The following is a 115,343-nucleotide window of genomic DNA, read 5'->3' as shown; positions in this document are numbered from 1 at the left end:
CCAGGGTGGCGCCGTCGGTGTCCTGTCCGATCGGGACGCGCAGGCGGTCGCGCTCCAGGCGCCCCGCCCAGGCGCGGTCGAGGTCGACCTCCCGCACGTCCGGGAGGCCGAGCAGCTCGACGAGCTCCAGCTGCGCCCGCGTGGTGCCGCCGTCGGTGGCGGCGACCGGCCCGGCGTAGAGGGGCAGCAACCGGCGTGCGGTGGCCTCCGCCTCGACCACCGAGACGGTGTCCGGGGTGAACACGCGCGTGTCGGACTGGAGGTCGATGGCCTCGGCCCGGTCGGCGGGCGCCGAAGGGTCACCGGGAAGCGCGAGCCGGAGCACGTCCGCGTCCTCCAGGGCGCCCCAGCGGGTCGGCAGCTCGATGACGGTCACCCCGGCGACGCCGTCGCCGCCCACGAGCGGATCGCCCGCCGGCACCCGTGCGCCGTCGACGACGAGGATGACGTGCGGAGCGGCCTTCGCCCCCGGCGAGAACCGCGGGCGCTCTCGCAGTTCGGCGGGCAGCATCCGGGCGAGCTCCTCGATCGAGGAAGAGATCGCGCGCGCCGGGCCGAGCCGGTCCTCCACGCGCACGGACTGCACGTGCGGGAGCCACTTGGCCCACTCCCACTGCGAGAGCTGGCCGTCGCCCGCGAGCACCGCGATGCGCACGTCGTCCGGCGACTGCATCGTGGCGATCCCGAGCAGGATCGAGCGGGCGAGGGACCGGACGGCGTTCTCGTCGCCACCGGTGATCTCCACCCGCGAGTAGTCGGTGAGCGGCACGGCCAGCGGCAGGCGCGGCTGCACCTCGTGCGTCAGCATGAAGCGGTGCGCGGCGGAGGCCGCGACCGGGTCGAGCTGCGCGAGCGGCGGCAGCTCGGGGGCCTCGAGCGTCACGCACAGCGGCTGGTCCGAGACGCCGATGCGGGCGAGCAGGAAGTCCTCGTCGGAGGAGATCCGCTCCCACACGCGCGTGCGGTCCTCGGTGATGAACGGGAGCGCCGACGGCGCCGGGTTCACCCAGTTGCCGTACCGGCGCTGCTGACGGGCCGCCGTGCGCACGGTGTCGCGCAGCTCGGAGAGGTACGCCAGGTACTCCCGCCGGCTCCCGAGCACCTGCGACGTGCGCTGCGATCGCTGCCGCCAGCCGTTCACGGCCACGAAGCCGAGCGACGAGAGCAGGAACATGCCGCCGGTGATGAAGCCGGTCGGGCCGGCGTTGGAGATCGTGACCATGACGATCGCGCCGATGCTGCCGAGCATGGGCAGCAGCGACGTGATGAGGCCGCCGCTCTCGCTCGGGACGAGCTCCGGCGGCGCCTGCACGACGATCTTGCCGCCGGGGACGCGCGGGGGTGCGAGCCGGGGACCAGCGCTCATGACGCACCTCCGAGAAGTCTGCTGATGGTGAAGACGCGGTTGCCCAGCTGCACGCGGACGCCGTCTTCGACGAGGGTCCGGACGCCGGGCTCGAGGCGCCGGGAGGCCCCGGTCTCGTCGAGGAGCTCGGTGCCGTTGGTCGAGCCACCGTCCGTGATCCACGTGCCCGAGAACGAATGCTCGAGGCGCGCGTGCGTCTTCGACACGGTGTGCTCGGGGTCGCGGACCACGACGAGCCGGTCGCCGGGCTCGCTTCCTGCGGGAGCGCGACCGAGGTTGACCGCGACGGGCACCGGAAGCTGCTCGCGCTGTCCCGTGTCGAAGATCAGGAGGAGCTCGCCGCCGGTCTCGCCGCCGACGACACCTCCCGCTGCTTCGACGGGAACGGGTCCGGGAGCGCCGGGGGTGCCGGTCCCCGTTCCCGTCCCGGTGCCCGTGTCGGAGGATCGGCCGGTGTCGCCGACGACCCCGCGAACGTCGCGGGACGGGATGACCTGGGGCGGGGCGAGGACCGGTGCGGAGGGCGCCGCGGGGGCGGCCGACGGCGCGGGAGCGATGGCGGGTGCGGCTCCGGGCAGCACCGTCACCTGCTCGGAGAGGTCGAAGGAGACACCGCCCGGCAGCGGGGGCGCGACGATCGACGGCGCCGCCGGGGCTGCGGTTTCCGTCGCCACGCGCCGCGGAACGGCGACCACGACCGTGCCTGCGGCGCGGTCCGCCCAGGAGCGGCGCCTCGCGCCGCGGTCCCACGCCGACGAGGCTTCGACGACCCACGCGCCGACTCCCAGGACGAGCGAGCCCGCGCCGGTGAGGAAGGAGCGCACGAAGGCGCGACCGAGCCCCGGCGAGAAGGGCGCGTCGCTGCGCGAGACGCGCAGGCGCAGGAGGGCGTTCCCGAGGCCGAGGCCGGTGCGCGCCTGCAGGACGAGCAGCCCGACGGCCAGCTCGACGACGGCGAGGGCGGTCAGGACGGCGGAACGCGTCAGAATCGCGACGGCGACGCCGACGACGGCGACCGCGACGACGTCGATCGTGAAGGCCGCGAGGCGCGCGCCGACGGCGGCCGGGTTCCCGGCGAACTCCGGGCCGAGCGGGGAGGCGTCACGAGCGACGGCGCGAGTCGCCCCGGGCAGCGCGCCGACGGCAGGCGCGCCTCCGGTGACGGGCGTGCCTCCCGTGGCGGGCGCAGCGGGGCGGCGATCCTGCGGGACGCCGCACGACGGGCAGCGGGCCGTCCCGTCGGGCAGCGTCTGCCCGCAGTTCCAGCACGAGACAGCGCTCATCACGCCATCACCCCTCTCATCAGGTCGATGACGCCGGCGGCGACGAGGCCGGCCGGGAGCGCGAAGACCACGCACAGCGCCTCGACGCGGTCGGCGAGGCGGGACCAGAACAGCGAGCTCGCTCCGCGGCCGACGGCGACGAGCACGGCCGAGGTCGCGATCCCGATCACAAGCAGCCCGGCGGCGGCGACACTGAGACCGAGGGCACCGGAGGCCAGGATCGCCGCCACGACGACGGAGAGCACGACCACGGCCGCGGCGGCGCGGGGCACCCAGCGCAGCAGCCGCACCGACGACCGTCGGGCGCCGAGGAGGAGAGCGAGGGAGGCGGTCGCTGAGAGGACGAGCTGGCCCCAGAACCGCAACGGGTCGGCCTGCTGGAGCGGGACCAATGCCAGGGGGGCGGAGATCGCCGCGATCCCGGCGATCATGACCGTCGCCGTCCGCAGCCGCGCCGTCGACTGGCCCGCGATGCGCCGCGCACCCGTCAGCGTGACGGGCTCCCCCGGCTCGGGCACGCGCTCGCGCACGGCCCAGCGGGTCGACTGGTAGCGCTGGTAGTCGATGAACATCCCGGGCGGCACGTCGAGGAGCATCGTCGGGAGGGCGCGCAGCGCGACCGGCGCGGCGCCGAGCGTGATCGCCGCAGCGCCCTGCGCGGGCATCCCGAGGAGCAGGGCGAGTGCCCAGATCGCCCCGAGGATGAGGAGCACGACGGCGGCGGCGCCCGCGGAGTCCCGCACCTGCTCGGAGGAGGCCACGAGGGCGATGACGGCGGCGAGCACCGCAGCGGCGGCGAGGCCGGTGAGAACGACGAGGGGGATGCTGTGGGCGGACGACGGGATGGCCGCCGCTCCCGCCGCGAAGGCGAGGGCGAGCGGTCCCAGGGCTGCGGCCGGCGTGGCTGCCGCGGTCGCTGCCGGGTCTGCCTCACCGTCGCGCGTGCGCACCGACCAGGCGATCCCGACGATCAGCGCGGCGAGTCCGAGCCCGAGCGCGCCGCCGATCCGGAGGTCGGCCGGGAGGGCGTCCGTGCCCCCGAGCACGAGCGCGCTGAGGAGCACGCCGACGGCTCCGAGGATCCACCACGCGACGGTCTCGGTGGTGAGCGCTGCACCGGATGCTGTGGCGTTGCGTTTGCTCGGCTGCGGGCGGTCGCGGAGGTCGATGACCGACAGGAGGGCGCCGTCGTCGAGCCGCCACGCGGGTTGGTCGATCGCGACCTCGCGTCCCGTGCGCTCCACGAGGACCTGCTGTCCGGCCTGCAGGCGGAGGCCGATCCCGTCGAGAGCCGTCTCGAGCAGCGTGCCCGCGGGGACGACGATCTCGTGCACGCGTGCACCGTCGACGATCGCGAGGCGACGCCGCTCGGTCACGCCCGTCGGCACGGTTCAGTCGAGATCGTGTTCACGCCCGCATCCTTCAGCACCTGGTGAGTCGACGTCCGCGGCTCAGCCGCGGCCGCCGGGACCGGCCGACGCCGACCGGGGTCCGCGCTCCTGGTCCTCGTCGATCTTGGGCGCGATGGGACCGCCGAGTCCGCGGCCCTGCCGCTTCTCGTCCGATCGGCCGGCGCCGCCGGCTCCGCCCATCATGCCCGCGCCGGCGCCGCCGCGCGCGGCGGCGCCTTCGCCTGCTGCTCCCGCGGCACCCGAACCCGACCCGGATCCGAGCAGTCCGCCGGTTCCCGCGCGTCCTGCGCCCGCGAGCGAGCCGGAGCGCGCCGCAGCGGACTCCGCCGCGCCGCTCAGACCGCCGAGCTTGCCGCCGGCACCACCGGCGCCGAGCGAGCCCACCTTGGCGTTGAGGCCAGAGCCGAGCATCGATCCACCGCGCGCGGCGACGAGCTTCGCACCGCCGAGGGCGAGCGCTCCGCCCGCACCCGCGGCCAGACCCGGGGTCGAGCCGAAACCGCCGCCGTTGCCGCCGCCGAGCCCGCCGTTGCTGCCGCCCGAACCCCACCCGGGCGTCGTCGAACCGCCCGAGATCGGGCCGTCCGGCGTGATGGAACCGTCGATGCCGGTACCGGGCGTCACGCCCGTGCCGGTGTGGCCGCCGCCGATCGTGCCGCCGGTGTGCGGGAGGCTGATGACGCCGCCCGTGTCGACCTGCGAGAGCGGCTCGATGTGTGCGCCGGGGTATCCGCCGAAGGAGCCGCCGGCGGGGAGCCTGCCGCCCCCGGGGGTGCCGCCGCCCGTGCCGCCGGGCGTCGAGGAGCTAGGACCGGATGGGGCTGATTCGGGGAGGCGGCCGCCGGTAGCGGTCTCGGATCCGGTGGACAACTCGTACGCGTCCATCGCATCGCTCACCTTCTGCACCGCCGCTCGGGCGGTCGACTCGCGGTTGGCTGCCATGAAGTTGTTGACGGCAGCGACAGCACCCGGGCCCGCGACGATCGACAGCGGGCCGAGAAAGAAGGTGGCACCGGTTACCGCGGACTGCAGGATATTCGCCTGCGTGCTGTTGAGCCCAGCCGGAGCATCTTTGTCGAGTCGGTCCAGCTCGTTGTTGGCGAGGTTGCGCCGGGTTGCGTTGGCGGAGTCGACTTGCGTCTGAATGGATGCCACGCTCTGGGACAGAGCATCCGCCCTCGAAGCAACCGACCCGAGCGCGGCGGTGGCGGCTTCGCCCGCCGTCCCGTTCAACCCGACATCATCCTTAGCCGTGGTCGTTATGCGGTTGAGGGCTTCCAGCTGAGATACGAGCTGGTCTGCGTTCGGCAGGCTCACGTCCGCTTTTGCGGACGCCAGCTTAGCCAGTCGGGTCTCCCACGGCCCCATGTTCATGCGTTTCCCCCATTCCCGCGCGGAGCTCTCCGGCGCGATAGTACGACGATCAGAACGGCGACGATAGCGAGGACCACCACGACCGCTATTCCGATTCCGATGAAGAGTCCGACCGGCGCGGCGTCAGAGCCGCCCCCACCTGATGCTCCCGATCCCGAGGCGTTCGATGGTTCGGGGCTCGAGGTCGACGCCCCGGCGATCTGCTCGGAAGTCGGCTTGCCGTAGGACTTGTCGACGAGCGGGTTCGTGTCCGGGTACGTCGTCGGGTCCACCGCGAGCAGATGAGTGAGTGAGGCGGGGCCGTAGCCGTAGCCAGCGGTCGTATCGCGAATGAGCCCGTGATCGTCCGGCGTCGTGTTGTGGATCAGCGACTGGATCAGCTGGTTGCCCGTCGCCTGCGGGTACTTCTGCTTCGCCGCGGCCAGCATCCCGGCGACGAGTGGTGTCGCCTCTGAGGAGCCCTGGGCACGATACGAGTCGTCCCAGCTGGCCGACTGCTCATCGCCGACGGTCGCGATCCCGACACCCGCGGCAACGACGGTCACCTCCGGGTTGATCGTCACGACTCCGTCGTACGCCTGGATCTTCCCGTCCTGGTCGACGGCGTTGACCGCGACGACTCCGTTCGCCCGCGATGGCAGGCCCGTGATCTCGTCGTTCCTGTTCGGAACGGAGGCGAGGACGATGATGCCCTTGGAAGCGGCGTCGGCGAGGATCGCCATGTCCGGCTCCGACATGAGGTCGAATCCCACAGACGTGGTGATGATGTCACTTCCTGAGTCGATCGCCGCTTGAAGCGCGCGCCCGATGCTGCTCGCGTTCTTCGCGCTGGCGCCGCACGTGCTCGATCCATACCCTTCGAAGGTCACGGACGCGTCAGGAGCGATGCCGCGCACAGCGCCGCCCCCGGTCCCGTTGCCGATCAAGAGGGCGGTGATCGTCGTGCCGTGCACCGATCCCTCGTCTGCCTTTGCACTCGTCGGCGAACCACCGCAGTAAGCGGTCGGATCGACCTTCAGGTTCGCTCCCGAGAACACCGGCAGGTCCGGGTTGATCTGCTCGTCGATCACTGTGATCTTCACGCCCTTGCCGGTCCAGCCCGCGGCGTGGGCCTGGCCGACGTTGTAGTAGTCGTACCACCAGTTGCCGTCGGTCGTGTCGGCCGTCGCGGAGACTGCGGGAACCGTCGCCAAAGCCAGGGCGAGCGCGCCCGCGAACATGCCCCGGAGGGCTCCCCTCGACTTCATCGCACCCCATCCTGCAACCGTCGCGCGCACCGCGCATCCGTGCGGTCACTGCCTTTCGGGGCCCGCAGCGTCAGCGCCGGCGGCATGCCCCGAGACCCCACCCACAAGTATCACGGATCGCGCTCGCGTCGCCAATCTCGCCGCACAAGAACACCCGTGGGCGAACCATCAGCGCGGAACCCGGCCGGAATAGGGTGCGGACACGGTGGTGAGAGCGTCGCGGTCGTCGGTATTGTCCGGCAGAGGCCGCGTGCTCCTCAGTCGAGGAAGAGCGCGCGGAGGCGGCGCGTGGTCAGGATGAGGCCGAGGACGACCATCACGGCGAAGTAGAGGACGTGCCACAGCATCCCGACGTCGACGGCGCCGGTCGTGAGGCCGCGGACGAGCTCGACCCCGTGCCAGAGCGGGAGGCAGCGGATGACCCACTGGATCGCCTCCGGGTAGACGGTGATCGGATAGAAGGTCGCCGACAGCAGGAACATCGGCAGCAGGACGAAGTTGATCCAGTCCATCTGCTGGAAAGTCTTCATGTAGCTGGTGACGCCCATCCCGAAGCTGGCGAAGCCGAAGGCGATGAGGAGGACGGCCGGGAGCGCGAGCAGCGCCCACCACGACAGGTTGAGGCCGAGCACCTGCATGACGAGCATGAAGCCGAGCGCATAGAGGGCGCCGCGGGCGAGCGCGAGCAGGATCTCGCCGAGCGCGACGTCGAGCGGCCCGAGGGAGGTGGAGAGCATCCCCTCGTACAGCTTGGCGAAGTGCATCTTGAAGAAGACGTTCCAGGTGGAGTCGTACACCGCGCCGTTCATGGCGGCGGTCGCCAGGAGGGCCGGGGCGATGAACGCGGCGTACGAGACCGGCTGCCCGGTCGAGGTGTGCACGTCGCCGACGAGCTTGCCGAGGCCGATGCCGAGCGAGAGGAGGTAGAAGATCGGCTCGAAGAAGCCGGACACGATGACGAGCCAGTTCGTGCTGCGGGTCGCGCGCCAGCCGCGCTGCATCACCGCGGTCGCGTTGCCCGCGTAGAGCGCGCGCAACGGACGCGAACGGGAGACGCTCGCCGTCATACGGTCGTCGGTCGCGGTCACTTGTTCAGCCTCCGCCCGGTGATGCGGCGCGCCCACAGCCAGAACACGATGGCGAGGGCGGCCAGGTAGACGACGTGCACGATCGTGAGCCAGAGCGGCTCGGGCGACCCGTAGGCGAAGACGCGGGAGAGCTCGGTCGCGTGCCAGAGCGGCGAGATCCAGCCGATCCACTGGAGGTACTCGGGCATGTTGGTCAGCGGGAAGAAGGTGCCGGAGAAGAGCGTCATCGGAAGCAGCACGAAGCGCATCAGCATCGCGATCTGCCCGGTGTCCTGCTCGAGGGTCGCGACGTAGGCCATGACCGGGGCGCCGAAGGCGAGGCCTGCGAGCGTCGCCACGAAGACCGTCACCCAGCCCCACGGGCCCGGGACGGCGCCGAAGAGCAGCATGAACGCGTAGTAGACGATGCTCGTGCCGAGGAGCCGCGCGATCACGGAGATGACGATGCCGTCGATGATCTGTCCGGGGGCGATGGGCGCGGCGTTCATTCCGAAGAAGGTGGGATTCCATTTGAAGCCGAGCATCACCGGGTAGGTGAACTCCTCGCTCGCGACGGTCACTGCCGCCGTGCAGAGCAGCGCGGGCGCGACGAACGCGAGGTAGCTGACGCCGTCGATGGCGTCCGGACCGGTGTTGGCGCTGATCAGGCTCCCGAGGCCGACGCCCATCGCGAAGAGGTACAGGAGCGGATTGCCGAAGCCGGTGACGAGCAGCGTCTGCAAGTACGACCGCATGACCCGGAAGCGGTGCTCGGCCACGTACCAGGCGCCGAACCGCCGCGGACGCACGGCCGCGGCGAGCGCCGCCCGCGCGTCTCCGGACGTGTCGAGGCCGGTCTCGGCGCTCATTCGATCAGGCTCCGGCCGGTGAGCCGCAGGAACACGTCCTCGAGGCTCGACCGGCGCACGAGGCTCGTGAGGGGGCGGAGGCCGCGCTCGGTGATCCGCGCCAGTTCGGCCTCGCCGTCGTCGCTGTAGACGAGGATGCGGTCGGGCAGCACCTCCACCCGCTCCCCCACGCCGCCGAGCTGCCCGGCGACCTCGGCGTTGCGCTCCGAGCCGAAGCGCAACTCCAGCACCTCCCGGGTCGAGTACTCGCGGATCAGGGAGGCCGGCGACCCCTCGGCCATGATGCGGCCCTTGTCCACGACGACCAGCCGGTCGCAGAGCTGCTCGGCCTCGTCCATGTAGTGCGTCGTGAGCACGAGGGTCGTGCCCTGCTCCTTCAACCGGAAGAGGCGGTCCCAGAGGATGTGCCGCGCCTGCGGATCGAGGCCGGTCGTCGGCTCGTCGAGCAGCAGGATGCGCGGGTCGTTGATGAGCGCCCGCGCGATCGTCAGCCTCCGCTTCATGCCGCCGGACAGGTCGTCGACCTTGGCCTTCGCCTTGTCCTCCAGCTGGGCGAACTCGAGGAGCTCGTCGGCGCGACGGCGCACGCGGGCGGAGGGCAGGCCGAAGTAGCGGCCGTAGACGATGAGGTTGTCGCGCACGCGCAATTCGGCGTCGAGGTTGTCGGCCTGCGGCACGACGCCGAGCTGCGAGCGGATCTCGGGGCCGTAGCGGTCGGGGTCGAGGCCCAGGATGCTGAGGTCACCGCCCGTCCGGGTCGAGACCGCGCCCACCATCCGCATCGTCGTCGACTTGCCCGCGCCGTTGGGGCCGAGCAGCCCGAACGACTCCCCCGCCTCCACCTGGAAGCTGATGCCGTCGACCGCCGCGAAGTCCTTGTACGTCTTGACGAGGTCGGTGGCGGTGATGACGGGCGTCGGCATAGTTCAGCACTGTAGCCCCGGGTGCCGACATCCCGGCGCCCCGATGTGTCAATGCAGGTTGACGGCGGCGTGGGCGTCAACTATGGTTGACCGCATGGACAGCAGCACCCTCCGCACCCTCGCCGGCGACGCCGGGTCCGACGACCCGATCGTCGCCCTGCGCGCCATCTCCCGGATGCACCGCGAACTCGACCAGATCGAGGCGGTCGCCGTGCGCCGCGCGCGCAACGCCAACGCCACCTGGCAGCTCATCGCCCTGGCCCTCGGTGTCAGCAAACAGGCAGTCCACAAGAAGTACGGTCGGATGTAGACCGCCACCCGCCTGCCCTCCCCTCGTCGCAACCGAAGCACCCCGAACGGAAGACCATGACCACCGAGCAGCCCACCGCGTCCCCCCGACGCCGCTCCCCCTTCTCCCGGCGCCCCGACGACGCCGGCCCCCGCGCCCGTTTCAGCCAGCTCCTCCCCTACCTGCTCGAGCACAAGAAGGTGCTCGCCTTCGTCGTCGTGCTGAGCGTGCTCGGCGCAGCGGCCAGCCTGGCCCAGCCGCTGCTCGTCAGCCAGGTGATCGACATCGTCGGCAAGGGCGAGGCCCTCGGCGGCATCGTGTGGGGCCTGGTCGCGCTCGTGGTGGTCTCGGGCCTGATCTCCGGCTACCAGCACTACCTCCTCCAGCGCACCGGCGAAGGCGTCGTGCTCTCCTCCCGGCGCAAGCTCGTCGGTCGGATGCTGCGCCTGCCGATCAGCGAGTTCGACACCCGCCGCACCGGCGACCTCGTCTCCCGCGTCGGCTCCGACACCACGTTGCTGCGCGCCGTCCTGACGCAGGGACTGGTGGAGGCGATCGGCGGGGCGCTCACCTTCGTCGGCGCGCTCATCGCGATGCTGATCATCGACCCGGTGCTCCTCGGGCTCACGGTGCTCGTGGTCGCGGTGTCGATCGTGGTCGTCACCCTGCTCTCCGGCCGCATCCGCGTCGCCAGCCAGAAGGCGCAGAACAAGGTCGGTGACCTGGCAGCCGCGGTGGAGCGGGCGATCAGCTCGGTGCGGACCATCCGCGCGGCCAACGCGACGGACCGGGAGATCGCCGCCGTCGACGAGAACGCCACCGGCGCCTACAAAATGGGCATCCAGGTCGCGAAGATCTCGGCGCTCGTGGTGCCCGTCGCGGGTATCGCCATGCAGGTGTCGTTCCTGGTCGTGCTCGGCGTCGGCGGGTTCCGCGTCGCCAGCGGTGCGATCACGGTCGCGAACCTGGTGGCGTTCATCCTCTTCCTCTTCATGATGATCCTGCCGCTCGGCCAGGCGTTCGGCGCCATCGCCGCCGTCAACTCCGCCCTCGGCGCGCTGGGACGCATCCAGGAGATCCTCGACCTGCCGACCGAGGACCAGCGCGACCGCGAGATCGCGCCGCTGGCCTGGACCGTCGGCGCCGCGAACGAAGGACTTGCTCCAGAGGCCCCGGCCATCGAGTTCGCCGAGGTGCACTTCGCGTATCCCGAGCACGACGAACCGGCGACGGGTGACGCCGTGTCGTCGTCCACCTCTGCTCCGAAGTCGGTCGAGCGTGTCGCCGTGGAGGCGTTCGGCGGCGTGGACGTCGTCGCCGAGGCCGAGGTCGCCGCGGGCGCCGGGGCCGATGGCGAGTCGGCCGCCCCGCACGGCGGAGTGCTGCACGGCGTCAGCTTCACCGTGCCGCGCGGCAAGCGCACCGCGCTCGTCGGCCCGTCCGGTGCCGGCAAGTCGACCATCCTGGCGCTGATCGAGCGCTTCTACGACGTCGACGCGGGCGAGGTGCGCTTCGGCGGTCTCGACGTGCGGAGCTTGGAGCGCACGCCGCTGCGCGAGCAGATCGGCTACGTGGAGCAGGACGCCCCGGTGCTCGCCGGCTCCCTGCGTGACAACCTCACCCTGTCGGCGCCGTACGCGACGGACCAGGCCTGCATCGACGTGCTGCACGCGGTCAACCTCACCGAGGTGCTCGAGCGCAGCGAGCTCGGACTGGCGGCCCCGGTCGGCGAGGACGGCATCATGCTCTCGGGTGGCGAGCGCCAGCGCCTCGCGATCGCCCGGGCCCTGCTCGCGGCCCCGCCCGTGCTGCTGCTCGACGAGTCGACCTCCAGCCTCGACGGCCGCAACGAGCAGCTGATGCGGGAGGCCATCGACGCCGTCGCGGAGGACCGTACGCTGCTCGTGATCGCGCACCGGCTCTCCACCGTCGTCGACTCCGACCAGATCGTGGTGCTCGACCACGGCCGGGTCGTCGGCGTCGGCACGCACTCCGAGCTGGTCGCGAGCACGCCGCTCTACCGCGACCTCGCCAAGCACCAGCTCCTCGTCTGACCTGACCGCGTCTCCCGGCCGCAGCCGCCGAGTACGCAGGAAGTCGCACGAGAACCGCCGAGTACGCAGAGAATTCGCGTACTCGGCGGGTTCGGTGGCGGGGGCGCCGCGGGGCTAGGCGCGCAGGTGGTAGCGCAGGGAGGCGAGCTCGGCGTGCAGCGCGGCCGGGACGCGGCTGCCGAAGCGGTCGAAGAACTCCTCGGTGAGGTCGCACTCGGCCAGCCAGCTGTCGCGGTCGACCTCGAACAGCGCGGCGACATCCTTCGCCGGGAGGTCGAGCCCCTCGAGGTCGAGCTCGTCGATGAGCGGGAGGCGGCCGATGGGCGCCTCCACGGCCCCAGCGCTGCCCTCGACACGGCGGGCGATCCACTCGATCACGCGGGCATTCTCACTGAACCCGGGCCAGAGGAAGCCGCCGTCGTCGCCCTTGCGGAACCAGTTGACCTGGAACACGGCCGGCGCGTCGGCGCCGAGCTTCTCGCCGATCTCGAGCCAGTGACCCCAGTAGTCGGCCATGTTGTAGCCGCAGAAGGGGAGCATCGCGAACGGGTCGCGGCGCAGCTCGCCGACCGTGCCCTCCGCGGCGGCGGTCTGCTCGGACGAGATCGTCGCTCCGGTGAAGACGCCGTGCGTCCAGTCGCGGGCCTGCGCCACGAGCGGCACGTTGGTCGCGCGGCGGCCGCCGAAGAGGATGGCGTCGATCGGCACGCCGTCGAAGGCGTCCCAGTCGTCCGCGATCGCCGGGCACTGGGCGGCGGAGACCGTGAAGCGCGAGTTCGGGTGCGCCGCGGGGCGTCCGGACTCGGGCGTCCACTCGTTGCCCTCCCAGTCGATCAGGTGCGCGGGCGGCTCCTCGGTCAGGCCCTCCCACCACACGTCGCCGTCGTCGCGGAGCGCCACGTTCGTGAAGATCGTGTTGCCCCACAGCGTCTCGACCGCGGTCGCGTTGGTGAGCTCGCCGGTGCCGGGCGCGACGCCGAAGAAGCCCGCCTCGGGGTTGATGGCGCGGAGGCGGCCGTCGGGACCCTGGCGCAGCCAGGCGATGTCGTCGCCGACGGTCTCGACCGTCCAGCCCGGGATGCTCGGCTTGAGCATGGCGAGGTTCGTCTTGCCGCACGCGGACGGGAAGGCCGCGGCGAAGTGGAACGCGCGCCCCTCGGGAGAGGTGACCTTGACGATGAGCATGTGCTCGGCGAGCCAGCCCTCGTCGCGCGCCATGACCGAGGCGATCCGCAGCGCGAAGCACTTCTTGGCCAGGATGGCGTTGCCGCCGTAGCCGGAACCGTACGACCAGACCTCGCGCGTCTCGGGGAACTGCACGATGTACTTGGTCTCGTTGCACGGCCAGGCGACGTCGTCGTGCCGGTGACCGGCCTCGTCGATGAGCGGGGCGCCGACACTGTGCACGGTCGGCACCCAGGGCTGCCCGGCCGCGATCAGGTCGAGGACGGTGTTCGTGACGCGGGTCATCATCCCCATGCTGACCGCGACGTAGGCCGAGTCGGTGAGCTGGATGCCGACCTGCGAGATCGGGCCGCCGACCGGACCCATCGAGAACGGGACGACGTACATCGTGCGGCCGCGCATACTGCCGGCGAAGACCTCGCGCAGCTCCGCGCGCATCCCCTCGGGCTCGCGCCAGTTGTTCGTCGGGCCCGCGTCGGCCTCGTCGACGGAGCAGATGAACGTGCGGTCCTCGACGCGGGCGACGTCACCGGGGTCGGTGCGCGCGAGGAAGCTGTTCGGGCGCCACTCCGGGTTCAGCCGGATGAGCTTGCCCTCGGCGACGAGCTGCTTGGTGAGGCGGTCGGCCTCGCCCAGCGAGCCGTCGCACCACACGATGTCGTCGGGCTGCGTGAGCGCTGCGATGTCGGCCACCCAGGCGTGCAGGGCGGCGAGTCCGGCGGAGGCATACGCGGCGTCCTCGCGGATGTCGTCGCGGTCCGCGTCGGTGCGGCCGGTCTCGGTCAGCGGAAGCTCGGCGATGGTCATTCCCGTCGTCCTCTCGGTTGGAAAGAAGTGCTGTAGATCCAGCTTCAGCGACCTTCTGCGGTTCGGACGAGCCTGAAGGGTGGAAAGAATCGCGATTCTTTCGCTATCGTGAACGCATGGAGCCGTTCACCGCCGAATCGGGCGCCGACATCGCCACACTCGGCCACCGCATCCGCCACTTCCGCACCATCCGCGGGCTCACACTCGACGAGCTGGGGGCGGAGGTCGGCGTCGCGCCGAGCCAGCTCTCCCTCATCGAGAACGGCAAGCGCGAGCCGCGCGTCACCCTTCTGGTCACGCTCGCGAGCGCCCTGGGCGTCCAGCTCGCCGATCTGCTGTCGGCCGAGCCGCCGGACGAGCGCGCCGCCCTCGAGATCGAGCTCGCACGCGCGCAGCGCGGCACCCTCTACGGCTCGCTCGGGCTGCCCGCGGTGAAGCCGACGAAGGGCACGCCGACCGAGACGCTGGAGGCCCTGGTCGGCCTGCACCGCGAGCTCTCGCGCCGCGCGTCCGAGGCGATCGCCACCCCGGAGGAGGCGCGCCGGGCCAACACCGAGCTCCGGGAACGGATGCGCGCCCAAAACAACTACATCCCCGCCATCGAGGAGCTCGCCGAGGAGCGCGTGCGCGCCTCCGGGCACACCCGCGGCGCCCTCACGCACCGCGAGGTGAGCGTGATGGCGGAGCAGCTGGGCTTCGAGCTGATCTATGCCAGTGACCTCCCCCGCTCCACCCGCTCCATCACCGATCTGGAGAACGGCCGCATCTACCTGCCGCCGGCCTCCATCCCGGGCGGTCACGGGCTGCGGTCGATGGCGCTGCAGGCGATGGCGCACCGCCTCCTCGGCCACGAGCGGCCCGACAGCTACGCGGACTTCCTGCGGCAGCGGCTCGAGATCAACTACTTCGCCGCCTGCTGCCTCATGCCGCGGGATGCCGCTGTCGCGTTCCTCGCGGAGGCCAAGAAGGAGAAGGATCTGGCCGTCGAGGACTTCCGCGACGCGTTCGGCGTCACCCACGAGGCCGCGGCCCTGCGCCTGACGAACCTCGCCACGGCCCACCTCGACATGACCCTGCACTTCCTGCGCGTCGGCGACGATGGCGCCCTCTACAAGGGCTACGAGAACGACGGCCTCCCGTTGCCGACCGACGTCACCGGCTCCATCGAGGGTCAGGTCGTCTGCCGCAAGTGGGGCGCGCGCGGGGCGTTCACGCACACCAACCGGACCACCGAGCTCTACCAGTACACCGACACCCCGGTCGGGACCTACTGGTGCGCGACCCAGGTCGGCTCGACCGCCGAGGGCGGCTACTCGATCAGCGTCGGTGCGCCCTTCGACCAGGCCAAGTGGTTCCGCGGCCGCGAGACGACCGTGCGGGCCGAATCCCGCTGTCCCGACGAGTCCTGCTGCAAGCGGGCGCCGTCCGAGCTGTCCGGCCGCTGGTCGGGCAAGGCGTGGCCCAGCGCCCGGCTGCACGCGCACATCCTGTCGCCCCTGCCGTCGGGCTCGTTCCCCGGAGTCGACGACTCGGACGTGTACCGGTTCCTGCAGCAGCACTCCGGGGCGTAGCGCCGGCGGCCGCGACTGCGGTGCCCCGGTACGTTTGCGCGCCGGCGAGCGGGTGCAGTCGTACCGCGGGGCCGCAGTCGCGCGGCGGCGCGGCGGCAAGCCCGCCGCGGGTTACTTCGGCTGCATGCGGATCGCGCCGTCGAGGCGGATGGTCTCGCCGTTGAGCATGGCGTTCTCGACGATGTGGCGCACGAGCGCGGCGTACTCGGCGGGCTTGCCGAGACGGGAGGGGTGCGGGACCTGGGCGGCGAGGGAGTCCTGGGCGGCCTGGGGCAGGCCCGCCATCATCGGCGTCTCGAAGATGCCCGGGGCGATGGTGACGACGCGCACGAGGCTGCGGGCGAGCTCCCGGGCGATCGGGAGGGTCATGGCCGCGACCCCGCCCTTGGAAGCCGCGTAGGCGGGCTGGCCGATCTGCCCGTCGAACGCGGCGACGGAGGCCGTGTTGACGATGACGCCGCGCTCGGGGCCGAACTCGCCCTCGAGCGGCTCGGTGGTCACCATGGCCGCGGCGGCGAGGCGCGTGACGTTGAAGGTGCCGATCAGGTTCACGCGCACGACGCGCTCGAAGTCCTCCAGCGGGAGGACGCCGTCGCGGCCCAGCATGCGGGCGGCGGTCGCGATGCCGGCGCAGTTGACGACGATGCGGAGCGGGGCGAGCTCCGAGGCCGCGTCGACGGCCGCCTGCACCTGGTCCCCGTCGGTGACGTCGCCGGGGACGAACCGCGCGGTCGGGCCGAGGGCGGTCGCGGCCTTCTCGCCCTGCGAGCTGGGGAGGTCGAGCAGCACGACGCGAGCTCCCGCATCGGTGAGCGCGCGCGCCGTGGCGTTGCCGAGGCCGCTCGCGCCTCCGGTGACGAGGGCCGAGCATCCGTCGATCAGCATGGTTCTCCTTCCGGTGCGCGCCTCAGCGCAGCACCTCGATCAGGGTCGCGTTGGCGGTCCCTCCGCCCTCGCACATGGTCTGCAGGCCGTACCGGCCGCCCGTCGCCTCCAGCTCGTTGAGCAGGGTCCCGAGCAGGCGCGTTCCGGAGGAGCCGAGGGCGTGCCCGAGGGCGATGGCGCCGCCGCGGGGGTTGAGCCGGGCGGGGTCGGCGTCGAACTCGCGCTGCCAGAACAGCGGCACGGAGGCGAACGCCTCGTTGACCTCGTAGGCGTCGATCTCGTCGAAGCGCACGCCGCTGCGGTCGAGCAGTTTGCGGGTGGCGGGCAGGATGCCCGTCAGCATGAAGAGCGGGTCGCTGCCGGCGATGGCGAACGAGTGGAACCGGGCGCGCGGGCGCAGGCCGAGCCGGGCCGCGGCCTCCTGGGACATGATCAGCGCGGCGGAGGCGCCGTCGGTGAGCGGGGAGGAGTTGCCCGGCGTGATCCGCCAGTCGAGCTGGGGGAAGCGCGCGGCGAGCTCCTCCGTGCGGAACGCCGGCGAGAGGCCCGCGAGCTTCTCGGCGGTCGTGCCGGGCCGGATGGTCTCGTCGGCCACGACGCTGCCGCTGTCGGGCGTGGGGACGGGGACGAGCTCGCCCTGGAACGCCCCGCTCGCCGCGGCCTCCGCCGCACGCTGGTGCGAGGTCGCCGCGAACGCGTCCAGCTCGGCCCGGGAGATGTCCCAGCGCTCGGCGATCAGCTCGGCCGAGACGCCCTGCCCGACGAGCCCCTCCGGATAGCGGGCGTGCATCAGCGCGCCGCCCCGGGAGGCGTTGCCGACGTTCGAGCCGAGCGGCGCCCGGCTCATCGACTCCACGCCGCACGCGATGACCACGTCGTAGGCGCCGGAGATCACGCCCTGGGCGGCGAAGGCCGCGGCCTGCTGGCTCGACCCGCACTGCCGGTCGATCGTGACCGCGGGCACGCTCTCGGGGAATCCCGCGCTCAGCACCGCCGTGCGCGTGATGTTCGCGGCCTGCTCGCCCGACTGCGTGACACAGCCGCCGATGACGTCGTCCACGATCTCGGGGTCGATCCCCGTGCGGGCGACGAGCTCCATCAGCACACCGGCGAGGAGGTCGGCGGGATGGATGTCCGACAGCTCCCCGTCCGGCTTGCCGCGGCCGGACGGGGTGCGGACGACGTCGACGATGACGGCTTCGCTGCGCGGCATGTCAGGCTCCGAACGGGTCCGGGGTGAGCGTGTACTTCGTGCTCAGGTACTCGTGGATGCCCTCGAGCCCGCCCTCGCGGCCAAGGCCCGACTGCTTCACGCCACCGAACGGCGCGGCCGCGTTGGAGAGGACGCCGACGTTCAGGCCCATCATCCCGGTCTGCAAACGCTCGATCATGCGCTGCCCGCGCGCGAGGTCCTTCGTGAACACGTAGGAGACGAGCCCGAACTCCGTGTCGTTCGCCATGCGCACGGCGTCGTCCTCGGTCGAGAACCGCACGATCGAGAGCACCGGGCCGAAGATCTCCTGGCGCAGGATGTCACTGCCCGCCTGCACGTCGGTGACGACCGTGGGCTGGTAGAACGTGCCCTGCCCCTCCACCCGCGAGCCGCCGGTGAGGACGGAGGCGCCCCGGGCGACGGCGTCCGCGACGAGCGCCGCCGCCTTGTCGACGGCGTCGGAGTCGATCAGCGGGCCGATCGTCACGCCCTCCTCGGTGCCCCGGCCGACGCGCATCCCGTTCACGCGCTCCGTGACGCGGCGGGCGAACTCGTCGGCGACGTCCTCGTGCACGATGAACCGGTTGGCGGCGGTGCACGCCTCGCCGATGTTGCGGAACTTGGCCAGCATCGCGCCGTCGACGGCCTTGTCGAGGTCGGCGTCCTCGAAGACGACGAACGGGGCGTTGCCGCCCAGCTCCATCGACGTGCGGAGGACGTTCTCCGACGCCTGCTTGAGCAGAGACCGGCCGACCTCGGTCGAGCCGGTGAACGACAGCTTGCGCAGGCGCGGGTCGGCGATGATCGGCCCCGAGACCTTGCCGGAGGTGGAGGTCGTGATCACGTTCAGCACGCCGGCCGGCAGGCCCGCATCCTCCAGCAACCGGGCGAAGTACAGGGTGGTGAGGGGCGTCAGCGCAGCCGGCTTGACGACCACGGTGCAACCCGCCGCGAGGGCCGGCGCGATCTTGCGGGTCGCCATGGCGAGCGGGAAGTTCCACGGTGTGATCAGGAAGCAGGGTCCGACGGGGTGCTGCGAGACGATCATCCGCCCCGTCCCCTCGGGGTTGGTGCCGTAGCGGCCGGCGATGCGCACGGCCTCCTCCGAGAACCAGCGGAGGAACTCGCCGCCGTACGTGACCTCGCCGCTCGCCTCGGCCAGGGGCTTGCCCATCTCGAGCGTCATCAGCAGGGCGAACTCGTCGCGGCGCTCCTGCAGCAGGTCGAACGCCCGGCGCAGGATCTCGCCGCGTGCGCGGGGCGGAGTGGCGGCCCAGTCGTCCGCCGCGGCGACGGCGGCGTCGAGAGCGCGTGCACCGTCCTCCGGGGACGCATCGGCGATCGTCTTGATCAGGTCGCCGGTCGCGGGGTCGTAGACCGACAGGGTGCCGGCCGAGCCGGAGGTCCACTCCCCTCCGATGAACAGTCCGTCGGGGACCCGGTCGAGCAGGGCCTTCTCATCCATAGCGTCGTTCCTCTCCGTTGTCGTCCGTCGCCGCCGACTGCACGAGCGGCACCGATCGGTGGTCGATCGTGGTGGCCAGCGCGATGACGGTGGATGTGCGGGTGATGCCGGGGCCGCCGACGATGCGGTCGATCACCCGCTGCAGGTCGGCGTTGGAGCGGGCGACCGCGCGGATCAGGAGGTCGCCGGACCCCGTGATCGTGTGCACTTCGAGCACCTCCGGGATGCTGCTCAGGTGGTCGACGACGGTCACGCGCCAGTCGCCCTGCGCCACCTCGGCGGTGACGAACGCCGTCACCGGGTAGCCGAGCCGCTCGCTGTCGATGGTGGGCGCGAAGTCCTTCACCACACCGGAGCGCTGGAGCCGGTCGAGCCGGGCCTGCACCGTGCCGCGGGCGACGCCCAGCCGACGGGAGGCCTCGAAGACGCCCAGCCGCGGCTCCTCGGTCAGGAGCGCGATCAGGTCGGCGTCCAGCTTGTCGATCATCGGCCTCCTTCGGTCCTCGCACATCGTACGACCCTCGCGGGCGGCTTCCTACACGCTGGCGGGAATCCCCAGGAACGGGAGGGCAGCCTGCTTGAAGGCGCGGGCGCTCAGCGTGGTGATGTGGTCGCGGCGCGGCAATCGCACGAGCCGGGCTCCGAGGATCTCCGCCGCAGCCTCGGCGTCGCCCGCGACGGGATCGACCTCACCCGCGACCAGCAGGGTGGGCAGGCCCGTCGGGCCGAGCGGAAGCGGATGGGTGCCCATCCCCTCTACGCACGCGGCCAGGGCGTCCAGGTCGACACCGGGCGCGCGGCGCAGGGAGGCCAGCAGCGGCCCGAGGGCGAAGTCGGGCGCGGCGACCTCCGCGCCGTGACGGATCGCGGCCTGGACCGCTGGGATGCCCCAGTGCCCGAACTGCTCGACGGTGCCGATCCCGCCCACGACCAGCCGGCGCACGCGGCCAGCGGGGATCTCGGGTACCAGCCCGGCGAGCGCGAGCGAGACCCAGCTGCCCATCGAGTAGCCGATCACGTCGACCTCCCCCAGCTCCTCCGCATCGAGCACGGCGCACACATCGGCGGCGAGGAGCGCGGGCGAGTAGGCGGCGGGGTCGTGCGGAGCCTCGCTCCCGCCGTGGCCGCGCAGATCGGGGACCAGAGCGCCCCGGCCCGCGGCGGCGAGCGCGTCCACCCAGCCCGTCGATTCCCAGGTCAGAGCGCCGGTGGTGGCGAAGCCGTGCACGAGCAGCACGGGATCGGGTCCGGGATGACGCGTGACGTGGAGGCGGAGGGGACCGGTCATGCCCCCATCCTCCCCCTCCGCCGGGCGGCCGGCGTCACGGCCGGGTGGTGCGCACCCGGGCGAACACGGCCTCCGCGAGCACGTCGACCGTGTCGGCCACGTCGGCGAAGAAGTCGTCGTGGACGGTGGCCGTCTCACGCAGGAGCTGCTCGCAGACCAGCAGCGGATCGCGGCCCGCCCACGCCCCGGGCTGCGGGAGGACCGGCTCGACGACACTCGGTCCTGCTCCGGCGCGGGCACGGTCGAGGGCGCGGGAGGTGGCGTCGTGGACCGCGAGGGCGTCCACTCCGTCCACCAGCTGCACCGGCATCCCCTGCACCCGGGACGGCCCGGCGGCGCCGACGAAGACGACGGGCAGCCGGGAGACGGCGGCGGTCGTCATCGCCTCGTCCACTTCTCGCGCCGTGCTGCCCGGGCCGAGCAGCACCAGGGCGACCCCACCCGTGCGGTCGAGCTTCGCGCCGAGCGCCCAGGCGACGGCGTGGGTGACCGGGGAGCCGTCGGCCGCCCGGCGGTCACGGGCCTGCAGGGCCAGCGACGCATCGGCACCGGTCGCGACGGCGACGCCGAGGTCGCGGGCGGCGGGGAAGGCCAGGTCGCGGGCGGGGTCCAGGGCGGCGGCGCTGCCGACCTGGACGGCCTCGCGGCCGGAGACGGGGCGGTAACCGTGGAGCTCGCCCCGGTGCTCCATGGCCCGCGCTCCGCCGTCGATACGGCGGACGGTCGCCAGGGTGCGGTAGAGGCGGCGCAGCAGTGCCGGGAGGCCCACGGGCGCGACGGTCACCGTCTCGAGGGTGGTCAAAGGCATGGCGACCACTCTCGCCCACCGGCGCGGACCGGGCAACGCGGGCCCGATCCGGCCAGCAGGTTGTCCAGCTAGTCGGAGACTCCGGCCCTCTCGTTGTGCAATGTGCTCTTCGCGAGCCGCGACGGCCACCAGATCGCGCGGCCGATGTCGTACGACAGCGCGGGGACGAGCAGGGTGCGCACGACCACCGTGTCGAGCAACACCCCGAAGGCGACGATGAAGGCGATCTGCACCAGGAACAGGATGGGGATGACGGCGAGCGCCGCGAAGGTCGCCGCGAGCACGATGCCGGCCGAGGTGATGACACTCCCGGTGACGCCCAGCCCGCGCAGGATCCCCGGCCGCGTACCGATGCGCAGCGACTCCTCCCGCACGCGCGTCATGAGGAAGATGTTGTAATCCACCCCCAGCGCGACCAGGAAGACGAAGCCGAACAACGGCACCGTCGCATCCGCCCCGGGGAAGCCGAACACATGGTTGAACACGAGCGCGGAGACGCCGAGCGCGGCGCCGTACGAGAGCACCACGCTGCCGATGAGCAGCACCGGCGCGAGGATCGACCGCAGCAGGAGCATCAGGATGAGGAGGATCACGCCGAGCACGATCGGGATGATCTTGACGAGGTCGCTCTGGGCGGTGTCGTTCGTGTCGAGGGCGATCGCGGTGACGCCGCCGACGAGCACGTCGGAGTCCTCCGCGGGGAGCGTCGACCGCAGCGTGCGGACGACGTCCTCGGCGGCGGCCGAGTCCGGTTCGGCGGAGAGGGTGGCCTGCACCAGCACGCGGCCGTCCTTGACGATGGGGTCGGCGGGTGTGCCGGACTGCGACGGGCGCGCGTTGCCGGCGTAGAGGGTCGCGGTGCTGATGCCGTCCGTCTTCTTCGTTGCGGCGAGCACGGCGTCGGCGTCCGCCTCCCGGGTCACGATGAGGACAGGCGAGCCGGACCCGGCGTCGAAGTGCTCGGCGAGCACCTTCTGGCCGTCCGCCGCGTCGGACTGCGAGAGCACGAGGTCGGTCTGCTCCACACCGTTGGCCTTGAGCTGCGTGAGGCCGAGCGCGCACGCGGCGAGCAGGACGAACGACACGAGCCACGTCACGCGGGGCCGTCGGGCGATCAGGCGGCCGACGCGCAGCCAGATGCCGCGGATGCCCTCGAGGCCGGCGATGCGGGGGCCGGCCTCGTGCTCGTGCCGGTGGTCGTGCTCGCCGACGACCTTCGGCCGGAACGGCCAGAACGACGCGCGGCCGAACACGGCGAGCAAGGTGGGAAGCAGGGTGAGCGCGGCGAGGAGCGAGAACACGATGCCGATCGCGGCGATCGGGCCGAGGCTCTTGTTCGAGTTGAGGTCCGAGAAGAGCAGGCACAGCAGCGCCAGGATGACGGTCGCACCGGAGGCCGCGATCGGCTCCAGCGCCGCCTTCCACGCCCGGATGATCGCGACCCAGCGGGAGTCGACCTGCTCCAGCGCCTCCCGGTAGCGGGCGACCATCAGCAGCGAGTAGTCCGTCGCCGCTCCGATGACCAGGATCGACAGGATGCCCTGACTCTGCCCGCTCAGCTTGATCCATCCCCAGAGCGCGAAGAGATAGACGACGAGGATGGCGGCGCAGAGCGCGAAGATCGAGGTCAGGAGCACCAGGAACGGCAGGAGCAGCGCCCGGTAGACCAGCAGCAGGATGACGAAGACGGCCGCGACGGCGACGAGCAGCAGGATGCCGTCGATCCCGCCGAAGGCGTTCACCAGGTCGGCGGTCAGCCCCGCGGGGCCGGTGACCCAGCCCTGGGTGCCGCCCGGGAGGTTGTCGTGCAGCGTCGTGCGCAGGTCGGCGACGACGGTCTTGACCGAATCCGAGTCGGCGATGGGCACGACGAACTCGACGGCGAGGCCGTCCTCCGAGGGGATGGGTCCGGCGACGCTCGTCGTCTGGTCGCCCTCGGGGGCCTGCACGCCCTTCACCTCGCCGAGCTTCGCGCCCAGCTTCGCGTAGTCGGCCAGGGCGGACGACGGGATCGCGGTGTCGGAGCGCACCACCACGATCGCGGGGATCGCATTGGAGTCGGTGAACTTCTGCTGCCAGTCCTGCACCTCGGTCGACTCGGCGCTGGCCGGCAGGAAGGCGGCCTGGTCGTTGCTCGAGACGCCGGAGAGCTTGCCGAACGTCGGGCCGCCGAGACCGGCCAGGACGAGCCACACCAGGATGAGGACCGTGGGCAGCACGATGCGCAGCCAGATCGGGGGTCGCGCCTGGGTCTTCGTCGGCTCGGTCACGTCATCTCCAATTAGCTAGCCAAGTTAGTAATCAGCTTAGCGCCGAGTTACTGCCGACGCCAGACTACCCGGATCGACGATCCGGGGCGAGCGGGTGCCACTCAGGAGGCGGGGACGAGCTCCGCACCGGCATGGGCCAGCTCCGCGAGGGCGGCCTCGGACGAGTCGGCGGCGACTCCCGCCACCAGACCGGTGAGCACGCGCACGTGCTGGCCGTGCGCGAGGGCGTCGAGCGCCGAGGCCCGCACGCAGTAGTCGGTCGCGATGCCCGCCACGTCGATGGTGTCGATGCCGTGCTCGTCGAGCAGATTGTGGACGGTCGATCCGGCGTCCGTCCGGCCCTCGAAGATCGAGTAGGCCGGGACGCCCTGCCCCTTGAGCACGTGGTAGTCGACGCGGGAGGTGTCGAGGGCCGGGTGATATTCGGCGCCCGCCGTGCCGGCGACGCAGTGCGCGGGCCAGGTGTCGACGAAGTCGGGATCCCCCGCCGTGGCGAAATGGCCGCCGTTGTCGGTGTCGCCGTCGTGCCAGTCGCGGCTGGCGACCACGACCGCGTAGTCGTCGCGGTGCTCGGCCAGGTAGCGGGTCAGGCGTTCGGCGACGGCCGCTCCCCCGGCGACGCCGAGCGCACCGCCCTCGGTGAAGTCGTTCTGCACGTCGATGATGAACAGCGCCTTGCCCATGCGGGCCTCCCTCGACTGGTCAGGGTGCGAACAGGCCGATCAGGTGTTCGACAGGTTGTCGCCGCACTTGTAGATGCCGGTGACGAGCGTGTCGATCGCCTGCTTGGCGTTGTCGCCCACGTTGCCGAGAGCGTACACGGCGAACGTGAGCGGAGTGCCGTCGGCGGAGTCGACGATGCCGGAGAGCGTGTAGCCGTTGTCGATCCAGCCGGTCTTGGCATGCACCGCGCCGCGGGCAGCGGAGTTGGCTCCCGTGAAGCGGTTGTAGCCCGGGCCGAGCGTGCCGGACTGACCGGAGACCGGCAGACCGTCGTAGATGACGCCGAGGCCGTTCTCGCGGTTCAGCACCTTGATGAAGAGCCGGGTCATGTACGACGGAGGCACGGCGTTGTTCGCGCTCAGCCCCGAGCCGTCGGCGATGTGGAGGCCGGCGGTGTCGATCCCGTAGCCGGTGAGGCCCGCGAGCACACCCGCGTTCTCGGCGTCGAACGTGTTGCCCGCGCCGTTCTTGATCGAGACGAGGCGGGCGAGCTCCTCCATGATCGTGTTGTCGGAGTACTTCATCGCCTGCTGGATGAGTGTCGTCACCGGCTGCGACTGCACGGCCGCGAGCTGGCGGGCGCCGGCGGGTGCAGTGCCCTCGGAGACCGGGACGCTCGTGCCGAGGTACTGCTGGAAGTACTGAACCGCACGGCCGACCGGGTCGGTGCTGCGCGGGGACTCGACCGCGCCGGGGTCGTCGCGGTCGCCGTCGACCATCAGGGCGGTCATGTACGGGGTCGATCCCTCGACGACGCGCTCCTCGTTCTCGTCCCAGCTGGGCTGCCAGACCGGGCCGCCGAAGAGGGAGGCGTCGACGACGATGGAGGTGATCGGCTGTCCGCCCATCGCCTGCTTGGCCTGGTCCGCCAGATCCTGGATGGACGGGGCGCCGGTGTAGAACGCGCCCTGGCCTCCGGGCAGACGTGACAGCGTGACGTCGCCGCCGCCGACCAGCACGATCTGGCCGGGAGTGCTGCCGGCCACGACCGTCGTCGAGACGCGGTAGTCGGGACCGAGGGTCGCGAGCGCCGCGGCAGAGGTGACGGTCTTCATGACGGAGGCCGTGGGACCGGGCGTGCCGCCGTTGCGGTCGAACAGCACCTCGCCCGTCTTGGCGTTGACGACCTGGGCCTCGAGGTTGCCGAGGCGGCCATCCTGAGCCAGACCGGCGACCGAGCAGGTGCGGATGCGGCTCGCGGCCGGCGCGGCGGCGGGGACCGGGCGCGCGGGGTCGACGGTGGGCGTCGGGGTGGGGGTGGGCGTCTTCGTGGCGGACGCACTCGCCGTCGGGCTCGGCACACCGGCCGCCGAAGCGGGCGAGCCGACCGTCGCTCCGAGGGCGACGCTACCGGTGCCGAGGACGACCAGCGCGGCGGCTCCGCCCGCGATCATCCAGGCGCGGGGGTGCTTGCGGATAGCGGTCATGATGCCGGCCGTCATGCCGGCGAGGCCGGCCGCCGCTCCACGACGCGGACTGCTCGCGGGAGTCGACCCCGTCGTCGCTGCGGCCTCGCGCTCGGCCGAGAGGCGCTCCGAACGGGTCGCGGGCGCGGCAGCGGGGACGCCGGCGTCGGGCGCTGCGGCATCCTGATCGAGGGAGGGAACGGGGGTGGTCGACGGGATCGACGGGTCTGACTCGGTGCCGTTCGGCAGACCGGAGTCGGGCTGGTCCGATTCGTGCATCCGGGTATGCTACCTGCCTTTTCTGGGAGCGTCACCCGTCAGGGGGTCACGGATGCGGCCGTCGGGCGGGAGGGAGACGCTCCCTCCCGCCCGGTGCGCCTCAGCTCGCGACGGGCTCCGCGGCGAGCGCGGACCACTCCGGGGAGAGGGCTGGCTGCACCTCGGGGCGGCTCTCGATCACGACGGAGCGTTCGGCCTCCCCCGCCTCGATCGTGGAGGCCATGGCGTCGAGCACGTGGTAGGCGAGCTCGCCGGTCGCACGCTCGGGACGACCCTCCCGCAGCGCCTCCGCCAGCTCGGCGACGCCCGTGCCGCGGGTGGTCGTCGAGCCCTCGGCCGCGATCGTGCGCGGTTCGTCGCCGTCGGTGTAGAGCAGCAGGTCGCCGTCGAATCCGTTGACGTCGGGGACGACCAGCGTCCCCTCGCTGCCGGCGATCTCGAACCGGGTGCGCTGCAGCTTCGAGTCGAAGCTGAACACGCTCTGCGCGCTGGTGCCGTTCACGAATCGGTACCCGGCGCCGACGTACGTCGGGACGGTGACAGGGAAGCTCTCGCCCGCGCGCGGCCCCGATCCGATGGTGCGGTTGGCGTGGGCGGTCCCGAGAGCAGCGTCGACCGAGGCGAACGGGCCGAGCAGCTGCACGAGGGCCGTCAGATAGTACGGGCCGACGTCGAAGAGCGGGCCCGCGCCGTCCTGGAACAGGAAGTCCGGGTTCGGGTGCCAGCTCTCCGGGCCCGGCGACTGCAGCAGGGTGAGGGCGGACTGCGGCACGCCGATCGCACCCGACTCGATGAGGCGGCGCGCGGTCTGCACACCCGCGCCCAGGAACGTGTCGGGCGCCGCGGCGACCCGCAGTCCGGCAGCGGCGGCCGTGTCGAGGAGGAGCCGGGCGCTGGCGCGGTCGAGCCCGAGGGGCTTCTCGCTCCAGACGTGCTTGCCGGCGGCGAGGGCCTGCAGTCCGACCTCCACGTGCACCTTCGGCAGCGTGAGGTTGACGACGATCTCGATGTCGTCGTCGGCGAGGAGGCGCTCGACCGATCCCGAGCCCGGGATGCCGAAGGCGGCGGCCTGAGCAGCAGCCCGGCTCTCGTCGAGGTCGGCGACGAAGCGCACGTCGACGCCCGGGAAGCGGGTGAGGTTGCCGAGGTACTCGGCGCTGATGACGCCGGCGCCGACCAGGCCGACGCCGACGGGACGGTGCGCGCTCATGCGGAGACCTTCTCGGTGAGGAAGGCGTAGCTGTCCGCGATCACCTGGAAGCGGTCCGAGCGGGAGTCGTCGACCTCCACGACGTGCAGCGCATTCGGCGCCGCCGCCAGGATCTCGGCGATCGGCAGCGAGCCGGAGCCGACCGCGACCTGGTCGATCTCGGCATCGGTGGCCGGGCCGTCCTTGACGTGGATGGCGGTGACGCGGTCGCCGAGCGTGTTCAGCAGTGCGACGGGGTCGATGCCGCCGACCGCGACCCAGTAGGTGTCGAGCTCGATCGCGACCTCGTCGCCGACGTGGTCCGCGAACACCTCGAGGGCCGTGCGGCCGCCGATGCGGGCACGGATCTCGTGGGCGTGGTTGTGGTACGCCAGGGCGACGCCGTGCTCGCGGGCTACGGCGGCGGCGGCGCGGAACTCGGCGGCGACGGCGGCGACCTCCTCCTCCGTGGTCCAGCGGTCCTCCGGCACGTACGGGTCGATCACGGTGGCGACGCCGATCTCGGCCGCGGCGCGGAAGATCTGCTCCTGGTCGCGGCCCAGCACGAGGTTGTGCGCGGTCGGGACCGCCAGTCCGGCGGCGGCGATCGCGTCGCCGAGCCCCGGCCAGGTGGCGAAGTCGTAGGCCTCGACCAGCTCGAAGCCGATCGCGCGCACGCGGGCGAGCGCGCCCGGCAGGTCCTCGGCCAGCGCCTCCCGGATCGAGTACAGCTGGACGGACAGGGGTGATGGTGACACGGTTCTCCTCAGTTCGGGGTGTCGGTTGCGGGGGTTGTGATGGCCGCGAAGGCGGCGCCGACGGGGGTCGCGCGGTCGCGGGCGAGGCGGCCGAACCGGTCGGCCATGAGCCGGTGCCCGGCGTCGTCGGGGTGGAGGTCGTCGGGCAGCCGGGCGACGTCGTCCGGGCCGAGGAGCAGACGGCCGTCGAGGAGGTGGAGGTGCGGGTCCTCCGGCTGCCGCGAGGAGACACCGGCGGCGATCAGGTCGCGGATGCGGGCGACGGTGAGCGTGCCGTCCTCCGGCGTCCATGCCCGCGGAGTGCCCCCGACCTTGCCGGGTGCGACCTCGCGGGTGGGCCCGGGGAGGTCCTCGTGCGAGGGCGATGTGATGGGCGTGATGACGAGGATGGGCGTCGCCGGATGCCCTTCGCGGATGAGGTCGAGGTAGTTGTGGAGGGCGGGCAGCAGGATGCGGCGGCGCATCCCGTCCACGTTGACGATGTTGATGCCGAGCTTGAGGGTGATGACGTCGGCCGGCTGGGCGGCGATGGTGCGCGCCACGAAGGGGTCGAGCAGGGCGTTGCCGGAGAACCCGAGATCGGTCAGGTCGAGGCCGAGATCGGTCGCGGCGCGCTGCGCCCACGGCCCGCGCGGTCCGTCGGCCTCCCCGCCGTGGCTGATCGAGCTGCCGTGGTGCAGCCACAGCGGTGCGGTCGAGTCGGGGGCCGGCCGGAGCGGAGCGTCGGCGCGCGCGGAGCGGACGACGACCTCCGCCGTGTGCGGCAGCCAGAGGGTGACGGGGCGCTCGGTGCGGCCGTCGCCGCCGAGCGCCCAGCGCAGCGTGGAGACGCCGCCCTCCTCGCGGCGGACCTCGCCCGCCGGGTCGCCGTGGATGAGCGTCCCCTCGGTCAGATCGATGCGGTCGGTCGCGCCGTCGTGGTCGAGCTCGAAGGAGGCGGGGCGCTGTTCGTAGCCGGCGGGGGCGGCGATCCGGGCGACGGCGACCTCCACCTCCAGGCGGGTGGCGGCCGTGACGAGGGCCAGCCGCACACCGAGTGTCTGGTCGGCCATCAGATGGATGGCGGGGCCGGCCTGGTGCGCGCGGGTCCAGCCCGGCAGCCGGCGCGGGGCGAAACCACCCTCGCGTTCGTCCAGCTCGATGGCACCGCGCACGCTCGCGGCGAGCGCGTCCAGCCCGGCGGGCAGGAGCGCGTCCGTCCTCTCGGTGATGCTCACGTGGTCCTCTCGGTGGTCTGGTGGTGGAGCGTCGTGGCCGCCGGGATGCGGCGGCCACGACGCCGCTGGTCACTTCGAGATCGTGATCGACCCGAGCTCGATGGACCACGCCGTGGTGGCGCTGATGGTCGCCTTCAGGTACTTCGTCCCGCTGGGCAGCGTCGCGGTCGGCGTGAAGGTCGTCGACGCCCACCCGTTGGTGGTCGCCGCCGGGGTGGTGTGCGCGGTGGCGACGTTCGTCCACGTCGTGCCGTCGGGCGAGCTCGCGAACGTGAGCTTCGTCAGGTCGGCGCTGAACTCGTACGCCGTCGCCGAGAAGGTCTTCATCCCGTCGAAGAGCCAGGTCACCGAGCCGGCCGAGCCGTTCGAGCGCGAAAACCGCGACGCGTCGCCGTTCATGTTGCTCAGCGGGGTCGAGGTGTCGAGGATCATGTTCGACGTGTGCGACGCGCTGACCAGCCAGCCGCTGGCGTCGTCGACGAGCGTCGGCGCCGCGGTGATGTTCTGCGCTTCGTGGAAGCCCCGGCTCGGCGCCGCGCTGGCGGAGACCGTTCGGCCGAAGTAGTCGTGACCGCCGTTCGCGGCGATGACCGCCCCGTTGCCGATCGCGGGCGATGTCGACTGGAGCTGGTATCCCGTCACCGAGGCGAGGCCGGTGGGAGCCGTCCCCGACGGTGAGACGAGCTTCGGATCGGTCGTCAGCTTGTGCGCGTCGGCCGGCTCCCCCGCGGGGTGGCTGCCGTAGAACACGTTGCTGTCGATGACGGCTCCCGCGACGTTCGGGTACAGGTAGTCGCCGCTGCCGTGGTTCTCCACGATGTTGTCGCGGAAGCTCCACGCGCCGGTGGTGGTGCCGTCGCAGCCGTCGCAGAAGATCGGCTTCGAGGTGGCGCCCGACGGGATGTACACGGTGTTGTTGTAGATGTCCGTGCCGGTCGGCACCCCGTACGAGAAGGTGAAGACGCCCTTCACGCCGCCCCAGCCGTCGTTGACGCTGAGGTTGTACCGGACGACGAGAGTCGACGAGTAGCCGCCCATCATGAGCAGGAACCCGCCCTGGTTGTCGTGGCTGTAGTTGTACTGGAACACCGTGTTGACGTTGAGCAGGTCGGAGTCGAAGCCCTGGCCGTCGGTGTCGTGGGTCAGGGTGCCATAGACCTCGTTGTACTGCACCGTGGTGTTCATCGAGCGGGTCGGCCAGAGCCCGGCCGAGGCCGCCTCGGTCGAACCGACGATCGTCTTCTGCCCGGGGTTGCTCACGACGTTGTTCTGGAGCAGCGCCCCGTCGGTGCCGAAGGTCAGGATGCCGTCGCTGTCGACGTTCTGCACGGAGTTCTGCTCGACCACGACGCCGGTGCTGAGCGCCGATTGGGTCAGGGCGTACGGGGTGGTCGTGTAGTAACTGGCGTCCCACAGCACGATGCCGGTGCGGCCGAGGTCGTGGACCGTGTTGCCGACGATGTGGACGTTGCTGAAGCTGTCCGACGCGCCCTCGGCGTACACGACGATGCCGCCGTTCAGGTGGGCGTCGACGTCGGAGCAGTTGAAGCAGCCGTTCACGTCGTGCACGTTCGTGCCCTGGATGGTGATCCCGTTCAGGGTCCCGCCGCCCGCATTGTCGATCAGGATGCCGCTGCGGGTGAGTCCCGGCGCGGCGAGGGTGCCGAAGTTGGCCGCGCCCGAGTCGTTGACCACCTCGAGCGAGCGGATGGTCCAGTCGTGCTGGTTCTTCAGCAGCACGGCGCCTCCGCCGGTCAGCGATCCGCCGTCGATCTTCGGTGCCGCACCGGTGCCGTACGCGTCGATCGTGATCGGGCTGGCGGCCGTCCCGGACCCGAGCGGGTGCAGTTGCCCGGCCCAGCTCTGCCCCCGCTTGAACAGGATGCTGTCGCCGGCGGCGAACGTCGTGGCGTCCACCTTGGCCAGGGACTTCCACGCGGTCGCCTGGGTCGTGCCGGCGGCGGTGTCGGAACCGGCCGCGGCATCCACGTAGTACGTGGTCCCCGCCGCCAGCGCGGGCGCCGGGATCGCGACGACGGCCGCGGCCGCGCCGATCCCGACCGCCGCGGCGATCGCGAGGGCTCTCATTCGGAACATGGTGATTCCCTTCTTGTCTGCGTCAGCGCACGGCATCGTCGCCGTGCACCGTGGTGCGACCGGGCTGGTGGAGCGTGGCGGCCTCAGTCCTTCATTCCGGAGGAGAGGCTCACGCTGGCGAGGAACTGGCGCTGGAAGATCAGGAACAGCACGACCGGCACGATCGTGGCGAGGAAGAGCGCCGCCAGGAAGACGGAGAGCTCCGAGGTCTTCTGCACGATCGGCAGGGCCACCGAGATCGGCTGGAGCGACGTGTCCGTCAGGACCAGGGAGGGCCAGAGGTAGTCCTTCCACGCGGCGACGATCGCGAGCAGCGAGACGACGCCGAGGATCGGCTTCGAGAGCGGGAGAACGACGTACCAGAGCACGCGGAGCGTCCCGGCGCCGTCGAGCTGGGCGGCCTCCATCAGGTCGCGCGGCAGCGCACGGAAGAACTGGCTGACGACCAGGACACCGAACGCGTTGGCGGCGGCGGGCAGCCAGACCGCCCAGTAGGTGTTCTGGAGGCTGATGCCGAACGGCGGAAGGTCGATCACCGTCAGATAGAGCGGGACGAGTGAGACCACGCTCGGCAGGAACAGGGTGGCGAGGATGGCGCCGCTCAGGAGGTTGCCCCACTTCGGGCGCAGGACCGCGATGACGTACCCGCCGAGCACCGAGACCGCCAGGTTGGCGATCCAGGCGCCGACGGCGACGACGACCGTGTTGCCGAGGTAGCGGCTCACATCCACCTGGTTCCAGGCCTGGAGGTAGTTGCCCCACTGGTCGGCGTGCAGCCACACGCCGAGCGGGTCGCGCAGCACATCCTGCGTGGAGTTGAGGGAGGCGAAGAGCAGCCAGAGCAGGGGCCCGGCGCCGGCGACGAGCACGCCGGCGAAGACGAGCACCTGCACGACGCGGACGGTGACGCGCGTGCGCGCCCGGCCCATGTCGTGGCGGGAGACGAAGGACCCCTCGGCCACGGCCTCGCGGCGGCGACGGCGGGTGCCGGGTGCGGTTTCGACGACGGCCATCAGTCCGCCCACCTCCTGGTCAGTCGGAAGTACCCCACGGAGAGCAGGCCGAGCACGACCGCGAGCATCACGCTCAGGGCGGTCGCGGCGCCGTAGTCGCCGTCGAGGAACGCGTACTTGTAGAGCAGCAGCAGGATCGTGGTGGTCGCGTTCTGCGGGCCGCCTCCGGTGAAGAGGAACGGCTCGGTGAAGATCTGCGCCGCCCCGATGATCTGCAGCAGCAGCATGATCATGACGATGCCGCGGATGGACGGGATGGTGATGTGCCAGATCCGGGAGCCGATCCCGGCGCCGTCGAGCTCCGCCGCCTCGTAGAGCTCGGGCCGCACGGACGCGATCGCCGCGAGGTAGATGAGCACGGACGTGCCCGCACCGGCCCAGGTGGCCTCCACCACGATGGATGGCATGGCCGACGAGACCGCGTTGAGCCAGGGCTGGGGCGGGATGCCCACCATCCCGAGGATGCTGTTGAACAACCCGCCGCTCGACGGATCGTAGAAGACCTTCCAGAGCAGGATCGCGACCACCGGGGGCACGATCACCGGCACATAGGCCAGCAGCGAGTACAGCCAGCGCCGGCGCATGGTCACCGTCGAGAAGATCACGGCCATCAGCAGCGGGAGCGGGAACCCGAACAGAATGGCCAGAAGCGCGAAGTACAGCGTGTTCAGGATGGCGGTGCCCAATAGCGGGTCGTGGAGCACGTAGGTGAAGTTGTCGATCCCGACCCAGTCGGGCGCGGCCACGTAGTTGTTGCGCTGGAAGCTCATGACCACGCCGCGCACGATCGGGAGCCAGGAGAAGTAGAAGAAGATCAGGATGACCGGCAGCGCCAGGAGGAGGGTGCTCAGTCCACCGCGGGTGCGCCAGCGGCGGAACCGGCCCGCCCGTGCGCCGCGCGCGGCCGTCGCCGGGGCGGGTGGGGGCGCGACCGGCCGCTGTCGCGGCGGGCGCTCTTCGATCGTGCGTGCCATGTCGTCTTCGTCTCTCGTGCCGCGCCGGCGCGGCGGGGTGGGGATGGGGAGGCTCCGGCGGCGAACCCGGTCGCGCCGCCGCCGGAGCCCGTCTCTCAGCGGCCCAGCTTGCCCTGGACCGTGGCAGCGGCGCTCTTCAGGAGGGCGTCGATATCGGCGTTCTCATCGGTGAGCACGGCCTGGACGACCGGGTCGAGCGCGGCGTACACGTCCTGTGCGTTCGCCACCGGCTCCGCCTTGACGGTCTGCTTGGCCGCGCGGTCGAGGTAGGGCTTGAAGTTGTCGACGGGGACGTTGTTCACGCCAGACACCCAGTCGAGGTACTGCGTGTACTTCGCGTCGCTCACGGCGGAGAGGCCGGGGATGGCGACGGGCGCGCCCTGCGCGGCGGCGGCCTCGGCGGCCTTCACGGCGTTGTCCTTGTCGGTGTACTTGTCGAGGTAGACGTACTTGATCCAGTCGACCGCGGCCTCCTTCTGGGCGTCGGACGCCTTCGGATTCACGATCTCGATGTTGCCGCCGGAGAGGGTGATCGGGTCGTCCGAGGCCTTCTCGGTGGGCAGCGACGCGAAGCCGAAGGCCTCGGGGGCCATCTTCAGCTGCTGCGTGAGCGTGCCGAACGCGTCGGACTGGATGACGAACATGCCGACGTGTCCGGCCGCGAAGTCCTGCGCGATGTCGGAGATGCCGACGAGCGCGTTCGCACCCATCGAGTCGTCGGTCCAGCGGAGGTCCTTGAGGTACTCGAGGGCGTCCTTGGTGGGGGCGGCGTCGAAGGTCGCCTTGGTGCCCTCTGCGTTCTCCATCGCGCCGCCGCGCGTGTAGGTCTCGGCCGTGAGGATCCAGCCGCCCATGTTGTCCTTGGTCAGCTGCGAGAACCCGGGCTGCCCCGTCTTCTCTGTGATGGTCTTGGCCGCGGCGCGCACCTCGTCCCAGGTGGTCGGCGGGTTGTCGGGGTCGAGCCCTGCCTGCGTGAAGAGATCGCGGTTGTAGGCGAGGCCGAGCGCGTAGGCCGAGGTCGGGATGCCGTAGGTCTTGCCGCTCTTGCTCGCGAGGTCGACCATCGAGGAGTTGAGCTCGTCCTTGACGCCGGCCTTGTCGAGCGAGGAGGTGATGTCGGCGGCCTGGCCGCGCTTGATCAGGCCCGCCATCTCGGTGAACGGCACGCCGATCACGGTGGGGAGGTCGCCGCCGGCGAGCTTGGCCTGGAAGGTCTGGGAGTCCCAGCCGGTCTCGCTCGTGCTGATCTTCCACTTCGGGTGCAGCTTCGTGAAGGCGGCGACCTGCTCCTTGAAGAGGGCGAGCTCGGCGGTCTGCGACGCGGCGGGCTGGTTGCCGATCACGAGCTCGACCGCGCTGTCCTCAGCGCTCGGGCTGGCGGAGCAGCCGGCGAGGGAGGCGGTGAGCGCGACGGCGGCGATGCCGGCGACGGTCGCGGCGATCCGGGTCAGTCTCATCATTGAAACCTTTCATAGGTCTTCGGGGGTTCAGTCCACGAGTTTCGGGTGTGCTCTTGCTGTGTACTTCGAGATCGTGTTTGCCAAAGCGCTTTATCATCGACAAGATGAAGCATGACGATTTCGACCCGACGTGTCAAGTGGCGGATCGGAAAGCCCCGAAGGAGCAGCCGACGATGACGCGTGTGACACTCTCCCCGTCGCCCGGACCCGAGCGGGCCCCCGCGGCCGCGGCGGGCGCCGGACTGCTCACGGACTCCCCGGTACGCGCCTCCTGGCCCGGCACGGCGAGCGGGCCGGGGCGGGCAGCGCTGCGCGGCGAGGACACGGTGATCGGACCGGACGACGAGTTGCGCTACGTCGTCCTCCCCGCCTTCGACGACGCCGCGCAGATCGGCGATGCGTTCCGCGCGACGGCCGTCGCCGTCGACCTGCTCTTCGATGACGGCACGCGCCTGCTCGACACGGCGCCCGCCGACCAGCACGGCCTCCCGGCCTCCGCGCGGGCGTCCTTCGAGAGGGCCGCGCTCACGCCGGACCAGTGGAACCTCCGCCGTGTGCCGCTCGCCGCACACGCCGGACGCCGCGTCGTCGCGGTCGAGATCGCGGTCGATGCTCCGGCGCCGGCCGGACCCACCTCCGACGAGCTCAGCGCCTGGATCGACGGCGCCGCGATCGGGCCCGCACGGCGACTTCCCGCGGACGCCTCCCCCGCCGACCTCGTGGTCACCACGCGCGGCACGCAGTCCTCCCCGACGGCCTCCCGCGGCAACACCATGCCGTTCGCCGGCCTCCCGCACGGCTTCACCCTCGTGACGCCGATGACCGACACGGCGAACCTCCACTGGAACTACACGTGGAACCAGCACTCCCCGCAGGGGAGACGGCCGCGGCTGCGCGGCCTCGCCATCTCGCACACGCCGAGCCTCTGGATCGGCGACCGCGGAGTCCTGCTCGTCTCTGCGTCCCGCGGGCCGGGCGAGCCCGATCCGGCCGGCGCCGTGTTCGACCACGACGACGAGAGCGCGCGGCCGCACCGCTACGGCGTGCGGCTCGCCGACGGCACCGCGGCCGAGGTGGCCGCGACCGATCACGGGGCGATCTTCCGCTTCGACCTGGGCGCCGGCACCGGCGAGGCACGGCTGGTGCTCGACCGTCTCGCCGGCGGCGCCTACGTGCTCGACCCCGCCGCACCGCAGGCCGTCCGCGGCTACGTCGACAGTCACGGTCCGCACACCGGGCGGCTGCCGCGGTTGTACGTCGACGCGGTGGTGGAGGGGCGCGTCGAGGAGGCCGTCGTGGTGCCCGGCATCGACGGCGCACCCGATCGCGCCGTGCTGCGCGTGCGTCCCGACGCGGACGGCGTGGTCACCGTGCGCGTCGGCACCTCGTGGATCGGAGCCGAGGAGGCCCGCTCCGCCCGGGAGTCCGAACTGCCGCCCTCGCGCAGCCTCGATGACGTCGCCACCTCCGCCAAGCGCGCCTGGAACGCGCTCCTCACCCGTGTGCGCGTCGAGGGGGCGACCGACGACCAGCTCGTCACCCTGTACTCCAACCTCTACCGGCTCTTCCTCTACCCGACCGCGCTCACGGAGGGGGTGGGGCTGGACGACCGCTACGCGAGCCCGTTCATCGACGCCGCCGACGAGGACGGCCCCGAGCGCAGCCGGTCCGCCGTTCGTCCCGGCCGCATGTACGCCAACAACGGGTTCTGGGACACCTATCGCACCTCCTGGCCGGGCTACCTGCTGTTCGCACCCGACCGCGTCGGCGACCTGCTCGACGGATTCCTCCAGCACTACCGCGACGGTGGCTGGACCGCGCGGTGGAGCGCTCCCGGTTATCTCGATGCCATGGTCGGCACCAGTTTCGACGTGATCTCGGCGGACGCCGTGACGAAGCACGCTGCAGGCTTCGACGCGGCGACCGCGTACGACGCCGCTCTGCGCAACGCGACCGTGCACCCGCCGACCCGGTTCACCGGCCGCAAGGGCCTCCGTTCCACGCTGTACCGCGGCTATGTCGCGAACGATCTCGACGAAGGACTGTCCTGGACCGTCGAGGGGGCGATCAACGACTTCGGGCTGTACGTGCAGGCCATGACGCTCGCCCGCCTGGCCCCCGCGGGCGGCGAGCGCCGCGCTCGGCTCGACGCGGAGGCCCGCTACTTCCATTCCCGGGCGCTCGCCTACCGCAGGCTCTTCGACCCGGCGACCGGCTTCCTCCGCTCGCGCACTCCCGAGGGCGGCTGGGAGGAGCCGTTCGACCCCGCGGTGTGGGGCGGCGGATACACCGAGACGAACGCTTGGGGCATGGCGGTGAGCGCCCCGCACGACGGCGCCGGACTCGCGCGCCTGCACGGCGGGCCGCAGGGTCTCGCCCGCCTGCTCGACGCCTACTTCTCGACCCCCGAGACGGCACGGGAGGAGCTGCGCGGCACGTACCCGTCGGTCATCCACGAGATGACCGAGGCGCGAGACATCCGCATGGGGATGTTCGGGCTGTCGAACCAACCGGCCCACCACATCCCGTACATGTACGCCTTCGCGGAGGCGCCGCACCGGCTGCAGTCCGTGGTCAGGGAGTCGCTCGCCCGGCTCTTCACCGGCTCGGAGATCGGCCAGGGCTACCCCGGCGACGAGGACAACGGCGAGATGTCGGCTTGGTGGCTCTTCTCGGCGATGGGCCTCTATCCCCTCGCCCCCGGCTCCGGCGAGTACGTCGTCGGGTCGCCGCTGTTCCCGCGACTGACCGTCGACATCCCGGGTGCGGGCACGCTCGAGCTCGTTGCGGAGAACCAGTCCCCCGAGAACGTCTACGTGCAGTCCCTGACCCTCGACGGCGAGCCGTGGGAGTCGCTGGCGATCCCGCACGCGCGGATCGCTCGGGATGCGCGCCTGGTCTTCACGATGGGCCCGGAGCCCTCGGCCTGGGGTGCGTCGCCGGAGGCGCGGCCGGCGTCGCTGAGCGACCTCGACCTCCCGCTGCTGGACGACGCGCTGCGGGGGGCGCGGCTCGCGCCCGGTGCTGCTCCGGATGCCGCCGCCCTCACCGACGACCTCGGAGCGACGACCGCCGCGCTGGCGACCGGATCCTCCGTGACCTGGGAGCTGCGGGAGGCCGCCGTCCCCGAGCTCGCGACGCTCACGCTCGCGGAGCCGGGGCGCTACGCCTGGCGGCTCGAGAGCTCCACCGACGGCACGGACTGGAGCACGGCCGACGAACGCGCAGAGGAGTCCGTCTGGGAGCACCAGCTGCGCGTCTTCACCCTCGCCGGGCGGCCCGCGGCGGCCGTTCCTGCCCGCTGGTGGCGGCTGACGGCACTCACGCCACTCCCCCTCGACCAGGTGGAGCTCCTCGCCCCCGCCTGACATTCGTGCCGAATGTCGTGAATGACGGCGGCTTTCGCGACATTCGTGCCGAATGTCGCGGCGGGCTCAGAGGCCGACGACGTCCTTGACGGCCGCGAGGATCGGGATCCAGCGCGGGTCGAGGCCGCCCTCGGGATAGAGCATCCGCTGGCTCACGAACCCGAACGCGACTCCGGTATCGGGATGCGCGAAGCCGAGGCGGCCTCCCATGCCCGAGTGCCCGAACGAGCCCAGCCCGATCATCGGGTTGAGCGGGTTGCTGATCTCGAAACCGAGGCCCCAGGCCGCGGGGAGGGGTGTCCCTCCCGTGCAGTCGGGCAGCAACGCGTCGGCGGCCTGGTTCTCGGACGCCTCGCGCACGATGCCGTCCGACAGCAGGCGCACTCCCTCCACCTCTCCGATGCACGCGGCGTACATGGCCGCGAGGCCGCGCCCGTTCGTGACGCCGTTCCCCGCCGGGATGACCGCTCGCCGGAACTCGGGCTGGTTGAACGGCTCGGTGCCCATCCGGTCGTCGACGCGGGCGAAGATCGGCGGCAGCTGGGCGGCGGACCGCCACGCGGCCTCGCACACGTCGCTGGCGGGCTCCGGCGGCCGGGGCGGCGCCTCCACCAGACGCGTGAGACTCGGCAGGTAATGCTCGTCGGCCGACGCGGGCTGGCCGATCCAGAAGTCGACCCCGAGCGGATCCGCGACATGCTTCGCGAAGTATTCCCCGACCGGCATGCCGGTGACCCGGCGGACGATCTCCCCCACGAGGAAGCCGAAGCTGAGCGCGTGGTAGACCACCCACTCGCGCGGCGCGTACTGACTCGGCTGCGCGGCGAGGGCGGAGGTGACGGCATCCCAGTCGGTCGCGCGCGTGATCGGTTCGAGATCGATGTACGGGAGGCCGACGCGGTGGGTGAGCACATCCCGGACGGTCAGCGCCTCCTTGCCGGCTGCGCCGAACTCAGGCCAGTGCTGGGCGACGCGGTCGTCGAGGCCGACGAGCCCGCGGTCGACCAGCTGCAGGAGGCACACGGTCGCCGCACCCTTGGTGATGGAGAAGCCGAGCGTGACGGTGTCGCGCTGCCAACGGGATCCCGACAGCGGGTCGGCACCGCCCCAGAGGTCGACGACGACCTCGCCGTGGTGGCGGATGCTCAGGCTCCCGCCCTCATCCGGCTCGCTCCCGATCGCCTCGGCGAACGCATCCCGCACTTCGCGCCACCCGGGCGCCACGAATCCATCGACCATGCGGTCACTCTACAAGAATTCGCCAAAGCGCTTTATCATCGAGTGGTGGCGCGACCCGCGCCTGGATAGGATGCGCTGAGATCCAGTGCAGGAAAGGGGGCCGATCCGTGGAGTCCAAACCGGTCAGACTGGTCGACATCGCCCGGGCGGCCGGCGTCTCGCTGGCGACCGCGTCCCAGGTGATGAACAACTCCGGCCGGATCGCCGACGCCACCCGTCAGCGCGTGCTCGCCGCCGCCGAACGCCTGGACTACCGCCCCAACGCCCTCGCCCGCGCCACCGCGTCCGGACGCAGCCGCACCATCGGCATCCTGGCCGAGAACGCGTCCGGCGCCTTCTGTATGCCCGTCCTGGTGGGCACGAACCGCACGCTCAGCCGCTTCAACCTCGCGAGCGTGCTGTACGACGCCGCGCACAGCGTCGACCTGCGGCACTCCCACTTCCGCGAGCTGCAGGCGCGTCAGGTCGACGGCATCGTCGTGATCGGCGACGGCGCCGACGGCGTCAGCCAATCGATCTCGCAGGAGTTCGCCGGCCCGGTCGCGTACGCCTTCGGCAAGTCGAGCGACCCCGCCGACGCGGTCTTCCTGCCCGACGACGAACAGGCGGGCAGGCTCGCCGCCGAGCACCTCATCGGACTCGGCCGTACGCGCCTGGTCCACGTCAGCGCGGAGGCCGAGCTCGCCACCGTCGCCGGTCGCGCGCGCGGGTTCGCGTCCGCACTCGCAGCGCACGGCCTGCAGCCCGCGCACGAGCCGATCCACGGGACCTTCTCCCGGGAATCCGGTTTCTACTCGGCCCGTCGCCTCATCGACTCCGGTGCGGGGTTCGACGGCATCTTCGCCGGAAACGATGCCATCGCCGTCGGCCTGGCCGCCGAGCTGCAGGCGTCCGGGAGGCGCGTCCCCGACGACGTCGCCATCGTCGGATTCGACAACACGGCGGGCCAGGCGGGCGAGCGCGAACTCTTCCTCACCTCCATCGACCCCCAGCTCGCCGCCGTCGGCTCGCGCGCCGTGGAGTGGCTGGTCGCGCAGCTCGACGACGACCAGGACGCCTCCAGCGTCGTCCCCTCGGTCGAGTGCACCCTCGTGACCGGCCGGTCGACCGTCGGCGGCCTCCCGACACCGCGCTCGCTCGTGCTGGAGCAGCTGCTGGCCTAGCCTGATCCCGGGGTCCGGACACTCGGATGGAACCTTTTCCGCCGATCGGACACTAAGGGATATGAACAACGCTGGAACGGACGAGGCCGACGCCTGGTCCCGGGCGCGGGACGGGGATCCGGACGCGTTCACGTCGCTCTTCGACGCGCATCGCGACCGCGTCTTCGGCCACGCGCTGCGCCTCGTGCGGCAGCCGCACGACGCCGAGGACGTCACCGCCATGGTCTTCCTGGAGGCCTGGCGCCGACGCGACGCCGTGCGCGTCGTGGACGGGTCGATCATCGCGTGGCTGCTGGTCACGGCGAACAACACGGTCCACAACCTCGAACGAAGCAAGCGCCGCCACCGCGAGGCGCTCGCCCGCATGCCCGAACCGGCGCACCAGCCCGACCACGCCGACGACGTCGCCGACGGTCTCGACAACCAGGAGCGCGACCGTCGCGTCCGGGATGCGTTCAGCAGCCTCTCCACGGCCGACCAGAACGTGATCACGCTCTGCGTGCTGGAGGAGCTGCCACTCGCCGAAGCCGCACGGACGCTCGGCGTCCCGGTCGGAACGGTCAAGTCCCGGCTCTCCCGCGCCAAGCGCCGCCTCGGCGACCTCGCGCTCATCCCCGACACGGTCCACCCCGCCTTCGAAGGAGGTGCAGAATGACCACCACCGGCCCCGTCTTCGACCCGGCGCGCAGCGCCGCCCTCCGCGACATCCTCCACGAGACCGTCGCCACCGCTCCCGCGCGTCCCTCGCGCACACGGTTCGCCCTCGTCGGCGGACTCGTCGGCGCCGCCGTGCTCCTCGCCGGAGGCACGGCCGCTCTCGCCCTCACGGGCGCACTGCACTTCGGTTCGCCTGCACCTGCTCCTGTTCCGACGACACCGACACCGAGCATCACGCCCACGCCCACGCCGACGCCGACGCCGTCGGCTCCGCGCATCGAGGTGAAGTCGGGCGTCGTCGTCCCGCACGACGTGGACACCCTCGCCCCGGCCACCCGGTGGGCACTCGACCTCCCGGGGCTCGACGACGGATGCCGGATGTCTCCGCAGGCCTACGACCTGAACGACGGGCTCGCGGTCTTCCTCTCCGGGATGCGTCCGAAGGAGTATGAGGGCGGCCCCTGCGCCGATGGCAGCCGTGACGAGAAGATCGGACTCACGCTGGTCGACACGACGGACGGCGAGGTCATCTGGCAGCGGACATGGGAGTACGTCTCCGACCCGGCGAACGCCTCTCAGGGCACGCAGTTCCGCATGCTCGGAACGTCGGGGCGCGCTCTCCTCACGACGGCCGACGATGTGAACGGCGCGCACGACGTGATCGACCTGACCACCGGCGAGACGGTCGCGACGTTCGATCCTTCGCTCACGTACGGTGTGCCCGTCCCCGGTCCGTCCGGAGACCTGATCGTCGCCACCGACCCGATGCGGGCGCGAGCAGAGCACGCAGGGACCATCTCACGCATCGACCCGCGCGACCCCGACCATCCACGATGGAGCACCAGCGTCGACGCGGACGAGCTGTCCGTCGCCTCGGGGACGCGCGATCCCAATGCGCTCCCGGTCCTCTACACGGTCGGAGATCCCGCCATCCGATCGGTCGCGATGGTCGACCTCGAGACGGGCACGCTGACGAAGGTGACCGGGGTGAGCGACTTCGACCGGAATCTGGATGTGGTGACGCTCTGGCGCGCGCAGGCGCCGGACGGCTCGTCGAGCACGGTCGCGCTGGACGACAAGGGCAACCGGCTGTGGTCGCTCCCAGCGACCGCCGGCTCGTACCTGGTCCCCGTCACGACGCCGGGCGCCCGGCCCGGGGACCAGTACTTCACCCTTCCGCAGACGGACAAGCTCGTGATCGTCGATCGTTCGTCCGTCCGGCTGACCGATCAGCTGACGGGCGACACGGTGTGGGAGACGTCGCTGACGGGATGCGACCCGGTCGACTTCCTCGGCGTCCCGAGCGCCTACGAAGACGCCTCTCGGGACGCGATCACCGTGCGTTTCCCACAGGATCGTTCGTGCTCGTTCGATCGTGAGACCGGAGAGCTCCTCCCGGCAGTGGGCATCCCGTACGACTATTTCGCCGCCTTCGGGGAGCGGAACGTCTACGTGAACCCGTTCGACTCCGCCGCCGGCACGGCCTACGACGGAGCGACGGGCGCAACCCTCTGGACGCTCCCGCTGCAGAAGGGTGAGCGCTGGAACTTCGCAGGAGGGTACCTGGTCCGGTCGTTCGGGAACCACGTGGAGTCGATCGGCTGACCGGCTCGCGGAGCGACTGCGGCTCCCCGGGACGAATGCGGCCGCGCGACGGCACGCAAACGTCCCGGGGAGCCGCAGTCGCGCTAGCCCTCGAGCGCGCCGACTCCGACCTGGGTGCGCCACCACGGGGTCTCCACGAAACCGCGCTTGAGGTAGAGCAGCTCCATCGCCCCCGTCCAGCCCTCGACGCCCTCCAGCGCCGACAGGGTGTGGGAGATGAAGTCGTTGAGCTCGGCGACCGACGGCGTGATCAGCTCGCAGAAGAGCGAGTTGTCGTCCAGGATCGCCGCGAGATAGCGCACGGCCGGGTACTCCGAGAGCGCGTTCGCCACCGCCTCCAGCCGCGCCGGGGCGACACGGACCAGCAGCAGCGTCTCGGCGCCCATCCCGAGCGCGGCGGCCGGGACGAGGGTCAGGATGTCGACGCAGCCCTTCGCGCGCAGGCGGTCGAAGCGGCGGCGCACGCTCGATTCGTTCATGCCGGTCTTGTCGCCGATCGACTGGAACGTCACCCGGCCGTCCTCGCGCAGCTCGGTCAGGATCCGGCGGTCGGCGTCGTCGAAGTGCGCCGGCTCGCAGTACTCCGGGTCGATCAGCGACGTCTTCTCCGACTCGGCGGGCAGCTTCATGGTCTCGGCGTAGAGCTGCCTGCTCCAGTCGTGCCGCACCTTGTAGACGTGCATGATGATGTCGCTGCGCCAGCGCTTGATGCCCGCGATCGACTGCAGCGACTGGATGAGCTTCGGATAGTGCGCAGCTCCTCCCGTCACGACGACCTCGGCCATGATGTCGTACTGGCCGGTCACGAGGGTGAGGAAGCGGACGTCCTCGTGCGCCACGAGCGCGGCCGCCACCTCCAGCTGCGTGCCCGGCCGGCAGTTCAGGCGCACGAGGAAGGAGTCCACCTGCCCCGAGCTGCCGAGCGCGGGGACGATCGCGATGCGCACGACGCCGTCGGCGACCAGCTGCTGACCTCGGCGCGCGACCGTCGCGGTCGAGCTGCCGACCATGTCGGCGATCGCGGTCCAGCTGGCGCGCCCGTCGTGCTGCAGGGCGACGATGATCTTGCGGTCGAGTTCGTCGAGGGTGTCGAGCGCCTTCACGCGTCCGTGCCCGACCGGGGCGGCGCGACCTGGTGCAGGAAGCCGCGTACGGTGGCCGTCCATTCCTCCGCCTCCTCGATCTGCGGCGAATGCCCCGATTTCTCGAAGATCGCCAGCCGCGCGTCCGGGATGAGCGAGACGATCGTCTCGCTGCACGAGACCGGGGTGATCCAGTCCGTGCGGCCCACCGTGACCAGGGTCGGAGCGCTGATCCCGGGGAGAGCCCCCTTCAGATCATAGTTCGGCAGGTTGTGGGAGAACGCGTAGTTGTGCGCCTCGTAGCGGTACGGGGTCGCCTCGACCTTGCGCTCGACCGCCGCAGGGTCGTAGACGAAGTCGTAGAGCGGGAGGATCTCGCGCCAGCAGTCGCGCAGGTCGGCGTCGTCGCGCACCCGGCCCTCGTCGATGCGGTCGAACTTCTCCATGTCGACGGTGACGCGGTCGGAGGCGAGCGCGTTGGCGCGGGACAGCTCCGAGTGGGTGTTGTCCGGCGCGGTGTCGCGCAGGACGAGGGCCCGCACGCGGTCCGGGTACCGGATGGCGTACTCCATCGACATGAAGCCGCCGTAGGAGCCGCCGGCCATGATGATCTGCTCGGCGCCGATCCACTCGCGGAGGCCGTCGATGTCGGCCGCCCACTGCTCGTGGCTGAACTCCCCCGCGCCTTCGCTCTCGCCCGACCCGCGTGCGTCGAAGACGACCACGCGGTACTCGTCGGCGAGGCGGCCGAAGCTGGCGCGCGGCTCGGCCCGCGAGCCGAGTCCGGGCGCCCCGTGGTGCGTGATGATCACTGGCGCGCCCTCCGGGCCGAGCACCTCCACGGCGAGGCGGTTGCCGTTGATCTCCACGAACTCGGCGGTGGTGGTCGCGGCGGCGAACTCCGGGGAGACGTCCTGGTTTCCGGTCACGGTGGGTCCTTTCTTCAGAGTGCGATGGTGCAGGAATCGAGATCGCGGGGGAACGCGGTGAGCGAACGCGAGCCGTCCGCCGTCACCAGCATGCTGTCCGAGATGCGGTAGCCGGCGTGGCCCGGGATGTAGATCCCCGGCTCGTTCGAGACGATCATCCCCGCCTCGAGCGGGGTCTCGTCGCCGTCCTCGAGCCACGGCGGCTCGTGCATCCCGAGGCCGATGCCGTGGCCCTGGCGGTGCCGCAGGTACTCCCCGAGGCCGGCGTCGCGGATCACGTCGAGGCAGTTGCGGTTGGCGTTCCGGCACTCGCGGCCCGGGCGGATGGCGCGGCCGCCGACCTCCTGCGCGAGCCGCACGGCGTCGTGGTACCGGCGCTGCTCCGTGCTCGGCTCGCCGAGCACGAACGTGCGCTCGCCCTCCACGAAGCGGCCGCCGACGGCGCAGCCGAGGGAGAGCATGAACGTGTCGCCTGCCTGCAGCCGGTACCCGGAGGGCAGGCCGTGCGGGTAGGCGGAGTTGGCGCCCGCGTAGACCAGGCCGCCCGCAAGCGGCGAGACGACGATCACATCGTCGTGCTCGGCGTACATCGTGGAGACGCCGACCCCGCCGACGTGCGAGGCCAGTTCGGCCTCCGTCGGCAGGGCCGCGCCCGCCGTGATGCTCTCGCGCACCAGGGCGACGCCCGCTTCGAGCATGAGGTCGGTGATCCGCGCTGCCTCCGCATGCAGCGCGACCTCCTCAGGAAGCTTGATATAGCGGGCGACGGTCACGATCGGGGTGGGGACGGCCTCCCCCACGCTCAGTTCGGCGAAGGCGGCGTGCTGGCGCTCCCAGGTCATGCCGGTCGAGTAGCCGACGCGGCCGGCGCGGCCCACCCGGGAGGCGAGGGCGCGGAAGGGAGGCACGACGCCCGGGAACTCGGCGTACGAGACGATCTCGGCGCGGGCCTCCTGGCGCTCGGCGTTCTCACGCTCCAGTTCGGGCACGAGCAGCACGGCGCCGCCGTCGGCGCCGAGCCACACGGCGACCGGCCGCTCGCAGGGATGGTGGAAGAAGCCGGTGAGGTACGCGACGTCCTCGGGCGCGTCGGTCAGCAGCGCGTCGAGTCCGGCGGAGCGCATGCGCTCGCGCACGCGCTCCTGCAGCCGGTCGAGCGCGTCGGCGCTCAGGCGGGTGGTGAACACGGTCCTCCTTCGGATCGTCGGGTCGGTGCGGCGGGTCAGCGGCGACGCGACCGCGGGTTGCGAGCGTCGTTGTAGGCGATCGACAGCAGCGTCGCCGAGAGCACGAGCAGCAGGATGGCGATGGAGGGGAACAGGGTCAGCCACCAGGCGCTCGACATGGCGCCCGACTGCTGGGCCTCGTAGAGGATGCGGCCCCACGACCAGACGTTCGGGTCGCCGAGGCCGAGGAAGGCGAGGCCTGCGGCCGACAGGACGGCACGGGAGGCCGTGACCACGACCGAGACGACGATGACGGGGGTGACCGCGGGGACGACGTGCCGGACGATGATCCACAGCGGCGACGTCGTCATCAGACGGGCGGCGTCGACGTACGGCAGGCGCACCACGGTGAGGGCTTGCGAGCGCACCAGGCGCGTGACCTCCGGCCACGAGAACGCGGCGACCACGAGGATGATGGTGCCCGTGCTCGGGCCGACGAGGGCGGCGATGAGGATCATCAGCGGCAGCACCGGGAGCGACAGGGTGAGGTCGACCAGCACACTGATGAATCCATCCAGTCGCTGGAAGTAGGCGCCGACCACGGCGATCAGCGTGCCGACCACGATGGCGATAGCGGAGGCGGCGACGGCCACCAGGATGCTCTGCTGCGAGCCCCAGACCACCTCGCCGAACACGTCGCGGCCGAGGCTGTCGGTGCCGAACCAGTGCGCGAGGCTCGGGGCCGCGAGCACGGGGTCGCCGTAGCTCGGCGGGTAGGGGGCGATCAGCGGGGCGCCGATCGCGACGATGGTGAGCAGGATGAGCACGCCGAGGGCCAGCATCCCGAGCGGCTCCCGGCGGAACGCCTTCCAGGTCTGGGCGCTCGCGCGGCCGTTGCCGAGGGCGACGGGTTCGAGCCCGACCGCCTCCTCGGTGACGGTCGCCGCGTTCTGGACGGTCGCGTCGGTCGTCATGCCTTCTTCACTCTCGGGTCGAGGAAACCGTAGACGGTGTCCGTGATCATGTTCGCGACCACGACCGTGATCGCGAGCATCAGGAACGCGCCCTGGAGGACGGGGAAGTCGAGCTGGGTGACGGCCTCGTAGATGCCACGGCCGATGCCGGGGTAGGCGAACACGGTCTCGGTGAGCACCGCCCCGCCGACGAGGAAGCCGAGCTGGAGGCCGATGAGCGTGGTGGTCGGCAGCAGTGCGTTGCGCAGGGCGTGCTTCCACAGCACCCGGCGGTAGGGCAGGCCGTTCGCCCGGGCCAGCGTCGTGTAGTCCTCCCCCAGCGCGTCGATGAGCGTCGAGCGCATCGTGAGCACGTACGAGCCGAGCTGCACGAGCATGAGCGAGAGCGCCGGCAGGATCAGGTGCGTCGCGACGCTCCCGTACCAGGCGAGCCCGTAGGCGTCCTGGTCGTACGCCCCGCCGATCGGCAGCCAGCCGAGCATCAGGCCGAAGACGAAGAGCAGCAGCACGCCGATGCTCGGGACGAAGATGGACTGGCCGGTCACGCCGACGATCTGCACGAGCCGGTCCAGGAACCGCCCGCGGTGGGAGGCGGCCAGCACCCCGAGCGGGATGCCGACCACCACCGTGGCCACGAGCGCCGTGCCGGTGAGCAGCAGCGTCCAAGGGAGGCGCTGCATCAGCACGTCCAGCACCGGGATGGACTGCGTGAACGACACCCCGAGGTTGCCCTGGACGAGCTGCCACAGGTAGATGCCGTACTGCACGATCATCGGCTGATCGAGGCCGTACTGCTGAAGCAGGGCGGCCCGCGCATCCTCGGTCATGTTCGGGCTGGCGACGGCCAGCGCCGGGTCTCCGGGCAGCAGGCGCAGCAGGAGGAACGTCACGGTCACGGCGAACCAGATCGTGAGCAGACCCCGGCCGAGCCGTGGGAGGAGGAACAGGAACCGGGACACGCGGGTCTCCCTGCTTTCGATTTACTTGCCGGCCGGGTGCGCGCTGGCCAGCGACACCGGGTTGACGATGGAGAGCAGCTCGCTGGGCTTCGAGACGAACCCGGTCCACTTCGAGCTGTGGGCGAAGTACAGGTTCTGCGTGTACATGATGTTGTCGTACACGTTGTCCCGCACGATCTTCGCGGCCTCGCGCATCAGCTTCACCTTGTCGTCCTTGTCGGTCGTCGCGGTGCCCTGGGCGATCAGGTCGTTGAGCTTCGCGTCGTCGACGTAGGTGTAGTTGATGGCGCCGCCGGGCAGGTACGCCAGCGTCATGTTCGTCACCGGGTCGTCCATGATGGCGAAGTTGCCGGCGTAGATGTCGAAGTCGCCCTTGTTGGTCATCGCGAGGTACGTGTTGCGCTCGGTGCCCTGCAGCTCGATCGCGATGCCCGCCTTCGCCGCGCTGTCCTTCACCAGGGTCGCCCACTGGCTGGTGACGCTGTCCTGCAGCGAGTAGATGAGGCGGAACTTCAGCGGGAACATGCCGTCGGAGCCGGCGGTGTAGCCCGCCTTCTCCATCAGCTTCCGCGACTCGTCGGTGTCGAACGCGTACTCCTTGATCGACTTGTCGTAGTAGTCCTTCAGCACCGGCATCAGCGGGCTGGAGCCGGTCGAGACGGCCTGACCCTGCAGCACGACCTTGCGGATGGCGTCGTAGTCGACGGCGTGCGCGAGCGCCTGCCGCACCTCGACCTTGGCCAGGTCCGGGTTGTTCATGTTGTAGGTCATGTGCGCGTAGCCGAGGCCGACGGCCTCCTCGACGGCGATGCCGCTCGTCGCCTTCAGCTTGGCGACCTGCGCCGGCGGGAGGGCGTTGGCGATCACGTCGACCTCGCCGCTCTGCAGCGCGAGGATCTCGGTGTTGATGTCCGGGAACACGCGGTAGACGACCGAGGCGGAGAGGGGGGTGCCGCCCTCGACCAGCGGGTAGTCCTCCACGCGCTCCAGCGTGTAGCTCTGCCCGATCTGCACCTTGGTCAGCTTGTACGGTCCGGCGCTGACCCAGCCGCCGTCGCTGCCGTCGTTCGGGAACGTCGCCACCGACTCCGCCTTCTCGAAGACGTGCTTCGGGACGATGTTGCCCCAGAAGCCGATCTCCTCGACGATCGACGAGTCCGGCTTGGTGAGGGTGAACTCGACCCGCGTCTTCGAGACGGCCTTCGCTGTGTCCAGGTTGGTGAGCTGGCCGTAGAAGGTGCCGGAGGGCTTGTCCTTCTTGACCGCGTTCATCGTCCAGGCCACGTCCTCGGCGGTCAGCGGCTCGCCGTCGCTCCACTTCAGGTCGTCGCGGATCTCGTAGAAGCCGGTGGTGTCGTCCACGTAGCCCCACTTGGTCGCGACCTGCGGCTCCTTCGAGCCGTCGTTCGCGATGCTCAGGAGGTGCGGGTACATGAGGTTCGTGATCCAGTAGTCGCTGCGGCTGTTGCCGACGAGCGGGTTGTAGTTCACGACGTCGGTGGTGGTGGCCACCGAGAGCGTCTGCGATCCGGCCGTCGCCGTGGAGGCGGCGGGCGGGGCGCTCGGGGCGCAGGCGCTCAGGGCGAGCGCCGACGCGGCGAGCACCGCAGCGGCGAGTGCGATCTTCCGTGGGCGCATCAGACCCACACCTCCTTCAGGACCCGCAGAGTGTTGCCACCCACGACGGCGCGGATCTCGTCGTCGGAGTAGTCGTGCTTCACCAGCCAGCCGATGATGTTGTAGAACTCCTCGGCCGGGTTCTCGAGGCCGTCGACGTACTCGACCTTCTCGTAGTCGACCGTCCCGTGCGCCTGCCCGAGGGACAGGTTGGACGAGAAGGCGTCGTGCAGCCCGACGTGGTCGCCGAAGAGCGTGTCGGGGCCGAAGCTGACGTGCTCGAGGCCGACCAGGTCGACGCAGTACTGGAAGTGGTCCATCACCGACTCCAGCGAGTGGCGCGGGTGCGACGGGGACAGCGTGGTGTGCGGCGCCGCCTCGATGCCGATCACGCCGCCGCGCTTCGCGCACTCGATGATCGTCTCGTCCGTCTTCATGCGGTTCGTCGGCCAGAGGCCGCGGGCTCCCGCGTGGGTGATGAAGGTCGGCTTGGTCGACGCCTTGATCGCGTCCACCGCGGTGCGGTCACCCGAGTGCGAGACGTCGATCGCGATGCCGAGCTTGTTCATCCGCTCGACCGCGCGCTCGCCGAAGTAGGTGAGGCCGCCGTCGCCGCGCTCCTTGAGGCCGGAGCCGAGGGTGTTGGCCTCCGAGTAGGCGATGCCCATCTGGCGCACGCCGAAGCCGTAGAGCACGTCGAGCCGGTCGACCTCGTTCTCGATCATCGTGGAGGCCTCGAGCGCGAAGACGTGGGCGATGCGGCCGGTCGCGGCCGCGTACTCGATGTCCTTGATCGTCTCGCCCTTGATGACGAAGTCCTGGTGCGCGAGGTCGGCCATGCGCACGCCGAGGTCGAACAGCACGTCCTGGTACTTCCAGCCGGCGTCGCTCGAGATGCAGCAGGTGCCGTCCATCCCGTTGTCGAAGACGGCCGTGATGCCCGAGCGGCTGAGGCCCTCGTAGCCGGTTGGTTCGCGGCCCTGGCGGATGTGGTCGCGGAGCTGGGTCATGTCCTCGGGGAAGACCTGCACGTGGTCGTGCAGCGAGATCACGGTGGACTCGGTCAGCAGGCGCGTGGTGCGCTCCGCCTGGGCGTCGCTGAGGCCGAGTCCGGCGTAGGCGGGCACGCGGCCGATCTGCTGGGCGTAGCGGAACTCCCGGTAGTCCTTGCCGGCCTCGAGGTAGTCGTAGGCCGTGTAGCCGGTGTAGCGCGGGGAGGGGTCGAGCACGCTTTCTCCTTCGTTCCTGGTGAGGTGTTGGTCGCGGTGCGCACCTGGCGCAGTAGGACACAATCTCGCCGATATCCGGCATCTGTGTCAACACGAGTTTGAAAATTCGGCAAATCTGTTTCTCAATTGAAACATTCCGGAAATCACTCACATGCAAGGATGTCAGCGTGGACACTACGAATCCCTCCGGCGACGAGGTGTTGCGGGTACGCAACCTCTCCGTCGCGTTCACCGGCTCCGGGCCGGACATCCCGGCCGTGCGCGAGGTGGACATCAGCGTCGGCCGCGGCGAGTTCGTCGCGCTGCTCGGCGAGTCCGGCTCCGGCAAGTCCGTGACCGCCCGCGCGATCATGGGCCTCGGCGACGAGTACTCCCGCGTCAGCGCCGACGAGCTGCGGCTCGGCGACATCGACCTCCTCACCCTGAACGAGGAGGGCCGGCGGCGGCTCCGCGGCGAGCGCATCGCCCTCGTGCTGCAGGACGCCCTCTCGGCCCTGAACCCCGTGATGACCATCGGGGATCAGATCGGCGAGCTGTTCCGCGTGCACCGACGGGCCAGTCGCCGGCAGGCTCGCGCCCGCGCGATCGATCTGCTCGGCCTCGTCGGCATCCCCGCGCCCTCCCGTCGCGTCGACGACTACCCGCACCAGTTCTCCGGCGGCATGCGGCAGCGCATCCTGATCGCCATGGCGATCGCGCTCGACCCCGAGCTTCTGATCGCCGACGAGCCGACCACCGCTCTCGACGTGACGGTGCAGGCGCAGATCCTCGACCTGCTCGGTTCGCTGCGCGACCAGCTCGGGATGGGCATCCTGCTCATCACCCACGACCTCGGTGTCGTCATGGAGGTCGCCGATCACGTCTCCGTCATGTACGCCGGGCGGATCGTCGAGAGCGGCAGCGCCGACACCGTCTTCGCGCACCCCGCCCATCCCTACACCGAGGCGCTGCTGCGATCCGTGCCGCAGGCCGCCCAGCGCGGCTCCGATCTGCTCACGATCCCCGGCTCTCCGCCCAGCCCCGCGCGGGTGCCGCGCGGCTGCTCGTTCCACCCGCGCTGCCACCTCGCGGTGGACGCCTGCGCGACCACCCGGCCTCCGCTCGTCGAGGTCGCCATCGGCCGGCGCGCCGCCTGCCTCCGATCCGAGGAGCTCATCGGTGAACTCGTCTGACCCCCGCCCCGCCGCCGTGCTCCCCCGCCCGGAGGGTGACACCCGCGAGATCGTGCTCGGGGCCTCCGGCCTCGCGCGCCGCTTCCCCACCGGCTCGCGCCTCCGCCCCGCCACCGTCTCCGCCGTGGACGGCGTCAGCCTCGAGCTGCACGCCGGTGAGGTGCTCGGCATCGTGGGCGAGTCCGGGTGCGGCAAGTCCACCCTGGCGCGCATGCTCGTCGGACTGGAACGCCCCGACGACGGGACGCTCACCTACCGTGGTCGCGACGTCGGCCGCGGCCGGCTGAGCGACCGCAAGCACCTGCGTCAGGGCGTGCAGATGATCTTCCAGGACCCGTACGCCTCCCTCGACCCGCGCATGACCGTGCTCGACATCGTCACCGAGCCCATCGCCGCCGCCCACGCCATGAACAGGGCCGATCGGCGCGCCCGCGCTGTCGAGCTCCTGGAGCTCGTCGGCCTGGGCGAGGACATGCTCGGCCGGTTCGCCCACCAGTTCTCCGGCGGCCAGCGGCAGCGCATCGGCATCGCGCGGGCGCTCGCGCTCGACCCGGATGTGCTCGTCTGCGACGAGCCCGTCTCCGCCCTGGACGTCTCCGTGCAGGCCCAGGTCATCAACCTCCTCGGCGACATCCGCCGCCGCCTCGGCGTCTCGATCGTCTTCATCGCCCACGACCTCTCGGTCGTCCGCCACATCGCCGACCGCGTCGCCGTCATGTACCTCGGCCGCATCGCCGAGATCGGCGACACCGACGCGATCTACGACCGCCCCTCCCACCCGTACACGCAGGCCCTGCTGTCGGCGACCCCGACGGCGACTCGGGAGGGGCGCGGCCGCCTGTCGCAGCGGCGCATCCTCGGCGGCGAGCCCCCATCGCCCGTCGACCCGCCCGCCGGTTGCCGCTTCAATCCGCGCTGCTGGATGGCCACCGACGAGTGCCGCGAGATCGTCCCGCCGCTGCACGCCCTCTCGGGCCCCGGCATCCCCCTGCGCGACGTGGCATGCCACCACGCCGAGGAGGCCGTGCTGGCGGGGTAGCCCTCGGTCCCTCACCAGGAAAAAGCCGAACGGCCCGCGGATACCCGCGGGCCGTTCGTGTTTCTGTGGAGCCGCCCAAGGGAATCGAACCCTTGACCTTCTCATTACGAGTGAGATGCTCTGCCGACTGAGCTAGGGCGGCGTGGGCCGGGCTTCCGCTCGGCGCACAGTCAGATAGCTTACCCGATCCGGCGGGGTGTTCACGACCACCCGGGAGGCTCGGACGGACGAGTCAGTGCACCTGCGAGCCGAGTGCCTGCAGCTGGTCGAAGGAGCTGCGGAGGCGGTCGGCGAGCGGCTCGACGCCGCCGTGGTCGGCCCAGCACGACCAGGCGTGGCGCATGCCGGCGAACGCGACGTAGGTGACGAGGCGGGCGCGCTGATGCAGCGCCTCCGCGTCTTCCGCGAGAGCCGGGTCGTCGTGAGCGAGGCGGCGCTGCACGACCGCGCTCAGCGCATCCTCGAACTTGTGCATGCTCGCCATCCGCTGCGCGAAGAGTTCGGGGTTGTCCTTGAGGAGGGCCCGGCGGAGGGTGTGCATCTCCTGCAGGCTCGCCGCCGTCTCGCCGGGCGCGGAGAGGGCGGGCTCGCCGAGGTCGCCGCCGTCGATCGCCGCGATCAGGAGGAGGCTCATCCCGTGCAGGATGGGCTCCTCCGGACCGGCCGCGATGAACCGCTCGATGTCGTCCTCGTTCGGGAGCTCGGGAAGCTCCCCGATGATCGCGGTCTCCTTGGAGGGGAAGTAGTTGAAGAACGTGCGCGGCGAGACGTTCGCGGCGTGGCTGATCTCGTCGATGGTGACCCGGTCGAAACCGCGCTCGCTGGTCAGGGTGAGCGCGGCGAGCTGGATGGCGCGCCGGGTGGCGATCCGCTTCCGCTCGCGCAGGCCGAGTTCGGTATCCACCGCTGAATCAGGTGCCACAGTCACACGCAGATTATTTCATCCTCTGCAAAATTGCACCACTCGACCGACCGAGTGTGACGTCGCGCCGATCGGTCAGCACGTCTTGCCGTCGGCGGGCAGCGTCCCCTTCACGAGGAAGTCGTCGACGGTGGAGTTCACGCACGAGTTCGACTTGTTGTACGCCGTGTGACCCTCGCCCTTGTAGGTGAGGAGGTGGCCGTTCTCCAGCTCGCCCGCGAGGTTCTTCGCCCACACGTACGGGGTCGCGGGGTCGTTGGTGGTGCCCACGACCAGGATGGGCGCGGACCCCGCCGCGGCGATCGGGCCGCGCTTCACGGTCGTCTTGTACGGCCAGGTCGCGCAACCGATGTCGCCGTACGCCATGTACGGGCCGATCACGGGCGCGTCCTTGGCGAGCTCGGCCGCCTGCGCACGCATCGTGGCCGGGTCGGCGTCGTACGAGTAGTCCAGGCAGTTGATCGCCATGAAGGCCTCGGTCGAGTTGTCCGAATAGGTGCCGTCGCTGTCCCGGCTGTTGTACGCGTCGGCCAGGGTGAAGGCGACGGAAGCGCTCCCCCGCATGACCGACTCGAACATCTGGCTGAGGTACGACCACGCCGTCGCGTCGTACAGCGGGTAGATGATCGCCGTCACGAGAGTGTTCGCGCCGAGCTCACGACCGTCCGCGTTGCGGATGGGGCTCTTCTCGACGGAGGCCAGGAGCGCGGCGATGGTCTTCATCCCCTGATCCACGGTCCCGTCGAACGGGCAGTCCTTCTGGGTGAGGCAGTCGGTCAGGTACGCCCGCAGCGCGCTCTCGAAGCCCTGCGCCTGCACCTTCGTCACATCGAAGTTGCTGGCCGCGGGATCGAGGGCGCCATCGAGCACGAGCCGACCGGTCTTGCCCGGGTACAGGTCGGCGTAGACCGCACCGAGATAGGTGCCGTAGGAGTAGCCCAGGTAGTTCAGCTTCGTGTCGCCGAGCACGGCGCGCAGGAGGTCGAGGTCGCGGGCGGCGCTCACGGTGTCCACCTCGTCGAGCAATGACCCGGTGTTCTTGGAGCACGCCGCGCCGAACTCGGTCGAAGATGTCGTGTTGGCCGCGATCCATTCGTCGGAACCGCGCACCCCGGGCGTGATGTCGTAGAGGTAGCCGTCCATCTGCTTCGCGTCGTAGCACTTCACCGCGGTGGAGTGCCCGACGCCGCGGGGGTCGAAGCCCACCACGTCGAAGTGGTCCTGCAGCGTGCTGTCGGTCGCGTAGCCGACGCTGTCCTTGACGAAGTCGTAGCCGGAGGCGCCGGGGCCGCCGGGGTTGACCAGCAGGGAGCCCTGCTTGGTGCCCTTGGCCTTCTGCCGGATGAGGGCGAGCTCGATCTCGCCGGCCGACGGGTCATCCCACTTCAGTGGCGCCTTCGCGGTCGTGCACTGCATGCCGCCGGAGCAGCTGGTCCATTTCAACACCTGGCCGTAGAAGGGCTTGAGGGCGGCGGAGACGTCCTCCTGGACCGGGGTGGAGGTCGCCGCCGTCTTCGGCGGGATGAACCAGGTCACGCAGCCGGACAGCGTGAGGGCCGCGATCGCGGCGATCGCGGCGATCGCGACGGACGCCAGTCGCAGAGTGCGGCGCCGGGCGCCGGGACGGGCCGAACGGGTGGTCACAGGTCGGTCCCCTTTCGCGCGGCGGTGCCGCGAAGGATGGTGGTGAGCATCGCCTCCAGCGCGAGCGCCGGCGCGACGTTGCCGTCGATCCGTTCGCGGGCCGCCTGGACCGCGTCCATCGCCGCGAGCGTAGCGGCGGGAGTCGAATGAGCGCTGAGAGCCTGCAGGCGATCCAGCAGCTCGAGGTTCACGAGCTCGCTGGCGCTGCCGAGCTGGAGCATCATCACGTCGCGGTAGAGGGACTGCAGGTCGACGAGGATGCGGTCGATCCCGTCGCGCAGGCTGCGCGTCGCCCGCCGCTTCTGGTCCTCCTCCAGCTGACGCAGCTGGCCGCGCAAGGCCGGCGGCACCGTCCCGCCGGGCTCGACGCCGAGCGAGCGCAGGGCGTGCTCGCGCTCCTCGGCGTCGCGTTCCTCGGTGATCGCCTTCGCGTCGGCGCCGGCGATCTCGAGCAGCGAAGCCGCCGCGAGGACGGCGCCGGAGACGGAGCGGATGCCGAGGGCGAGCGTGAGCGTCTCGGAGCGGCGACGGCGCGCTTCTTCGTTCGTCGCGAGGCGGTGCGCCATGCCGATGTGGCTCTGAGCGTGGCGGGCCGCACGCTCGGCGGTCGCGGCGTCGACGCCGTCCCGGCGTTCGATGAGCGTGGCGACGTCGGCCACGCTGGGCACCTTCAGCCGGACGGTGCGGACGCGCGAGCGGATGGTCGGGAGCAGGTCGGCGTCGCTCGGCGCGCAGAGGATCCAGACCGTCCGCTCCGGCGGCTCCTCCAGCGCCTTCAGCAGGACGTTGGAGGTGCGCTCGCTCATGCGGTCGGCGTCCTCGATGACCATCACCCGGTAGCGGCCCACGGATGGCGCGAACTGGGAGCTCGACACCAGCGTGCGCACCTCGTCGATGGAGATGATGACGCGCTCGGTGCTGAGCACCGCGAGGTCGGGATGCGTCCGCGCTTCGACCTGGCGCCGCGTCGCGAGATCCCCGTCGGGCGTGCCCGGGCTGAGCAGGGCGGTGGCGAAGGCGTAGGCCAGATTGGAGCGCCCCGATCCCGGCGGGCCGGTGATCAGCCAGGAGTGGGTCATGCTGCGGGCGTCGGCCCCGTCGGACGCGGCGCGGACGACCGCGATGGCGTCGTCCTGCCCCGTCAGATCATCCCACACCGCCATGCGTTCCAGGCTAGCGTCCACGGCGGACACCCGCCCGGTCAGACCCGGCCGGCGAGACGCTGACGGATGTCGGCCGCGATCTCGTCGACGGGTCGCGACGCGTCCACGACGAGGAACCGCTCCGGCTCCGCCGCTGCGAGCTCGAGGAAGGCGGCACGCACGCGTGCGTGGAACTCGGAGCGTTCGGCCTCCAGCCGGTCGTACCGGGTGCGGGAGGTGTCGAGGCGGGCACGCGCCGTCGTCTCGTCGAGGTCGAGCAGGATCGTGAGATCCGGCAGCAGACCTTCGGTCGCCCAGAGCGACAGGTCGCGGACCTCGTCGCCGCCCAGGACGCGTCCGGCACCCTGGTAGGCGACGGAGGAGTCGATGTACCGGTCCTGGACGACCACGTCGCCCCGCTCGAGCGCGGGACGGACCAGCGTGGCCACATGGTGCGCGCGGTCGGCCGCGTAGAGCAGAGCCTCCGCACGCGGGGCGATGTCGCCGCGGTGGTGGAGGACGATCTCGCGGATCTCGACCCCGGCGTCCGTGCCGCCGGGCTCGCGGGTGCGCACGACCGTGCGCCCCTCCGATTGCAGCCACTCCGTCAGGAGCGCGGCCTGCGTGGACTTGCCGACCCCGTCCCCGCCTTCGAGCGTGATGAAGAGCCCGCTCACTCGGCCGCCGGCTTCGCCGCGGGGGCCTTCTTGGCGGCCGTGGTGGTCTTCTTCGCCGTGGTCGTGGCCTTCTTGGCCGCCGTGGTCTTCGCCGGCGCCTTGCGCGTGGTCGTCTTTTTCGCGGGGGCCTTCTTGGCGGGGCCCTTGGCGCGCTTGTCGGCGAGCAGCTGCACGGCGCGCTCGAAGTCGACTTCCTCGACCGTCTCGCCGCGCGGGATGGTCGCGTTCGTCTCGCCGTCGGTCACGTACGGGCCGAACCGGCCGTCCTTGACCTTGATCGGCTTGCCGCTGACCGGGTCGGCGTCGAACTCCTTGAGAGCGCTGGAGGCCCGGCGGTTGCCGTACTTGGGCTGCGCGAAGAGCTCCTGCGCACCGGCGAGGTCGATCGTGAAGATGTCGTCCTCGCTGGTGAGCGACCGGGTGTCCGTGCCCTTCTTCAGGTACGGACCGTAGCGGCCGTTGGCCGCCTGGATCTCGTCGCCGCTGTCGGGGTCCGTCCCGACCACCCGGGGGAGGTCGAGCAGCTTGAGCGCCGTCTCGAGGTCGAGGGTCGCGATGTCCATCGACTTGAAGAGGGAGGCGGTGCGCGGCTTGGGAGCCGATGCCTTCTTCGCCGGCTTCTTCTTCTCGACGACCTCACCGGTCTTCGCGTCGGCCTGCGGGTCCTCTTCGGGATCGGCCTCGGTCACGTAGGGACCGAATCGGCCGTCCTTCGCGAGCACGATCTTGCCGGTCTCGGGGTTGGAGCCGAGCACACGGTCGGTCTGCACCGGGGCGTCGATCAGCTCGTGGGCTTTGGCCGGGGTGAGCTCGTCCGGGGCGAGCTCCGGCGGGAGGTTCACGCGCCGGGGAGTCGCATCCTCGGCCGCGTCGGGCTCCGCCACCTCGAGGTAGGGACCGTACTTGCCGATGCGCAGGGTCACGCCGTCGTCGATGGCGATCGAGTTGATGCTGCGCGCGTCGATCTCGCCGAGGTTGTCGATCACCCGGCGCAGGCCCTTGTGCTTGTCGCTGCCGAAGTAGAAGCTGTTCAGCCAGTCGACCCGCTCGGCGGCGCCGTCGGCGATCCGGTCGAGGTCGTCCTCCATCTCGGCGGTGAAGTCGTACTGCACCAGGTCGCCGAAGTACTCCTCCAGCAGCCGGACGACCGAGAACGCGACCCAGCTGGGGACGAGCGCCTGGCCGCGCTGAGTGACGTAGCCGCGGTCGATGATGGTGGAGATGATGCTGGCGAACGTGGACGGCCGGCCGATGCCGAGCTCCTCCAGCGTCTTGACCAGGCTCGCCTCGGTGTAGCGCGGCGGCGGCGTGGTCTCGTGGCCGTCGGCCTCCACCTCGGCGACGGCGAGCGTCTGCTTCGGTTCGAGCGGAGGGAGCTTGGCGTCCGCCGCGTCGGAGGAGTTGCGCTCCTCGTCCTTGCCTTCCTCGTACGCGTTGAGGAAGCCGCGGAAGGTGATCACGGTGCCGCTGGCGGTGAACTCTGCGACGGTTCCGTCGAGCGTCCCTTCGGCGATCTTCGCCTCGACGGTGACGGAGGCCGTCTGCCCCTTGGCGTCGGCCATCTGCGAGGCGACGGTGCGCTTCCAGATCAGGTCGTAGAGGCGGAACTCGTTGCCCCGCAGCACCTTCTCGAGCTCGGCCGGGGTGCGGAACACCTCGCCGGAGGGGCGGATGGCCTCGTGGGCCTCCTGAGCGTTCTTGCTCTTCGACGCGTAGGTGCGCGGCTTCTCCGGCACGGTCTCCGGGCCGTAGAGCTTGGCCGCCTGGTTGCGCGCGGCGGTCGTCGCCTGCTGCGACAGCGACGCGGAGTCGGTGCGCATATAGGTGATGTAGCCGTTCTCGTACAGCGTCTGCGCGACGCTCATCGTCTGGCGGGCCGAGAAGCGGAGCTTGCGGGCGGCTTCCTGCTGCATCGTGGAGGTCGTGAACGGCGCGGCCGGCCGGCGCGAGTACGGCTTGGAGTCCACCTTCGAGACGGCCACGACCGTGCTCGGCTGGCGGATCGCCGCGGCGAGCGCCTGCGCGGCGTCCTCGTCGAGTGTGCGGGCGTCGGAGGTGAGGCGGCCGTGGTCGTCGAAGTCGCGGCCGGTCGCCACGCGGGATCCGTCGACCCGGGCGAGGCGGGCCTGGAAGGAGGAGGCGTCCTCCGGGGCGAGCTGGGCGGTCAGGCCCCAGTAGGAGGCGGGGACGAACGCGAGGCGCTCGCGCTCGCGGTCCACGACGAGGCGCGTGGCGGCGGACTGGACGCGGCCGGCGGACAGGCCCGGTCCGACCTTGCGCCAGAGCACCGGCGACACCTCGTAGCCGTACAGACGGTCGAGGATGCGGCGGGTCTCCTGGGCGTCGACGAGCGCCGTGTCGATCTCGCGGGTGTTGTCGCGCGCCTTCTCGATGGCCTCGCGGGTGATCTCGTGGAAGACCATGCGCTTGACCGGGACCTTCGGCTTGAGCACCTCGATGAGGTGCCAGGCGATGGCCTCTCCTTCGCGGTCCTCATCAGTGGCGAGCAAGAGCTCGTCCGCGTTCTTGAGCGCGCGCTTGAGGTCGGCGACGGTCTTCTTCTTCTGGTCGGAGACCACGTAGTACGGCTCGAAGTCCTTCTCGACGTCGACCGAGAACTTCCCGAGCGACCCCTTCTTGAGCTCCGGCGGCAGGTTCTTGGGCTCGATCAGGTCACGGATGTGGCCGACGGAGGCCATCACCTCGTATCCGTCGCCCAGATACTGGGCGATCGACTTCACCTTGTTCGGAGACTCGACGATGACGAGTTTCTTCGTGTCAGGCACCTGACTCCTCTTATATGTACGACGATGTCGCCCCGACCGATGTCGGTAGCACGCTCCCGCGGTTCACCCGCGGAGCCCGGTCCTCGGCGCAAAGCCGGACGAGCGTGGGCCGGACGGCCCAACAGGCAAACCATACACACCTTGCCCGACGGTGTGCCTAATCCGGCCCGCGACGTTCGCTCCGGGCGCAGGCCTCGGGGACTGATGATCTCTTGCGGCGGAGGGTGGGCTGAGGACAATGGAGGTATGGCAACGACATCACTGACGACGTACACCGCCAAGCTGACGGACGGCCCCCTCGAGGGCAAGACGATCACCACCGAGTTCCTCCCCTCCGGCGACCCGCGCCCCCGCCTGGAGATCACCGCCGCCGGCGGCGGAAAGCGCTACCTCTATATCCGTGTCTCCGGTACGGACACCGAGTACGCATCAGCCGATGCGAACGCTGATCGGCCGAGCGCGGTCGGTTACCGCTACCGGGAGACGCTGTTCGACTGATCCGCTCCAGGCGGTCCGGCACGAGCCCGACCGGTGACGCGCAGGCCCCCGGGCAGTGCGACACCGACGCCGACGAGCACGCGGACTCCGTCCGCGACGCACTGATCGAGGACCGCGCCGTTCGCTGCCGCCACCTGAGCCCCGATCACGCACGGCTCCCCGCTCACTCTGCCGACGGCCGCATCCGCGGCAGCGAGGGCGGCCAGGTCGGCAGCCGCGGCCGCTCGTCGTTGCCCGACATGGACGCCGCTCACGACGAGTGTCGCCGCGAGCACCGCAGCGAGCGCCCCGACGATCGCAAGAACCAGCACGCTCGCCCCTCCCTCTTCTCCGCCGGAGTCCCCTCCTCGGTTCGACGCGACCATCACTCGTCTCCTCTGAGCTGAGCCCCCGGCTCCTGAGCGGACTCGTCCAGCGCGCACGCGCGCCCTCTGACGCGCAGGCCCGCGCCGCCGAGCCCCAGGACCGTGGTCGGCGCGGACAGCGTCACGCACACCATCCCCTGCTGCCGCTCGGTCGCCCGCTCCACTCTCGGCACCGCATCCGAGCCGAGGGACCGGGGCTCGTCTCCGCGTCCGAGCATGCGCGCATCGACGGCGGCCGCATCGATCAACTGGAGCTGCTGCCCGCCCGCCTGCACAGCTCCGACACCCACGGCCAGGCAGACGAGCGCCGCGGGGAGGGCAGCGGCGAACTCCGCCGTCACACTCCCGCGGTCGCTCTCAGCCGGCGATGGTGAGCGCACGGTGCACCAGATCCGTGAGTAGTCCCCGGACCTCGTCGCTGCGGAGCACGAGCGCGAGGAGTCCGGCGATACCCACCGCGGCCACGGTGATGATCGCGTACTCCGCCGTCGCAGCTCCCTTCTCATCCTGCAGCGCGTCCCGCACTCGTCCTCGTCCCCATCCGTCCATGTCGATCGCTCCCCCTCTGTTCGGACGCCCGCTCCGTTGGTCGCGGTGCGTGTTTCCATCTTTCGACGCAGGCGGACGCGGTGGCCCGGAAAGGCTGAATCGGTGGAGAACATGTCAGAAGCCCTCGACGGTGGAGGAGATGAGACCGAGCACCATCGGCGCGACGCCCAGAAGAAGGAACGAGGGGAGAACGCACAGCGCGAGCGGTAGAAGGAGCCGGACGCCGAGGTCGGCGGCGGCGCGGCGGCCCGAGGCACGAGCGGAGCGCCGGTGCTGCTCCGCTGCGGACGCGAGCAGCTCGGCCGCGGGGGCACCGGCGCGCTCGGCGAGCTCGAGCACGCCGTCAACCGCGGAGCTCTCGGCCGTCGCCAGCTCGGCCATGCCGAACGTCTCCGCGGCCAGCCGCCGGGACCGCTCGATCGAGAGTCCCGAACTCAGCGCGATCACGATGAGCTCCTCCTCCAGTCCGGGGACCCCACCACGCGGCGTCGATCGCCGCACGAGGGCCGCCGTCCACACCCGGCCAACAACGCCCAGCGCCCCTCCCGCCCCGAGAAGCCCCAGTCCGATGGGTGAGCCGGTCAGCACGCCCAGCACGTCGACGCCCAGGAGCAGGGAGAACCCGAGACCGACGAGCGGGAGCCACCCCACCAGCCGGGCCGTCGAGCGAGGTCCACTGAGGGCGACCTCCACTTCGCGGGCGACCTCTGCTCTGTCGCGCAGGGCCGCCGCTGCTCCGCGCAGTGCCGGGCTCAGCGGCGACCCCGCTGCGACGGCGACACTCCACACGGCTGACAGCGCCGCCACGCCGCCGTCGCGCCCCGGGGCGCCGGCCTCTGCCGTGAGCGCATCCTCGACGGCCGACCCACCCTCGATTCGGGCCGCCACCTGCCGGATGACCGGGTGCAGGCTCGCTCGCCCGACATGCCGCCACGCCGATGACGGCGCGATGCCGGCGTCGAGCAGGACGGCCAGCCCTTCGGCCGCGGACGCGATCCGCTCGGCCTCTTCCTCACTGTCGCGCAGCCGGCTCATTCCCCGCTCCCCGCGGAGGCATCGTCCTCGGTGACCGTCAGCGCACGGACCCCGAGCCGTCCGTCCGCTCCGACGGCCAGTCGCGCGAAGCCGGCGACGCGCCGACTGGTCCCGCTGCGCTCGACGTGGACGACCAGACCGATCGCGCTGACCGCCTGCCGGGCCAGAGCGTGCTCGCTTAGACCTGCGAGCGCACCGAGCGCCTCCAAGCGTGCCGGCACGTCGAGCAGCGAGTTCGCGTGGAGGGTGCCCGCACCGCCGTCGTGCCCCGTGTTGAGCGCAGCCAGGAGGTCTCGAATCTCCTCTCCCCTGCACTCCCCCAGGACCAGACGGTCCGGGCGCATGCGGAGCGCCTCCCGCACAAGACGGCGCAGACCGACGCCGCCCGCGCCTTCCAGGTTCGGCTGCCGCGACTGGAGCCCGACGACATGCGGATGCGGAATGCGCAGCTCCGCGACATCCTCGATCACCACGATGCGCTCGGAGGGCGGCGCATGGGCGAGCACAGCCGCCAGGAGCGTCGTCTTGCCCGCGCCGCCGGCGCCCGTCACGAGGAGGTTGGTGCGGGCGGCGACCGCACGATCGAGCACCGCGCGCTGAGGTGGGCTGAGCGATCCCGCCGCCACGAGATCGGGCAGCGTCAGCACTTCGGGGCTCGGGATGCGGATGGAGAGCAGCGTCCCTCCGGTCGACACGGGCGGCAGCACGGCATGGACGCGCACTCCGCCGCGCAGACGCACGTCGACGAACGGCGTCGCCTCGTCGATGTGCCGCCCGCCCCGGGCGATGAGCTGCACCGCGAGGCGCCGCACCTCCGGTTCGTCCGCCTGCCAGTCGTCGATGCGCTTCAAGCCGCCCGGCCCACCGTCGCTCCACAGTTCGCCCGTCGCGGTGATGAACAGGTCGGTGATGTCGGGACGCAGGAGGTACGGCGTGAGGACGCCGAAGGTCTCCCAGAGCCCCGGATCGGCGTGCGGAGGCCGGCGTGATTCGGTGAACATCCCCCGAGCCAATCCGATGCCGAGAGGTCCGGGCCGCTCGAGCGGCCGATCTGTGGAGAAGCCCGTTTCCCCACAGCGTTGTAGGCGAGCGATGTAACAGATCGTTAAAAAAAGGGGGGCCGCACCTATTGGGGGGAACAGGTGCGGCCACTGCGGCGCAGGATTGGGGGGAATCGTTTGCGCCGCACGCACGAATTTACATTCGGCCGGGTCCAAGTTTACGCAGAATCAATGCAAACGCAAGTCTCCGCGAGGGAGGTCTTCGTGAGGTTGTAGAGTCAGGCATTGTCGCGCCACGACAGAACAATCAGCATCGCAAAGGAGCGAACAGACTCCCCATGAGCAACACAATCGACAACCTGCTCCATGAAGCCCGACGGTTCTCGCCGAGCGAGGAGTTCGCCGCGAATGCCGTGGCGACCGCCGATCTCTACGAACGCGCGTCCGAGGACCGCCTCGGATTCTGGGCCGACCAGTCCCGCGAGCTCCTCCACTGGCACAAGCCGTTCACGCGGACGCTCGACTGGACCAACCCGCCGTTCGCGAAGTGGTTCGACGACGGCGAGCTCAATGTCGCGTACAACTGCCTCGACCGTCACGTGCTCGCCGGCAACGGCGACCGCGTCGCGATCCATTGGGAGGGCGAGCCGGGCGACTCGGTCTCGCTGACCTATGCCGAGCTCACCGCCGAGGTGAAGAAGGCCGCCAACCTGCTGACCAGCCTCGGCATCCAGGCGGGCGACCGCGTGGCCATCTACCTGCCGATGATCCCCGAGGCCGTCATCGCGATGCTCGCCGTGGCGCGCATCGGCGCGGTGCACTCCGTCGTCTTCGGCGGCTTCAGCGCCGAGAGCCTGCGCTCGCGCATCGACGATGCCGAGGCGAAGCTCGTCATCACCGCCGACGGCGGTTGGCGCAAGGGCCGCGTGTTCCCGCTGAAGGACGCGGTGGATGCCGCGCTGACCGGTGCCGAGAGCAGCGTGGAGCACGTGCTCGTCGTCAAGCGCGGCGGCAACGACGTGGCGTGGACCGACGGCCGCGACCTCTGGTGGCAGGACGAGATCGCCCAGGTCGACGCCGATCACGTGGCCAAGGCGTTCCCTGCCGAGCAGCCGCTGTTCATCCTCTACACCTCCGGCACCACCGGCAAGCCGAAGGGCATCCTCCACACCTCCGGCGGCTACCTGACGCAGGCCTCGTTCACCCACAAGAACGTCTTCGACCTGCACGCCGAGAGCGACGTGTACTGGTGCTCGGCCGATGTCGGCTGGATCACCGGCCACAGCTACGTCGTCTACGGTCCCCTCGCCAACGGCGCCACCCAGGTGCTGTACGAGGGCACCCCGGAGACCCCGCATCCCGGCCGCTGGTGGGAGATCATCGAGAAGTACAAGGTCTCGATCTTCTACACCGCCCCGACCGCGATCCGCTCGTTCATGAAGCTCGGTCGCCAGCACCCGCAGCGGTTCGACCTGTCGAGCCTCCGTGTGCTCGGTTCGGTGGGCGAGCCCATCAACCCCGAGGCGTGGATGTGGTACCGGGATGTCATCGGCGGTGGCGGGACTCCCATCGTCGACACCTGGTGGCAGACGGAGACGGGCGCCATCATGATCTCCGCTCTGCCCGGCGTCACCACCCTCAAGCCGGGCAGCGCGCAGGTCCCACTGCCGGGTGTCTCGATCGCCATCCTCGACGAGGCCGGCGTCGAGGTCGGCAAGGATCAGGGCGGCCTCCTCGTGGTCACCGAGCCGTGGCCGAGCATGCTGCGCGGCATCTGGGGCGACCCGGACCGCTTCGTCGAGACCTATTGGTCGAAGTTCGGTGACAAGTACTTCGCCGGTGACGGCGCGCGCTACGACAAGGACGGCGAGATCTGGCTCCTGGGCCGGGTCGACGACGTGATGAACGTCTCCGGTCACCGTCTCTCCACGGCGGAGATCGAGTCGGCGCTCGTCGCCCATCCCCTCACGGCCGAGGCCGCGGTGGTCGGAGCGGAGGACGAGACGACCGGCCAGGCCGTCGTCGCGTTCGTCATCATCAAGGAGAACCAGCTCGAGACCGCGCAGTCGATCGATGTGGCGGCCGAGCTGCGCAAGCACGTGGCTGAGCAGATCGGGGCGATCGCCCGCCCGCGCGACATCTTCGTCGTCACCGAGCTGCCGAAGACGCGGTCCGGGAAGATCATGCGCCGCCTGCTCAAGGACGTCGCCGAGGGCCGGGAGGTCGGCGACACGACGACTCTCGCCGACACCGCGGTGATGAGCTCCATCCAGAGCAAGCTCTCCTAGCCGAATAGACGACGAAGGGGCGGTGCCGTGCGGCACCGCCCCTTCGCGTTGTAGACGCTCTACTCGAACGCGACGACGATCTCGACCTCGACGGGCGAGTCGAGTGGGAGCACCGCGACGCCGACCGCCGACCGGGCGTGGACGCCCGCGTCGCCGAAGATCTCGCCGAGCACCTCGGAGGCGCCGTTGATGACACCGGGCTGACCGGTGAACGCCGGGTCGGAGGCGACGAAGCCGACGACCTTGACGACGCGGGTCACCCGGTCGAGGGAGCCGAGGACGCTCTTGACCGCTGCGAGGGCGTTGAGGGCGCTCGTGCGGGCGTACTCCTTGGCATCGGCGGCCGGGATCAGACCGTGCCCCTCACCGACCTTGCCGGTGGCGGGCAACGCGCCCGACACCATCGGCAGCTGGCCGGACGTGTAGACGTGGTGGCCGTCGATCACGGCGGGCGTGTACGCGGCGACGGGCGGCACGACGCTCGGGATGTCGATCCCGAGCTCGGCCAGGCGCGCCTCGACGGCGCCCATCAGGCGTCCGCCCCGTCGGTCACCGGACGCTTGAGGTAGGCCACCAGACCGCCCTCCGGACCGGTCACCACCTGGACCAACTCCCACCCCTCCGAGCCCCAGTTGTTGAGGATGGCGGCGGTGTTGTGGATCATCAGGGGCGTCGTGAGGTATTCCCAGCGCGGCATCGTGCTCCTTGCGTTCGGGGCGTTTATCAGGTTGATCACCTACTCTGATCCTATGTCTGCGAAAAAACCACGGGCTAGAGTTATGCTCGGCGCACTCGGGGGATTCCTCGGTATGAGCGCCGTCGCTGGGCTCTTGGTCACTGCCGCTGTCACGCCGGCGATCGCCGTGACCGGTATGGCCGCCAACAACGGCATCGGCGTGTTCGAGGGCCTTCCCGAGTACCTCGAGATCGGCACGCTCGCCCAGCCGACCACCATCTACGCGAAGAACTCCGACGGCTCCGACCGCGCTCTCGCGACCTTCTACTCCCAGAACCGCCTCCCCGTCACCTTCGGCCAGATCTCCCAGGCCGCCAAGGATGCGGCGATCGCCGGTGAGGACCCCCGCTTCTACAGCCACGGCGGCGTCGACATCCAGGGCACCATGCGCGGCGTCCTGTCGACCGTGTCCGGCGGCGGGGTGCAGGGCGGGTCGTCCATCACCCAGCAGTACGTCAAGAACGTGCTGCTGCAGAAGTGCGAGGCGATGCCCGTCAAGACCGACGAGCAGAAGAAGGCGTACCAGAACTGCGTCGACGACTCGACGGGCGTCACCCCCGACCGCAAGGTCAAGGAGATGAAGTACGCCATCGGTCTCGAGAAGAAGTACACGAAGGACCAGATCCTCGTCGGGTACCTCAACATCGCCGGCTTCGGCGGCTCGGTGTACGGCATCGAGGCCGCGGCGCGCTACTACTTCAACACCACAGCGGCCGCCCTGACGCCGGCGCAGTCGGCCAGCCTCCTCGCCATCGTGAACGAGCCCACCTCGCTCAAGCTGGACAATCCGGACTCCGAGACGAACGGCGCCGCCAACGGCTACGCCAAGAACAAAGAGCGCCGCGACTACATCCTGCAGAAGATGTACCAGTACAAGAAGCTGACCAAGGCGCAGTATGACGAGGCGGTCAAGACGCCCATCCAGCCGGTCATCACCCCGTCAGTGCGCGGTTGCCAGACGGCAGGCGGTTCGGCGTACTTCTGCGACTACGTGCAGAAGATCATCCTCAACGACCCGACCTTCGGCAAGGACGACGACACCCGCTCGGCGAACTTCAACCGCGGCGGCTACAAGATCTACACCTCACTCGACCTCGACCTGCAGCAGGTCGCCGAGGAGACCTTGAACTCCTACGTCCCGAAGACCTACAAGGTCGACCTCGGCGGCGTGCTCGTGGGTGTGCAGCCGGGCACCGGACGCGTGCTCTACATGGCGCAGAACAAGGACTATACGCAGGACGGGGAAGAGGCCGCGAGCGACGCCAGGTTCAGCGCGATCAACTACGCGACGGACTACGCCTACGGCGGCTCCGGAGGCTTCCAGGTCGGATCGACGTACAAGGTGTTCACGCTGGCCGAGTGGCTCAAGCAAGGTCACTCGCTGAACGAGACCGTGAACGCGAACGTCCGCACGTACACGAAGTTCAAGAACTCGTGCACCGGCGACTGGAGCGGCACCTACCGGCCGACGAACGACTCGGGCGGCGAAGAAGGTCAGCGCAGCGCGCAGAACGCCACCACCAACTCCATCAACACAGCATTCGTCTCGATGGCGTCGCAGCTGGACCTGTGCGAGATCAAGAACGACGCCGAGGCGTTCGGCGTCCACACCGCCACCAACGCCGAGCTGAACTCCGACCCGGCGTCGGTGCTCGGTACGAACAACATCGCACCGCTGACCATGGCCACCGCGTTCGCCGGAATCGCGAACAACGGCCTCACGTGCACCCCCGTCGCCATCGACAAGATCATCGACGGCAGCGGCAAGGAGGTCGCGCCTCCCGCGACCAAGTGCACGCAGTCCATCGACCCGACCGTGGCGAACACCATGGCCAAAGCCCTGCAGGGGCCGGTCCAGAGCGGAACCGCTGCCGGGATGAACACCACCGGCAAGGACATGCTCGGCAAGACCGGTACGACCGACGGCAACGAGCAGCTCTGGCTCGTCGCCGCCACGACGAAGGTCGCGGGTGCGTACTGGGTCGGCAACATCACCGGTCACCAGGACATGCGACGCATCTACCCGACGCACGGGACCACTCCTGCGCTCGCCCGTACCGCTGTGCAGCGCGCGATGATGTCGGCTGCCGTCGGAAAGTACGGCGGCGACGACTTCCCGGCCGCGCCGGACAAGCTCGTCCGCGGTGTCCAGATCACCGTCCCCGACCTCGCGGGCAAGTCGCCGGACGAGGCGAAGAACGTTCTCAAGGGGCTCGGCCTCGAGAGTGCGGACGGCGGCCCCCAGGACTCCGCGCAGCCTGCCGGGACCGTCTCTGCCACGGATCCCGCCGGAGGCAGTTCGGTCGGCAAGGGCACCGTTGTGACGATCTTCACCAGTAACGGCTCTCTCGCCGTCGTCCCGAACGTGGTCGGCCAGAAAGCGTCCGACGCTCAGAAGGCGTTGACGGGGGCGGGCTTCAGCGTCAAGATCTCCGGCAGCGGCGGAGGGGATGCGATCGTGCAGTCCCAGGATCCCGCTGCGAACACCGCTGCGAAGCAGGGCACGCAGATCACCCTGACCGTAGCGGCTGCACCTGCCACAGCGCCGACGCCGGGCAACGGCTAGTGGGACGCGGCTCCGCCCTCCGCCCGCTGGGTACCGCGCTCGCGGTGCTCGGTGCGGCGGGAGCGGCCGCGTTCGCCTACGGCTCGCTCATCGAACGCCGCGCCTATACGCTCCGTGAGGTCTCGGTCCCGGTGCTGCCGGCCGGTTCGGAGCCGATCCGGGTGCTGCACCTCTCCGATCTGCACATGGCGCCGTGGCAGCGCGACAAGCAGGAGTGGGTGCGTTCGCTCGCCGCGCTGAAGCCGGATCTCGTCGTTGATACGGGAGACAACCTGAGCCACGAGAACGGCCTGGTGGGCGTTCGCGCCGCGCTCGACGCCTTCCGTGGGACGCCCGGCGTATTCGTGCACGGTTCGAACGACTACTTCGGCCCCCAGCTGAAGAACCCGCTCAAGTATTTCTCCGGCCCATCGAAGAAGAACGGCTCGACCGCGCCGCGGCTCGACAACGCGTCGTTGACGGCATACTTGCGCGACCTCGGGTGGCTAGACCTCAACAACGCCGTCGGCGCGCTCGACATCCGGGGCACGCACCTGGAGCTGTTCGGCGTCAACGACCCGCACATCCGCTATGACCGAGTGGAGGCCATCCCCGGCGCGCTGGACGAGCTCCGCGAGGACGATCCGTACAGCGACGATGCGACCTGGCCGGAAGACGCGCCCGCAGTGGCGCGACCGACGGTCACGCTCGGGGTCGTGCACGCGCCCTATCGTCGGGTGCTGGACGCGTTCGTCACCTACGGTGCGGCGATGATCTTCGCCGGGCACACGCACGGCGGCCAGGTCTGCGTACCCGGCTACGGCGCTCTCGTCACGAACTGCGACATCCCGCGCAAGCAGGTCAAGGGCCTGAGCATCTGGCGTCATGCCTTCCGCTCCGCCTTCCTCAATGTCTCGGCCGGCCTCGGCACGTCGATCTACGCGCCGGTGCGCTTCGCGTGCCGTCCTGAGGCGACGCTGGTGACGCTGACGGCGGCGGCGTGAGGGCCCGAGTGGTCATCAGCACCCCTCGCGCTCGTGTATCCTAGATGAGGCCTTCAAGGCCATCGGGGTGTGGCGCAGCTTGGTAGCGCGCTTCGTTCGGGACGAAGAGGCCGCAGGTTCAAATCCTGTCACCCCGACCAGACAGCAAAAGGGAGAAGTTGGTTCGCGCAGCGAACTGGCTTCTCCCTTTTGCTGTCTGTCGCTGGTGTCGTCCCGGCCCCTGCCGCGAGGGGCCCCGGGCGCCGCTGAACGCGAAGCGTGAGGCGGCGTTCGGGGTAGCGGGAGGGTGCACCCCGACCAGACAGCAAAAGGGAGAAGTTGGTTCGCGCAGCGAACTGGCTTCTCCCTTTTGCTGTCTGTCGCTGGTGTCGTCCCGGCCCCTGCCGCGAGGGGCCCCGGGCGCCGCTGAACGCGAAGCGTGAGGCGGCGTTCGGGGTAGCGGGAGGGTGCACCCCGACCAGACAGCAAAAGGGAGAAGTTGGTTCGCGCAGCGAACTGGCTTCTCCCTTTTGCTGTCTGTCGCTGGTGTCGTCCCGGCCCCTGCCGCGAGGGGCCCCGGGCGCCGTCGAACGCGAAGCCGCGGAGGCGATTCGTCGTTCCCCCTGCCATCCCACGCTCGCGATGGTGAATACTGGCCGCACGATGCTCTGAGTGAGGAAGCCGGTGGCGGTATGCGCAAGTGGTCCGTCGTCCTCATCCTCGGCAGCGCGCAGTTCGTCATGGTTCTGGACGGCACCGTGATGAACGTCTCCATCTCGACGGTCGTGGCGGACCTGCACACGACCGTGACCGCGATGCAGGCGGCCATCACGTTCTACACGCTCACGATGGCCGCGTTCATGCTGGTCGGCGCCAAGCTCGGCGATGTGTGGGGGCGCCGGCGCGCGTTCGTCATCGGGTCGATCGTCTACGCCGTCGGTTCGCTCACCACCGCGCTGGCTCCGAACATCGGGGTCCTGTTCCTCGGCTGGTCCGTCGTCGAGGGGCTCGGTGCGGTGCTGGTCATCCCGGCGATCGCCGCCCTCATCGCCGGCAGCTACCGGGGGCGCGACCGCATCACCGCCTACGCCGTGATCGGCGCGGTCTCCGGGGCGGCGGTCGCGGCCGGTCCGCTGATCGGCGGATTCGTGACCACCTACTTCGACTGGCGCTACGTGTTCGTGGCAGAAGTCGTGATCATGGCGGTCGTCGTCGTCTTCACCCGCGCCATCCCGGATCCGATCGGGCGGCAACCGGCGCGCATCGACATCTGGAGCGTGGTGCTCTCCGCAGCGGGACTCGTCTCCGTCGTGTACGGGATGCTGCAGAGCAAGGTCTGGGGGTGGATCATCCCGCTGCAGCCTCCGGAGATCGGCGGCGTCACGATCGCTCCTCTGGGGATCTCGCCCACCGCCTGGCTGATCCTGTTGGGCGCGATGCTGCTCTGGGGCTTCGTCCGCCGCCAGACGCAGCTGGTGCGGTCCGGGAGGCCGCCGCTGGTCCACGTGGAGGTGTTCTCGATCCGGCGGCTGCGCAGCGGGCTCACCGTGCTCGGTGCGCAGTATGCGGTGACCGCCGGCCTGTTCTTCATGGTGCCCGTCTACCTGCAGATGACGCTCGGCCTGGACGCTCTGCAGACGGGGATCAAGGTCTTCCCGCTATCGATCGCTCTGATCCTGTTCTCGATCGTCGGCACGACGCTGTCCCGCCGCTGGTCGCCGCGGCGCATCGTGCTCGTCGGTCAGGTCGTGCTGGTCGGAAGCGCCCTCCTGCTGTTGGGCTCGGTGACGACGGATCTGCGCAGCGGGCTCTTCGCCGCAGGGATGTTCCTCACCGGGGCCGCGCTCGGACTGCTCGCCTCCCAGCTCGGGAACGTCAACATGTCGAGCGTCGACGAGACGCAGACGAGCGAGGTCGGCGGCCTTCAGGGTGTGTTCCAGAACCTCGGTTCCTCCCTCGGGACCGCCCTGATCGGTTCCGTGCTCATCGGCGCCCTCGCCACCTCCTTCGCCTCCGGCGTCGCGGCCAGCTCCTTGCCGCAATCCGTGCAGTCCGAGATCCAGCAGCGGACCGAGGGCGGCGTCGCGATCGTGCCGGCGTCGAGCGTGGATGAGATCGCGGCGGAGGCCGGGTTGTCGTCCGAGGACGCGCAGACCCTCACCGGCATCTACCGGGACGCCCAGGTCTCATCGTTGCGCATCGCCTTCTTCGGCCTGACAGCGATCACGCTGATCTCGCTGGTCTTCTCGCGCGGGCTCCCCTCCGATCCACCGGAGCGGACAGCCCGCACCCGCCGGAACGGGCGCGCGGACGAGCGACGCGTGGACACTGGCCCTCGCTAGGCTGCCCCCATGGAACCGCACGAGGTCTGGGCGAACCCGACCACCCTGCTGACCCTGGACGGACGCGTGCTCGAGGTCTTCGGGTTCGCCGATGCGCAACGCTTCCACCTCGCTTTCCGGCCGGTGCTCCAGCGCAGCGCGAAGCTGGTGACGATCAAGCCGGAGCACGGCCCGAAGCTGAGCTTCTTCTACGACCGGGAGAACGCCGAACGACTGGACGCGTTCGCCCGCCTCCTCGAGGCGGCGCACCCGGCCCGGTAGACAGGACCGGTCAGAAAGCGTCCGGCCGCGCGAACTCCGCGTTCGCGTAGCGGGAGTCCGGGTCGATGTGGGCGCGCACCAGCGGCACGGTCCGGTTGACCGCGGTGTCGATGCGACCCCGGAGATCGTCCGAGGTGATCGCGTAGTCGGCGAAGTCGCTCTCGGCGGCGTAGATGCCGAGTGGGAGCGTCAACGACTGGAAGAACCCGAAGAGCGGACGCATCTGGTGCTCGACGAGGAGCGCGTGACGGTCGCTGCCGCCGGTCGCCGTGAGCACGATCGGCTTGTCGACGAGGGCGTACTGCCCGATGTGGTCGAAGAAGAGCTTGAAGAGGCCCGTGTAGGTGGCGCGATACGCCGGCGACCCGACGACGATGACATCCGCTGCCTCGACGGCCTCCAACGCCTCCACGACCTCCGGCCCGAGGTGCGACCGGAACGGGCCGGCCCCGAGCTGGCCCAGGAGCGGCGCGAGCTCGATCGTGCGGTGCGAGCCGCCGATCGCCTCAGCGAACGACCGCGCGACCTCGTCCACCAGGACGGTGGTGCGGGAGGGATGAGTGGGGCTGCCGCTCACTCCGACGACCGTGGGGACGTGTGCCATGCGGGGACCGCCTTCGTGTGTCTTCGGCTCGGGAACGCCCTCACGCTACTCGGGTGCTGCGCCGGTCTCCTCCCGGAGCGTCATCCACCGTCATGCAGCCGGGTACAGCTCCGAGACGATCTCGATCGAGCGGATCCGCCCCTCCACCGTCGCAGCCCCCGACGACACCATCAGCTCGTCGGCCCCGGTGGAGGCCAGGAGCGCGTCGAGACGGCCGCGCACCTCGTCGGGCGTGCCGATCGCCTGACGGGCGTTGCGCGCGGCGATGAACTCCTCCTCGAGCGGGCTGAAGTCGTACGCCAGCGCCTCCTCCACGCTCACCGGCTGCGGCTTCTGCCCCTGGCGCATGCGGAGGAACGACAGCTGACCCGGCAGCGACAGCGCACGGACCGTCTGCGGGTCCTCGTCCGACACGACGTTCACCGCGATCATCGTGTGCGGCGCGTCGAGCAGGTCGCTCGGCTCGAACTTCGACCGGTAGAGGTCGAGCGCCGCCTCGGTGTTCTCACCGGCGAAGTGGTGGGCGAACGCGAAGGGGAGGCCGAGGGCGGCGGCGACCTGGGCGCTGAACCCGCTGGACCCGAGCAGCCAGACCTGCGGCGCGTCGCCGAGGCCCGGCACGGCGGTGATCGTGTGGAGCGGGTTGGCGTCGCTCATGCCGCCGTAGAAGAAGCCGAACAGGTCGAGCAGCTGCTGCGGGAAGTCGTCGACACCGAGACCCTGCTCGCTCCGGCGCAGCGCCATCGCGGTCGCACCGTCGGTCCCCGGCGCCCGGCCGATCCCGAGGTCGATGCGGTCCCCATAGAGGGCGCGCAGCGTGCCGAACTGCTCGGCGACGACCAGCGGCGCGTGATTGGGGAGCATGACTCCACCGGACCCGACGCGGATGCGCTCGGTGGCGGCGGCCACTCCCGCGATCAGCACGGCGGGGGCGCTGGAGGCGATGGCCGGCATCCCGTGGTGCTCGGCCACCCAGAACCGGTCGTAGCCGAGCGCCTCAGCGGCCTGCGCGAGACGGACGGTGCCGGCGACCGCGTCGGCGTTGGTACCGTCGGCGGGGCGGGAGGCGAGGTCGAGGACGGAGAGGGGGATGCTGCGATTGGTCACACTGAGGCCAACGGGACGGCGCGGGATGTCATTCCATCCCGCGCGCCCGTTCGCTCAGGATTCTCGGACCTTGCGCGCCCAGAAGACGACCGAGACGGTCACGAGCCCAGCGGCCAGGAGGCCACCCCCGATCCAGATGGCCCAGATCGCCATGGTCGAGCCGGTGTCGGCGAGCCCGGAGCCGGGATCGGACACGGTGACGGCGGAGTCCGCAGGAAGCACGGTGATGGAGGCCGGGCACTCGTGGTTGCTCGTGCGCCCCACGCCGACGAAGGAGTAGACGCCGGTCGCGTCGGCCGGAAGGGTCACCGCGAGGAGATCGCTGCCGTCGGCGTTCGACTGCTTCGCGAAGTGGACGCTGCTGGTGGCGGCTTTGAACACGGCGAGGGTGATGCTGGCGCCGTCCGACCCGGAGCCCGTCCAGTCGATGAACTCCTTGGAGGCCCAGGTGCCGGGCTGGCAGACCAGGTGCACGGTGTCGCCCGCGTGTGCGACGGCGGTGTCGAACCGGCAGGGCGAGCCCTGGGTGTAGTCGACGGCGTTCGCCGCAGTGGGCGCTGCGAGCAGCACCGCCACGGTCACGGCTGCCGCCGCGAGGATCTTCTTGAGCATGACCACGCCTTTCGCCGCCCGGCTTCGACGTCGGGAATTTGATTAATCCTCACTTTACGCTGGATGCACAGTCGACGGCAATCGAACCGATGGTGGATTCTGTCCCCACATCGGGGGTCGTCCCGTTGCCCGGGAGCGTCGGAGTCGTGGTCACCGCGACTCCCGTCCCCGTCTGCTTCACCCCGAGGAAGTCGACCTGAACCGTCTTCTGCTCCCCCGGCGCCAGCGTGACCGTGAGGACGGCCACCGGCCTTCCGCGGTCCGTCCCCGTCACGGTCGCATCCGCGTTCGCGGTGCCCGCGAGCAGACCACCCGACGGACCATACACGGCCACCCGCGTCTGGATCAGCCCCGGGCCGACGCCGGACATCCCGCCGCCGGTGACGTAAGCGGGTAGCGACGTCGCGGCATCGGCCGGCGCGCGATTGGCCAGCGTGACCGCGACGCGCGTGGTCGGCTTGCCGTCGGCACGGCAGACAGCGGCCCCTGCCGCGATGGAGGTGTCGAGGTAGTAGTCCATCTTGGAGCCGGTCGCGTCGTTGAAGTACACGCCGACGCCCGCGGTCGACGGGGTCGATGTGGGAAGCCCACCCGCGAGGCTCGTCGAGGCGAGGACCGCCTGCTCCTCGGAATGCGCACTCCAGATCAGCAGTCGATGCGACGAGCCGGCGGCAGCGAGCGACGAGACCAGGGTGGAACCATCGATGCCGCCTGCGGCGACGCGCTGGAACACCGCCGCGGCGGCCGAAGCGAAGAATGCGTCCTGCTGGTGCGGGTCCACGTACCGCTGGTACACCTCGCTCAGCAGGAGGTGGACGGCGTTGGCCGATGTCAACGTGTCACCGCTCGGGAGGGCGACCGGCCCGGTGGCGCGCAGGACGGCCGCGAGGACCACCGGGTCCATCGTGATGACACCGTCGACGGTCCCACCGTTCTTCAGCGTCCACATCCGGGATGCGGTGGAGGCGGCGAGCGGGAAGTCCGGGGTGAAGTTCACGTCCTGGATGAACCGCCCGACGAGTGGACCGTAGAGCCCGGTGGGGCCCTCCGGGATCGAGGCGACCGGTTCGTCCCACGGCCCGATGGATGTGCCCGCCTGCTGGGCGGTCAAGGAGATCGCTCCACGGTCGGCCTGGATGAGCGCGACGGATCCGATGAGACCGCCGGTCGCGCGCAGCTCAGCCGGATTCTGGGCGACCAGGAGGTAGCTGCGGGGACCGTTCGCGCCGAGCATGGCGGGAAGCAGCTTCGCACCGTTGCCCACGGCGTCCACCGCGGGCGTCGCCTCGGCGAAGAGCGTGCGCAGGCGCTCGACGGCCGAACCGACGGGCGGGATGGTGGCGGAGGCATCCACCGCCGCCATGGTCTTCTCCGCGCCGTGGAACGCGGCCTGCGCCTTGGCCACGACCGGCTGGGCGGCGATGAGAGGCGCGAGGTCGACTCGACCGTGCGTGACCGCGAGTGCGCGCGGGTCGGCCGAGGCAGCGACACCGACGAGCGGCTGGATGACCTGCGACGCGACCGTGTCGGTGGCGGCGGCGGCCGTGCGCACCGCCACGAGGTTCGGTCCGATCCACGGGATGAACTCCGCGGTCCGCCAGATCGGGTCGCCCGTCAGCGACGCAGCGGACGAGGCGCGCTTCTCCAGAGTCGTCGCCGCCGATCGGGCGCCCGCGAGGTCCCCGGCCACGACGGCGTGCTGGATGCTGCGTGCCGCCGGCAGGGCCGCGTTCAGCTCCTGCCGTGCGAGGAAGCCGCGGATCCCGATCCAGGCGGCTACGCCCACGATCACGAGCAGAACGGCGGCGACGATCCAGATCGCGACCCGACGGCGACGGCGGCGTGCGGGGGGAGGCGGCTCCGCCGGGAGGGGCGGCGCCTCCTCCTGGGAGAGTCCGGTCACCATGAGGTCAAATGTAACAAATCCTCATGTTTTAGCATCCCCCGAAACGAGGGCCGTGAGCCCACCCGCGCTAGCGACCCAGGCCGCGGTAGGACCAGCCCGCCGCACGCCATGACGACGGGTCCAGCACATTGCGGCCGTCGATGACGCGCTTCTCCGCGACGATGGCGCCGAAGGCCACCGGGTCGAGCGCCCGGAACTCCGGCCACTCGGTGATGAGCACCACGATGTCCGCGCCCGCTGCCGCCTCCTCGGCGGTCGCCGCGTAGGTGAGCTGCGGCGCGCGGCGACGCGAATTGGGGATCGCCTCGGGATCCGTCGCCGTCACGATCGCTCCCGCATCCGCCAGCCGCTCCGCGACGTCGAGTGCCGGCGAGTCGCGGATGTCGTCGGAGTGGGGCTTGAACGCGAGCCCCAGTACGGCGACACGCAGGCCGGCGAGCTCGCCGGCCTCCTCGCGCACCAGCTCCACCACGCGGTCACGACGTCGGAGGTTGATCTTGTCGACCTCGGCGAGGAACTCCACCGCGTCGCCGCGGCCCAGCTCGCGGGCGCGAGCGGTGAAGGCGCGGATGTCCTTCGGCAGGCACCCGCCGCCGAAGCCCACACCGGCGTTGAGGAAGCGCCGGCCGATGCGCGCGTCGTGTCCGATGGCGTCGGCCAGCTGCGTGACGTCGGCCCCGGTGACCTCGGCGATCTCCGCCATCGCGTTGATGAACGAGATCTTCGTCGCGAGGAAGGCGTTGGCCGCGACCTTCACGAGCTCGGCGGTCGCGTAGTCCGTCACGATGACGGGCGTTCCGGCTGCGACGGCCTTCGCGTACACCTCGTCGAGGATGCCGGCGGCACGCTCGCCCGCCGGCCCGGACGGGACGCCGTAGACCAGGCGATCGGGACTCACCGTGTCCTGGACGGCGAAGCCTTCACGGAGGAACTCCGGGTTCCAGGTCAGGGTGACCTCGGGTGCGCGTTCGGAGACGAGCTGTGCGAGCCGCGTTGCCGTTCCGACCGGGACGGTGCTCTTGCCGACGAGCACATCTCCGGGCTTCACGTGGTCGAGCAGGGCGGTGAAGGCCGCGTCGACGAAGCGGAGGTCGGCGGCGTCGCCGTCCGCGCTCTGCGGCGTCCCGACGGCGACGAAGTGCACGTCGGCCTCTTCGGCCGCAGCCAGGTCGGTGGTGAAGCGCAGCCGCCCGCTCGCCGTCGCCGAGGCGAGCACCTCGGGCAGCCCCGGCTCGAAGAAGGGGGCGCGCCCGGCCGACAGCTCGGCGATCCTCACCTCATCGACGTCGATGCCGACGACCTCATGCCCGAGGTCGGCCATCGACGCCGCATGCACCGCACCCAGATAGCCGCAACCGATCACGGAAATACGCATGTCGCCCCTTCTCGCGCGCGCGATGCTCAGGTGAAATCGGGGTCGGGTTCGCTGTCGTACGCCGTCGCTGCGGCCCCGACCGGCCAATGCCGCCGACCGTTGTTGAGCACCCCACGGCTCTCCTGCAGATAGCAGTTGCCGCAAAGGGACTCGTACCCCACATCCACCCCGTCGATCGCCACCTGAGCGCCGTCGAAGACGAAGACGCCGTCGACCGTGCGCGCGTTGAAGATCGCCTTGCGCCCGCACCGGCAGATCGTCTTCAGCTCCTCCAGGCTGTGCGCCACCTCGAGGAGGCGCCTGCTGCCCGGGAAGGCGACGGTCTGGAAGTCGGTCCGGATGCCGTAGGCGAGCACCGGGATGCCTTCGAGCAGGGCGATCCGCAGGAGGTCGTCGACCTGCGACTCGGTCAGGAACTGCGCCTCGTCGACGAGGAGCGCGCTCACATCCGTGTCGTAGCGCTTGATCGTGCGCTCGCGGAGCTGCTGGAACTTACCGTACGCGTCGGTCTCGGGAGCGATCAGGAAATCGACGTCGCGGGTGACTCCGAGACGCGACAGGATGCCCATGTCGCCCTTCGTGTCGATCGCCGGCTTCGCGAGCAGCACGCGGTGACCACGTTCCTCGTAGTTGTAGGCCGCCTGAAGCATCGCCGTGCTCTTGCCGCTGTTCATCGCGCCGTAGCGGAAATACAGTTTTGCCACGCAACGATCCTAGACGGCGACGATGGGTGTCAGGTGAGGTACCCGTCTTCCGCGGCGCGGCGGATGAGGTCCGCGCGCGAGCTGGTCGGCCTCCCCGCCTTTCCGTACTTCTCGCGCACGCGGCGCAGGTAGGTCTTGGCGGTCTCGTACTGCACGTTCATCGCCTTGGCGACTTCGGAGGTCGTGCGGCCGTCGGCGTAGAGCACGAGGGCCTGCCGCTCGCCGTCGCTCAGGCGGGGGCGTGCAGCCTCCGGGATGATCGGGCGCGGGCGCCAGACCAGTTCGGGGGCGGGGCTCCCCCGGTCGCCGCTGCGACCGACCGCCGCGAGCGCAGCGTCGAGGAGTTCGCTCATCGGCTGGGACTTGGTCACGTAGGCGAGGGCGCCGGCGGCGAGGGCGGCATCGCGGTCCTCCTGGGTGTCGACCGCGCTGAGGACGATGACCTTGGCGCCGGCCGCCCGGCAGGTCCGCACCCGCGCGCCGATCGACACGGACTCGCGCAGCTGGAGGTCCATGATCACCAGGTCGGTGGGGAACGCGTCGCTGTGCACGAGTTCGATCCAGCTGCCGGCACGCAGAACGAGATCGAACTCCGGTGCGTTCTTCTCGATCCAGGTGGCAAGGCTGTCGAGGAGGATCTCGTGGTCGTCGAGGATCGCCAGCCGTGCTGGCGCGGGGACGGGGGATGCGGGGGTGGTGCTCATGGTCTGCGGCTTCCAGGATAGGCGAATCGGAGCGTCAGTTCGCCCGCGCGCACGCGCAGGCCCGTCTCCATCGAGACGGATCGGAGGGCGCTGAGATACGGGACGAGCTCGCGCCGGATCCCTCGCCGCTGCTGCGCAAGGCGCGCGGTGAGCTCGAAGGAGGGGTGCTCCGGCTCGGCGACGTCGATCCGCAGGCTCCCCGGATCGAGACCGGGAAGCTCGGAGACGGTGGCGACGAGCGCGGACACGATCGCGCGCTGCTCGTCGGTGAGGACACGGTCCAGTCGGTCGGGGTCGTGGACGCGGCTGGGAGCGACGGTGCCGTCCGGGTGCCCGCGCCCGGCGAGGGCGAGCTCGACGGTCTCGTCCAGCCAGGTCCGCTCGACCGACGACACGGCCAGCGCACGGAGGCCGGACGCGAGCTCACCGGCTCTGTCGCGGTCGGCCGCGGTGATCTCGCCGCGCGCGAGCACGCCGTCGAGGAAGGGGACGATCTCCTCGAACGCCGCCGTGCTCTCCTGCGCGAGCTGGCGCTGCGCCGTGTCGCGCAGCTCGCCTTCGAGGCGCTCCTGGCCCGCGCGGGCGACCTCCCGCCAGCGGAGCGTCTCGCCGGTCATCGTCCAGGCGTACCCCGCCCCGCCGAGTGCGAGCGCGAGCACGGGGGTCGCGGCGACGGTGGCATACACGATCGGGCCCGTGTGGATCGCGAGGGTGCCCGACTGCAGCGCGGCGAGGGCACCGACGACGACGGCCCCTGCCAGGGCGGCGGCGAGCACCTCGAGCACCGGCCGGTAGAGCGGCATCGCGATCAGGAGGAGCGCGATCGCGATCTGCCCCCAGTCATCCTGGATTCGGAGGTTGTGCCCCCACACTGACGCGTCGAAGAGACAGGCTGCGGCGATCGCCAGGCCGATCACGGCCACGTGCGACCAGCGGCCGAACGGGGCCAGACCGGGGTGCGTGCGCACCGCGGCCACGGCGACGGCCAGCACCAGCACGACGATCGCGGCGATGGCCAGCGCCGGCGCGCGGAGCTGATCGCGGTGCCAGATCGTCGACGTGACGGCGTAGCCGATCGCGGTCGCGCCGATCAGCGGGACGAGGAGCCATGCCGATTGCACGCCCAGCGGGTCGAGCCGCTGCGGCGTCCGCTCGACCGGTACGGACCGCAGGCGCACGATCGTGGCGGACGCGACCCCGCGCGGGGCGCTCATGCGACGACCTCCGGAGCGCACGGGACGACCATGATGACCGTGGTGCCGACGTCCGCGCTGGAGTAGACGGTGACCGTCCCTCCGACGCGGGAGATGCGGTCGTGCACCGACTGTCGCAGGCCGAGCCGGTCGCCGGCGGTGGAGTCGGGTGCGAAACCGCGGCCCCCGTCGACGACCATCACCGAGAGGGAGTCGTCGCAGATGCTGAGCGCGACCTCCGCCGTCGCACTGCCGGAGTGTCGGATGACATTGACCAGGCACTGCCGGACGGCCAGTCCGATGGCGCGGAGGGTCGTCTCGTCGAGCCGCGCGATCGAGGCCCGGTCGCCGGAGACGTCGACCGCGAGCCCCTCGTCGCGAGCATCCTCGATGGCGCGGTGCAGATCGCTGCGGTACCAGGGGTCGTCGTCGATGCTCTCGGCCGCCAGGGCCTGCGTCAGCGAGGGGAGGCCGCGCCCGAGGGCCAGCAGGTCGGCGTCGATGCGCTCCCGTAGGCGGTCGGGCAGCGGTCCGGGCTCGGACCGCGAGACCGCGAGGAGCTCGCTGAGCACCGTGTCGTGCGTGTCGGCGGCGAGGTCGGCGACGAGCGAACGTCGCAGCTCGACCAGCCGGACGTCTCGGACGGCACGGTGGATGGCGGATTGCGTGCGCCCCCGCGACCCCCGGGTGAGCCCATCGAAGGCCAGCACCCCCACCAACAGCAGGTACGCTCCGAGCGAGATGGCGTCGGTCGTGAACACCCGGTCCGTCGTGACGGCGGCGAGTAGGACGGCCGCCTCGGCGAGCGCGAACCCGAGCGACGCCCAGAGGATCCCGGCGAGGGCGCCTGTACCGGTGCCCCCGACCAGCGTCATCGCGACGACCGGAAGCGCGACCACGAACAGGTTCGTGTCCCGATAGGCCGGGGTCCCGAGAAAGATCGCCACCACGTAGAAGTAGGTGCAGACGGTTCCGACGGCCAGGTACGCGATCGTGAGAGCGACGGTGCGGCCGCGAGCGAGCAGCGCCAGCACGGCCAGCAGCGCGACCATCGGCAGCAGCATCGCAAGTGTCAGCCACGAAGCGCCGTTCACCCCCTGGCCGAAGCCCGAGAAGAGGGCGTTGACGAGCGCCGCCACCAGGCAGACGAGCCCGGCCCAGCGGGCCGCCGTCGCGAGTGCTCGCGAGTTGGCCGCCCGCGAGAGGTGGGTGGGTAGGCCGAGGGACACGCGACCCCTTTCGCGAGAGCGGGCGATCCGGCGTGAGCCGGAGGGATCGGATCGTCCCGGCTCCCTCGGGAATTATGGCACCCGCCAGGCACCGCGTGTACCCCGCACGTCCCCCGTTCTTGTACCCCATTACGGTGCCCGCCCCGCCGTCGCGCTCAGACTCGCACTCAGAACAGCGTCGGCTGCAGCCCTGCGGCGAGCAGCGAGGCTCCCACGAGCGACTCGGCATCCGGCGCCCCGCCGTGCGACGAGGGCCCTTCACCGGCGCGCGCGCCAGCGCCGCCCGCGCCCGCACCCGTGCCGGCGTTCACGACGCGCCGTTCGCCCTCGGTGTCGCGCAGCACTCCGAGCGCGGACGACCGCACACCGCCCGTCATGGGATCCTCCTCGCCGCGTTCCAGCCCATGCGCCCGGATGAGCGGCTTGATCCGCGCGGCCAGCCACTTGCGGTACTCGGCGGGCGCGTACGTGCCGCGGCCGTACATGCTCCGATAGCGCGGGAGGAGTTCGGGATGCTCGCGTGAGAGCCAGAGGTAGTACCACTCCTTCACCCCCGGCTTGAGGTGCAGGGCGGTGTACAGGACGGAGGTCGCCCCCGCCTCCTTCGCCTGACGGAGAGCCTCGTCGAGGTGGGCCCGTGTGTCGGTCAGGTACGGCAGGATCGGCATCAGGAAGACCGCGCAGTCGAGCCCATGCTCGCGCACCGCGGTGACGGTCGCGAGCCGGGCCTTCGTGGTGGGCGTGCCCGGCTCGACCGACTGCTGCAGCTCGTCGTCGTACACTGCGATGGACATCGCGACGTCGACGGGGACGCGCTTCGCCGCCTCCGCCAGGTGGTCGAGGTCGCGACGCATCAGCGATCCCTTGGTGAGGATGCTGAACGGCGTACCCGTGTCGGCGAGCGCGTCGATGATTCCGGGCATGAGCGAGTACCGGCCCTCGGCGCGCTGGTACGGGTCGGTGTTCGTGCCGAGCGCGACGGGATGCCGCCCCCAGCTCGGCCGCGACAGCTCCTTGCGCAACACCTCGGCCACGTTGACCTTGACGATGATCTCCTGATCGAAGTCTTTGCCCTGATCGAGTTCCAGATAGCTGTGCGTCGGACGCGCGAAGCAGTAGACGCACGCGTGCGAGCACCCGCGATACGGGTTGATCGTCCAGCCGAACGGCATCGGACCGCCGCCGCCTGGGATCTTGTTGAGCGCCGACTTCGCGAGCACCTCGTGGAAGGTGATGCCCGCGAAGTCGGGCGTTCGCACCGAGCGCACGAGGTTGTTGAGCCGCGCGAGCCCGGGCAGCGTCGACGGCGCTTCCGCCGTGAGTTCCTGCCCGCTCCATCTCATGACCTCATTCGAACATATGTTCGAACGATCGTCAAGCGGCGCGCAGGGCGATCTCCTCCCCGTCCCACCGCGCGCGGAGCCAGCGGTCGTGGCTGGCGACCACGACCGCTCCGGGATACCCGCCGAGCGCCTCCTCCAGCTCCGTCGCGAGCGCCAGCGAGAGGTGGTTCGTGGGCTCGTCGAGCAGGAAGAGGTGCGGCGGCCGGGCGAGGATGAGCGCGAGCGCGAGCCGACGCTGCTGGCCGACGGAGAGGGCCCCGACGGGCCGGTCCAGATCGCGCGGGGCGATCAGCCCGAGGCCGACGAGCGGGACGCTCTCGGCCCGCCGCTCCCCCAGCGCCGCCTCGTAGACGGCGCGCGGCGAGGCAGCGGGGTCCGGGAACCGCACGTCCTGCTCCAGCAGACCGACGCGCAACCCGCGTCGGCGCCCGACGGTGCCGGACGCCGGCTCCAGGCGGCCCGCCACCGCGGCGAGGAGGGTCGACTTGCCCGCCCCGTTCGCGCCGGTGACCAGGACCCGCGACTGCGGCGCCACGTCGAAGGACGGCACCTCGAGCCGGCCCGGGATGCGGAGACCGCGCGCGTGCACGAGCAGCCCGCCGTCCTCCGCGAGCGGCTGGAACCCGGACGGGATCCCGCTGAACCGCAGCACGGGCGGCGGCTTGCGCACCTGGGTGCGTTCGAGATCCTTCCGGCGACCCGTCGCGTTCTTGATCCGGCGGCTGATCTGCTTGTCCAGCGCGCCGCCCTTGAACGACTTGGCGAACTTGTCGTTGTCGCGCACCTTGCCCGACCAGGCGATCGACCGGGCCGTGACGTCGGCGGCGAAACGGAGCGCCGCCAGCTCGTCCTGCTCGTCGGCGAACTGCTTCTCCCAGCGTTCCCGCTCCGCCGCCTTCGCGGCGAGGTAGTCGCTGTAGCCCCCGCCGAACGCGACGGGGCCGCCGCGCGCCGGGTCGATGTCGAGCAGGCCGGTGGCGACGCCGTCGAGGAAGGCCCGGTCGTGGCTGGCGAACAGCACCGGCCCGTGCCACTCGCGCAGACGGCGCTCGAGGAACGCGGCGGCCGCGTCGTCGAGGTGGTTCGTCGGCTCGTCGAGCAGCAGCGCGTCCGGCTTGCCGAGCAGGAGCGCCGCGAGGGCGAACCGGCTCCGCTGGCCCCCCGAGACCTCCCCGAGGCGCCGGCCCAGCGGGATCCCGCCCACGCCGAGCCCGGCGAGGAGCTCGTCGCGGCGGGCGTCGATCGTCCAGATCTCGGCCCGCTCGGCGGCCTCCAGCGCCCGGTCGTAGCGTTCGGATGCTCGGGCGTCGCCGTCGGTGAGCGCCGCGGCCGCCGCCTCCAGCTCGCGCTCGATCGCCCGCACGCCGGTGAGGGCGTCCTCGATGAGCGACTCGAGCGTGTCCTCGGGCCGGAACCGGACCTCCTGCCAGAGGAAGCCGACACGCTCCGGGCGACGGATGGTGCCGCCGTCGGGCGCCTCGACGCCCGCGAGCAGGCGCAACAGGGTGGATTTGCCGGCGCCGTTCTCACCGATGAGACCCAGGCGCGAGCCCGGGCCGACGGTGAGGGAGACGTCGGAGAGGATGCGGCGCGCGCCGTAGCTGAGCGAGACGCCGTCCGCGCGAAGCGGAGTGAGTGTGGTGGATGCAGGCATGGATGACCGCCTTCCGAGCGCTCCGGTGTACCGGATTCCCGCCGGGCGTGGTCCGTCGTGAGCGGCGCGCGAGCGCTATGAACGCGATGACCTGAATCGAAGGGTCACCCCACTCGGTCGACGGCGCCTCGGGCGCGGGACGAGAGGAGGTGATCACTTCATAGCGTTGACGACCATAACAGGCCGCCCGCGCCGCTGTCCACCCTCCGGGATGGACTACCGGACGAGATTCAGCGTCGCCGCCGTCTGCGCCAGTACGCGCGCGGCCTCGTCCGGACGGTCGTTGAGCGTGGTCCCGACCGTCGGGATCAGCTTCTCGATCGTCGGCAGCCAGCCGTCGTAGCGGTCCGGGAAGCAGCGCTTCAGGAGGTCGACCATGATCGGCACAGCCGTGGAGGCGCCCGGCGATGCACCGAGGAGGCCGGCGATCGACCCGTCCTCGGCCGCGACGACCTCGGTGCCGAACTGCAGCACGCCGCCCTTCTTCGCGTCCTTCTTCATGACCTGGACGCGCTGGCCGGCGGTGATGAGCTCCCAGTCCTCGCTCTTCGCGGTCGGCATGAACTCCTGCAGCGCCTTCAGCTTCTTGGCGCGGTTGGCGAGCAGCTCGCCCGCCAGGTACTTCATCAGGTCGAAATTGTCGCGGGCGACCGCGAGCATCGGGCCGAGGTTGCCGGCGCGCACGGAGCCCGGGAGATCGAACCACGAGCCGGTCTTCAGGAACTTGGGGCTGAACCCGGCGTACGGGCCGAAGAGCAGCGAGGCCTGGCCGTCGACGACGCGGGTGTCGAGGTGGGGCACCGACATCGGCGGGGCGCCGACGGCGGCCTTGCCGTAGACCTTGGCCTGGTGCTGGGCGACGATCTTCGGGTCGCTCGTGCGCAGGAACTGCCCGGAGATCGGGAATCCGCCGAAGCCCTTGATCTCGGGGATGCCGGACTTCTGGAGCAGGTGCAGCGCTCCACCGCCCGCGCCGACGAACACGAACCGTGCCTCGACCTCGTGCGGGGTGTGGCCGACCTCGTGGCGCACCTTGATGCGCCAGAGGCCGTCCTTGGTGCGCTTGATGCTGCGCACACGGTTGTTGAGCGCGATCTCGGCACCGTTGGCGACGAGGTTGTCGACGAGAGCACGGGTCAGCGCGCCGAAGTCCACGTCGGTGCCGGAGGTGGAGCGCGTCGCCGCGATGCGCTGCTTCGCGCTGCGCTTCTTGGTGAGCAGCGGGGTCCACTCGCCGATCACGGCCGGGTCCTCCGAGTACTCCATGTCGGAGAAGAGCGGCTGCTCCTTGAGCGACTCGTAGCGGCGGCGCAGGTAGCGCACGTTGTCGCGGCCGCGCACGAAGGTCATGTGCGGGGTCGGGTTGATGAACGTCTCGGGCGCCGGGAGGTCGCCGGCCTCGACCAGGCTCGCCCAGAACTGGCGGCTGAGCTGGAACTGCTCGTTGATGCTGATGGCCTTCGCGGGGTCCACGGAACCGTCCGCCGCCTCGGGCATGTAGTTCAGCTCGCAGAGGGCGGCGTGACCGGTGCCGGCGTTGTTCCAGGGGTTCGAGCTCTCCTGGGCGACTTCGCCCAGGTTCTCGTAGATGCGGATGCTCCAGTCGGGCTGCACGCGCTGCAGGAGCGCTCCGAGCGTCGCGCTCATGATGCCGCCGCCGATGAGGACCACGTCGATGGGAGAGTTGCTCACCGTACGATCTTACGGTGCCCTCGGCGCATCCCCTGATTTCTCCCGGGAAAGTATCTCGATGTCGAGACAATTCGGAGGCAGTGGAGTCAGTTCACCCGCTCGTAGATCGAGACGAACCGGGAGACCGGGAAGGCGGCCACGGTCTTCGCGACGAGCGGGAGGTCGACATCGGCGAGCGTGCGGAACCGTACGCAGCTCTTGCCCATGTCGAGCCTCCTCCCGCCACGCGTCCACTCCTTCCGGAAGCTGCGCTCCTCGGCCGAGTCGCTGTAGAGCGCCATCAGGTACAGCGACGTGTAGTGCTTCTGGGCGGCGAGACTCACGTAGGCCAGCGGCTGCCGGTTGTAGGTGTCGGGGAACGTCTCCAGCGGGACCACCCAGCCGGGCATCCGCCACTGGACCCCGAGCCGGTAGCCATCGGGCATGGCCGCGGCGACGGTGTCGAACACGGGCTGGAAGACCTCGCGCCGTTTCGGGGGCAGCGCTTCGAGGTACTCGGCGACCTCGGCGGGCAGTGGTTCGGCGCGCATGCGATCAGGGTAGCCGTCGGCGAGCGCCGCGTGGAGGGGTGCGTAGCCCTGCCGCGTGGGACGGTCAGCCCACCGCGGCAGCACCGGCGACGATGAGCGCGATTCCCGCGACGATCAGGCTGATCGTCAGCACGGCGAACCCGACCCAGACGAGGGCGATCACCCCGCTGGGCCGCTGCGGGTCGCGCCCCAGGACCGAGAGGAAGAAGCCGCCCGGGATGAGGATGGCCGTCGCCAGCACGCCGATCGCTGCGAGGTGCATCCATCCCGTGACTCCGGCCGCGTCCAGCAGCACGAGGACGACGAGACCGAGGATGACCAGCACGCCGGCGTGCGCATGGCCGGCACGGAAGAAACTCTTCTGGAGGGCGTTGGCCCCCTGCTTGCCCGTGACGACGCGCAGCATGAAGGTGCCGCCGTAGGCGATCCCGATGACGGTGAGCAGGACGGCGCCCGCGATGATGGCGCTGGCCGGTTGGAGCAACATGATCCGCCTCCTTGGATAGTTGAAGTATCCAAAGACTAGATAGTGCTACTATCCATGTCAAGAGCCTCTGAGGGAACGGTGACGGCGTGCGGATCTCCGAACTGGTCGAGCGGACGGGTGTTCCGCTCGCAACGCTCAAGTTCTACCTGCGCGAGGGGATGCTGATGCCGGGCGCGGCGCTCACAGCCACGCGCTCCGAGTACGGCGAGGAGCACGTGCGCCGGGTGGCGTTGATCCGGGCGCTGTCCGACGTCGCCGGCTTGCCGCTGCAGCGGGTGAAGACCGTGCTGGGGCTCATCGACTCCCCCACCGGCTCACTCTTCGAGTCCCTCGGCAGTGCCGTCGCGGCCCTGCCCCCGTACGCCGACGACGTCGCGGACGGCGAGCCGGAGCCGACGGATCCCGAGTATCCGCGCGCCCACGCCGCGATCACGGCTCTCGGGCAGGTGTACGACCCGCGCTTCGCGGCCGTCGCGCAACTGGAGCGGGCGCTGGCGGCCGTCGAGACCGCGGGCATCCCGATGACGGCCGACCGTCTCGACGCCTACGGGGCGCACGTGCGCGCCATGGCGGAGTTCGACCTCGCGCGGATGCCCGAGGGCGGCCGGGAGGAGCAGCTCGGGTACGCCGTGCTGGGCACCGCGCTCTACGAGCCCGTCATCGCCGCCCTACGTCGACTCGCCCACCAGGACATCGCGGCGCGTCAACTCTCCGAGGACCCTGCCTGACGCAGCGACATTCGTGACGAATGTCGGGAAAGCGCGGCGCCATCCCGACATTCGTGACGAATGTGCCGCGTGCTCAGGCCTGAACCGGAGTGGAGAGCCGCTCGGCGACCAGCTCGGCGATCTGCACCGCGTTCAGCGCGGCACCCTTGCGGAGGTTGTCGTTGCTGATGAAGAGCGCGAGGCCGCGACCGGCCGGCGCGCCCTCGTCCTGACGGATGCGACCGACGAAGCTCGGGTCCTTGCCTGCGGCCTCGAGCGGGGTCGGGACGTCGGTGAGGACCACGCCGGGAGCCGACGCGAGCAGCTCCTCCGCACGGGCCGGGGTGATCGGCTCGGCGAACTCGGCGTTGATCGACAGCGAGTGGCCGGTGAAGACCGGGACGCGCACGCACGTGCCGCTGACGAGCAGCTCGGGCAGTCCGAGGATCTTGCGGCTCTCGTTGCGGAGCTTCTTCTCCTCGTCGGTCTCGTTCAGACCGTCGTCGACGATCGAGCCCGCGAGCGGGATGACGTCGAAGGCGATCGGGCGCACGTACTTGACCGGCGCGGGCAGGGCGACGGACGAGCCGTCGTGGACGAGCTGGAGGAGGTTCTCGTCGGCGACCGCGGTGCGGACCTGGGTCGCGAGCTCCTCGGCACCGGCGAGTCCGGAGCCGGAGACGGCCTGGTAGGTGCTCACGGTGAGGCGCTGGAGGCCGGCCTCGTCGTGCAAGACCTTCAGGACCGGCATGGCCGCCATCGTGGTGCAGTTCGGGTTGGCGATGATGCCCTTGCGCGCGTCGGCGATCGCCTCGGGGTTCACCTCGGAGACGACGAGCGGGACGTCCGGGTCCATGCGCCAGCCGCTCGAGTTGTCGATGACGATGGCACCGGCCTCGGCGAAGCGCGGCGCGTGCGCCCTCGAGCCGGTGGCGCCGGCGGAGAAGAGCGCGATGTCGACGCCGGAGACGTCGGCGGTGGCGACGTCCTCCACCGTGATCTGCTCGCCGCGGAAGGGGAGCGTCGTGCCCGCCGAACGTGACGATGCGAAGAAGCGGACGGACGCGGCCGGGAAGGCGCGCTCCTCCAGCAGCCGGCGCATCACGCTGCCGACCTGGCCGGTCGCGCCGACGACGGCGATGTTGAGTCCAGTGGTCTCGCTCATGGTGGTGGCCCCTTCGGGTCGGTGGTCTTGGAGGGTCGAACGTGATGTCCGCCGCGGCCATTCCCTCGCGGGCGGCCGGCCGCGGGCCGGGATCCCCTAGCGGCCGGTGCCGGCGTAGACGACGGCCTTCTCGTCGCCGTCGAGGCCGAACGCGGTGTGGATGACGCGGGCGGCGTCGGCGACCGTGTCGGCGCGGGTGACGACCGAGATGCGGATCTCGCTGGTGGAGATCATCTCGATGTTGATGCCCGCGTCGTAGAGCGCCTCGAACAGGCGGGCGGAGACGCCGGTGTTGGTGCGCATCCCCGCGCCCACGAGCGCCAGCTTGCCGATCTGGTCGTCGTACTGCAGCGACTGGTAGCCGACCTCGTCGCGCTCCGCCGTGAGGGCCGTGAGCACGCGCTGACCCTCGGACTTCGGGAGGGTGAACGAGATGTCGGTCAGGCTGGTCGCGGCGGCGGACACGTTCTGCACGATCATGTCGACGTTGGCGTTGGCCTTCGCGACGATCTTGAAGATCTGCGCCGCCTTGCCCGGCACGTCGGGAACCCCGACGACGGTGATCTTCGCCTCGCTCAGATCGGTGGCGACTCCGGAGATGATCGGCTCTTCCACGGTTCCATCCTTCTTCGCGGCCTCGGCCGCAGCTGCTTCGTTGAGGACGTACGTGCCCTCCTTGTTCGAGAACGAGGAGCGCACGTGCAGGGTCACGTTGTGGCGGCGGGCGTACTCGACCGCGCGGATGTGCAGGACCTTCGCGCCGGCGGCGGCGAGCTCCAGCATCTCCTCGCTGGTGATGCGGTCGATCTTGCGCGCCAGGGGCACCTGACGGGGGTCGGAGGTGAAGACGCCGTCCACGTCGGTGTAGATCTCGCACACCTCGGCGCCGAGCGCGGCGGCGAGGGCGACGGCGGTCGTGTCGGAGCCGCCGCGGCCGAGGGTCGTGATGTCGCGGGTGTCGCGGTTGAAGCCCTGGAAGCCGGCGACGATCGCGATCGCCCCCTCCGAGAGGGAGTCCTGGATGCGGCCGGGCGTGACGTCGACGATGCGCGCCGCGCCGTGCTGCGCGTCGGTGATCATGCCCGCCTGGCTGCCGGTGAACGAGCGGGCGTCGTAGCCCATGCTCTTGATCGCCATGGCGAGGAGGGCCATCGAGATGCGCTCGCCCGCGGTGAGGAGCATGTCCAGCTCGCGCGGCGCGGGGATCGGGGTGACCTCGTGCGCCAGATCGACCAGCTCGTCCGTCGTGTCGCCCATGGCGGACACGGCGACGACGACCTCGTTGCCGGCCTTGCGGGTCTCGACGATGCGCTTCGCGACGCGCTTGATGCTCTCGGCGTCGGAGACGGACGAACCGCCGAATTTCTGCACGATAAGGGCCACGGACACTCCTGGACTGACGGGTTTCCCATCCTACCGTCCGGGTGCATGCCGCGATCTCCATATGACGACGCGACGGCGGGAGGGGCTCGGCGCCGCTCGCCGCGGGTCAGGAGACCTGGCGGCGGCCTTCGAAAGCGCGACCGAGCGTGACCTCGTCGGCGTACTCGAGGTCGCCGCCGACGGGGAGGCCGGAGGCCAGGCGGGTGACCCGGATCTCGAGCGTGGTCAGCAGGCGGCTGAGGTAGGTCGCCGTCGCCTCGCCCTCGAGGTTGGGGTCGGTGGCGATGATGACCTCCTGCACGGTGCCGTCGGCCAGGCGCTGCATCAGCTGACGGATGCGCAGGTCATCGGGGCCGATGCCGTCGATCGGGCTGATCGCACCGCCGAGCACGTGGTAGAGCCCGCGGAACTCGCGGGTGCGCTCGATCGCGACGACGTCCTTCGCCTCTTCGACGACGCAGATGAGCTCGGGCGAGCGGCGCGGGTCGCGGCAGATGGTGCAGGTCTCCTGTTCGGAGACGTTGCCGCAGATCGCGCAGAACCGGACCTTGTCGCGCACCTCGAGCAGCACCTCCGCCAGCCGGGTGACGTCGAACGTCTCGGTCTGGAGGATGTGGAACGCGATGCGCTGCGCCGACTTCGGGCCGATGCCCGGCAGGCGGCCGAGCTCGTCGATCAGCTCCTGGACGATGCCTTCGTACACCGGTTACCTCATCCCCATCGTGGGCGGGGCGTCGATCTCTTCGATGAACGTCGCGCCGAGCAGCTCGCGCACGACGGCCTCGCCGTAGCGCTGCGGCTCCTGGAAGGTGGGCGTGCGGGCACCGGTCGCGGCCGCCGAGCGCTGCGCGGCAGGAGCCGGGGCGGCGGAAGGAGAGGTGGTGGAAGCGGCGGGCGCGGATGCGGAGACGGACGCCGCGCGCGCGGGCGGCGCCGAAGGGGTCGAGGCAGGAGCCGGGCCGTCCGTGGAGGCAGGGGCGACCGACCAGTCACCGGCGGGCTCGTCGGGCGTGGGCGGCTCGAAGGGCGGCTCGGTCTCGTCCGGCGGCACGTCGTCGAAGGGCGGCTCGTCCGCCGCGGGAGCGGTCGGCGCGGGACCCTTCGGGCTGGCCGGGGTCGCGGCCGGGCGCGTCGGCGCGGGGGCGGCGGCCGGAGCCGCGGGGCGCTCCATCGTCGCGACAGCCGTGGCGGCGGGAGCCGCACCGGCACCGGGGATGCTCACGATCGCCCAGTCGGTGACCGGACCCGTCGGCGCGGACGCCTCGGGCGCCTTCGGGGCTGCGGCCTGCTCCGTCCGCGGAGCGGCAACGGCAGGGGCAGCATTCGCTGGCGCAGGGGCAGGGGAGGAGGCGGACGCCGCGGGAGCCGACTGACCGGCGGCGCCGGCGCCGTTGGCGTCGCCCGGCCACGTGTCGGCGACCGGAGCGGTGGGGGCACCGGCACCGGGGCGCTGACCGCCGCCGGGGCCGCCGTCGGCGCGCGCGATGAACTTCACGCGGATGCCGAGGATGTCGACGATCGCCTGGCGGAGGTACTCGCTGACGCCGGGGGTGCCGGGAGCCTGCGACTGCCGGAAGCTCTGCACGTCGTTGTCGCTCGGGAACGACAGCGTGAGCACGTCGCCGTCGAGCGCGCGGACCTGGGCCGTGAAGACGACCATCCAGGCGCTGCGCTTGGCGCGCTGGACGGCATCCAGGATCTGCGTCCAGGAGTCCTTGACCTGCTGTGTGGTGACGGGCCCGACCGGGGCGGGGGTCGCAGCGGGTGCGGGCGCAGCCTTCTCCGCGGCCGGAGCCGCCTTCTCGGCCGTGGGCGCGGGCTTCTCCGCAGCGGGAGCCGTCTCGGCCGGAGTCGAAACGGCGGGAGCCGAGACGGCGGGAGCCGAAACGGCCGGAGCGGCCGGAGCCGGTTCAGCGGGAACCGCCTCGGCGCTCGGACTCGAGACCGGCGCCGACGCCGCGACCGGCTGCGGAGCCGCAGACGCGCGCACGGGAGCAGCAGGGGCGGCGGCCGGGCGCACCGGAGCCTCGGGCGCGGCGGCCCGGGAGGCTGCCGCAGCCACTCCCCCGTCGCCGTCGCTGACACCGACACGGCGTTCCAGGCGCTCGACGCGGGCGAGCGCACCGCGCTCGGAGGCGTCGCTCGACGGGACCAGCACGCGGGCGAGCAGGAGCTCGAGGTGGAGTCGGGGCGAGGTCGCGCCCGTCATCTCGGTGAGGGCGGCGTTGACGATGTCGGCGGCGCGGCTGAGTTCGGCAGCGCCGAACTTCATGGCCTGCATTCCCATGCGGTCCAGCTCGTCCTGCGGCACGCCGCGGAGCACGGCCGCGGCGCCGTCGACGCTGGTCGCGGCGACGACGATGAGGTCGCGCAGGCGCTCCAGCAGGTCCTCGACGAACCGGCGCGGGTCCTGCCCGGTCTGGATGACGCGGTCGACGGCGGCGAACGCGCCGGCCGCATCCCGAGCCGCGATGGCGTCGATGACCTCGTCGAGCAGGGCGGCGTGGGTGTAGCCGAGCAGGGCGACGGCCCGTTCGTACTCGATGGCCTCGCCCTCGGAGCCGGCCATCAGCTGGTCGAGCAGCGAGAGCGTGTCGCGCGGCGAACCGCCACCCGCGCGAACCACCAGCGGCAGCACGCCGGGCGCGACCGTCATGCCCTCGCTGTCGCACAGGCTCTGCACGTACTCGAGCATCTGCGCGGGCGGCACGAGCCGGAACGGGTAGTGGTGGGTGCGGGAGCGGATGGTGCCGATGACCTTCTCGGGCTCCGTCGTCGCGAAGATGAACTTCACGTGCTCCGGCGGCTCCTCGACGATCTTGAGCAGCGCGTTGAAGCCCTGCGGCGTCACCATGTGCGCCTCGTCGAGGATGAAGATCTTGTAGCGGTCGCGCGCCGGGGCGAAGATCGCGCGCTCGCGGATGTCGCGTGCGTCGTCGACGCCGTTGTGGCTGGCGGCGTCGATCTCGACCACGTCGAGGGATCCGCTGCCGTCACGGCTGAGCTCGACGCAGCTCGCGCACTTTCCGCACGGGGTGTCGGTGGGACCCTCCGCACAGTTGAGGCAGCGGGCCAGGATACGGGCCGACGTCGTCTTACCGCAGCCGCGCGGGCCGGAGAAGAGGTAGGCGTGGTTCACGCGATTGGTGCGCAGCGCCGTCATCAGCGGCTCCGTCACCTGCGATTGGCCGATCATGTCGGCGAAGGTGTCGGGCCGATATCGGCGATAGAGAGCGGTTACCACTCCCACATGCTACTTGCCGCCGCTGACAATCGGGCGGGCGGGCGGGTCAGTGACCGGGGACGGTGGAGGGCGCCGTCAGGGCCGCCGCGATCGCCCGCCACACGGCCTCCCGCCCCCGCTCGGTCGCCTGCGCCGCAGCGCCGTCCGGGAGGTTCAGCGGAGTGTATGGCGGGGTGTAGAAGAGGTGCTCCGCACCGGCGGCCCTGACGTAGGTGTCACCCGGTCGCGCCGGCCACAGGCGCGCCGCCTCATCCATCCACGTGCACGCGTTCGTCAGCTGCTCGTCGCTCTCCGCACAGCCGAGGACGACCGGTCCGCGGATGCGTCCGAGGTCGAGCACGGACGACGCCCGCACGTCGGTCGTGCCGGTCGTGCAGGGGACCCACGCGCCGCCCACGGTGACCGCCGGGTTGGGGACCGGGGAGGGGCACACCAGACCGGTCGTGCCTCCCGGTGCGATCGCGCCGTAGACGAGCCCGGGATGCGCGACCGCGAGCCAGAGCGCGAGCTGCGCGCCGCGCGAGGTGCCCATGACGAAGATGCGCTCGTCGTCCACACCCGGCTGCGACTTCAGCCAGTCGACGGCCGCGAGCAGCCGCTCGGCGGGGACGGTGCGGCGCGGCTCGAGCTGCCCGGCGCTGCCGAACGTCGAGAGGTCAAGGGCGGGGTATCCCATCGCCGACAGGGTCGCGGCGGCGAGCACCCCGGTCGGCGTACCGGGGTCGGTCCCGTCGAGGACGAGTACCGCGGGGCGGAGGCCCTCCGGGCGCAGCACGGGCGCGAAGTAGTCGGCGCTCAGCCCGTCGTCGAAGACGGCTGCCGCGGGCGCCGCGGCGGTCAGTCCCACCCGCTGCACGTGCGTCGACGCCACGCGCAGGCCGCCGATCGTCGCACTCAGTCCGACCGAGACCGTGGCGCCGCCCCAGGTCTGGTCGGAGGTCGCGGCGCCGCCGTCCGCGCGCCGCATCGTCCAGAAGAGACCCATCGGGTCCGCCCCCGAGAACGGCGCCTCCACGGGCGCCTGCCGCGCCAGATCGACCTCGCCGTCCGGAGGCACGGCGTACACGGCGTGGGACGACCAGGTGCCGCCCGTCTGCGCGACGGCGGTGATCGTCACCCGGCCGCCGGGCGGGAGCCCGTGGAGGCTGATCCGTGCCGGCTCCCACACCCCCGTCGGGTTCGCCTCGACGACGAAGCGCGGTCCGCCCGCACGCGCGGTCGTGCAGCCGGCCAGCGACGCGAGGCCGAGGGCGGCGACCGCGATCGCGGCGACGATCCGGGAGGCCCTCACGAGCGCGTCGCTCTCAGGACGATCTGGGCCACAGCGTTCCAGAAGGCGACACGCGCCTGCTCCGTCGCCTGCGCGTCCGCGCCCGAACCGGCCGGGGCCCCCGAGCCGCCCTCGGGGAGCGACACCGGCAGTCCCGGCGGCACGGTCACGGCGTGTCCGGCCCGCGGCGCACTCTGGATGCTGTCGCCGGCCCGCACCCCGCGCGCCACGGCGAGCGCGGCCTGGCCGGAGCACGCCGACGGCAGCACCGTATCCCGGGCGCCGCAGGCGAGGACCACCGGGCCGTCCACGCGGCCGAGCGCTATCACCGAGGCGGCGGAGACGGGGCCGGGATCGACGCGGCACGGCAGTCCCGCGCCGTCCTCGAACGCGGGCGCCGTCGATCCGGACGGCAGGCAGAGCAGCTGTGGCGCCCCTCCCGCGGCGAAGACCCCGTGCACCCGCGTCGGGAACCGCGTCGCCGCCCAGAGGGCGAGCGGCTCGGAGACACCGGTGCCGTAGACGTAGATGTTGCGGGTGTCGATGCCCTTCTGCTCACCGAGCCACGCGAGGGCGCGCTCGACGGTCGTGCTGTCGACGACGCTCGAGGCGTGCACGCCGTCGGGTGCCGACGACACCGGGAGCACGAGCACCGACGCCCCGAACCGCGCGAGGAGGGGCGCGGCGAATCCCGAGGAGGCGCCGGGCGCCGGGTCGTCGAACATCAGGACGCCGGGGGTGATCGGGCGCTCCTGCGTGGTCGCACTCCAGAACTGCGCGACGGGCTGGTCCTCGTGGGTCTCCCGAGGGAACCGCGACGGGGTCGCGCCCTGCAGGTCGCGCGTGTACAGCGTGTGCGGCCGCAGCCCGTCGGCGAGGCCCTGCAACTCGAACGTCCGCGACGCGACCAGCCGGTCCGCGTCGAAGGCCGAGAGCGTCACCGGGAGGGTGTCGTGCATCCACTGCGTCGCGAGCGCCGCTCCGGAGAGGTCCGGCCCGTCGAGCGACCAGAACAGGCCGACCGAGTCGGGTTCGGCGAACGGGGCGAGCTGGGGGCGGGAGGTAGCGAGGTCGAGCATCCCTCCGGCTGGCACGGTGTAGGTCGCGGACGACCGCCAGGTGCCCCGGTCGTTGGCGAGGGTGGCGACGATCCTCACCCGGCTGCCCGGCTCCGCGCCGACGAGCTGCAGGGGAACCGGCCAGAGCACCGACGTGTAGTGGATGAGCGGGGGCGTGACGAAGCGCGGTCCGGTCGCGCCGTCGGACGTCGTCGCGCACCCGCCCAGGGCGAGGGCGACCGCGGCGACGGCCGCGACCACTCCGCCGAGAATGGAGAGGGAGCGGCGCTGCGGGGAGCGGGCGGGAGGCTCTCGCCGTCCGTCTCCGTCGCCGCGCCGTCGCCGCATCCTGGATCCTGTCCGATCAGCCCTCGGCCGAGACCGCCTGGAGGGATTGCCGGGCGATCTCCAGCTCCTCGTTCGTCGGCACGACCAGCACGGTCACCGGCGAGTCGTCGGCGGAGATCACGCGGGCCTCGTGCGACGTGGACGCGTTCCTCTCGGGGTCCAGCCGGATCCCGAGCACCTCGAGGCCCGCCAGCGTCTCCGCGCGCAGCTGCACGTCGTTCTCGCCGACGCCCGCGGTGAAGGTGAGCACGTCCAGCCCGCCGAGCAGGGCGGTGTACGCGCCGATGTAGTGCCGCAGCCGGTGCACCACCGTGTCGATGGCCAGCCGGGCGGACGCATCGCCGGCTTCGGCCGCGTGGCGTACATCGCGCATGTCGCCGCGTCCGGCCAGGCCCAGGAGGCCGCTGCGCCGGTTGAGCAGCTCGTCGAGCGCATCCGTGTCGAGGTGGGCGCGCCGCGCCAGGTGGAGCAGGACCGCCGGATCGAGGTCGCCCGAGCGGGTGCCCATGACGAGCCCCTCCAAGGGCGTCAGCCCCATCGACGTCTCCACGGAGCGTCCCGCGTCGACCGCACAGGCCGAGGCGCCGTTGCCGAGGTGCAGCACGATCTGCTTCAACTCCGCGAGCGGGCGCCCGAGGAACTCCGCGGCGGTCTCCGAGACGTACTTGTGCGACGTCCCGTGGAATCCGTAGCGGCGGACGCGGTACTTGTCGGCCAGCTCCGCGTCGATCGCGTACGTGTACGCGGCGGGCGGGAGGGTCTGGTGGAACGCGGTGTCGAAGACGGCCACGTGCGGCACGTCCGGGAACGCCTTCTCGGCCGCCCGGATGCCCTGCAGGTTGGCGGGGTTGTGCAGCGGGGCGAGGTCGGCGAGGTCCTCGATGTTGATCTCGACCAGCGGGGTCACGATGGTGGGCTCGAAGAACCGCTTGCCGCCGTGGACGACCCGGTGGCCGACCGCGACGAGGGGGTTCTCGTCGAGACTCGGCCCCTCGCTCGCGAAGAGGTCGAGCATCGCGCGGAACCCGGCGGTGTGGTCCGGGATGGGGAGCGAGCGCTCGGTCGTCCCGCCCGGCCCGCGGTGGCGGATGTGCCCGGACTCCTCGCCGATCCGCTCGATGAGGCCGCTCGCGAGCGCCTCCTCGGTGCCGGCGTCGATCAGCTGGTACTTGAGCGACGAGGAGCCGCTGTTCACCACGAGGACGGCGCTCATGCCAGAGCCGCCTGGATCGCGGTGATGGCGACGGTGTTCACGATGTCCTCCACGGTCGCTCCGCGCGACAGGTCGTTGATCGGCTTGCGCAGCCCCTGCAGCACCGGCCCGATCGCGACGGCGCCCGCACTGCGCTGCACCGCCTTGTAGGTGTTGTTGCCGGTGTTGAGGTCGGGGAACACGAAGACGGTCGCGCGCCCGGCGACGTCGGAGCCCGGCATCTTCGCAGCGCCGACCGCGGCGTCCGCTGCGGCGTCGTACTGGATGGGGCCGGCCACCGCCAGCTGCGGCGCCCGCTCCCGCACCAGGGCCGTCGCGGCGCGCACCTTGTCGACGTCCGCCCCGGCTCCGGAGTCGCCGGTCGAGTAGGAGAGCATGGCCACCCGCGGTGCGATACCGAACTGGTCGGCCGTGCGCGCGGACGACACGGCGATGTCGGCCAGCTGCTCGGCAGTCGGGTCCGGGATGACGGCGCAGTCGCCGTAGACGAGCACGCGGTCGGCGAGCGCCATCAGGAACACGCTGGAGACGACGGACACCCCCGGCGTGGTCTTGATGATCTCGAAGGCCGGCCGGATGGTGTGCGCGGTCGTGTGGGCCGCGCCGGACACCATCCCGTCGGCCAGGCCGAGGTGCACCATCATCGTGCCGAAGTACGAGGAGTCGGTGACCGTGTCCGAGGCCTGATCGACCGTGATCCCCTTGTGGGCGCGCAGCTTGGCGTACTCGGTCGCGAAGCGGAACCGCAGCACGTCGTCGAACGGGCTGATGACCTCGGCCCGCGAAAGGTCGAGGCCGAGCTCGATGGCGCGCGACCGCACCTCGAACGGCTCCCCCAGGATCGTGAGCCGCGCGACGCCACGTGCGAGCAGCGTGCCGGCCGCCCGGAGGATGCGGTCGTCCTCCCCCTCCGGGAGCACGATGTGCTTGTTCGCAGCGCGCGCCCGCTCGATCAGGTCGTACTCGAACATCAGCGGCGTGACGACGTCGTGGCGCGTCACGTCGAGGCGGCCCAGCAGGGCGTCCGCGTCGACGTGCCGCTCGAAGAGCGCGAGGGCCGTGTCGTACTTGCGCTGCGAGTCGGCGGCCAGGCGGCCGCGCGCGTGCGTGATCCGCACCACGGTGTCGTAGGTGTCGAGCCCGGTGCGGACGATCGGCAGCGGCGAACGCAGGCCGGCGAGCAGGCGCTCGATCGGCTCCGGGAGGTCGAACCCTCCGTTCAGGACGATTCCCGCGATCGACGGGAAGGTCCCCGACGCGTTCGCCATCAGCACGGCCAGCAGCACCTCGGTGCGGTCGCCGGGGACCACGACGACCGCGCCCTCCACGAGCCGCGGGAGGACGTTGTCCATCGACATGCCGGCGACGACGACGTCGAGCGCCTCCCGGCCGAGGAGGGTCTCGTCGCCCGCGATGAGCGTCGCGCCCGTCGCCTCGACGATGGACCGGATGCTCGGCGCGACCAGGAACTCGTCCTCCGGGATGGCCCAGACCGGCGGCCGGTCGCCGCCGCGCTCGGCCGGGACGATCTCGGTGATCGCCTCGACGATCTCGTCGAGGCGGGAGCCGTCGGCGCGGTTGGCGACCACGGCGAGCAGACCGGCATGCTCCGCGCGCATCTCGACGAGAGCGAGCTCGGCGAGGTGCTGCAGGTCTTCGGGAGAACGCGGCTCGGCCTGGCCGAGACGCTCTCCGAAGCCCTGCCCGACGCGGCCGCCCAGCACGAGCAGCACGGGCGCGCCCAGGTTCGCGGCGATGCGCGCGTTGTACCCGAGCTCCGTCGGGCTGCCGACGTCGGTGTAGTCGGAGCCGAGGATGACCACCGTGTCGAACCGGGACTCCACGGCGCGGAACCGGTGCACGATCTCGGCGAGCGCCGCGTCCGCGTCGACGTGGACGTCCTCGTAGGTGACGCCGATGGCCTCTTCATACGAGAGGTCGGCCGTGACGCGTTCCAGCAGCAGCTCGAGCACGTAGTCGCGCTCGACCGTCGAGCGGGCGATCGGGCGGAACACGCCGACCCGGCCCACGGAGTGCCTCAGCGCCTCGATGACGCCGAGCGCGACAGTCGACTTGCCGGTGTGCCCCTCGGCCGAAGTGATGTACAGCGAACGGACCACGTCTCAGCCGATCCGCTCGATGGCCGGCAGACGGTACTCGCCCGAGAGCACGGCGGCTCCCGGCGCGTACATGCGCATCAGCGGGCGGAACTCCCCCTCCGGCGTCGGCAGCCAGTTGGCGGCCTCGGTGGGATCGGTCGGTCGGGTGGTGCTCATCGTGATCGTCAGTCCTCCGTCGTCGTCGTACACGATCCCCCTCGTGCGGTCGCCCAGGGAGTACCGGTCCGCCGCGTTCGCGACGAGGAAGTATCCCGGGAGGTCGTACATGGTGAGGGACCAGAAGGCGCCGACCGGCGGGGTCGGCGCGAGGCGCAGCCGGTACGCGTGCTCACCCGTGAGCGCGTTGCCGTCCGCATCCTCGTACGTCGCGGAGTACACGGCCTCGTAGCCGTGGTTGCCCCACAGCCCGCCGAGGGCCGCGCCGGCGCGGACGGCGTACCGGGTGCGCGGGTCGTCGAGCTTCCAGGCCGGGTCGTCGAGCGTCCCGACCTCGAAGAAGTCGAGGTTGTAGTCGAACGAGTGCAGGGTGAGCTGCCAGTGGTCGACGACCGGCGCTCCGGTGCGCAGGGAGGCCTCGAGCGCCTCCTTGCCCACCGCGTAGCCGGTCTCGAGTGCGGCCTGGACCTCCGCCGGGAGCGCGTCGACGGGGACGTCCCCGGTGAGGCCGAGCCCGGCGTACGTCGCCAGCGCGGCGCGATCGCGCTCGGCCGGCGGGAACGCCTGCGACCAGACCCGCATCCGCTCGAAGAAGGTCAGCGCCTCGGTCGCCGCGGGCGCCACCGGGGGCACGCCGTCGGGAGGCGTCAGCGACCGGCGCAGCGGGGTCAGCGTCAGGGCGTCCTGGAGGGCGTGCACGGCAGGGAGGTCCTCCTCGCCGTCCACGGCCCAGCGGCCGACGATGGAGGCGATGCGGGTCGGGAAATGGATGCGCGTCGGGCCGCCGGCGGGATCCTCCGGGTCGGCCTCCGGTCCCTCCCAGTCGGGCGGGAGCAGCAGGAAGTCCCCCGCTCCGCCTCCCGTCGCGCGAGTGCCGATGTAGGCGAAGTTCTCGGTCCACGCCGAGACGAACTGCAGCACGTAGTAGCGCTCCCCCGCCTCCGGGACGCTCAGGAGCACCGGCCCGACGCTCAGGTCGACCTGGGCCATGGAGTAGACGGTGTCGTTGTTGATCGACACGAACGTGTCGGCCGGCCCGGCCAGCGTGCGCCCGTGGCCGAACACGTTGTACGGGGTGGGAGGGACGGCTCCGATCCCGGCGCTCACGAAACGTTCGACCTGCTCCAGGTCGAACACCAGGGGGAAGCCCACGACATACGCTTCGGAGGCCAGCTCGGCCATCTGCTCGGTCACTCCACCATTCCATTCTTCGGCGGGATGCCCATTCTACAGAACGTAGAAGAGCGGGCGATGCTGCCCTCACTCTACGCGGGCGCCCCGCGGCGATGGAATGAAAAAGACCCCCCACGCACCCGCCAGAGCCCGGTTACCCTTGCTGCGTTTCCGCCCTGGGGGAGTTGGCCTGGATGGCGCCACGTGGGGAGCCGTCGAACAGTCTAGCGGGTCGATCTGGGGGCTCGTGCACGGACCCCCTCCTCGCGTCCGCTAGGATATTGTGAGCCGTCGCCCGCAAGGCGGTGGCAACCAAGGAGAATTCGCCTAGTGGCCTATGGCGCACGCTTGGAAAGCGTGTTGGGTGCAAGCCCTCGGGGGTTCGAATCCCCCATTCTCCGCCAGTAGTCCCTCTCTCGCCGCGCGCCGGTCGCGACATTCGTGCCGAATGTCGACTTCGGAGCCGCGTAAGCCGACATTCGGCACGAATGTGTCGCGGCCACGCGTGCCGGGGCGCGTCAGAGCTCGATGCTGTAGTGCACCTGGGTGTCGTGGGTGACGAACCCGGCGCTCTCGTAGAGCCGCAGCTCCGCGCTCGACGGGTCGGCATCGGCACGGAGGCTGGCGCGTCCGTAGCCCTGGGCCTGCACATCCCGCAGGGCGTGGGAGATCAGGGCCTCTGCGACGCCGCGATCCTCGTACGCGGGCCGCGTGGCGATGACCCGGAAGTAGGCGTCACGGACGCCGGTCGCCGCGGTCTCCGCCTCCCACGAGACCACCAGCACCACCCCGGCCACCGCCCCGCTCCCGACGTCGCGGAGCAGGAAGCTCGACTCGGGCCGGAAGCTGGAGTTCACCGCCCAGACCGTCCACTCCTCGGCGCTGAGCTGCGACCTCCCCTCGGCCAGGGCGACCTCGTTGCGGACCGCGCGGAACTCCTCGTCGGTCTCGACCGTGTACGCCTCGATCCGCAGGCCGTCGGGGATCGGGGCGTCCGGGATCGGGGCGTCCGGGATGGCGTCGCCGAGTGGATGCCGCAGGTGCCGGCTCCATTTCGTCGCCGTCATGCCCGCCGCACGGTACAGGGCGACGGCGCCGTCGACGTGCTCGCCGTAGACGGATTCGACGACCAGCCGGAGCGTGGGGTGATGCAGCGCGTGCAGCTCCTGGGCGGTCTCCAGACCGTGGCGCATGAGCCTCGTGCCGAGTCCCTGGCGGCGATGGGTGGGGCGCACGGCACCGGCCGCCTGCACCCGGTGGACGATCTCGGCCGCCGGCTTGTAGTGCACCGCCGAGAAGCCGACCATCGTCGCGCCCTCGAACACGGCCAGGGTGGAGGTCGGGAGGTCGTCGACCGGAGACTCCAACTCCTCGGCGGCGTCCTCCACGGTGTACTGCCCCCACACGTGGTCCTCCGCGTCGATCGCGTTCAGGAGGTCGGCCATCGCGGCACCGTCGGAGACGGTCAGCGGGCGCCACGAGAGGTCGGTCACGCCCGCAACCCTAGCGCCGAGGAGAGGGCCGCGACGGCGCCGACATTCGTGCCGAATGTCGACTCTGGCGGCGCGAAAGTCGACATTCGGCACGAATGTGCGTGGCCCGCTCGCGGTACCGCACTCGTAGCAGGGGCGTAGGGTCGGTGGATGTTGCAGAATCGCGAAGTCGGCGGGGCGACCATGGGGGCCGATCGGCCCACCGCGACCGGACAGATCGTCTTCGGGCCATGGGGGTACCTGAACCTCGCGGTCCCGGTGGCCGTCGTCGCCGTGTACTTGTGGGCGCTCTCACTCCAGCTCAGCGACCCGCTGGGAGCGCACTGGTCGTGGTTCGCCCTCATCGTCATCGTGGCGATCTCGGCGATGGGCTGGGCCAGCAGGAGGTTCGGGGCGGAGAGCAACCAGAGGTATCGGCGAGGCCCCCGCGATCTGCGTTACCGCACGCAGCAGATCGCGCCGTTCGCGGTCCTGGCGATCCTGCTGGTCGCGTTCCTCGGCTTCATCGTCGGCGCCTCCGGAATGTTGACCGCGATGAACGCGCTGGCGTGCGGGGTCACCCTGGGGCTGGCGCCGCTGTACTTCCAGAAGCCGCCGATGGCGTCGGACGATCGGGCTGCGGGCGACCTCTCACGAATGTAAGCAGCGTGTAACGTCTCGGGGCATCTGGTCATACCGCGTGATAGCTTTTCGCGAGCGCGGTGCGCGCTGCTGGCCCGACCCGAAGAGGCTCCGATGACCGTGCCCCGCCCCATCCTCCGCGCCCGCCTCGCGCGTGCGGCCAGCATCGCCGCTGCGTCCATGATCCTCGCCGCTCTGGTGACGCCGCCGGCCCAGGCCGCCGTACCGGCGAGCACCGGGAGCATCAGTGGGACGGTTGCCGCTGCCGCCGCACCAGGAACGCCGCTGAGCGCCGTGTCCGTAACGCTCTACGATGCCGGCGGCGTGAGAAGCACCGCCGCCGGGCTGGCCGACGGCCACTTCGTCTTCGGCAACCTGCCTGCAGGCTCCTACCGGCTCGGCTTCGAGTCATGGAACAGACCTGGCAACCTCCTCACCCCGTACTGGCGCGGCGCCCCGTCGCTCTCGACGGAGACGCCCATCGTCGTCGCGGACGGCACGAGTGTCACGGTCCCGACCGTCCTCATCCCGGCGGGGGCGACGATCTCGGGAAGGGTGACCCACGATGGAGCACCGGTGGAGGCGACCTCCGTGATCCCGTACGACAGCACCGGATCCGCATTGCCGATCGTCGCGATCACCACCGATGCTGACGGCCGGTACACGATCGGCGGCCTGTGGCCGGGGACGTACCGAGTGCAGTTCTCCCCCGCGTACGGCATCGCCGCCCAATTCTGGAGCGGCAAAGGCTCCCTCGCGACCGCGACGCCGATCACCGTCACTGCGCAACAGGCGGTGACGGGTATCGATATGAAGGCGACCTCCGGCGCACGTGTGTCGGGGACGGTCCACTACAACGGCAGCGACCCCACCCACCGCCTGGTGGATACGCGGATCCTCCTCCAGTCGCCGGCCGGTGACGTCGAGCTGTATGCGACCGCGGACAGTACCGGGCGCTACTCCGTCAGTCAGGTGCCACCAGGCGACTACCGCGTTCACTTCTCCGGCCCGGGATTCGACTCGGTCTACTACGGCGGCACCGTCTTCCCGACCCGAGCCGCTCTCGTCCATGTGTCGGCCGACCAGCAGGTCACGGGGATCGACGGGACGCTGTCGGACGAGGCGGTGATCACGGGCACGACGAGCTATGTGTACCACGGTCTCAGTCAGAAGCCTGTCGGGGTGCTCGCGTACGCTGTCACCGCTGACGGCCAGCGGGCGACCGTCGGTGCGGCCACTCCGGACAGTCTCGGCCGATACCGGATGAGGGGGCTGCCTGCCACGAAGGTCCTGGTGGAATTCACGTCGAGCCCGAACGTCAGTGTCGATCTCCTGTATCCCGCCGTCTCGGAGTACTGGCGCGACTCGCCCACGGCTGCACGGGCGACGCCGATCGATCTCATGCGGGGCCAGACCGTCAGCGGCATCGACGCGATCCTCGCCGATGCCCCGCGGCCGGTTCCCCTGCACGACTACTCCGGAGACGGACCCGTCGACCTGCTTACCATCGACGGCACGGGACGCCTCCTGAGCTACCGCACGAACGGGCGGCTCGGCTGGAGCACGCCGACGTCGAAGCAGGTCGGCTCGGGATGGGGCGCCATGCGACTCGTCGTCTCCGCCGGAGATTGGGACCTCGACGGATACCCGGATGTCATCGGCGTGAACACTGCAGGGGACCTCATGCTCTATCGGGGCAACGGGCACGACGGCTGGCTCTCCGCGAAGCGCATCGGATCCGGATGGGGCGGCATGACGGCGGTCGTGGCGGCGGGCGATTTCGTGGGCGACGGCCGCCCGGACCTCCTCGCGCGTGACGCTGCCGGCCGTCTCCTCCTCTTCGAGAGCAACGGCTTCGGCGATCTCGCCACGAGTGGGCAGGTCGTAGGAGTCGGGTGGAGCGGCATGACGACGATCATCGGCGGTTCCGATCTCACGGGTGACGGATTCGCCGACATCGTCGCCCGCGACAGCAGCGGACGCCTGCTCGTCTACCCGCACACGCCGGCCGGGTGGAAAGCACCCACCGTCATCGGCACCGGATGGGATGTGATGAACCGGATCCTCATCGCCGGCGACGACACCGGGGACGGTGCACCGGACGTCGTCGGTCGTGACGCGTCCGGTCAGCTGTGGGTCTATCCCTATACGCCCGGACGGTGGGGAGCCCCGGTGCGGATCGGCGTCGGCTGGAACATCTTCTCCTGGGTCGGTTGAACCGGGAGGTCAGCCGTCGGGGCCACCGGCGATGAGCGCTTTGCGGAAATGGAGCTCACCGAGACGGCACGACACGCCCTCCCCCGTGACGTCTTGTCGCGGAGAAGGGCGTGTCGTGACTACTCAGGGCAACGCGGAGCCAAGCGCTCAGCCGAGCAGGATCTCCGTCCACGAGACGGCGGGGAGCTCGATCCGGAGGGTCGAGCCGTCGCGCGTGATCGGGGCCTCGGCGAGGGAGACGCGGTCGGGGTTCTCGAGCGTGTTGGCGGCGTCGAGGTCCGGGTCGCTCAGGGTACGGGCGCTCACGGTGAGGCCGGTAGCGTCGGCGCCGAGCTCGGCGAGGTCGATGACCAGCTCGGTGGGCGCGTCGACCGCGCGGCTGACCGCGTAGATCGCGTACCGGCCGGACTCGGCGTCATGGGTGGCGACGGCATCCACGAGCGGAACCTCGCCGAAGCGCTCGGTCGGGTACGTGCCGCTGGTCACGTGGACGTCGAGGGCCACTCCCCGCCCGTTCGCCGACGTGGCGGCGAACGGGAAGAACGTCGTCTGGCGCCAGGCCGGCCCGCCGGGCTCGGTCTGATCGGGGCGATCACGTTGACGAGCTGGGCGAGGGAGGCGCTGGTCACACGGTCGGCGTGCTTGAGCAGGGTGATCAGGAGGCTGCCGAAGACGACAGCGTCCGAGACCGTGTAGGTGTCCTCGAGGAGGCGGGGCGCGGTCGGCCAGTTGTCGACGCCCGCGATGCGGTCGACGGTCTCGAAGCGGGTGTTGTACCAGATGTTCCACTCGTCGAACGAGATGTCGATCGTCTTCGTGCTGCCGCGGACGGCCTTCACGTGGTCCGCGGTCGCGACGACGCTGTTGATGAAGTAGTCCATGTCGACGCCCGAGGCGAGGAAGGCTCCGAGGTCGCCCGTGTTCTCGTAGTAGGCGTGGCAGGAGATGTACTCGACGTCCTCGTAGGCGTGCGTGAGCGTGACCCGCTCCCACTCGCCGAAGGTCGGCATCGACGAGCTCGAGGAGCCGCAGACGACGAGCTCGAGGTCCGGGTCGACCATCTTCATCGCCTGCGCGGTCTTCGCCGCGAGCGTGCCGTAGTACTCGGCGGTGCTGTGACCCACCTGCCAGGGCCCGTCCATCTCGTTCCCGAGGCACCACATCTTGACGCCGAACGGGTCGGTGCGGCCGTTGGCGATCCGCTGCTCCGACAGGGCGGTCCCGCCGCGGTGGTTGGCGTACTCGAGCAGGTCGAGCGCCTCGGCGACGCCGCGGGTGCCCAGGTTGATTGCGAGCATGAGCTCGCTGCCGACCTTGTCGAGCCAGTCCTGGAACTCGTGCAGGCCGATCTCGTTGCTCTCCGTCGAGTGCCAGGCGAGATCGAGCCGGGTGGGCCGCTCCTCGCGCGGGCCGACGGAGTCCTCCCACTTGAACCCCGAGACGAAGTTGCCGCCCGGGTAGCGCACGGTCGAGACGCCGAGTTCCTTGACCAGCTCGATCACGTCGGTGCGGAAGCCGTCGGCATCTGCGCTCGGGTGGCCCGGCTCGTAGATGCCGTCGTACACGGCCCGCCCGAGGTGCTCGAGGAACGAGCCGTAGATCCTCGGGCTGATCGCACCGATGACGGCGGAGGGGCGGAGGGAGAGGTGTGCAGTGTTCATTCGTTCTTCCGTCGGTGGTCTGCGGTCGGTGAGGAGGTCGTGGTCGAGGCGGCGTCCGCCAGGCGGCCTGCGTGCTCGCGGTATCGGTCGGCGACGGGGTTCGCCACACGCAGCAATCCGTCGGGCGACTCGACCAGGTCGTGGAGCCCCATCGTGAGGAGGTGGTCCGCCCGGGGCGCATCCGTGTGCCGCCAGGTCCATTCGTACATGTCGAAGAGCGGCCACCAGACGTAGCCCACGATGTCGGCGCCGTCGGCGCGCATCCCCTCGACGAGGGCGAGCGAGTCGTCGAGCCAGGCGAGTCGCTCGTCGACCGTGCCCGTCACGCAGGTCTCGGTGACCATCACGGGAGCGCCGTAGCGGCGCGCGAACGACAGCAAGGACTCCCGGAGCCCCTCCGCGCCGCGGTCGACGCTCGGTCGCGGGTCGGCGAAGCCGCCCCCGTGGCGCACGCCGGGTTCGAAGAGCTCGGTGGAATGACGCGGGTAGTAGTTGACGCCCATGATGTCCGGATGCACCGCGTTGACGCGGAACCACTCCAGCTCGTCGTCCGGCACGGCCGAGGCCAGGCGGTCGCGCAACGGGTGGGCGGCATCCACGCGGCCGGTGACGAGATCTTCCACGAGGTGGACCTGGTGGCGCAGCCGTTCGGCCTCCTCACGGTGCTCGGGCGCGGTGTCGTCGCCGATGAAGCTCATCGCCGCGTCAACGTGCACGAACACCGCACGGTCGCCGATCACCGAGGCGATCGCGCGCTGGCTGCGCACGAAGCCGCGGGCGAGGTTCGCCGCGATGCGGGCGAAGCCGTCCGCTCCCTCCAGGTACGGGGGCCAGTAGCCGTACTCTCCCGAAAAGAGGGCGTGGATGACCGGCTCGTTGACCGGCGTGTAGTCCGTCACCCGATCGCCGTACCGCTCGGCGAAGCGGCGGGCGTACTCCTCGACATGGCGCGGATAGTCGGTATGCGCGAACTGCCCGTCCAGCCAGAGCGGCGTGCCGTAGTGCAGCAGGTCGATGATCGGCCGGATCCCGTGCCCGAGCATCGACTCGATCGCGCGGTCGGTCCACTCCCAATCCCAGACGCCCGGCTCGGGGGCGACACGGTACCAGGGCACGCCCCAGCGCAGGAGCTCGGCGCCGACACCGGCCGCGAGGGCGAAGTCGGCGTCGAACCGCTCGTAGTGCTCGGTCAGCTCGTACTCGTCGATCGCGCGCTCGCCGGGCCGCGCCTGGGGCACGAAGGTGTCCTCGATGCCGAGCCCGAGGTGCAGCCGGCCGTCGCGGTACCAGCGGTCCGTCGTCGTCATCACTTGATCCCCGTGGTCGCGACGCTCTCGATGAAGCGCCGTTGCATGATCAGGAACATGACCGCGAGCGGGAGCACCGCGATCAGGGAGCCGGCCATCATCGTGCCGTAGGGGATGATGCCGCTCGGGCCGGTCAGCAGGGTGAGGCCCGACGTGATCGTCCCCATCTCGGGCGACGTCGTGAAGACGAGCGGCCAGAGCAGGTCGTTCCAGTTGTTCACGAACGTGAAGATGGCGAGCGTCAACATGGCGGGCACCGCGTTCGGCAGCACGATGCTCCGGAAGATGCGGAACTCCCCCGCCCCGTCGATGCGCGCCGCGTTGTCGAGGTCGCGGGGCAGCGACAGGAAGAACTGCCGCAGGAAGAAGATGCCGAACGCGTCGGCGGCGCGCGGGATGATCAGCCCGGCGAAGCTGTTCACCCAGCCGAGCTGCGCCACCAGCTGGTAGACGGGGATGAGCGTCGCCTGGAACGGGATCATCAGGCTGGCGACGATCACGACGAGGAGCACCCGGTTCCCGCGGAAGTCGAGCCGTGCCAGCGCGTAGGCCGCGAGGGAGTCGAAGAACAGCGCGAAGACCGTGACGCCTCCCGCGAAGACGAGACTGTTGAGGAACAGCCGCGCGAACGGGAGGTCGCTGAAGATCTTCGTGAAGTTGTCCAGCGTCCAGGTACCCGGCACCAGGGTCGGCGGGAACGCGTTGACCTCGGCCGCGGGCTTGAAGGCGGTGAACACGATGATCGCGACGGGCAGCAGCACGATCGCGGTGAGCGCCAGCACGGCGGCGAAGAGCAGCCAGCGCTCGGTGGTGCGGCCGATCCGGCGGCGCCCGCGGGAGGCTCCGGTCCGGGCCGGCGCCGGGGTGGTTGCGGTTGCGGCGGTCATCAGGCGTTGTCCTTCTCGCGTCGTCCGAAGAACCGGAACTGCACCAGGCTGAGGATGAGGGTGGCGGCCAGCAGCACGTAGGAGAGCGCGGTGGCGACGCCGAGGTCGAGCTTCTTGAAGCCCTCCTGATAGATCTCCATCACGACGGTCTGGGTCGAGCGGTACGGGCCGCCGCCGGTCATGACGTAGATCTGGTCGAACGCCTGCAGGGCCGCGATCATCGCGAACACGATCACGAAGGCGAGCGTGTTGCTGAGCTGGGGCAGCGTGACGCTGATGAACCGGCGCCAGGCCCCGGCTCCGTCGATCTTCGCCGCCTCGTAGAGCGATTCCGGGATCTCTTGCAGCCCCGCGATGAAGATCACCATGTAGAAGCCGAAGTTCTTCCAGATCGCCACCAGCACGACGGTCGGCATCGCGAGCGCGGGATCCTGCAGGACGTTGCCGAGCTGGATGCCGATGGAGCGGAGCCAGTAGTTGAGGAGGCCGACCTGCGGGTCGAGCAGGTAGGTCCAGGCGAATGCGGCGACGGCGAGGGAGACGATGAACGGGAGGAAGAGCGCCGTGCGGAAGATCCCGCGGGCGATGAGCCTGCGGTTGCCGAGGAGCAGGGCGAGCAGCAGGGCTGCGATCAGGGCAGTCGGGGTGAACAGCACCGTGTAGACCGCGGTGTTGCCGAGGGTCGACAGGATGCGCGGGTCGGTGAAGACGCGCACGTAGTTGTCGAGACCGACCCACTCCTCGATCCCGAAGCCGCTGGCGTTGGTGAAGGAGAGTCGGAGCGCCGACAGCATCGGCCAGCCGACGAACGCGATCAGGATGACGAGGGCGGGCAGGAGGAACAGGAGTGCGATCGGCGCCTGGCGCCCCGAGCGCGGTCGCCCGCCGAGCGGGGCCGGCGGCCGGTACGCGCGCTTGCGCTCGCGGGAGCGGGTGAGTGAGGTCATGGTCGCTTTCGTGGTGGGCGGCCGCCGTGACTGCGACGGCCGCCCGGGTGGATCACGGGTGTGTCAGTTCCCGAGGGCCTGCTGCACCTGGGAGGAGGCGGACTTCAGCAGGTCGGCGGGGTCGCCGCCGGTGAGCGCCTTCTGGGTGGCCTCGTCGACCGCCGACAGCACGTCCGTGCTGTTGGCCACACCGGGCAGCAGCGGCCGGGCGTCGCCGACGAGGTCGGTGAGCGAGGCGACGACGGGGTTCGACGCCACCGCGGACGACGGGATGTCGGTGCGCAGCGGCGGCCAGCCGGAGCCCAGCGACCACTTCGTGGCGACCTCCTTGGTGAAGAAGTAGTCGAAGAACTTCTCGGCGGCGGCCTTCTTGGTCGAGTCGGCCTGCGCCGTCACCGCGGCCGAGATGCCGATCGCCGAGGCGGCGGAGCTCTTCGGCCCGGCGGGGATGCCGGCGATGCCGTAGTCGATCTTGTTCTCGGTGGCGACCGACGCCATCCACGGGCCGCCGATCTCCATCGCGGCCTTGCCCGACGAGAAGAGCTTGTCGGAGGCGACGCCGTCGAGGCCGGTGGGCGAGATCTTGCCGTTGCGCACGGCGTCGGCCCAGTAGGTCAGCGTCTCGGTGTTGGCCTTCGAGTCGAGCGCGGACGTCGATCCGTCGACGATCTCGCCGCCGTTGCCGTAGAAGAGGCTCGCCCACACGCCGTTGCCGACGGTGGCGTGGTCGGGCAGCGCGAGCCCGTACTGCTCGGGGGTGCCGTCGCCGTCCTCGTCGACCGTGAGCTTCTTGGCATCGGCGACCCATTCGTCCCACGTGGTCGGGAAGCTGCTGATCCCGGCCTTGTCGAAGAGGGTCTTGTTGTAGATGACCGAGAGCGGGACGAAGCCGGTCGGGACGCCGTAGTACGACCCGTCGACCTTCTCCATCTCGACGGCGCTCGGGTTCAGCGAGGCGTTCTTCGTCGCGTCGCTCGAGTAGAAGTCGTCGAGCTTCGCGAAGGCGCCCTTGGAGGCGTAGACCGGGAGATTCTCCGCCGGCATGGCGACGATGTCCGGCCCCTTCTTGGCCGACAGCGCCGGGAGGAGGGTGTCGCCGATGACGGCCCAGGTCTTGGTGGTGGTCTTGATGGTGATCTTGTCCTGCGACTTGTTGAAGTCGTCGACGATCTGGTCGAGCACCTTGCCGTCGGCCTCCGTGTAGCCGTGCCAGAAGGTGAGCGTGACGGGGCCGGACGAGTCCGTGCCCGACGAGCCGGAGCAGCCCGCGAGCGCCAGGGAGACGCCGGCCGCGGCGGCGAGCGTCGCAAGCAGTTTCTTCATTGAATGCCTCTCGTGTGCCCGATCGCGTCGTGGATCGGGTCGGGTTTACAACGATGCAATTCCAACGTTGTAGAAGCGATTGTACAAACGTCGCCGGGCTCCGTCAACGTCGGTTCCCCGACGCCTCAGACCGAGGCGGAGACCGGCGTCCCGGCGCCGGCTTCAGCGAGCGCGGGAGCGGACTCCCGCTTCACCAGGGTCGCGGGCACGTCGAACAGGCGGGGGCCCGTCCCGGCCGGAACACGGCCGGCGATCCGCTCGACCAGTGCCTCCACCGCGATCTCGGCGACGCGAGCACGATTCGGGTCCACGGTCGACAGGCTCGGCATCGCGAACTGCGACTCGGTCACGTTGTCGTAGCCGATGACGGCGACCTCCTCCGGAACGGCCACGTGGTGCTGGGCCAGGGTGCGCAGGGCACCGAGGGCCAGCTCGTCGTTGAGCGCGAAGACCGCGTCGAACGGGACTCCCCTGTCCAGCAGCTCCTGCATCGCCTCCGCGCCGTCCCGGCGGTGCCACCCCTCCCGCGCGACCACGAGCGCCGGGTCGAACGCGATCCCGGCCTGATCGAGGGCGTTGCGGTGGCCGCGGAGGCGCAGCGCAGCCGACCCGACCCGCTCCCCCTCGTGCGCGCCGAGCACCGCGATGCGCCGCCGGCCGCCGTCGAGCAGATGGCGGGTGGCCAGGGCGGCGCCCTCCACGTTCTGGATGACGACGTGATCGGTGGGTCCGTCGAAGATCCGCTCTCCGAGCAGCACCAGCGGGTACGAGACGTCGAGCACCTCCGCGTCGTCGATGGAGAGGCCGAGGGGCGAGAACAAGAGACCGTCCATCATGGCCGTCCGCGAGCCGGTGAGCAGGGCGATCTCAGCCTCTCGCGCCCCTCCGGTCTGCTCGATGAGCACCACGTAGTCGCGGGCGCGTGCCGCCTCCAGCACGGCGTCGGCCAGCTCGGCGAAGTAGCTGAAGCGGAGCTCGGGGACGGCGAGGCCGATCACACCCGTGCGGCCGGCGCGCAGCTGGCGGGCGGCGAGGTTCGGCTGGTAACCGAGTTCGGCGATCGCGGCCTGGACCTTCGCACGGGTCGACGGGCGCACGAACTCGAAATCGTTCACAACGTTAGAAACGGTCTTGACGGAAACCCCCGCCAAGGCCGCGACATCCCGGAGCGTCGCCACCTCTCACCCCTCCTCGATCTGGAGACATCCTATTCACACCTCACGGGTCGGCACCGCGAACCCGGTTCCTGTTAGATGGGGACGATGAGCAAGAAGATGTTCTCCCAGCTGTGCGCCACCGCGGTCATCGCGGTGATCACGCTGCTCATCGGGCGCTCGATGCACGACGCCGGCACCGTCATCCTTTTCGCCGTCGGGGTGCTCGCGACCATCCTGAGCGCGTTCCGCGTGCGCAGCATCCGGGCCCGCGAACTCGCCGCGAAAGCGGCCCGTGTCCCCCAAAATGCCGCTACCGGAGACACCGACCGATAAGTCAGGCTCGGTTCGATGACAGAGCAACGGGAACTCGGACGGGAGACAGGCGTGACGCGCGAAACAGTGCTGCGCCCCTTCCGGTACCTGTTCACGCGCGGCGTGATCGCCATCCTGGCGCTGACGACCCCCGTGTTCGCCGTGCTCTACTGGCTGTCGATCCCGACCGGCGGCTGGCCGCTCGTGCTGATCGCGCACCTGCTGGTCGTCGCGGCCACCGTGCTCTGCGTCTACTCGTTCCTGAGCGTCACGATCACCGTGGGCACCGACGGGGTGCGGGAGCGCGGCTTCTTCGGCCGCGTGGTCGCCGTGCGTCCGGCGGAGGTCGGATCTGTCCTCCTGGTGCAGCTCTACGAGAGCAGCACACTCGACACCCTGCCCCAGCTCTTCATCACCGGGCTGGACGGCCGCCTCCTGATCCGGATGCGCGGGCAGTTCTGGTCCCTCGAGGACATGGAGCGCGTGGCCGAGGAGCTCGACATCCCCGTGACGCGCCCGCAGGACTCGATGACGCTGGCCCAGCTGCGGCGCACCTCCCCCGAACTGCTCTACTGGTTCGAGCGGGTCCCGGCGCTCGTCGGGCGCTGAACCCGGGCGTCAGAGCGTCGCGTCGGTCGCGATCCCGAGGGCCGGAGCGTCCGGTGTGCTCGACGGCAGCTCGGTGAAGCCGAGCCGCTCGTAGAACGCCCGGGCGCCGTGGTTCGAGGGCGACATCGTGAGGTAGACGCCGGGCACGCCGCGTTCCCGCAGCGCAGCGAGCAGGGTGCGGATGAGCGCGCGCCCGAAGCCCTGGCCCTGCAGTTCGGGGAGCAGGTCGATGTGGAGGTGCGCCGGGAACCGGTCGACCTCGGGCACGATCGCCTCGCGCACGTCGAGTCCGAAGCCGATCGCCTGGCGTTCGGCGTCGTCCCTGGCCCGCTCCAGCGGGTACTTCGCGCGGAACGCCGGGAGCCATTCCGCCTCGTACCAGTCGGCGAAGGCGAGGCTGTCGGCGACGGCGATCACATAGCCCGCCACGTGATCGCCGGTGTCGACGACGAAGGCGAGATCGGGCTGGTAGGCGATGTACGGCCCGGCGAAGACGTCGGGCAGCAGGTCGTCGCTGGAGTACGCACCGGTCGCGTCCTGACCGCTCGCCCCGGTCCGGACGCAGATCGCGTAGACATCGTCGCGGTCGGCCGGCTGGAAGGGACGGATCGAGCTCACCGTGAAAGTATGGCAGCGTGAGTCCGCACACCGCCGCCGTGCCACGCAGCAACGGCCTGCTCACGCGCACCGGCGACGAGCCCGTGCGGATCGGCCGGGTCTTCCCCGGCGACGCGGCGAGCGCGTTCGTCCGGCACTACTGGCTGCCGCGCTGGACCCTGCCGGAGGGGCGGACCCTGCGCCCGCAGGTGCTCGAGTACCCGGCGGCGAACCTCGTGATCGAGCCCGACTCCGCCCTGCTGCACCGGGCGAGCCGGGGCGTGAGCGGCCGCACCCTGCGCGGATCGGGATGGGCGTTCGGGATGCTGCTGCGCCCGGGTGTCGCGCGCGGCTGGACCGGCGCCTCCCTCCGTTCGCTGCCCGCCGCCCTTCCCGCGAGCGAGCTCGCCCTCGACGGGCTGGATGACCTGCTGCCCGTGGTCCGCGTCGCGATGGCCGACGGCGACGACGCGGCCGCGGTCACCGTCGTCGAGAGCTGGCTGGGCGGCCTCCCGGTGCCGGGCGAGGAGGCCCGGCTCGTCGACGAGATCGTCGCAACCGTCGAGGAGGACCGCGAACTGCGCCGCGTCGAGGATCTCGCCGCGCGGTTCGGCCTCGGCGTCCGACACCTCCAGCGCCTGGTCGCCGGGCACATCGGCTTCGGCCCAAAATGGCTCATCCAGCGCTACCGGCTGCAGGAGGCCGCGGCGGCTCTGCGCTCGACCGAACCTCCCGCGCTCGCCACACTCGCGCTCGACCTCGGATACGCA

General features: G+C 70.8%; 96 protein-coding genes, 3 tRNA genes, 1 other RNA gene and 2 pseudogenes (1 of these 102 running past the window's edge). 23 read left to right on the top strand and 79 right to left on the bottom strand.

What is annotated here, in order from left to right:
* From eccCa to FHX33_RS00470, 8 genes are all read right to left on the bottom strand, one after another.
* A protein-coding gene (gene eccCa, locus FHX33_RS00505) for a type VII secretion protein EccCa (RefSeq protein WP_183428048.1) crosses the window boundary here: on the bottom strand, positions 1–1,366 show its 5' portion. 2,603 nt of this gene lie to the left of the window's left edge; 1,366 of the gene's 3,969 nt are visible here — the first part of the coding sequence; the start codon lies at positions 1,364–1,366; its stop codon lies beyond the left edge, outside the window.
* Positions 1,363–2,649 (bottom strand): RDD family protein, encoded by a 1,287-nt coding sequence (locus FHX33_RS00500; RefSeq protein ID WP_183428047.1) that lies wholly within the window; start codon positions 2,647–2,649, stop codon positions 1,363–1,365. The genes eccCa and FHX33_RS00500 overlap by 4 nt, the downstream gene beginning before the upstream one ends.
* Complete coding sequence (locus FHX33_RS00495) at positions 2,649–4,025, bottom strand: ubiquitin family protein (protein WP_183428046.1); 1,377 nt, start codon at positions 4,023–4,025, stop codon at positions 2,649–2,651. The genes FHX33_RS00500 and FHX33_RS00495 overlap by 1 nt, the downstream gene beginning before the upstream one ends.
* A gap of 75 nt (positions 4,026–4,100) precedes the next feature.
* Positions 4,101–5,216: a hypothetical protein gene (locus FHX33_RS00490; RefSeq protein WP_183428045.1), complete on the bottom strand. Its 1,116-nt coding sequence runs from the start codon at positions 5,214–5,216 to the stop codon at positions 4,101–4,103.
* A gap of 215 nt (positions 5,217–5,431) precedes the next feature.
* Positions 5,432–6,682 (bottom strand): S8 family peptidase, encoded by a 1,251-nt coding sequence (locus FHX33_RS00485; protein WP_021764185.1) that lies wholly within the window; start codon positions 6,680–6,682, stop codon positions 5,432–5,434.
* A 257-nt stretch (positions 6,683–6,939) separates the two neighbouring features.
* The gene (locus FHX33_RS00480) at positions 6,940–7,749 is read right to left on the bottom strand and encodes an ABC transporter permease (RefSeq protein WP_039923114.1); all 810 of its coding nucleotides are present in this window, start codon (positions 7,747–7,749) and stop codon (positions 6,940–6,942) included.
* Between the two features lie 17 nt (positions 7,750–7,766).
* Complete coding sequence (locus FHX33_RS00475) at positions 7,767–8,618, bottom strand: ABC transporter permease (RefSeq protein WP_021764183.1); 852 nt, start codon at positions 8,616–8,618, stop codon at positions 7,767–7,769.
* Positions 8,615–9,541: an ABC transporter ATP-binding protein gene (locus FHX33_RS00470; protein ID WP_021764182.1), complete on the bottom strand. Its 927-nt coding sequence runs from the start codon at positions 9,539–9,541 to the stop codon at positions 8,615–8,617. Before FHX33_RS00470 ends, FHX33_RS00475 begins: the two co-directional genes overlap by 4 nt.
* A gap of 94 nt (positions 9,542–9,635) precedes the next feature.
* Here FHX33_RS00470 and FHX33_RS00465 point away from each other — a divergent pair, with 94 nt between their 5' ends.
* Positions 9,636–9,851 carry a hypothetical protein gene (locus FHX33_RS00465; RefSeq protein WP_039923107.1) on the top strand — a complete coding sequence of 72 codons (216 nt, stop codon included), beginning with the start codon at positions 9,636–9,638 and terminating at the stop codon, positions 9,849–9,851.
* 56 nt (positions 9,852–9,907) lie between these two features.
* Positions 9,908–11,884: an ABC transporter ATP-binding protein gene (locus tag FHX33_RS00460; protein WP_183428044.1), complete on the top strand. Its 1,977-nt coding sequence runs from the start codon at positions 9,908–9,910 to the stop codon at positions 11,882–11,884.
* 114 nt (positions 11,885–11,998) lie between these two features.
* On the opposite strand, the gene FHX33_RS00455 is transcribed toward FHX33_RS00460, so the two are convergent.
* Positions 11,999–13,876 carry a phosphoenolpyruvate carboxykinase (GTP) gene (locus FHX33_RS00455; protein WP_021763873.1) on the bottom strand — a complete coding sequence of 626 codons (1,878 nt, stop codon included), beginning with the start codon at positions 13,874–13,876 and terminating at the stop codon, positions 11,999–12,001.
* Between the two features lie 116 nt (positions 13,877–13,992).
* Between FHX33_RS00455 and FHX33_RS00450 the strand changes: the two genes are divergently transcribed.
* Positions 13,993–15,447: an XRE family transcriptional regulator gene (locus FHX33_RS00450; RefSeq protein WP_021763874.1), complete on the top strand. Its 1,455-nt coding sequence runs from the start codon at positions 13,993–13,995 to the stop codon at positions 15,445–15,447.
* 111 nt (positions 15,448–15,558) lie between these two features.
* Here the strand turns inward: FHX33_RS00450 and FHX33_RS00445 are convergent, their stop codons facing one another.
* From FHX33_RS00445 to FHX33_RS00370, 16 genes are all read right to left on the bottom strand, one after another.
* A complete protein-coding gene (locus FHX33_RS00445; RefSeq protein WP_183428043.1) occupies positions 15,559–16,332 on the bottom strand; it encodes a 3-hydroxyacyl-CoA dehydrogenase in 774 nt (257 codons plus the stop codon).
* 22 nt (positions 16,333–16,354) lie between these two features.
* Positions 16,355–17,545, bottom strand: a complete 1,191-nt coding sequence (locus FHX33_RS00440) for a thiolase family protein (RefSeq protein WP_021765058.1) — start codon at positions 17,543–17,545, stop codon at positions 16,355–16,357.
* A gap of 1 nt (position 17,546) precedes the next feature.
* Positions 17,547–19,010, bottom strand: coding sequence for an NAD-dependent succinate-semialdehyde dehydrogenase (locus FHX33_RS00435; RefSeq protein ID WP_021765057.1), 1,464 nt, complete (start codon positions 19,008–19,010; stop codon positions 17,547–17,549).
* Entirely contained in the window at positions 19,003–19,497 is a 495-nt protein-coding gene (locus tag FHX33_RS00430; RefSeq protein WP_021765056.1) for an Lrp/AsnC family transcriptional regulator, read from the bottom strand. The genes FHX33_RS00435 and FHX33_RS00430 overlap by 8 nt, the downstream gene beginning before the upstream one ends.
* A gap of 48 nt (positions 19,498–19,545) precedes the next feature.
* Positions 19,546–20,298, bottom strand: coding sequence for an alpha/beta fold hydrolase (locus tag FHX33_RS00425; protein ID WP_039923737.1), 753 nt, complete (start codon positions 20,296–20,298; stop codon positions 19,546–19,548).
* 34 nt (positions 20,299–20,332) lie between these two features.
* Positions 20,333–21,106, bottom strand: a complete 774-nt coding sequence (locus FHX33_RS00420; protein ID WP_183428042.1) for a thiamine pyrophosphate-dependent enzyme — start codon at positions 21,104–21,106, stop codon at positions 20,333–20,335.
* Positions 21,107–21,174: 68 nt separating this feature from the next.
* On the bottom strand, positions 21,175–23,376 hold the full coding sequence (locus tag FHX33_RS00415; RefSeq protein WP_021763486.1) for an MMPL family transporter: 2,202 nt from the start codon (positions 23,374–23,376) through the stop codon (positions 21,175–21,177).
* 101 nt (positions 23,377–23,477) lie between these two features.
* Positions 23,478–24,059, bottom strand: a complete 582-nt coding sequence (locus FHX33_RS00410) for an isochorismatase family protein (protein WP_021763487.1) — start codon at positions 24,057–24,059, stop codon at positions 23,478–23,480.
* Positions 24,060–24,098: 39 nt separating this feature from the next.
* Positions 24,099–25,784 (bottom strand): D-alanyl-D-alanine carboxypeptidase/D-alanyl-D-alanine-endopeptidase, encoded by a 1,686-nt coding sequence (locus tag FHX33_RS00405; RefSeq protein WP_183428041.1) that lies wholly within the window; start codon positions 25,782–25,784, stop codon positions 24,099–24,101.
* Between the two features lie 100 nt (positions 25,785–25,884).
* Positions 25,885–26,994 (bottom strand): Gfo/Idh/MocA family protein, encoded by a 1,110-nt coding sequence (locus FHX33_RS00400; RefSeq protein ID WP_183428040.1) that lies wholly within the window; start codon positions 26,992–26,994, stop codon positions 25,885–25,887.
* The gene (locus FHX33_RS00395; RefSeq protein WP_021764087.1) at positions 26,991–27,731 is read right to left on the bottom strand and encodes a sugar phosphate isomerase/epimerase family protein; all 741 of its coding nucleotides are present in this window, start codon (positions 27,729–27,731) and stop codon (positions 26,991–26,993) included. Before FHX33_RS00395 ends, FHX33_RS00400 begins: the two co-directional genes overlap by 4 nt.
* Before the next feature lie 8 nt (positions 27,732–27,739).
* A complete protein-coding gene (locus FHX33_RS00390) occupies positions 27,740–28,948 on the bottom strand; it encodes a GDSL-type esterase/lipase family protein (RefSeq protein WP_183428039.1) in 1,209 nt (402 codons plus the stop codon).
* A gap of 69 nt (positions 28,949–29,017) precedes the next feature.
* Positions 29,018–31,045: a right-handed parallel beta-helix repeat-containing protein gene (locus tag FHX33_RS00385; RefSeq protein WP_039921825.1), complete on the bottom strand. Its 2,028-nt coding sequence runs from the start codon at positions 31,043–31,045 to the stop codon at positions 29,018–29,020.
* Positions 31,046–31,128: 83 nt separating this feature from the next.
* Positions 31,129–32,058 (bottom strand): carbohydrate ABC transporter permease, encoded by a 930-nt coding sequence (locus tag FHX33_RS00380; RefSeq protein WP_021762510.1) that lies wholly within the window; start codon positions 32,056–32,058, stop codon positions 31,129–31,131.
* Positions 32,058–33,032 carry a carbohydrate ABC transporter permease gene (locus FHX33_RS00375; RefSeq protein WP_179699931.1) on the bottom strand — a complete coding sequence of 325 codons (975 nt, stop codon included), beginning with the start codon at positions 33,030–33,032 and terminating at the stop codon, positions 32,058–32,060. The genes FHX33_RS00380 and FHX33_RS00375 overlap by 1 nt, the downstream gene beginning before the upstream one ends.
* A 95-nt stretch (positions 33,033–33,127) precedes the next feature.
* Positions 33,128–34,489 (bottom strand): extracellular solute-binding protein, encoded by a 1,362-nt coding sequence (locus tag FHX33_RS00370; RefSeq protein ID WP_051337056.1) that lies wholly within the window; start codon positions 34,487–34,489, stop codon positions 33,128–33,130.
* Between the two features lie 176 nt (positions 34,490–34,665).
* Between FHX33_RS00370 and FHX33_RS00365 the strand changes: the two genes are divergently transcribed.
* The gene (locus tag FHX33_RS00365; protein WP_183428038.1) at positions 34,666–37,860 is read left to right on the top strand and encodes a GH92 family glycosyl hydrolase; all 3,195 of its coding nucleotides are present in this window, start codon (positions 34,666–34,668) and stop codon (positions 37,858–37,860) included.
* A gap of 66 nt (positions 37,861–37,926) precedes the next feature.
* Here FHX33_RS00365 and FHX33_RS00360 read toward each other — a convergent pair whose 3' ends face one another.
* A complete protein-coding gene (locus FHX33_RS00360) occupies positions 37,927–39,099 on the bottom strand; it encodes an EstA family serine hydrolase (protein ID WP_021759284.1) in 1,173 nt (390 codons plus the stop codon).
* Positions 39,100–39,206: 107 nt separating this feature from the next.
* Between FHX33_RS00360 and FHX33_RS00355 the strand changes: the two genes are divergently transcribed.
* The 3 genes from FHX33_RS00355 to FHX33_RS00345 all read left to right on the top strand — a co-directional run bounded on the left by FHX33_RS00355 (position 39,207) and on the right by FHX33_RS00345 (position 42,524).
* Positions 39,207–40,262 (top strand): LacI family DNA-binding transcriptional regulator, encoded by a 1,056-nt coding sequence (locus FHX33_RS00355; protein ID WP_021759286.1) that lies wholly within the window; start codon positions 39,207–39,209, stop codon positions 40,260–40,262.
* A 61-nt stretch (positions 40,263–40,323) separates the two neighbouring features.
* Positions 40,324–40,917 carry an RNA polymerase sigma factor gene (locus FHX33_RS00350; RefSeq protein ID WP_021759288.1) on the top strand — a complete coding sequence of 198 codons (594 nt, stop codon included), beginning with the start codon at positions 40,324–40,326 and terminating at the stop codon, positions 40,915–40,917.
* Positions 40,914–42,524, top strand: a complete 1,611-nt coding sequence (locus FHX33_RS00345) for a hypothetical protein (protein WP_021759290.1) — start codon at positions 40,914–40,916, stop codon at positions 42,522–42,524. The genes FHX33_RS00350 and FHX33_RS00345 overlap by 4 nt, the downstream gene beginning before the upstream one ends.
* 83 nt (positions 42,525–42,607) lie before the next feature.
* On the opposite strand, the gene FHX33_RS00340 is transcribed toward FHX33_RS00345, so the two are convergent.
* Genes FHX33_RS00340 through FHX33_RS00310 form a run of 7 tightly spaced genes read right to left on the bottom strand, consistent with a single transcriptional unit; the run spans position 42,608 to position 50,480 of the window.
* Positions 42,608–43,690: an Lrp/AsnC family transcriptional regulator gene (locus FHX33_RS00340; RefSeq protein WP_221209311.1), complete on the bottom strand. Its 1,083-nt coding sequence runs from the start codon at positions 43,688–43,690 to the stop codon at positions 42,608–42,610.
* On the bottom strand, positions 43,624–44,535 hold the full coding sequence (locus FHX33_RS00335; protein WP_021759294.1) for an alpha/beta fold hydrolase: 912 nt from the start codon (positions 44,533–44,535) through the stop codon (positions 43,624–43,626). The genes FHX33_RS00340 and FHX33_RS00335 overlap by 67 nt, the downstream gene beginning before the upstream one ends.
* 14 nt (positions 44,536–44,549) lie before the next feature.
* Positions 44,550–45,722 (bottom strand): M24 family metallopeptidase, encoded by a 1,173-nt coding sequence (locus FHX33_RS00330; RefSeq protein ID WP_021759296.1) that lies wholly within the window; start codon positions 45,720–45,722, stop codon positions 44,550–44,552.
* Between the two features lie 35 nt (positions 45,723–45,757).
* On the bottom strand, positions 45,758–46,675 hold the full coding sequence (locus FHX33_RS00325; RefSeq protein WP_021759298.1) for an ABC transporter permease: 918 nt from the start codon (positions 46,673–46,675) through the stop codon (positions 45,758–45,760).
* Entirely contained in the window at positions 46,672–47,634 is a 963-nt protein-coding gene (locus tag FHX33_RS00320) for an ABC transporter permease (protein ID WP_021759300.1), read from the bottom strand. Before FHX33_RS00320 ends, FHX33_RS00325 begins: the two co-directional genes overlap by 4 nt.
* Positions 47,635–47,655: 21 nt before the next feature.
* The gene (locus FHX33_RS00315; RefSeq protein WP_021759302.1) at positions 47,656–49,272 is read right to left on the bottom strand and encodes an ABC transporter substrate-binding protein; all 1,617 of its coding nucleotides are present in this window, start codon (positions 49,270–49,272) and stop codon (positions 47,656–47,658) included.
* On the bottom strand, positions 49,272–50,480 hold the full coding sequence (locus FHX33_RS00310) for a dipeptidase (protein ID WP_021759304.1): 1,209 nt from the start codon (positions 50,478–50,480) through the stop codon (positions 49,272–49,274). Before FHX33_RS00310 ends, FHX33_RS00315 begins: the two co-directional genes overlap by 1 nt.
* A gap of 167 nt (positions 50,481–50,647) precedes the next feature.
* Between FHX33_RS00310 and FHX33_RS00305 the strand changes: the two genes are divergently transcribed.
* Positions 50,648–51,652 (top strand): ABC transporter ATP-binding protein, encoded by a 1,005-nt coding sequence (locus FHX33_RS00305; RefSeq protein WP_021759306.1) that lies wholly within the window; start codon positions 50,648–50,650, stop codon positions 51,650–51,652.
* On the top strand, positions 51,639–52,691 hold the full coding sequence (locus FHX33_RS22030) for an ABC transporter ATP-binding protein (protein WP_039921365.1): 1,053 nt from the start codon (positions 51,639–51,641) through the stop codon (positions 52,689–52,691). Before FHX33_RS00305 ends, FHX33_RS22030 begins: the two co-directional genes overlap by 14 nt.
* Positions 52,692–52,757: 66 nt before the next feature.
* Here the strand turns inward: FHX33_RS22030 and FHX33_RS00295 are convergent.
* The 6 genes from FHX33_RS00295 to topA all read right to left on the bottom strand — a co-directional run bounded on the left by FHX33_RS00295 (position 52,758) and on the right by topA (position 59,862).
* Positions 52,758–52,833: transfer RNA gene (locus tag FHX33_RS00295), tRNA-Thr, on the bottom strand.
* A 90-nt stretch (positions 52,834–52,923) separates the two neighbouring features.
* Positions 52,924–53,595 carry a TetR family transcriptional regulator gene (locus FHX33_RS00290; protein WP_021759310.1) on the bottom strand — a complete coding sequence of 224 codons (672 nt, stop codon included), beginning with the start codon at positions 53,593–53,595 and terminating at the stop codon, positions 52,924–52,926.
* A gap of 93 nt (positions 53,596–53,688) precedes the next feature.
* On the bottom strand, positions 53,689–55,257 hold the full coding sequence (locus tag FHX33_RS00285) for an alpha/beta hydrolase (RefSeq protein WP_021759312.1): 1,569 nt from the start codon (positions 55,255–55,257) through the stop codon (positions 53,689–53,691).
* The gene (locus FHX33_RS00280) at positions 55,254–56,420 is read right to left on the bottom strand and encodes a DNA polymerase III subunit delta' (protein ID WP_183428037.1); all 1,167 of its coding nucleotides are present in this window, start codon (positions 56,418–56,420) and stop codon (positions 55,254–55,256) included. The genes FHX33_RS00285 and FHX33_RS00280 overlap by 4 nt, the downstream gene beginning before the upstream one ends.
* A gap of 38 nt (positions 56,421–56,458) precedes the next feature.
* On the bottom strand, positions 56,459–57,076 hold the full coding sequence (gene tmk, locus FHX33_RS00275) for a dTMP kinase (RefSeq protein ID WP_021758053.1): 618 nt from the start codon (positions 57,074–57,076) through the stop codon (positions 56,459–56,461).
* Positions 57,073–59,862, bottom strand: coding sequence for a type I DNA topoisomerase (gene topA, locus FHX33_RS00270; protein ID WP_021758054.1), 2,790 nt, complete (start codon positions 59,860–59,862; stop codon positions 57,073–57,075). Before topA ends, tmk begins: the two co-directional genes overlap by 4 nt.
* A gap of 246 nt (positions 59,863–60,108) precedes the next feature.
* Here topA and FHX33_RS00265 point away from each other — a divergent pair, with 246 nt between their 5' ends.
* Positions 60,109–60,360 carry a hypothetical protein gene (locus FHX33_RS00265; protein WP_021758055.1) on the top strand — a complete coding sequence of 84 codons (252 nt, stop codon included), beginning with the start codon at positions 60,109–60,111 and terminating at the stop codon, positions 60,358–60,360.
* Here the strand turns inward: FHX33_RS00265 and FHX33_RS00260 are convergent.
* The 5 genes from FHX33_RS00260 to FHX33_RS00240 form a co-directional block, all read right to left on the bottom strand.
* Complete coding sequence (locus FHX33_RS00260; protein ID WP_021758056.1) at positions 60,336–60,725, bottom strand: Rv3654c family TadE-like protein; 390 nt, start codon at positions 60,723–60,725, stop codon at positions 60,336–60,338. The genes FHX33_RS00265 and FHX33_RS00260 overlap by 25 nt on opposite strands.
* Positions 60,725–61,066 carry a TadE family type IV pilus minor pilin gene (locus FHX33_RS00255; protein WP_021758057.1) on the bottom strand — a complete coding sequence of 114 codons (342 nt, stop codon included), beginning with the start codon at positions 61,064–61,066 and terminating at the stop codon, positions 60,725–60,727. Before FHX33_RS00255 ends, FHX33_RS00260 begins: the two co-directional genes overlap by 1 nt.
* Before the next feature lie 16 nt (positions 61,067–61,082).
* Positions 61,083–61,274 (bottom strand): DUF4244 domain-containing protein, encoded by a 192-nt coding sequence (locus FHX33_RS00250; protein WP_051336898.1) that lies wholly within the window; start codon positions 61,272–61,274, stop codon positions 61,083–61,085.
* 114 nt (positions 61,275–61,388) lie between these two features.
* Positions 61,389–62,309: a type II secretion system F family protein gene (locus FHX33_RS00245; protein ID WP_183428036.1), complete on the bottom strand. Its 921-nt coding sequence runs from the start codon at positions 62,307–62,309 to the stop codon at positions 61,389–61,391.
* Entirely contained in the window at positions 62,306–63,310 is a 1,005-nt protein-coding gene (locus FHX33_RS00240) for a TadA family conjugal transfer-associated ATPase (protein WP_021765349.1), read from the bottom strand. Before FHX33_RS00240 ends, FHX33_RS00245 begins: the two co-directional genes overlap by 4 nt.
* A gap of 338 nt (positions 63,311–63,648) precedes the next feature.
* Here FHX33_RS00240 and acs point away from each other — a divergent pair, with 338 nt between their 5' ends.
* The gene (acs, locus tag FHX33_RS00235) at positions 63,649–65,598 is read left to right on the top strand and encodes an acetate--CoA ligase (RefSeq protein WP_021765348.1); all 1,950 of its coding nucleotides are present in this window, start codon (positions 63,649–63,651) and stop codon (positions 65,596–65,598) included.
* Between the two features lie 59 nt (positions 65,599–65,657).
* Here acs and FHX33_RS00230 read toward each other — a convergent pair whose 3' ends face one another.
* Entirely contained in the window at positions 65,658–66,128 is a 471-nt protein-coding gene (locus FHX33_RS00230; protein ID WP_021765347.1) for a RidA family protein, read from the bottom strand.
* Entirely contained in the window at positions 66,128–66,295 is a 168-nt protein-coding gene (locus tag FHX33_RS00225; RefSeq protein WP_021765346.1) for a Sp36 family protein, read from the bottom strand. The genes FHX33_RS00230 and FHX33_RS00225 overlap by 1 nt, the downstream gene beginning before the upstream one ends.
* Positions 66,296–66,407: 112 nt before the next feature.
* On the opposite strand from FHX33_RS00225, the gene FHX33_RS00220 reads away from it, so the two are divergent.
* From FHX33_RS00220 to FHX33_RS00200, 5 genes are all read left to right on the top strand, one after another.
* Positions 66,408–68,900, top strand: a complete 2,493-nt coding sequence (locus tag FHX33_RS00220) for a transglycosylase domain-containing protein (protein WP_246396850.1) — start codon at positions 66,408–66,410, stop codon at positions 68,898–68,900.
* Positions 68,900–69,883 carry a metallophosphoesterase gene (locus FHX33_RS00215; protein ID WP_021765344.1) on the top strand — a complete coding sequence of 328 codons (984 nt, stop codon included), beginning with the start codon at positions 68,900–68,902 and terminating at the stop codon, positions 69,881–69,883. Before FHX33_RS00220 ends, FHX33_RS00215 begins: the two co-directional genes overlap by 1 nt.
* A 63-nt stretch (positions 69,884–69,946) precedes the next feature.
* Positions 69,947–70,023: transfer RNA gene (locus tag FHX33_RS00210), tRNA-Pro, on the top strand.
* 531 nt (positions 70,024–70,554) lie between these two features.
* The gene (locus tag FHX33_RS00205) at positions 70,555–72,204 is read left to right on the top strand and encodes an MFS transporter (protein ID WP_021765343.1); all 1,650 of its coding nucleotides are present in this window, start codon (positions 70,555–70,557) and stop codon (positions 72,202–72,204) included.
* 9 nt (positions 72,205–72,213) lie between these two features.
* Positions 72,214–72,465, top strand: coding sequence for a hypothetical protein (locus FHX33_RS00200; RefSeq protein WP_021765342.1), 252 nt, complete (start codon positions 72,214–72,216; stop codon positions 72,463–72,465).
* A gap of 10 nt (positions 72,466–72,475) precedes the next feature.
* Here FHX33_RS00200 and msuE read toward each other — a convergent pair whose 3' ends face one another.
* From msuE to FHX33_RS00130, 15 genes and pseudogenes are all read right to left on the bottom strand, one after another.
* Positions 72,476–73,069, bottom strand: coding sequence for an FMN reductase (gene msuE, locus FHX33_RS00195; RefSeq protein ID WP_021765341.1), 594 nt, complete (start codon positions 73,067–73,069; stop codon positions 72,476–72,478).
* 90 nt (positions 73,070–73,159) lie between these two features.
* The gene (locus tag FHX33_RS00190) at positions 73,160–74,176 is read right to left on the bottom strand and encodes an LLM class flavin-dependent oxidoreductase (RefSeq protein WP_021765340.1); all 1,017 of its coding nucleotides are present in this window, start codon (positions 74,174–74,176) and stop codon (positions 73,160–73,162) included.
* A gap of 54 nt (positions 74,177–74,230) precedes the next feature.
* Positions 74,231–74,788: an LPXTG cell wall anchor domain-containing protein gene (locus FHX33_RS00185; RefSeq protein WP_021765339.1), complete on the bottom strand. Its 558-nt coding sequence runs from the start codon at positions 74,786–74,788 to the stop codon at positions 74,231–74,233.
* A gap of 49 nt (positions 74,789–74,837) precedes the next feature.
* Positions 74,838–76,694, bottom strand: coding sequence for a DUF4012 domain-containing protein (locus FHX33_RS00180; protein ID WP_021765338.1), 1,857 nt, complete (start codon positions 76,692–76,694; stop codon positions 74,838–74,840).
* Between the two features lie 67 nt (positions 76,695–76,761).
* A complete protein-coding gene (locus FHX33_RS00175; protein ID WP_021765337.1) occupies positions 76,762–78,069 on the bottom strand; it encodes a UDP-glucose dehydrogenase family protein in 1,308 nt (435 codons plus the stop codon).
* Positions 78,070–78,095: 26 nt separating this feature from the next.
* Positions 78,096–78,773, bottom strand: a complete 678-nt coding sequence (locus tag FHX33_RS00170; RefSeq protein ID WP_039924053.1) for a thymidine kinase — start codon at positions 78,771–78,773, stop codon at positions 78,096–78,098.
* A gap of 29 nt (positions 78,774–78,802) precedes the next feature.
* Entirely contained in the window at positions 78,803–79,477 is a 675-nt protein-coding gene (locus tag FHX33_RS00165; protein ID WP_021765335.1) for a response regulator transcription factor, read from the bottom strand.
* Positions 79,474–80,691 (bottom strand): hypothetical protein, encoded by a 1,218-nt coding sequence (locus FHX33_RS00160; protein WP_021765334.1) that lies wholly within the window; start codon positions 80,689–80,691, stop codon positions 79,474–79,476. Before FHX33_RS00160 ends, FHX33_RS00165 begins: the two co-directional genes overlap by 4 nt.
* Positions 80,688–81,899, bottom strand: a complete 1,212-nt coding sequence (locus FHX33_RS00155; RefSeq protein WP_021765333.1) for a sensor histidine kinase — start codon at positions 81,897–81,899, stop codon at positions 80,688–80,690. The genes FHX33_RS00160 and FHX33_RS00155 overlap by 4 nt, the downstream gene beginning before the upstream one ends.
* A 167-nt stretch (positions 81,900–82,066) precedes the next feature.
* Complete coding sequence (locus FHX33_RS00150; protein ID WP_183428035.1) at positions 82,067–83,242, bottom strand: Rv2578c family radical SAM protein; 1,176 nt, start codon at positions 83,240–83,242, stop codon at positions 82,067–82,069.
* Between the two features lie 31 nt (positions 83,243–83,273).
* A complete protein-coding gene (locus FHX33_RS22255; protein WP_420870871.1) occupies positions 83,274–83,777 on the bottom strand; it encodes an ATP-binding cassette domain-containing protein in 504 nt (167 codons plus the stop codon).
* Between the two features lie 558 nt (positions 83,778–84,335).
* Positions 84,336–84,812 (bottom strand): annotated as a pseudogene (locus FHX33_RS22250) (ATP-binding cassette domain-containing protein); the annotation flags it as partial.
* 300 nt (positions 84,813–85,112) lie between these two features.
* Positions 85,113–86,588 carry a malate:quinone oxidoreductase gene (locus FHX33_RS00140; RefSeq protein ID WP_021759090.1) on the bottom strand — a complete coding sequence of 492 codons (1,476 nt, stop codon included), beginning with the start codon at positions 86,586–86,588 and terminating at the stop codon, positions 85,113–85,115.
* Positions 86,589–86,674: 86 nt separating this feature from the next.
* Positions 86,675–87,118 (bottom strand): DUF1801 domain-containing protein, encoded by a 444-nt coding sequence (locus FHX33_RS00135; RefSeq protein ID WP_039921334.1) that lies wholly within the window; start codon positions 87,116–87,118, stop codon positions 86,675–86,677.
* Positions 87,119–87,182: 64 nt separating this feature from the next.
* Entirely contained in the window at positions 87,183–87,605 is a 423-nt protein-coding gene (locus tag FHX33_RS00130) for a hypothetical protein (protein ID WP_021759094.1), read from the bottom strand.
* An 86-nt stretch (positions 87,606–87,691) separates the two neighbouring features.
* Here FHX33_RS00130 and FHX33_RS00125 point away from each other — a divergent pair, with 86 nt between their 5' ends.
* The gene (locus FHX33_RS00125; protein WP_021759096.1) at positions 87,692–88,333 is read left to right on the top strand and encodes a MerR family transcriptional regulator; all 642 of its coding nucleotides are present in this window, start codon (positions 87,692–87,694) and stop codon (positions 88,331–88,333) included.
* A gap of 73 nt (positions 88,334–88,406) precedes the next feature.
* On the opposite strand, the gene FHX33_RS00120 is transcribed toward FHX33_RS00125, so the two are convergent.
* The 10 genes from FHX33_RS00120 to ffs all read right to left on the bottom strand — a co-directional run bounded on the left by FHX33_RS00120 (position 88,407) and on the right by ffs (position 101,659).
* Entirely contained in the window at positions 88,407–89,477 is a 1,071-nt protein-coding gene (locus tag FHX33_RS00120) for an aspartate-semialdehyde dehydrogenase (RefSeq protein ID WP_021759098.1), read from the bottom strand.
* A gap of 96 nt (positions 89,478–89,573) precedes the next feature.
* Positions 89,574–90,860: an aspartate kinase gene (locus FHX33_RS00115; RefSeq protein ID WP_039921333.1), complete on the bottom strand. Its 1,287-nt coding sequence runs from the start codon at positions 90,858–90,860 to the stop codon at positions 89,574–89,576.
* Positions 90,861–90,966: 106 nt separating this feature from the next.
* Entirely contained in the window at positions 90,967–91,563 is a 597-nt protein-coding gene (recR, locus tag FHX33_RS00110; protein ID WP_021759103.1) for a recombination mediator RecR, read from the bottom strand.
* 3 nt (positions 91,564–91,566) lie between these two features.
* On the bottom strand, positions 91,567–94,104 hold the full coding sequence (locus FHX33_RS00105; protein ID WP_183428033.1) for a DNA polymerase III subunit gamma and tau: 2,538 nt from the start codon (positions 94,102–94,104) through the stop codon (positions 91,567–91,569).
* 46 nt (positions 94,105–94,150) lie between these two features.
* On the bottom strand, positions 94,151–95,395 hold the full coding sequence (locus tag FHX33_RS00100) for an acyl-CoA thioesterase/BAAT N-terminal domain-containing protein (RefSeq protein ID WP_338091991.1): 1,245 nt from the start codon (positions 95,393–95,395) through the stop codon (positions 94,151–94,153).
* Positions 95,392–96,780 (bottom strand): acyl-CoA thioesterase/bile acid-CoA:amino acid N-acyltransferase family protein, encoded by a 1,389-nt coding sequence (locus FHX33_RS00095; protein ID WP_183428032.1) that lies wholly within the window; start codon positions 96,778–96,780, stop codon positions 95,392–95,394. The genes FHX33_RS00100 and FHX33_RS00095 overlap by 4 nt, the downstream gene beginning before the upstream one ends.
* Before the next feature lie 16 nt (positions 96,781–96,796).
* Positions 96,797–97,993: an acetate/propionate family kinase gene (locus FHX33_RS00090; RefSeq protein ID WP_021764972.1), complete on the bottom strand. Its 1,197-nt coding sequence runs from the start codon at positions 97,991–97,993 to the stop codon at positions 96,797–96,799.
* Positions 97,990–100,113 carry a phosphate acetyltransferase gene (gene pta / locus FHX33_RS00085; protein WP_183428031.1) on the bottom strand — a complete coding sequence of 708 codons (2,124 nt, stop codon included), beginning with the start codon at positions 100,111–100,113 and terminating at the stop codon, positions 97,990–97,992. The genes FHX33_RS00090 and pta overlap by 4 nt, the downstream gene beginning before the upstream one ends.
* A 3-nt stretch (positions 100,114–100,116) precedes the next feature.
* Positions 100,117–101,463, bottom strand: a complete 1,347-nt coding sequence (locus tag FHX33_RS00080) for a DUF1254 domain-containing protein (protein WP_021757786.1) — start codon at positions 101,461–101,463, stop codon at positions 100,117–100,119.
* A gap of 99 nt (positions 101,464–101,562) precedes the next feature.
* Positions 101,563–101,659, bottom strand: an RNA gene (gene ffs / locus FHX33_RS00075) — signal recognition particle sRNA small type.
* Positions 101,660–101,758: 99 nt separating this feature from the next.
* Between ffs and FHX33_RS00070 the strand changes: the two genes are divergently transcribed.
* A tRNA-Ser gene (locus FHX33_RS00070) sits at positions 101,759–101,846 on the top strand.
* A gap of 114 nt (positions 101,847–101,960) precedes the next feature.
* Here FHX33_RS00070 and FHX33_RS00065 read toward each other — a convergent pair.
* Positions 101,961–102,935, bottom strand: coding sequence for a GNAT family N-acetyltransferase (locus FHX33_RS00065; RefSeq protein ID WP_021757790.1), 975 nt, complete (start codon positions 102,933–102,935; stop codon positions 101,961–101,963).
* 150 nt (positions 102,936–103,085) lie between these two features.
* Here FHX33_RS00065 and FHX33_RS00060 point away from each other — a divergent pair, with 150 nt between their 5' ends.
* Together FHX33_RS00060 and FHX33_RS00055 are read left to right on the top strand one after the other, a co-directional pair.
* A complete protein-coding gene (locus tag FHX33_RS00060) occupies positions 103,086–103,577 on the top strand; it encodes a hypothetical protein (RefSeq protein ID WP_021757792.1) in 492 nt (163 codons plus the stop codon).
* 93 nt (positions 103,578–103,670) lie between these two features.
* The gene (locus FHX33_RS00055; RefSeq protein ID WP_021757793.1) at positions 103,671–105,773 is read left to right on the top strand and encodes a carboxypeptidase regulatory-like domain-containing protein; all 2,103 of its coding nucleotides are present in this window, start codon (positions 103,671–103,673) and stop codon (positions 105,771–105,773) included.
* Between the two features lie 147 nt (positions 105,774–105,920).
* Here the strand turns inward: FHX33_RS00055 and arfA are convergent.
* From arfA to FHX33_RS00025, 6 genes and pseudogenes are all read right to left on the bottom strand, one after another.
* Positions 105,921–107,434 (bottom strand): annotated as a pseudogene (gene arfA, locus FHX33_RS00050) (arabinosylfuranosidase ArfA).
* Positions 107,431–108,741 (bottom strand): family 1 glycosylhydrolase, encoded by a 1,311-nt coding sequence (locus FHX33_RS00045; RefSeq protein WP_021757796.1) that lies wholly within the window; start codon positions 108,739–108,741, stop codon positions 107,431–107,433. Before FHX33_RS00045 ends, arfA begins: the two are co-directional and overlap by 4 nt.
* Positions 108,741–109,628 carry a carbohydrate ABC transporter permease gene (locus tag FHX33_RS00040; RefSeq protein WP_021757798.1) on the bottom strand — a complete coding sequence of 296 codons (888 nt, stop codon included), beginning with the start codon at positions 109,626–109,628 and terminating at the stop codon, positions 108,741–108,743. Before FHX33_RS00040 ends, FHX33_RS00045 begins: the two co-directional genes overlap by 1 nt.
* Positions 109,628–110,575: a carbohydrate ABC transporter permease gene (locus FHX33_RS00035; RefSeq protein ID WP_021757800.1), complete on the bottom strand. Its 948-nt coding sequence runs from the start codon at positions 110,573–110,575 to the stop codon at positions 109,628–109,630. The genes FHX33_RS00040 and FHX33_RS00035 overlap by 1 nt, the downstream gene beginning before the upstream one ends.
* A gap of 63 nt (positions 110,576–110,638) precedes the next feature.
* A complete protein-coding gene (locus FHX33_RS00030) occupies positions 110,639–111,898 on the bottom strand; it encodes an ABC transporter substrate-binding protein (RefSeq protein WP_021757802.1) in 1,260 nt (419 codons plus the stop codon).
* Between the two features lie 125 nt (positions 111,899–112,023).
* Positions 112,024–113,076 (bottom strand): LacI family DNA-binding transcriptional regulator, encoded by a 1,053-nt coding sequence (locus FHX33_RS00025; RefSeq protein ID WP_021757804.1) that lies wholly within the window; start codon positions 113,074–113,076, stop codon positions 112,024–112,026.
* Between the two features lie 84 nt (positions 113,077–113,160).
* Between FHX33_RS00025 and FHX33_RS00020 the strand changes: the two genes are divergently transcribed.
* Positions 113,161–113,388, top strand: a complete 228-nt coding sequence (locus FHX33_RS00020; RefSeq protein ID WP_039920988.1) for a hypothetical protein — start codon at positions 113,161–113,163, stop codon at positions 113,386–113,388.
* Positions 113,389–113,439: 51 nt separating this feature from the next.
* On the top strand, positions 113,440–113,976 hold the full coding sequence (locus FHX33_RS00015) for a hypothetical protein (RefSeq protein WP_039920990.1): 537 nt from the start codon (positions 113,440–113,442) through the stop codon (positions 113,974–113,976).
* A gap of 9 nt (positions 113,977–113,985) precedes the next feature.
* Here the strand turns inward: FHX33_RS00015 and FHX33_RS22025 are convergent, their stop codons facing one another.
* Complete coding sequence (locus tag FHX33_RS22025; RefSeq protein ID WP_021757809.1) at positions 113,986–114,594, bottom strand: GNAT family N-acetyltransferase; 609 nt, start codon at positions 114,592–114,594, stop codon at positions 113,986–113,988.
* Positions 114,595–114,611: 17 nt separating this feature from the next.
* Between FHX33_RS22025 and FHX33_RS00005 the strand changes: the two genes are divergently transcribed.
* The coding region (locus FHX33_RS00005) for a helix-turn-helix domain-containing protein (protein WP_183428030.1) at positions 114,612–115,343 on the top strand (732 nt) is incomplete at its 3' end.

The organism is Leifsonia aquatica (genome assembly GCF_014190775.1).
In the GTDB taxonomy this organism is placed as follows: Bacteria; Actinomycetota; Actinomycetes; order Actinomycetales; family Microbacteriaceae; genus Leifsonia; species Leifsonia aquatica.
Note: the sequence above shows the minus strand (reverse complement) of the source record. Positions and strands in the feature narration are given on the sequence as shown.

Excerpts from the sequence above, each read along its gene's own strand:
- FHX33_RS00220 (WP_246396850.1), top strand. The coding sequence starts at position 66,408 with ATGAGCGCCGTCGCTGGGCTCTTGGTCACTGCCGCTGTCACGCCGGCG.
- FHX33_RS00020 (WP_039920988.1), top strand. The coding sequence starts at position 113,161 with ATGAGCAAGAAGATGTTCTCCCAGCTGTGCGCCACCGCGGTCATCGCG.
- FHX33_RS00200 (WP_021765342.1), top strand. The coding sequence starts at position 72,214 with ATGGAACCGCACGAGGTCTGGGCGAACCCGACCACCCTGCTGACCCTG.
- FHX33_RS00030 (WP_021757802.1), bottom strand. The coding sequence starts at position 111,898 with ATGAAGAAACTGCTTGCGACGCTCGCCGCCGCGGCCGGCGTCTCCCTG.
- FHX33_RS00485 (WP_021764185.1), bottom strand. The coding sequence starts at position 6,682 with ATGAAGTCGAGGGGAGCCCTCCGGGGCATGTTCGCGGGCGCGCTCGCC.
- FHX33_RS00380 (WP_021762510.1), bottom strand. The coding sequence starts at position 32,058 with ATGGCCGTCGTCGAAACCGCACCCGGCACCCGCCGTCGCCGCCGCGAG.
- FHX33_RS00385 (WP_039921825.1), bottom strand. The coding sequence starts at position 31,045 with ATGTTCCGAATGAGAGCCCTCGCGATCGCCGCGGCGGTCGGGATCGGC.
- FHX33_RS00205 (WP_021765343.1), top strand. The coding sequence starts at position 70,555 with ATGCGCAAGTGGTCCGTCGTCCTCATCCTCGGCAGCGCGCAGTTCGTC.
- FHX33_RS00180 (WP_021765338.1), bottom strand. The coding sequence starts at position 76,694 with ATGGTGACCGGACTCTCCCAGGAGGAGGCGCCGCCCCTCCCGGCGGAG.
- FHX33_RS00345 (WP_021759290.1), top strand. The coding sequence starts at position 40,914 with ATGACCACCACCGGCCCCGTCTTCGACCCGGCGCGCAGCGCCGCCCTC.
- FHX33_RS00365 (WP_183428038.1), top strand. The coding sequence starts at position 34,666 with ATGACGCGTGTGACACTCTCCCCGTCGCCCGGACCCGAGCGGGCCCCC.
- FHX33_RS00280 (WP_183428037.1), bottom strand. The coding sequence starts at position 56,420 with ATGGCGGTGTGGGATGATCTGACGGGGCAGGACGACGCCATCGCGGTC.
- FHX33_RS00340 (WP_221209311.1), bottom strand. The coding sequence starts at position 43,690 with ATGGACGGCCACCGTACGCGGCTTCCTGCACCAGGTCGCGCCGCCCCG.
- FHX33_RS00450 (WP_021763874.1), top strand. The coding sequence starts at position 13,993 with ATGGAGCCGTTCACCGCCGAATCGGGCGCCGACATCGCCACACTCGGC.
- FHX33_RS00475 (WP_021764183.1), bottom strand. The coding sequence starts at position 8,618 with ATGAGCGCCGAGACCGGCCTCGACACGTCCGGAGACGCGCGGGCGGCG.
- FHX33_RS00120 (WP_021759098.1), bottom strand. The coding sequence starts at position 89,477 with ATGAGCGAGACCACTGGACTCAACATCGCCGTCGTCGGCGCGACCGGC.
- FHX33_RS00350 (WP_021759288.1), top strand. The coding sequence starts at position 40,324 with ATGAACAACGCTGGAACGGACGAGGCCGACGCCTGGTCCCGGGCGCGG.
- FHX33_RS00420 (WP_183428042.1), bottom strand. The coding sequence starts at position 21,106 with ATGCCTTTGACCACCCTCGAGACGGTGACCGTCGCGCCCGTGGGCCTC.
- FHX33_RS00400 (WP_183428040.1), bottom strand. The coding sequence starts at position 26,994 with ATGAGCGCGCACCGTCCCGTCGGCGTCGGCCTGGTCGGCGCCGGCGTC.
- FHX33_RS00430 (WP_021765056.1), bottom strand. The coding sequence starts at position 19,497 with ATGATCGACAAGCTGGACGCCGACCTGATCGCGCTCCTGACCGAGGAG.
- FHX33_RS00055 (WP_021757793.1), top strand. The coding sequence starts at position 103,671 with ATGACCGTGCCCCGCCCCATCCTCCGCGCCCGCCTCGCGCGTGCGGCC.
- FHX33_RS00230 (WP_021765347.1), bottom strand. The coding sequence starts at position 66,128 with ATGGGCGCCGTCGAGGCGCGCCTGGCCGAGCTCGGGATCGACATCCCG.
- FHX33_RS00460 (WP_183428044.1), top strand. The coding sequence starts at position 9,908 with ATGACCACCGAGCAGCCCACCGCGTCCCCCCGACGCCGCTCCCCCTTC.
- FHX33_RS00150 (WP_183428035.1), bottom strand. The coding sequence starts at position 83,242 with ATGAGATGGAGCGGGCAGGAACTCACGGCGGAAGCGCCGTCGACGCTG.
- FHX33_RS00440 (WP_021765058.1), bottom strand. The coding sequence starts at position 17,545 with ATGCCGCGCAGCGAAGCCGTCATCGTCGACGTCGTCCGCACCCCGTCC.
- FHX33_RS00445 (WP_183428043.1), bottom strand. The coding sequence starts at position 16,332 with ATGCTGATCGACGGATGCTCGGCCCTCGTCACCGGAGGCGCGAGCGGC.
- FHX33_RS00185 (WP_021765339.1), bottom strand. The coding sequence starts at position 74,788 with ATGCTCAAGAAGATCCTCGCGGCGGCAGCCGTGACCGTGGCGGTGCTG.
- FHX33_RS00480 (WP_039923114.1), bottom strand. The coding sequence starts at position 7,749 with ATGACGGCGAGCGTCTCCCGTTCGCGTCCGTTGCGCGCGCTCTACGCG.
- FHX33_RS00315 (WP_021759302.1), bottom strand. The coding sequence starts at position 49,272 with ATGCGCCCACGGAAGATCGCACTCGCCGCTGCGGTGCTCGCCGCGTCG.
- FHX33_RS00165 (WP_021765335.1), bottom strand. The coding sequence starts at position 79,477 with ATGAGCACCACCCCCGCATCCCCCGTCCCCGCGCCAGCACGGCTGGCG.
- FHX33_RS00240 (WP_021765349.1), bottom strand. The coding sequence starts at position 63,310 with ATGTTCACCGAATCACGCCGGCCTCCGCACGCCGATCCGGGGCTCTGG.
- FHX33_RS00405 (WP_183428041.1), bottom strand. The coding sequence starts at position 25,784 with ATGCACGAATCGGACCAGCCCGACTCCGGTCTGCCGAACGGCACCGAG.
- FHX33_RS00470 (WP_021764182.1), bottom strand. The coding sequence starts at position 9,541 with ATGCCGACGCCCGTCATCACCGCCACCGACCTCGTCAAGACGTACAAG.
- msuE (WP_021765341.1), bottom strand. The coding sequence starts at position 73,069 with ATGGCACACGTCCCCACGGTCGTCGGAGTGAGCGGCAGCCCCACTCAT.
- FHX33_RS00035 (WP_021757800.1), bottom strand. The coding sequence starts at position 110,575 with ATGACCTCACTCACCCGCTCCCGCGAGCGCAAGCGCGCGTACCGGCCG.
- FHX33_RS00265 (WP_021758055.1), top strand. The coding sequence starts at position 60,109 with ATGGCAACGACATCACTGACGACGTACACCGCCAAGCTGACGGACGGC.
- FHX33_RS00360 (WP_021759284.1), bottom strand. The coding sequence starts at position 39,099 with ATGGTCGATGGATTCGTGGCGCCCGGGTGGCGCGAAGTGCGGGATGCG.
- FHX33_RS00095 (WP_183428032.1), bottom strand. The coding sequence starts at position 96,780 with ATGCGGCGACGGCGCGGCGACGGAGACGGACGGCGAGAGCCTCCCGCC.
- FHX33_RS00160 (WP_021765334.1), bottom strand. The coding sequence starts at position 80,691 with ATGAGCGCCCCGCGCGGGGTCGCGTCCGCCACGATCGTGCGCCTGCGG.
- FHX33_RS00410 (WP_021763487.1), bottom strand. The coding sequence starts at position 24,059 with ATGGGCAAGGCGCTGTTCATCATCGACGTGCAGAACGACTTCACCGAG.
- FHX33_RS00130 (WP_021759094.1), bottom strand. The coding sequence starts at position 87,605 with ATGTTGCTCCAACCGGCCAGCGCCATCATCGCGGGCGCCGTCCTGCTC.
- FHX33_RS00040 (WP_021757798.1), bottom strand. The coding sequence starts at position 109,628 with ATGACCGCCGCAACCGCAACCACCCCGGCGCCGGCCCGGACCGGAGCC.
- FHX33_RS00260 (WP_021758056.1), bottom strand. The coding sequence starts at position 60,725 with ATGGTCGCGTCGAACCGAGGAGGGGACTCCGGCGGAGAAGAGGGAGGG.
- FHX33_RS00060 (WP_021757792.1), top strand. The coding sequence starts at position 103,086 with ATGTTGCAGAATCGCGAAGTCGGCGGGGCGACCATGGGGGCCGATCGG.
- FHX33_RS00435 (WP_021765057.1), bottom strand. The coding sequence starts at position 19,010 with ATGGATGAGAAGGCCCTGCTCGACCGGGTCCCCGACGGACTGTTCATC.
- FHX33_RS00325 (WP_021759298.1), bottom strand. The coding sequence starts at position 46,675 with ATGACGACCGACGCGACCGTCCAGAACGCGGCGACCGTCACCGAGGAG.
- acs (WP_021765348.1), top strand. The coding sequence starts at position 63,649 with ATGAGCAACACAATCGACAACCTGCTCCATGAAGCCCGACGGTTCTCG.
- FHX33_RS00455 (WP_021763873.1), bottom strand. The coding sequence starts at position 13,876 with ATGACCATCGCCGAGCTTCCGCTGACCGAGACCGGCCGCACCGACGCG.
- FHX33_RS00250 (WP_051336898.1), bottom strand. The coding sequence starts at position 61,274 with ATGGACGGATGGGGACGAGGACGAGTGCGGGACGCGCTGCAGGATGAG.
- FHX33_RS00090 (WP_021764972.1), bottom strand. The coding sequence starts at position 97,993 with ATGAGCGCCGTCCTCGTGGTGAACAGCGGCTCCTCGTCGCTCAAGTAC.
- FHX33_RS00225 (WP_021765346.1), bottom strand. The coding sequence starts at position 66,295 with ATGCCGCGCTGGGAATACCTCACGACGCCCCTGATGATCCACAACACC.
- FHX33_RS00500 (WP_183428047.1), bottom strand. The coding sequence starts at position 2,649 with ATGAGCGCTGTCTCGTGCTGGAACTGCGGGCAGACGCTGCCCGACGGG.
- FHX33_RS00375 (WP_179699931.1), bottom strand. The coding sequence starts at position 33,032 with ATGGCACGCACGATCGAAGAGCGCCCGCCGCGACAGCGGCCGGTCGCG.
- FHX33_RS00245 (WP_183428036.1), bottom strand. The coding sequence starts at position 62,309 with ATGAGCCGGCTGCGCGACAGTGAGGAAGAGGCCGAGCGGATCGCGTCC.
- FHX33_RS00175 (WP_021765337.1), bottom strand. The coding sequence starts at position 78,069 with ATGCGTATTTCCGTGATCGGTTGCGGCTATCTGGGTGCGGTGCATGCG.
- FHX33_RS00465 (WP_039923107.1), top strand. The coding sequence starts at position 9,636 with ATGGACAGCAGCACCCTCCGCACCCTCGCCGGCGACGCCGGGTCCGAC.
- FHX33_RS00370 (WP_051337056.1), bottom strand. The coding sequence starts at position 34,489 with ATGAGACTGACCCGGATCGCCGCGACCGTCGCCGGCATCGCCGCCGTC.
- FHX33_RS00425 (WP_039923737.1), bottom strand. The coding sequence starts at position 20,298 with ATGACCGGTCCCCTCCGCCTCCACGTCACGCGTCATCCCGGACCCGAT.
- FHX33_RS00045 (WP_021757796.1), bottom strand. The coding sequence starts at position 108,741 with ATGACGACGACGGACCGCTGGTACCGCGACGGCCGGCTGCACCTCGGG.
- FHX33_RS00135 (WP_039921334.1), bottom strand. The coding sequence starts at position 87,118 with ATGCGCGCCGAACCACTGCCCGCCGAGGTCGCCGAGTACCTCGAAGCG.